The following is a 106,072-nucleotide window of genomic DNA, read 5'->3' on the forward strand; positions in this document are numbered from 1 at the left end:
CCCCCACACCCCCCCCCCCCCCCCCCCCCCCCCCCCCCGCTCCCACATTTGCTTTGTGTGAATTCAAAACCCTCCTGCAAGCCATCGCGCTCCCGCCACTGCCCTTAATCTGCCAGACTCCTACGGCTATCAAGCCACGCTAACGGAGGATCTGATGACGATTCGTGCAGTAGTTTTTGATTTCGGCGGTGTCCTGTTCGACTGGAACCCGCACCACCTGTACCGCCAGCTGATTGCCGACGATCACGAGCGGCAACACTTTCTCGACACCATTTGCACCCAAGCCTGGAACACCGAGCAGGACGCCGGTCGCAGCCTGGCCGAAGGCACTCGCCACCTGATCGAGCAGTACCCGGAACACGAACCCTTGATCCAGGCCTATTACGACCGTTGGCACGAAATGCTGCGCGGCGCGTTGCCCGAAGGTGTGGCGATTCTCGAGGCGTTGCATCAAGCCGATATGCCGCTGTTCGGGCTGACCAACTGGTCGGCTGAAACCTTTCCCTATGCGCGGGCCAATTACCCGTTCCTGCAGTATTTGCGCGACATTGTGGTCTCCGGCGAGTTGAAGCAAATCAAGCCGGACGCGGCGATTTATCACGCGAGCCTCGGCCAGGTGCGCGCCCATTTGCCGGATATTCAACCGGGCGAAGTGGTGTTTATCGACGACGTGGCGGGCAATGTCGAGGCCGCCGTGGCCCTCGGTTGGCAAGGCATCCATCACGTGTCGGCCGAGCGTACCGCGGCGCGCCTGCGGGCGTTGGGCGTGGGCTTCTAGCGCGCCCACTTTTCCATGGCGAAATCCACAAAGGCGCGCAGCTTGGGCAGGCGGTAGCGATCTTGGCGGTAGAGTAGGTGCATGGGGCGGCAGGGCAGCCTGTAAGCGGTTAACAAGGCTACTAACTTGCCGCTCTCCAGGTCCGGTTGCACCAGGGCGTCGGCCAGCATGATGATGCCCATGCCGTTTACGGCCGCCTGGCGCAGGCCCTGCGAGCTGTTGATGGTCAATGACCCGGACACCGGCACCTCCACCTCGCCTTCCTCGCCGGTCAGGCGCCACAGTTTGTCGGAGTCGCGCCAGTTATCGGTCGCCGGGTAGGCGAACGCCAGGCAGTCATGGTGCTGCAGGTCACTGGGTGTCTGCGGCGTGCCGCGGCGTGCCAGGTAATCCGGCGAAGCGCAGAGGGTGAGGGTGTAGGCCTGCATGGGCCGGGCGATCAGGCTGGAGGTTTCCAGCTCGCCAAGACGGATTGCTACGTCAAAGCCGCTGTCGACCAGGTCCATCCGCTCGTTGCTGAGCACCACGTAGAGGTTGATCAGCGGATAGCGTTGGGAAAATTCGCTCAGGGCGGGCGTCAGGCGTTCGGTGCCGAATACCGGTGGCGCGGTGATGCGCAGGTTGCCTTTGGGCGTTTCGCTGTGGGCCTGCTCTGCCAACACTTCAGAGTCGGCCACCAGCCCCAGCACCTCCAGGCAGCGCTGGTAATACTGCCCGCCAAATTCGGTGAGGCTTTGCTTGCGCGTGGTGCGCTTGAGCAAGCTGACACCCAGGCGCTGCTCCAGGGCGCGCAAGTGATTGCCGACCATGGTGGTCGACATCCCGCACTCCTGTGCGGCAGCCGTCATGCTGCCAGTCTCGACCACTTTGACGTACACCGACATTGCCTGGAACAGATCCATTATCAAGCCTTGGTTTAAAGTCATTACAGGAATGCGCAGTTTATCCAGCTCGGGTGGCTAACGATACTGGTGCCATCACCATGATGCACTGGAGCTTGCCACCATGACCGCCGCCTGCCTGATGACCACCTATCAACCCTTGGCCCTGAGCTTCACCCGTGGCCTGGGCACGCGCCTGTGGGACCAGCAGGGCCGTGAATACCTCGACGCGGTGGCTGGTGTGGCGGTGACCAATGTTGGGCATTCCCACCCTCGGCTGGTGACGGCGATCAGTGAACAGGCGGGCCTGTTGCTGCACACCTCCAACCTCTACAGCATTGATTGGCAGCAACGGCTGGCCCAGCGCCTGGCACAGTTGTCTGGCCTTGACCGTGCGTTTTTCAACAACTCCGGCGCCGAAGCCAACGAAACAGCGCTGAAACTCGCACGGCTGCATGGCTGGAAAAAGGGCATCGAAGAGCCGCTGGTGGTCGTGATGGAGAATGCGTTTCACGGGCGCACCCTCGGCACCATGGCGGCCAGCGACGGGCCATCGGTGCGCCTGGGGTTTCAGCGCTTGCCGGGGGATTTTCTCAAGGTCGGGTTTGGCGACCTGGCAGCGCTGGAAGCCATCACTCAACACTTCGGCGCGCGCATTGCCGCGGTGCTGCTGGAACCGATCCAGGGCGAAAGTGGCGTGCTGCCAGCGCCGCCTGGCTACCTGAAAGCCCTGCGCGAGCATTGCACGCGCCACGGTTGGCTGATGATGCTCGATGAAATCCAGACCGGCATCGGCCGCACCGGCGCCTGGTTTGCGTTCCAGCATGAAGGCATCGTGCCGGACGTGATGACGCTGGCCAAAGGCCTTGGCAATGGCGTGCCCATCGGCGCCTGCCTGGCCCGGGCCGCGGTGGCCCAGCTGTTCACACCCGGCAGCCACGGCAGCACATTCGGCGGCAACCCGCTGGCCTGCCGCGTGGGCTGCACCGTGCTGGACATTATTGAAGAGCAAGGCTTGCTGCAGAACGCCGCGCAACAGGGCGAGCGGCTGTTGGCGCGGCTGCGTGTGGAGTTAAGCGAGCACCCGCAGGTGCTGGCGATTCGCGGGCAAGGCCTGATGGTCGGGATCGAACTGGCACAGCCTTATCGCGATCTGGCCTATCGCGCAGCGCACGAACATGGCCTGCTGATTAACGTGACGCGCGGCAAGATCATCCGCCTGTTGCCGCCGCTGACGCTGGAGGTCAAGGAGGTGGAGATGATCGTAAGGGCCATCGCCCGCCTGCTGGATTGAACCCCGATCAAAATGTGGGAGCTGGCTTGCCTGCGATAGCATCACCTCGGTCTGACATTAAGACCGAGGCGCTTGCATCGCAGGCCAGCCAGCTCCCACACAAGTCCATATCGACTCGGTGTGACTTTCACAGATCTGGGCCATTGAGCCACTCCTGATTCATGGTTTCGGTATCGCCTAGGTACTCCAGCAACCAACTCATCGCCGGCGACAATTTGCTCTGCGCCCAGGCCACGCACGACGGGCTGGCCGGGAACGGCCGGCGCAATTGCAGCGCGACCAGCTCGCCGCGTTCGATCCACGGCAACACCTGATGCGCCGGCGCCATGCCGACGCACAGGCCATCGCGCAGGCAATCAAGCGCCGAGGACCAGTTGGGCACCACCAGCCGGCGTTGGTTATCCAGGGTCCAGGTATCGCGCTTGGGCAGGTTGCGCGAGGTGTCGGTCATGCACAGCGACGCGAACGGCCGCAGTTGATCGTCACTGAGCAAGCCGTCCAGCGCCGCCAGCGGATGCCTGGCGCTGACCACACACAGCCAGTTCAGCAGGCCCATGTCGCGAAAGGTGAAGTGGCTGGCCACCGGCACCGCACTGGTGGCGCCGATCACAATGTCGGTGCGTTCATCGGCCAGCGCATCCCATACGCCGTTGTACACCTCGTACTCCAACAGCAATTCCACCTCGGGAAACTGCCGATAGAAGTCCAGCACCAGCTGCCGACAGCGCTGGGGTTTGACGATGGAGTCCACCGCAACCTTCAATTGGCCGCTCCAGCCATTCGCCACCTGCTGGCACAAACGCCGTGTACCGAGCATTTTTTTCATCACGCCGCGGGCTTCGTCTATAAATAGACGGCCGGCCGGGGTCAGTTCCACGTCTCGATGGCGACGCACAAACAGCGGCACCGCCAGCCATTCCTCAAGCTGACGCACCGTGTAGCTGATGGCCGAAGGCACGCGGTGCAGTTCCTGGGCGGCCGCACTGAAGCTGCCGTGGCGCGCAACGGCATCCACCACATCCAGCGAGTATTCGGACCACATGATGGTTGCCTTCAAAATATTTGATAGATGTGTCCAATTATTATCGCTTCACACCGACACTGTCAGCTTCATAATGGGCGCCAGTCAGCAAATAGTTTGATGGCAAGATCAGCAAGGCTTCAATGAAAAATTCTTTTGGTTTCACGTGGTACCTGGCGGGGCTGAGCATGCTCGGTTATCTCGCCATGGATATGTACTTGCCGGCGTTCGGCGCCATGGGCGAGCAGTTGCAGATCAGTGCGGGCGCCGTGGGCGCGAGCTTAAGTATTTTCCTCGCCGGTTTTGCGGTGGGGCAGTTGTTGTGGGGGCCGTTGTCCGACCGCCTCGGGCGCAAGCCGGTACTGCTGGCGGGCCTGAGCCTGTTTGTAGTGGGTTGCCTGGGCATGTTCTGGGTCCAGACCGCACCGCAACTGCTGGCGTTGCGTTTTATGCAGGCGATTGGCGTGTGTTCTGCGGCGGTGAGCTGGCAGGCACTGGTGATCGACCGATACCCGGCCGACAAGGCCCATCGCGTGTTCGCCAGCATCATGCCGCTGATGTCGCTGTCACCGGCCCTGGCGCCGTTGCTGGGCGCCATGGTGTTGAATCACTTCGGCTGGCAGGCGATCTTCGGTGTACTGCTGGGCGTGTCGCTGCTGTTGCTGCTGCCGACGCTGTTCCTGCGCAAAATGCCGAAACGTCGGGCAGAGGAGGGCGAGCCTTCGCGCCTCGGTTATGGGCAGTTGCTGACCTCTCGCGTGTTCACCGGCAACGTGATGATCTTCGCTGCCTGCTCGGCCAGTTTCTTTGCCTGGCTGACAGCCTCGCCCTTCATCCTGGGCGACATGGGTTACAGCCCGAATGACATCGGCCTGAGCTACGTGCTGCCGACGTTGGCGTTTCTAATTGGTGGTTACAGCTGCCGCAGCGCCTTGCAGCGCTATCAGGGCAAAGCCCTGCTGCCCTGGTTGCTGGTGGCTTATTGCATCAGCATGGTGGCGTTGTACCTGGTTGCCACGTTGACCGTGCCCACCCTGACCACCTTGCTGATTCCGTTCTGCCTGATGGCGCTGGTCAACGGCGCCAGCTACCCGATTGTGGTGGCGAATGCGCTGATGCCGTTTGCGGAAAATTCCGGCAAGGCAGCGGCACTGCAAAACACCTTGCAACTGGGGCTGTGCTTTCTCAGCAGCCTGCTGGTGTCGTCGATGATTGACCAGCCGCTGTTGATTACGGTGATTGTGATGCTGGCGACTGCGCCGTTGGCGGTGTTGGGTTATTGGCTGGCGCGGCCGAAGACGGACGATTCGGAGCTGGCAAACGCCTAAAGCTGAAATGCAATCAAAAATGTGGGAGCTGGCTTGCCTGCGATAGCATCGGCTCGGTGATTCTGAAGTACCGAGGTGTCTGCATCGCAGGCAAGCCAGCTCCCACAGTTGATTGGGTTTCTTCAGTGGCTAGAAGGTGATTTCCATATTCAGCGTTGGCGTAGAGGTCCGAGTCCCCCGGCCGCCGTCCACGCCGAACTTGTTGTGCCAGTACTCGTAACCCACGCCGAGATACAGGTTCGGCTTCACGCTTTTACCCGGCCGCACCGCCACCATCAGCGCGGTGCGCATCAGCGTTTCTGGCGCGGTGTCGCGGCCATGGTAGTCCTCGCCTTTCTCCCCGACGTAATTGATAAAACCCTGGAATTTCGCCGCATGGTTGGCGATGTCGAACGGGCGCATCCACGTCAGGTTGAGCATGTAGGTGTCGTCAAACGTATGGTTTGACTCCTGCGCGCCGGGGATGCCGGTGTGGTTCTTTTCCTTGTAGTACATCAGGCTCAGGTCCAACACACCGACCGTGTTGAACTTCAACGTCGGGCCAATCACCAGTGCGCGCTTTTTGGCTGAGGCGACGTTGTTGTTGCGGTTGGCATCAAAGCCCAGCGTCAGCGCGTAATCCTTGATCAGCCCGGTGCCGAGCGGCACATCAAACACCCGCGAGGCATACAGTTGATGCCGGTAAACGGCATAGACCTCACTGCCGCCATGGTCGGTGCCCTTGCGCGGGTCGTGGCTGTCGGACAGGAACACATCCAGGTTCAGGTAGTTGCTGCCGTATTGGTAGCCACTGGCGTGGGTAAAGCTGTAGATGCGTTTGCTGAAGTCATCGGGGTTATTCGGATTGGTGAAGTGTTGGCCGTAGCGAAATCCCACGCTGTTGTTCATCCATTCCACCGCGACGGCCTCCCCACCGCCGAGGAGGGTCAATGCAACGGTTGCGCCCTGTAATGCCTTTTTCATTGTTTGAGGTCCTCTAGCGTTTTGGCTCATGACGGCCGGTTTGTTTTTGTAACGCCGATGGAGGGTATCTTGTTCGATTGATTGTATACAACTCTATGGACATGCAGTCCAAACATTGCATACAGTGTTCGCACAACAAAAACAGAGAACCCCTCACCATGACTATCCCGAAGGCGTCACCGCAGCGGCCAGAAGATGAGAATCTTGGCGCCGCCGCCAACATGGCTTACGGCCTGCAGCATGTGCTCACCATGTACGGCGGCATCGTTGCCGTGCCGTTGATCGTCGGCCAGGCGGCCGGTTTATCGCCGGCGGATATCGGCCTGTTGATCGCCGCGTCGCTGTTTGCCGGTGGCCTGGCCACGCTGTTGCAGACCCTCGGCCTGCCGTTTTTTGGCTGCCAGCTGCCGCTGGTGCAGGGCGTGTCCTTTGCCGGTGTGGCAACCATGGTGGCGATAGTCGGCAGTGATGGCGCCGGCGGGATACCGGCGATTCTCGGCGCGGTGATGGCCGCGTCGTTTATCGGGTTGCTGATCACGCCGGTGTTCTCACGGATCACCAAGTTTTTTCCGCCGTTGGTCACCGGCATTGTGATCACCACCATTGGCCTCACGCTGATGCCGGTGGCGGCACGCTGGGCCATGGGCGGCAACAGCCGCGCGGCGGACTTCGGCAGCATGGCCAATATCGGCCTCGCGGCGTTGACCCTGGTGCTGGTGTTGCTGCTGAGCAAGATCGGCAGCGCGACAATCTCTCGGCTGTCGATTCTGTTGGCGATGGTGATCGGCACGGTGATCGCGGTGTTTCTGGGCATGGCGGATTTTTCCGGTGTGGCCCAGGGGCCAATGTTCGGTTTCCCCACACCGTTCCATTTCGGCATGCCGACCTTTCAGGTGGCGGCAATTATTTCCATGTGCATCGTGGTGATGGTCACTCTGGTGGAAACCTCGGCAGACATCCTCGCGGTGGGCGAGATCATCGACACCAAGGTCGATTCCAAGCGCCTGGGTAATGGCTTGCGCGCCGACATGCTGTCGAGCATGTTCGCGCCGATCTTCGGTTCATTCACCCAAAGCGCATTCGCCCAGAACGTCGGCCTGGTGGCGGTGACCGGGGTGAAGAGCCGCTTTGTGGTGGCCACGGGCGGGGTGTTTCTGGTGGTGCTGGGGCTGTTGCCGTTTATGGGCCGGGTGATCGCGGCCGTGCCGACGTCGGTGCTCGGCGGCGCCGGGATCGTGCTGTTCGGCACCGTGGCGGCGAGTGGTATTCGCACGCTGTCCAAGGTGGATTACCGCAACAACATGAACCTGATCATCGTGGCCACGTCTATCGGCTTCGGCATGATCCCCATCGCCGCGCCGAACTTTTACGACCACTTCCCAACCTGGTTCGCGACCATTTTCCACTCAGGCATCAGTTCGTCGGCGATCATGGCGATCCTGTTGAACCTGGCGTTCAACCACTTCACTGCGGGTAACTCGGACCAGCAGTCGGTGTTCGTGGCGGGGACTGAGCGCAGTTTGTGCTTCCACGATGTGGCGGCATTGCGCGACGGGGATTACTTCAGCGGCGGCAAGTTGTTTGATGCCGACGGGAGAGAGATTCCGCTGGTGCCGGATGCGCCCAGGAAGGCAGTAAAACCTGAAACCACCGCAGTCTGAAAATGTGCGAGCGGGCTTGCCCGCGAATGCGCTGGGTCAGTCGATATCTTCATTGACTGACACCCCGCATTCGCGAGCAAGCCCGCTCCCACAGCGGAAGTTAGCCCGCCTTGAGGACGTTGTGCGGCACTGAGCACACCTCATCCAGAAACTTGACCACGGTCCCCATGCACGCCTGGCGCTCTTCCACGTGGGGCATGTGGCTGGAATCTTCAAACAGCGCCCAGCGCACGTTCGCGATCTCATCCAGGAACGGCTTGACCACCAGCGGCGTCGCCTCGTCGTGTCGGCCGGAAATCACCAGGGTCGGCACATTGATCGCCGACAGGCGGCCAATCACATTCCAGTCCTTGAGGCTGCCAATCACATGAAACTCGGTCGGGCCGCTCATGGCGTGGTACACCGTCGGGTCGGCGTCCACCGCCGCGAAGGTGCGGGCCACTTCTTCCGGCCACGGGATGACGCGGCACACGTGGTGGTCGTAAAAAATCCGTGAGGCGGCGAGGTATTCCGGGTCCTGGTAGGTGCCGGCCTGTTCGTGTTTGAGCAGGGTTTCATGCACGCCTTCAGGCAGCAGTTTGCGCAGGCGGTTGGCCTCGCTGACCCACGTGCGCATGCAGGTGGGCGAGTTGGCCGGGATAAACGCGCGCAAGCCCTTGGGCTGTAGAATCGCGTGCTCGCTGCCGAGCATGCCGCCCCAGGATTGCCCGAGGATCGCGTAGTTGTCGCTGATCTGCAGGTGGTCCAGCAGGTTGTTCAGCTCTTCAAGGAACAGGCCAATGGTCCAGAACGACGGGTCTTTGTCCGGCAAGTGGGTGGAGCGGCCATTGCCCAGTTGGTCGTAGTGAATCACCGCATGGCCGCTGGCAGCCACGTCTTTAAAGGCGTCGACATAGTCATGGGTGCAGCCGGGGCCGCCGTGGATGATCACCAACGGTGTACGGCCGGTGGTCAGGTCGCCAGTGACGCGGTACCAGGTCTGGTAGGCGCCGAATGCCGCATAACCTTCGCGCACTTTCTCGATGAATTCCATTTCGTACCCTGCTCTGAAAAAAAGGATCAGGGCTACGATAGTCCGCACGTGAAGTTTAAGTAACTAGCAAAACAGCTAGGTTTTGCCCACGGGTCAGTCTTCCAGCAAGCGGTAATGCGTGGCGCGAACCACCGCCTGCACGCGGTTCTTGGCCCCCAACTTGTGCATCGCCGAGGCCAGGTGCAGGGTGACCACCGCCAGCGAGCGGCTCAACTGGGTGGCGATTTCGGCAGCGGTCAGGCCGTCGGCAGCCCATTTCAGGCATTCACGCTCGCGTTTGGTCAGGTGAATATGCGGGTAAGTGCGCAGTTCTTTGCTGAACAGCGGGTAGGCCGCTTCCTGCAGGGCATGGGTGATCAGGCTGAAGTCCGCCAGGGTTTGCTGCGCATCCTTCAACACCGTGCTGGCCTTGCCGGTGCGCAAGCCGGTGAGTGACGCGAAGCCGCCGCGAGGCAGGTGAATCGGCACGCTGACGCCGCAGGTCAGTTGGCGTTCATGCAGGTAAGAGGACACGGGAGCGTGGCAGGGGTCGATGATTTTTTGCAGCGCGGTCTGGGCTTTTGCCTCGTAGGACCATACGAACGGGGACACCGTGCTCAGGGCCAGGTGTTGCACCGGGTCGATCTGGTAAAACCCTTCGCTGCACCATAACGCATGCCAGTCGGGCGGCGTGTTGCGCAGTTCCAGCACCGAGGGCGTGATCAGCGAGCCGTCCTGGTCGATGGGCACCGGCGTGTAGTCGTACACCAGCGCGTCGAAGCCCAGTTGCTGGGCCAGGATAAAGGTATTGTCCATCTGCTCATCCAGGCTCCTGCCCGGCATCAGACGATTATTGAAGGCAGTCAGCCTGGTCAGCATCCGTTCTGCTCCCGAATTCATTTGAATCTCGACTTGCGGCAAGTAGAATGCCACGCCCCGGCGAAGGACTGCCAGGCCAAACCTATAAGAAATACTAGGTTATGGACGCACGGCATCCTCGGTAGTGTTGGCCAGATTAACGGCCGCTACCTGCCAGGCCGATACAACACAAGGAATGTATGCATGTGGCGTGAAATTGCCCCCGACCAGCAGTACAACGTGCAAGTCGATGGCCATAACCTCGTGGTCTACAGCTTTGGCGCTGGCGATGAGGTGCTCTTGTGTCTCAATGGCGGCCCGGGCCTGCCATGTGACTACTTGCGCGACGCCCATGGCTGGCTCAAAGAGCATAACCTGCGAGTGGTTGCATTCGACCAGCTTGGCACTGGCGCATCAGCCAGACCGACTGATGTTTCCTTGTGGGAAATCAGCCGTTATGTCGAAGAAGTCGAAACCGTGCGCCAGGCCCTCGACCTGGGCCGCGTGCACCTGCTCGGGCATTCCTGGGGCGGCTGGCTGGGCATCGAGTACGCCATCCATTACCCCGATGCGCTGAAAAGCCTGATCCTCGAAAACACCGTCGGCGACATTCCGCACCTGTCCCAGGAACTCGAACGCCTGCGCGGCGCCCTCGGCAGCGAAACCGTGGCCATGATGCAGCGTCATGAAGCCATGGGCACTCTGGACCACCCGCAGTACCAGGCCGCCATCACCTTGCTTAATTACCGCCACGTCTGCCGCCTGGACGAATGGCCGGAGCCGGTCAAACGCTCGCTCGGCGACTGGAACATGGGCCCGTACGAAACCATGCAAGGCCCCAACGAATTCCTCTATATCGGCAACCTCAAGGACTGGAACCGCATCCCCGAGATGGCCGAGTTCAACATGCCGATCCTGATCACCACCGGCCAGCACGATGAGCTCACGCCCGCCTGCGCCCATCGCATGAAGCTGGCCGCCAGGCATGCCGAGTTGCACGTGTTCCCCAACAGCAGCCACATGCCTTTTTATGAGGAGCCCCACGCGTACTTCCCGGTGCTGCTGGACTTCCTCGCGCGTCACCGGGGCTGACGGATGAACCTGGCGCGCTACCGTTTTGTGCTGTCCCGGCCGCTGCAATTGCTGCCGGTGCTGTTTGGCATCAGCCTGATCACCTTTGTGCTGGTGCGCTCGATCCCGGGCGACCCGGCCCGGGCCTTGCTCGGCTCGCGCAGTACGCCGGATGCCTTGCTGAAAATCCGCGCCCAATACGGCCTGGATCAGCCGTTGTGGCTGCAATATTTCTACTTCCTGAAGAACCTGCTCAAGGGCGACCTCGGCCAATCGCTGCTGTACAAAGTCGATGCCTTGAAGCTGATCGTCACCCGCATCGAGCCGACCCTGGTGCTGGTGCTTGGCAGCGTGCTGCTGGCGCTGTTGATTGCGCTGCCGCTGGCGACATGGGCGGCGCGCAATAAAGGCGGCTGGGCGGACAACCTGATCCGTGTGTTCACCACTGTCGGCCTGGGCATGCCGGCGTTCTGGCTGGGCTTGATGTTGATTCTGTTGCTGAGTGTGAAGTGGGGCCTGTTCCCGGTGTCTGGCTACGGCCGCACCTGGCTGGACAAGGCCCACCATATGCTGCTGCCGTGCCTGACCATCGCCCTGGCGCTGTCGGCGGTGCTGGTGCGCAACCTGCGCGCGAGCATGCTGATGGAATTGCAGGCCGATCACGTCACCGCCGCGCGGGCGCGTGGGCTGTCCGAGGCCGCCGTGTTCCGTCGGCATGTGTTGCCCAATTCGCTGGTGCCGGCGGTCAACCTGCTGGCGGTGAACATCGGCTGGCTGATCAGCGGCACGGTGGTGATCGAGAGCCTGTTCGCCATTCCCGGTATCGGCCAATTGCTGGTGCGCGGCATTTTCACCCGTGACTACATGGTGGTGCAGGGCGTGGCCATGGTGCTGGCCTGTGCGACGGTGGTGGTCAACTTCGTCGCCGACGTGGTGACGGTGGCCCTCGACCCACGGGTGAACATGCAATGAGCAGCCGCCCACTGATTGCCCCGTGGCGTTTGCGCCTGCGTTTCGGTTTTCGCAATGGCCGGCTGACGGCGGCGTGGGGCCTGCTGATCCTGCTGGTGTGGTTGGCCCTGGCGCTGTTTGCACCCTGGGTCGCACCCTTTGACCCGATTGCGCAGAACACTGACATCAGTTTGCTCGGGCCTAGCCTGGCGCACCCGTTCGGCACGGATAACTACGGGCGAGACATCCTTTCGCGGGTGATCTGGGGCGCGCGCATCGACCTGCAACTGGCCATTGTCGGGGTGATTTTTCCGTTCATGATCGGCACCTTCGTCGGCGCGGTTTCCGGCTACATCGGCGGGCGCTTCGACAGCTTCTGCATGCGCGTGATCGACGTGATCCTGGCATTCCCGTTTCTTGTGCTGATGCTGGCGATCATGGCGATTCTCGGCCCAGGCTTGAAAAGCTTTTATATCGCCATGGCGCTGGTGGGCTGGGTGTCGTATGCGCGGCTGATCCGCTCGCAGATTCTGGTGCTCAAGGAAAGCGAGTTTGCGCTGGCCGCCAAAAGCCTGGGCTTTGGCCATGGGCGCATTCTGTTCCGGCATTTGCTGCCCAATGCCATGTTCGGTTCGATTGTGTTTTCCATGTCTGACGCCGTGCTGGTGCTGCTCAATGGCGCCGCCGTGAGTTACCTGGGCCTGGGCGTGCAACCGCCGACCGCCGAGTGGGGCACGATGGTGGCCGAAGGGCAGGCGTTTATCACCACGGCCTGGTGGATTTGCACCTTTCCGGGCCTGGCCATCGTCACGCTGGCCATGGGCTTCAGCCTGCTCGCCGATGGCGTGGCGCAAGTGTTGGGGGACCGCGCATGAGCCTGCTGCAAGTGCGTGACCTCAGCGTGATCGCCAACAATGCCGGGCGCGATGTCACCTTGGTCGACCGCGTGTCCTTTGACTTGGCCGAGGGTGAAATCCTCGGCCTGGTGGGCGAGAGTGGCTCGGGCAAGACCCTGACCTGTCGCGGGTTGATGCGCCTGCTGCCATCGCCCAACTTGCGCGTGCAAGGCGCTGCTGTGCGCCTGGTCGGGCAGGATCTTTTGACGCTGGACGATGCCGGCATGCGCGCCGTGCGCGGCGGGCAACTGGGCATGATCTTCCAGAACCCCAGCAGCCACCTGGACCCGTTGATGCGCATCGGCGAGCAGATCGCCGAGGGCATTCGCCTGCACCAGGGCGCGTCGAAAAAAGACGCGCGACTGCAAGCCATCGACGTGCTGCGCCAGGTCGGCATTCCCGATCCCAAGGCGCGGGTCGACAACTACCCCCACGAGTTTTCCGGTGGCATGCGCCAGCGCGCGATGATCGCTGTGGCGCTGGGCTGCAACCCGAAAGTGCTGATTGCCGACGAGCCGACCACCGCCCTTGATGTCACCGTGCAGGCGCAAATCCTGCGCCTGTTACTGGAGCTGCGCGACCAGCGCGGCCTGTCGATCATCATGATCACCCACGACCTCGGTGTGGTGGCGCAAACCTGTGATTCCATCGCGGTGATGTACGCCGGGCGCCTGTGTGAGCACGGCAGCAAATACGAGTTGCTGGCCAACCCGCAACACCCGTACACCGCCGGCCTGATTGATTGCCAGCCCGCCCACAGCAGTGGGCACGCGTTGCTGCGCACGATTCCCGGCCAGCCGCCGTTGCTGGACGCACTGCCGCAAGGGTGTCGCTTTAACCCGCGCTGTGCGCAGGCGGGCGCCTTGTGCACGCAGTTGTTGCCGGAAGGCGCGCGGGTGGCGTGTCACTATCCTTTGGGAGACCGATCATGAGCCTGTTGCAGATCAAGGACCTTGAGGTGCGTTTCGCAGCGTCCGGTACCGGTGTGTTCGGCCTTAATAAACAGTGGGTGAGGGCGGTCAATGGTGTCTCGCTGAACCTGGCCGCCGGTGAAACCCTGGGGCTGGTGGGCGAGTCCGGCAGCGGCAAGAGCACGCTCGGCCGGGCGATTCTGCACCTCAACCCGATCAGCGCTGGCCAAGTGCTGTTCGATGGCGTCGACATGGCCCACGGCAGCGCTATTGATATCGCCCGCCTGCGCCATGAAACCGCGATGATCTTCCAGGACCCGTACGCCGCGCTGAACCCGCGCCATACCATCGGCGAAACCCTTGCCGAAGTGTTGCGCGTGCAGCGCAAGGTCGCGCCGCAGCAGATACCGGCCCGCGTGAATGAACTGCTCGATCTGGTCGGCCTGCGCCCCGAATTGGCCAGCCGCAAACCCGGCTCTTTGAGCGGCGGTCAGTGCCAGCGTGTGGGTATCGCGCGGGCGCTGGCGGTGGAACCGCGCTTGATCATCGCCGATGAATGCGTGGCGGCGCTGGATGTGTCGATCCAGGGCCAGATCATCAACCTGTTGCTGGAACTGCAGCAGCGCATGAACCTGGCGATCCTGTTTATCGCCCATGACCTGGCCATCGTGCGGCGCCTGTGCGACCGCGTGGCGGTGATGTACTTGGGCAAAATCGTCGAGGAAGGCCCGGTGGAAGCGGTGTTTACCGCACCGCGCCATCCGTACACGGCGGCGTTGATCGAGGCGATCCCCGAGATCGATCCGCATCGGCCGTTGCCTGCAGAACCTTTGCCCGGTGAGCCGCCGAGCCCGCTGAATTTGCCCACAGGCTGTGCCTTTCACCCGCGTTGCCGGTACGCCCGAACGATGTGTTCCGTGGTGTTGCCGCCGACGCATTTCCTGCACGAGCATCGATACAGTTGCGTGCTTGAAGCGCCATTAACCCTTTCTGCCGTCCTAAACAAGGAGTTATGACATGCAATCCCGCCATTTGAAGTTGCTCGCCGCCGCTACGTTGACCGCGTGGTCCCTTACTGCCGGCCTGGCCCAGGCCGCCGGTGTGCTGACCATCGGCTGCCGTGAAGACAGCACCACGTTCGACCCGATCAAAAGCGCGCAAAACCGCGACACCTGGGTGTTTGCCAACGTCTACGACACGCTGGTGCGCGTGGATAACCTGGGCACCAAGATGGAGCCGGGCCTGGCAGAAAGCTGGGACATTTCCAAGGACGGCCTGACCTACACCTTCAAGCTGCGCGAGGCGAAGTTTTCCGACGGCTCGCCGATCACCGCCGACGACGCAGCGTTCAGCCTGTTGCGTATCCGCGACAACAAGGCCTCGCTGTGGAGCGACCCGTTCAGCCTGATCAACACCGCCAAGGCGTCGGACCCGCACACCCTGGTGGTCACCCTGAAAACTCCGGCTGTGGCCTTTCTCTCGCAATTGGCGTCGCCGACGGTGTCGATCCTGTCGGAAAAAGCCATGACCAAGATGGGCGAAGACGCTTACTCGGAAAACCCGGTGACGTCCGGCGCGTTTACCGTGGACGAGTGGCGCAAGGGCGACCGGGTGATTTTGAAGAAGAACCCGAATTTCTGGCAGGCCAACAACGTGAGCCTGGATGGTGTTGAGTGGGTGTCGGTTACCGACGACAACACGCGCATGCGCATGGTGCAGAACAACGAGCTCGACACGGCGATCTTCGTACCTTTCTCCCGCGTGGAAGAGCTGAAAAAAGACAAGAACGTGGTGATCCACTCCGACCCGTCGACCCGCGAAGACCACTTGCTGATCAACCACTCCCACGGCTTGCTGGCCAAACCGCAAGTGCGCGAGGCGCTGGACATGGCCATCGACAAACAATCGCTGGTCAAGACCGCCACTTACGGTCAGGGCACCGTGGCCTATTCCTACATCCCGAAAGGCTCGCTGTACCACTACGCCAATAACCTGCAACGCCCGTATGACCCGACCGCCGCCAAGAAGCTGCTGGAAGAGGCCGGTGCCAAGGACTTGAAGCTCAACTACGTGGTCAACGCCGGCAACGAAGCCGACGAGCAGATTGCGGTGATCATCAAGGACCAGTTGGCCAAGGTCGGCGTGACCGCCAACCTGCAGAAAGTCGACCCGACCCAAAGCTGGCAGATGCTGGTGGACGGTGAGTACGATGTTTCGGTGATGTACTGGACCAACGACATCCTCGACCCGGACCAGAAAACCACCTTCGTGCTCGGCCACGACACCAACCAGAACTACATGACCCGCTACAAGAACGACAAGGTCAAGGCACTGGTGGCGGCCGCGCGGATCGAGGCTGATCCGGTCAAGCGTGAGCAGATGTACGTCGAGTTGCAGAAGCTGGCGAAACAGGATGTGAACTGGATCGACCTGTACTACAGCCCGTACATCAACATCTCACGCAAGAATGTGAGCAACTTCCTGCAGAACCCGCTGGGGCGTTTCACCTTGGAAGAAGTGGTGAAAAACTAAACTTCTAAACCCAACGCGGGGCGAAACCTGTGGCGAGCGGGCTTGCCCCGCGTTGGGCTGCGAAGCAGCCCCCGTAGAGCCGGCGCGGTCTAATACAGCGATCGTGGTGGCAGGTTTTGGGGCCGCTTCGCAGCCCAGCGCGGGGCAAGCCCGCTCGCCACAACAGCCACTTCCACAGGTTGGTTCGTGGCAGGTCAGCGGTTATTGCGCATCAAACGCCTGCCCATTAATGCCCGCACTGTCCGGCCCCATCAGGTACAGGTACACCGGCATGATATCTTCCGGCGCCGGCCTTTCCATCGGGTTTTCCCCTGGGTATGCCTGAGCGCGCATGCTGGTACGCGTGCCGCCTGGGTTGATGCTGTTGGAACGCACCGACGCGACATCCTCCAGCTCATCGGCCAGGGTTTGCATCAAGCCTTCAGTCGCGAACTTCGACACGCCGTACGCGCCCCAGTAGGCACGGCCCTTGCGCCCGACGCTGCTGGAGGTGAACACCACCGACGCATCCTGGGACAGCTTGAGCAGCGGCAGCAACGTGCTGGTCAGCATGAACATCGCGTTGACGTTGACGTGCATCACCCGCATGAAATTCTCACCGGACAGCTGCTCGATCGGCGTGCGCGGGCCGATGATCGAGGCGTTGTGCAGCAGGCCGTCGAGGCGGCCGAACGCCTTTTCGATCATCGCGGCCAGCTCATCGTATTGATGGGGCAGGGCGGTCTCGAGGTTGAACGGGATCACCACCGGTTGCGGTTGGCCTGCCGCTTCGATTTCGTCATACACCTGAGCCAGGTTGGCTTCGGTTTTGCCCAGCAACAGCACGGTAGCGCCATGGGCGGCGTAGGTTTTTGCCGCCGCCGCGCCAATCCCGCGACCGGCGCCGGTCACCAGGATCACCCGGCCTTTGAGCAGTTCTGGACGTGCGCAGTAATCAAACATAAATAGCCTCGACAGAATTCAAGATGTTGCAGCTCTTGAAGTGGAATCCATTTCAGGTGGGAGCTGGCTTGCCTGCGATAGCAGAGTGCCTGTCTCCAGATGTGCTGGCTGGCAGACCGCTATCGCAGGCAAGCCAGCTCCCACATTGATCTCAGTGTTGGCGAGATCGTCCAACAATCAGCAACTGCACAGTGCGTTATCCAGCACCTTGCGCAGTTCCAGCGGGTGGTCCACCACGACATCGGCGCCCCAGTTGCGGGGGTTGTCGTCCGGGTGGATGTAGCCGAACGTGACCGCTGCGGTACGGGTGCCGGCGTCGCGGCCGGATTCGATATCGCGCAGGTCATCGCCCACGAACAGCACGCTGGCCGGGTCCAGGTCGAGCATCTTGCACGCCAGGATCAGCGGCTCTGGGTCTGGCTTGCTGTTTTTCACGTGGTCCGGGCAGATCAGCAGCGCCGACCGCTCGGCCAGGCCCAGCTGCTGCATGATCGGTTCGGCAAAGCGCAGCGGCTTGTTGGTGACCACGCCCCAGACCAGGTTGGATTTTTCGATGTCCTGCAGCAGTTCTTCCATGCCGTCGAAGAGCTTGCTGTGGATCGCGCAGCCCTTGAGGTAGCGCTCCAGAAACTCCAGGCGCAACGCTTCAAAGCCTGGGGATTCCGGGTCCATCGAGAAGGTCACGGCAACCATCGCCCGTGCGCCGCCGGAGATTTCATCGCGAATGTGCTGGTCGTTGATCGGCGCCAGGCCGCGGTCGGCACGCATCGCCTGGCAGATCGCGATGAAGTCCGGCGCGGTGTCCAGCAATGTACCGTCCATATCGAAGAGAACCGCTCGCAACTTCACAGGCTTACTCCTCGCGCAGGGTCTGGATCATGTAGTTGACGTCAACGTCGTTGGCCAGCTTGTAGTGCTTGGTCAGCGGGTTGTAGGTCAGGCCGATGATGTCTTTGACGGTCAGCCCGGCGTGGCGGCTCCAGGCGCCCAGCTCGGAAGGACGGATGAATTTCTTGAAGTCGTGGGTGCCGCGCGGCAGCAACTTCATGATGTATTCGGCGCCGATGATCGCGAACAGGTAAGCCTTGGGGTTGCGGTTGATGGTGGAGAAGAACACCTGGCCGCCTGGCTTGACCATGCGGAAACAGGCGCGAATCACCGAGGAGGGGTCTGGCACGTGCTCGAGCATCTCAAGGCAGGTGACCACGTCGAACTGCTCGGGCATTTCTTCGGCCAGGGCTTCGGCGGTGATCTGGCGGTATTCCACGCTGACGCCGGATTCCAGCTGGTGCAGTTGCGCGACGGCCAGCGGGGCTTCGCCCATGTCGATGCCCATCACGGTGGCGCCACGCTGGGCCATCGCTTCGCTGAGGATGCCGCCGCCGCAGCCGACGTCGAGTACCTTTTTGCCGGCCAGGTTGACGCGTTCGTCAATCCAGTTGACCCGCAGCGGGTTGATGTCGTGCAGGGGTTTGAACTCGCTTTCGCGGTCCCACCAGCGGTGAGCCAGGGCTTCGAATTTGGCGATTTCGGCGTGGTCGACGTTGCTCATGGTGAATCCTCTAAATCTGATAAATCGGTTTGCAGGTGTTCAAGCGTAGGTGCAAACCCTGCGTTATTCGCTGTGCCCGCTGATGCGTTGGCCCCAGGCAATGGCCGTGGCGGTCAACTGTTGTTCATCCATGCGGGTCAATTGCCGGTCGTCGAGCAACTGCTTGCCGGCGACCCAAAGGTGTTTCACGCAATCGCGTCCGGTGGCATAGATAAGCTGTGAGACCGGATCGTAGATCGGTTGTTGCGCCAGCCCCGAAAGATCAAAGGCCACGATGTCGGCAGCCTTGCCGACCTCAAGTGAGCCAATCTCGCTTTCCAGGCCCATGGCGCGCGCGCCGTTGAGCGTGGCCATGCGCAGGGCGCGGTGGGCGTCCAGGGCGGTGGCCGAACCGGCGACGGCTTTGGCCAGCATGGCGGCGGTACGGGTTTCGCCGAGCAGGTCGAGGTCATTGTTGCTGGCGGCGCCGTCGGTGCCGATCGCCACGTTGACGCCAGCCTGCCACAGACGCTCCACCGGGCAAAAGCCGCTGGCCAGTTTCAGGTTCGATTCCGGGCAATGGATGACGCTGGTGTTGCTTTCTACCAGCAAAGCCAGGTCGTCCTCGCTGATTTGGGTCATATGAACGGCCTGGAAGCGCGGGCCAAGCAGGCCGAGGCGGCCCAGGCGCGCGAGTGGGCGTTCGCCGGTCTGCTCGACGGCCTGCTGCACTTCGAAGGCGGTTTCGTGCACGTGCATATGGATCGAGGCGTCCAGCTCTTCGGCAATTATCCGGATCTTTTCCAGGTTTTCATCGCACACGGTGTACGGCGCGTGGGGCCCGAAGGTGATCCGGATGCGCGGATGGTGCTTGAGGTCGCCGAACAGCTCGATGCCCTGGCGAATCGCCTCGTCGGCCGTGCTGGCGCCGGGAATCGGGAAGTCGAGGATCGGAATCGCGATCTGCGCGCGCATGCCGCTGTTGTGCACGCAGTCGCTGGCGACCTTGGGGTAGAAGTACATGTCGCAGAAGCAGGTGATGCCGCCCTTGAGCTGCTCGGCGATGGCCAGGTCGGTGCCGTCGCGCACGAAGGCTTCATCGACCCACTTGGCTTCGGCGGGCCAGATGTGTTTTTCCAGCCAGGTCATCAGCGGTAAATCGTCGGCCAGCCCGCGAAACAGGCTCATCGCCGCATGGCCGTGGGCGTTGATCAAGCCCGGGCTGAGCAGCATGCCCGGCAGCTCGCGCACCTCGGTGGCGGCCAGCTTGAATGCCGCGGCCCGTGGCCCGATAAAGGCGATGCGACCATCGCGGATGCCCAGGCCATGTTCCTTGAGCACCACGCCGGCAGGTTCGACAGGTACCAGCCAGGTCGGCAGCAGCAATAAGTCGAGCGGGGCGGCAGTGGAGGTCATCGCAGGCTTCTTCCCGGGCAGCTATAAAAGAAGGGCGAAGTATACCCGAGCGTCCTGGCTGGCGGATCGCTATAATCGGCGGCTTTTGTTCATGAGTGCGGGGTAAGGGATGCGCGAGCGACTGTTAGCAGCGGAGAAAGTGAAAGCCATCGAATGGCGTGATGGCGCGCTGCACCTGCTCGATCAGCGTGCCTTGCCGTCTCGGGAAACCTGGGTTGCCTGCACCTCTGTGGCTGAAGTGGCCGATGCCATACGCACGATGGTGGTGCGCGGCGCGCCGGCCATTGGTATCAGCGCCGCCTATGGCCTGGTGCTCGCCGCGCGTGAACGCATCGCTGAAGGCGGCGACTGGCAGGCCGCGTGGGAAGAAGACTACGCGCTGTTGGCTGATAGCCGGCCGACAGCCGCGAACCTGTTCTGGGCCTTGAAGCGCATGCGCGATCGCCTGGACCGCATCAAGAAGCACGCCGACCCGGTGGCGGCGCTGGAGGCGGAAGCGATTGCGATCCATGAAAGTGATCGGGAGGCCAATGTGGTCATGGCCCAGTTGGGCCTCGAGCGGATTCGCAAGCACCAGGGCAACGCCCAGGCGATCCTGACCCACGGCAATGCCGGCGCACTGGCCACAGGCGGCGTCGGCACGGCCCTCGGGGTGGTTCGCGCCGCGTTTCTGGAGGGGTTGGTCGAGCATGTCTATGTCAACGAGACGCGCCCTTGGCTGCAAGGTTCGCGGCTGACGGCGTGGGAGCTGGCAGGCGAGGGTATTGCGGCGACGGTGAATGCTGACTCGGCTGGCGCGCATATCCTCAAGACCAAGGGCGTGACCTGGGTGATCGTCGGCGCCGACTGCATTGCCGCCAACGGTGATGTGATCGGCACGATCGGCACGTACCAGTTGGCCGTGTGCGCGATGCACCATGGCGTGCGCTTTATGGTGGTGGCGCCAAGCTCGACACTCGATTTGATGATGGCCACGGGTGAAGACGTCGCTTTGGAGGAGCGTGATCCCGGTGAGTTGCTGGAGGTCATGGGGCAACGGTTGGACGTGGCCGCTTTGAATCCCGTGTTCGACGTAACCCCGGCTGATCTGATTGATGTGATCGTGACCGAAAAAGGCATCGTCGAACGCCCGGACACCGCCAAGCTGGCCAAGTTGATGTGCCGTAAGCGCCTGCATTGAGGGGTTGGCGACTGTCAGACGGCTATCGGGGGCAAGCCCCCTCCCACATTTTGACTGTGTTCACACTTCGAGTGTGGGAGGGGGCTTGCCCCCGATTGGCCTTATAAGTCAATAAAACCCTTGGATCTGCCCTCAAAAAACAGCACCACCCTACCTCTGAGCCCCTCTCGTCGCCCTCAGGCCCGTCATCCGTCAACTAACTATGCTCCATGCGCATCTGGGGGATAGGTGCGTGGCGGCGATTGTGATAACATCCGGCGGTTTCCAGGGCTGCCTCAAGGGGCTGCCCATAACGTGCAGATCCGTGTCATAACTCGTTGATTTGTCGTAAGTCGTTGTCAGGCACTCTGCCGGCAGCGGCGAGCTTCGTTCGTCCCATAGGATGTGACGAGGTTTCACCCGAAAAAGGAATCAGGCTTCTCATGGGCGAACTGGCCAAAGAAATCCTCCCGGTCAATATCGAAGACGAGCTGAAACAGTCCTACCTCGACTACGCGATGAGCGTAATTGTCGGTCGAGCACTGCCTGATGCGCGCGATGGCTTGAAGCCCGTGCACCGGCGTGTGCTGTTCGCGATGAGCGAGCTGGGTAACGACTGGAACAAGCCGTACAAGAAATCTGCCCGTGTTGTCGGTGACGTGATCGGTAAGTATCACCCTCACGGCGACACTGCGGTGTACGACACCATCGTTCGGATGGCGCAGCCGTTTTCCCTGCGCTACCTGCTGGTAGACGGCCAGGGCAACTTCGGTTCGGTCGACGGCGACAACGCTGCGGCCATGCGATACACCGAAGTGCGCATGACCAAGCTGGCGCACGAGCTGCTGGCCGACCTGCACAAAGAAACCGTGGACTGGGTGCCGAACTACGACGGCACCGAAATGATCCCGGCCGTCATGCCGACCAAGATCCCCAACCTGCTGGTCAACGGCTCCAGCGGTATCGCCGTCGGCATGGCGACCAACATCCCGCCACACAACCTCGGTGAAGTCATCGACGGTTGCCTGGCCCTCATCGACAACCCTGAGCTGACCGTCGATGAGCTGATGCAATACATCCCCGGTCCGGACTTCCCGACCGCCGCGATCATCAACGGTCGCGCCGGCATCATCGAAGCCTACCGCACCGGTCGCGGCCGCATTTACATGCGCGCCCGCTCGATCATCGAAGACATCGACAAGGTCGGTGGCCGTCAGCAGATCGTCATCACCGAACTGCCTTACCAGTTGAACAAGGCGCGTCTGATCGAGAAGATCGCCGAGCTGGTTAAAGAGAAGAAGCTGGAAGGCATCACCGAGCTGCGCGACGAGTCCGACAAAGACGGTATGCGCGTAGTGATCGAACTGCGTCGTGGCGAAGTGCCTGAGGTGATCCTCAACAACCTCTATGCCCAGACCCAGCTGCAAAGCGTGTTTGGCATCAACGTGGTTGCACTGATCGACGGCCGTCCGCGCATCCTGAACCTCAAGGATCTGCTGGAAGCCTTCGTGCGTCACCGCCGCGAAGTGGTTACCCGCCGTACCGTGTTCGAACTGCGTAAAGCGCGCGAACGTGGTCACATCCTGGAAGGCCAGGCCGTTGCCCTGTCGAACATCGACCCGGTCATCGCCCTGATCAAGGCTTCGCCGACGCCGTCGGAAGCTAAAGAAGCGCTGATCAAGATGCCGTGGGAATCCAGCGCCGTTGTGGCGATGGTTGAGCGCGCCGGCGCCGATTCGTGCCGCCCCGAGACCCTCGACCCGCAATACGGTCTGCGTGACGGCAAGTACTTCCTGTCGCCGGAACAGGCCCAGGCCATTCTGGAACTGCGCCTGCACCGCCTGACCGGTCTGGAGCACGAGAAGCTGCTGGCCGAGTACCAGGAAATCCTCAACCAGATCGGCGAGTTGATCCGCATCCTCAGCAGCGCCGTGCGCCTGATGGAAGTGATCCGCGAAGAACTGGAAGTGATCCGCGCCGAATACGGCGATGTGCGTCGCACCGAAATCCTTGATGCGCGCCTCGACCTGACCCTGGGTGACATGATCCCGGAAGAAGAGCGCGTGGTGACCATCTCCCACGGTGGCTATGCCAAAACCCAGCCGTTGGCTGCGTACCAGGCCCAGCGTCGTGGTGGTAAAGGCAAATCGGCTACCGGCGTGAAGGATGAGGACTACATTGCTCACCTGCTGGTCGCCAACAGCCACACCACGCTGCTGCTGTTCTCCAGCAAAGGCAAAGTGTACTGGCTGAAAACCTACGAAATCCCGGAAGCCTCGCGTGCCGCCCGTGGTCGCCCGTTGGTCAACCTGCTGCCGCTGGACAGTGATGAATACATCACCACCATGCTGCCGGTCGAGGAATACACCGAAGGTCACTTCATCTTCATGGCCACCGCCAAAGGCACCGTGAAGAAGACCCCGCTGGAATCCTTCAGCCGTCAGCGCAGCGTGGGCCTGATCGCCCTGGAGCTGGACGAAGGCGACGTGCTGATCTCCGCTGCCATCACCGACGGCGAGCGTGAAGTCATGCTGTTCTCCGACGGCGGCAAAGTAACGCGCTTCAAGGAATCCGACGTGCGTGCCATGGGCCGTACCGCCCGCGGTGTGCGCGGCATGCGTCTGCCAGAAGGGCAGAAGCTGATTTCGATGCTGATTCCGGAAGAAGGCAGCCAGATCCTCACCGCTTCGGCGCGTGGTTATGGCAAGCGCACGGCGATCACCGAGTTCCCGGAGTACAAGCGTGGCGGCCAGGGCGTTATCGCCATGGTCAGCAACGATCGCAACGGCCGTCTGGTCGGCGCGGTCCAGGTGCTCGATGGCGAGGAAATCATGCTGATTTCCGACCAGGGCACCCTGGTGCGTACCCGTGTGGCCGAAGTGTCGAGCCTGGGCCGTAACACCCAGGGTGTGACCCTGATCAAGCTGGCCAAGGATGAAAAACTGGTCGGCCTGGAGCGTGTGCAGGAACCGTCGGAAGTTGAAGGCGAAGAGCTGGAAGAAGGTGAAGAGTTCGACGGCGAGGTGATCGCAGCTGGCGATGACAACGTCGACGAGCCAACCCTCGATGCTGCCGCAGACGAAGAAGAACCGCAGGAATAAGCGGACACACAGGGGGCGGATGAAGATTCGCCCCCTTGTTGTTTGTCCCCTTTGAAATACAAGTCCTTTGTCCGGACTCGGTCCATGTGGGAGCTGGCTTGCCTGCGATACAGGCACCTCGGTAGTTCAAGTGATACCGCGGTGATGCCATCGCAGGCAAGCCAGCTCCCACAGAGGTTCGCTCCAGAAAAGGGACGTTGCCAAACATGATTGCAGCCCCAACCAGATCAGAGTGAGATTGGATGTGAGCAAGAGAGCCTATAACTTCTGTGCCGGTCCCGCGGCGCTTCCTGAAGCAGTCCTGCAGCGCGCGCAGGGTGAACTCCTCGACTGGCATGGAAAAGGCCTCTCCGTGATGGAAATGAGCCATCGCAGCGATGAGTTCGTGTCCATTGCCACCAAGGCCGAGCAGGATCTGCGCGACTTGCTGGACATCCCCTCCCACTACAAAGTGCTGTTCCTGCAAGGCGGCGCCAGCCAGCAGTTTGCTCAACTGCCGCTTAACCTGCTGCCCGAAGACGGCACGGCCGACTATATCGACACCGGTATCTGGGGCCAGAAGGCCATTGAAGAGGCCTCGCGTTACGGTCACGTCAACGTGGCGGGCACAGCCAAGCCTTACGACTACTTCGCCATCCCTGGTCAGAACGAGTGGAAGCTCTCGAAAGACGCGGCCTATGTTCACTACGTAGCGAACGAAACCATCGGCGGCCTGGAGTTCGACTGGGTGCCGGAAGTGGGCGATGTGCCGTTGGTGTGCGACATGTCCTCGGACATCCTCTCGCGCCCGATCGATGTGTCCAAGTACGGCATGATCTACGCCGGGGCGCAGAAGAACATCGGCCCGAGCGGCATCCTGGTCAACATCATCCGTGAAGACCTGCTGGGTCGCGCTCGTTCGGTGTGCCCGACCATGCTCAACTACAAGGTCGCGGCCGATAACGGCTCGATGTATAACACGCCGCCGGCGTTCGCCTGGTACCTGTCTGGCCTGGTGTTCGAGTGGCTCAAAGAGCAGGGCGGTGTCGCCGCCATGGGCAAGCTCAACGAAGAGAAGAAGCGCACCCTGTACGACTTCATCGACGCCAGCGGCCTGTACAGCAACCCGATCAACCTGACCGACCGCTCGTGGATGAACGTGCCGTTCCGTCTGGCTGATGATCGCCTGGACAAGCCTTTCCTGGCCGGCGCCGACGAGCGCGGCCTGCTGAACCTCAAGGGCCACCGTTCGGTCGGTGGCATGCGCGCCTCCATCTACAACGCTGTCGACATCAACGCGATCCACGCGCTGGTTGCCTACATGGCAGAGTTCGAAAAGGAACACGGCTAATGTCTGAGCAAGAACTCAAGGCCCTGCGTGTACGCATTGACAGCCTGGACGAGAAAGTCCTGGAGCTGATCAGTGAGCGCGCGCGGTGCGCCCAGGAAGTGGCACGGGTAAAAATGGCGTCCCTGGCTGAAGGCGAAGTACCGGTTTTCTACCGGCCTGAGCGTGAAGCGCAGGTGCTCAAGCGCGTGATGGAGCGCAACAAGGGGCCATTGGGCAACGAAGAAATGGCGCGGTTGTTCCGTGAAATCATGTCCTCGTGCCTGGCGCTGGAGCAGCCGCTCAAAGTGGCTTACCTCGGCCCTGAAGGCACCTTCACGCAAGCGGCGGCCATGAAACATTTCGGCCACGCAGTGATCAGCAAGCCAATGGCGGCGATTGACGAAGTGTTCCGTGAAGTGGCGGCCGGTGCGGTGAACTTTGGCGTGGTGCCGGTGGAAAACTCCACCGAAGGCGCGGTCAACCACACGCTGGACAGCTTCCTTGAGCACGACATGGTGATTTGCGGCGAAGTCGAGCTGCGTATCCACCACCACCTGCTGGTGGGCGAGAGCACCAAGACCGACAGCATTAGCCGCATCTACTCCCACGCCCAATCCCTGGCCCAGTGCCGCAAGTGGCTGGACGCGCATTACCCGAATGTCGAGCGCGTGGCGGTGTCCAGCAACGCCGAAGCGGCCAAGCGGGTCAAGGGGGAGTGGAATTCGGCGGCAATCGCCGGCGATATGGCAGCGGGCCTGTATGGCCTGACGCGCCTGGCCGAGAAAATCGAGGACCGCCCGGACAACTCCACGCGCTTCTTGATGATTGGCAGCCAGGAAGTGCCGCCGACCGGCGACGACAAGACTTCGATCATTGTCTCCATGAGCAACAAGCCCGGCGCGCTGCATGAGCTGCTGGTGCCGTTCCACGACAACGGGATTGACCTGACGCGAATCGAGACACGTCCTTCGCGCAGCGGTAAATGGACTTATGTGTTCTTTATCGACTTCATCGGCCATCACCGCGACCCACTGGTCAAGGGCGTGCTGGAGAAAATCAGTCAGGAAGCCGTGGCACTCAAGGTGCTGGGCTCTTACCCGAAAGCGGTTTTGTGAGGCTTTAACATGAGTGGCAACTTCCTCGCCCTGGCTCAGCCGGGCGTGCAACAACTGTCGCCTTACGTTCCAGGCAAGCCTGTGGACGAGCTGGCGCGTGAGTTGAACCTGGACCCGTCGAAGATCGTCAAGCTGGCCAGTAACGAAAACCCGCTGGGCCCGAGTCCCAGGGTATTGGCGGCGATTCGTGACGAGTTGGCTGAGCTGACCCGCTACCCGGACGGGAATGGTTTTGCCCTCAAGTCTCTGCTGGCGCAAAACTGCCGGGTCGAGTTGAACCAGGTGACCCTGGGCAACGGCTCCAACGATATTCTTGAATTGGTCGGCCGTGCTTACCTGGCGCCTGGACTGAATGCGGTATTCAGCGAGCACGCGTTTGCCGTCTACCCGATCGTCACCCAGGCTGTCGGCGCCGACGCGCGCGTTATTCCGGCGAAGAACTGGGGGCACGACCTGCCGGCCATGCTGGCGGCCATCGACGGCCAGACCCGCGTGGTGTTTATCGCCAACCCGAATAACCCGACCGGCACCTGGTTCGATGCGCAAGCGTTGAACGACTTCCTGCAAGACGTGCCGGAGCATGTGCTGGTGGTGCTGGACGAGGCCTACATCGAGTACGCAGAAGGCAGCGACCTGCCGGATGGTCTGGATTTTCTCGCGGCTTACCCGAACCTGCTGGTGTCGCGCACCTTCTCCAAGGCCTACGGCCTGGCGTCGTTGCGGGTTGGCTACGGCTTGTCGACGGCGGTGGTGGCTGATGTGCTGAACCGCGTGCGCCAGCCGTTCAACGTCAACAGCCTTGCCTTGGCGGCTGCCTGTGCGGCGGTGAAGGACGCGGAGTACCTGGAAGAGGGTCGTCGCATCAACGAAAGCGGCATGCTGCAACTGCAGGAAGGTTTTCGTGAGTTGGGCTTGGGCTGGATTCCGTCCAAGGGCAACTTCATTTGCGTCGATCTTGCTCAAGTCGCCGCCCCGGTGTTCCAGGGGTTGCTGCGCGAAGGCGTGATCGTGCGCCCGGTGGCCAACTACGGCATGCCGAACCACCTGCGTATCACCATCGGATTGCCGGCGGAAAACAGCCGCTTCCTGGAGGCGTTGGCCAAGGTTCTGGCTCGTGGTTGATGTCACTGCATTGCAACCTGCTGTGCCTATGATCGGTCGCCTGGTGGTGGTGGGACTGGGATTGATCGGCGGCTCGTTTGCCAAAGGCCTGCGTGAAAGCGGGCTGTGCGGCGAAGTGGTAGGTGTGGACCTGGACCCGCAATCGCGCAAGTTGGCGGTTGAGTTGGGCGTGGTGGATCGCTGTGAAGCAGACCTGGCGCTGGCTTGCCAGGGTGCGGACGTGATCCAGCTCGCGGTGCCGATTCTGGCGATGGAGAAGCTGCTGGCCTTGCTGGCCGGCATGGACCTGGGGCAGGCAATTCTCACGGATGTCGGCAGTGCCAAGGGCAATGTGGTGCGCGCGGCGCAACGGGCGTTTGGCGGCATGCCTGCGCGTTTTGTGCCGGGCCACCCGATTGCCGGTTCCGAGCAGAGTGGTGTCGAGGCGTCCAATGCGCAGTTGTTCCGTCGTCATAAAGTGATCCTGACGCCGCTTGAGCAAACCGACCCGGCAGCTTTGGCTGTGGTCGATCGCCTGTGGCGTGAACTGGGTGCGGATGTCGAGCACATGCAGGTCGAGCGTCACGACGAAGTGCTGGCGGCGACCAGCCATTTGCCGCATTTGCTGGCTTTTGGCTTGGTGGATTCGCTGGCTAAACGTAACGAGAATCTCGATATTTTCCGCTACGCCGCCGGTGGTTTCCGCGATTTCACGCGTATTGCCGGCAGTGATCCGGTGATGTGGCATGACATCTTCCTTGCCAATCGCGAGGCGGTGTTGCGCACGCTGGACACCTTCCGCAGCGACCTCGACGCCTTGCGCGACGCGGTGGATGCCGGGGACGGCCATCAATTACTGGGCGTGTTCACCCGTGCGCGGGTGGCGCGTGAGCACTTCAGCAAAATTCTGGCGCGCCGGGCCTATATGGAAACTGCTGTGAACGCCGATGAGCAGACCTTTCTCGCCAACCCGGGTGGCCGCCTGAGCGGACAGATTCGGATGCCGGGCGACAAGTCGATCTCCCATCGCTCAATCATGCTCGGCTCACTGGCTGATGGCGTGACCGAGGTTGAAGGTTTCCTTGAGGGCGAAGATGCCCTGGCGACCTTGCAGGCGTTTCGCGACATGGGCGTGGTGATTGAAGGGCCGCACCATGGGCGCGTGACCATCCATGGCGTTGGCCTGCATGGCTTGAAGCCGGCGCCGGGGCCGATCTACCTGGGCAACTCCGGAACGTCGATGCGGCTGTTGTCCGGCTTGCTGGCGGCGCAGCGCTTCGACAGTGTGTTGACCGGCGATGCTTCGCTGTCCAAGCGCCCGATGAGCCGCGTGGCCAAGCCACTGCGCGAAATGGGCGCGGTGATTGAAACCGGGCCGGAAGGGCGTCCGCCGTTGACCATTCGCGGAGGTCAGGCATTAAAAGGCTTGACCTATACGCTGCCAATGGCCAGCGCGCAGGTCAAATCCTGCCTGTTGCTGGCGGGTTTGTATGCCGAGGGTAAAACCTCGGTGACCGAGCCTGCACCGACCCGTGACCACACCGAACGAATGCTGCGCGGCTTCGGTTATCCGGTGCAGGTGCGGGGCGCTACGGCGTCGGTTGAGTCGGGCCATGCGTTGACCTCCACGCATATTGAAGTGCCGGGGGACATTTCTTCTTCTGCATTCTTCCTGGTCGCGGCGTCGATTGCCGAGGGTTCCGAGCTGTTGCTGGAGCATGTGGGGATCAATCCGACACGGACCGGTGTGATCGATATCCTGCGGCTGATGGGCGCGGACATCACGCTGGAAAACCTGCGTGAGGTCGGCGGTGAGCCGGTCGCCGATCTGCGCGTGCGTGCTGCTGCGCTGAACGGCATCGAGATTCCCGAGGCGTTGGTGCCGCTGGCGATTGATGAGTTTCCGGTGTTGTTCATCGCGGCGGCCTGTGCTCAGGGCCGTACCGTGTTGCGCGGCGCTGCAGAGCTGCGCGTGAAGGAATCCGACCGTATCCAGGTAATGGCCGACGGTCTGCTGGCGTTGGGGGTGAAGTGTGAACCGACACCCGATGGGATTATCATTGACGGTGGCCTGATAGGCGGCGGCGAGGTGCATTCCCATGGCGATCACCGGATTGCCATGGCCTTCAGTGTGGCGTCCCTGCGGGCGACAGCGCCGATTCGTATCCGTGACTGTGCCAATGTGGCTACATCTTTTCCGAACTTTCTTACACTGTGTGCCCATGTCGGCATTCGTGTTGCCCAAGAGGCTCAATTGTGAATATCAAAGCACCGGTGATTACCATCGACGGGCCAAGCGGCTCGGGCAAAGGCACGATTGCCGGCATTTTGGCCAAGCGCCTGGGCTGGTGCCTGCTGGATTCCGGCGCGCTGTACCGTTTGCTGGCCTTTGCCGCGCGTAACCACGGCGTCGACCTGACCAACGAAGAATCCTTGAAGCTGCTGGCGGCGCATCTTGATGTGCAGTTTGTCGGCGCGACGGAAGGTCATCCGCAACGCATCATCCTCGAAGGCGACGATGTGACCGATGATCTGCGTAACGAACAAGTTGGCTCCTGGGCCTCGCAGGTTGCCGCGCTGCCGGCCGTGCGCGACGCGCTGCTGCAGCGCCAGCGGGCGTTTCAGGAACCGCCGGGCCTGGTCGCGGATGGTCGCGACATGGGCACCGTGGTGTTTCCAGACGCGCCGTTGAAGATTTTCCTCACCGCCAGCGCCGAAGAGCGGGCGCGCCGCCGTTACTTGCAGTTGAAGGGCAAAGTCGATGGTGTTAGTCTGTCGAGTCTGCTAGATGAGATCCGTGCACGCGATGAGCGTGATACCCAGCGTGCGGTAGCCCCGCTCAAGCCGGCGGCTGACGCCATACAGCTGGATTCCACGGAGTTATCCATCGAGCAGGTGCTGGAACGCATCTTGAGTGAAATCGCCATTCGCGATATCACCGGGTGACCAAGAAGGCTGCAGGGGACCAGTCATAGTCCTGCGGTGCTTCTTTTAATTGAAACTGACCCACACCGTCTGGGGTGTGGAGATGGGCGTATTCTTCGCCCTTATCAACAGGAATTAAAATGAGCGAAAGCTTTGCGGAACTCTTTGAAGAAAGCCTAAAAACCCTGAACCTTCAGGCAGGCTCCATCATCACCGGTGTTATCGTTGATATCGATTACCAAGCTCGCTGGGTAACCGTTCACGCTGGTCTGAAGTCTGAAGCTCTGATCCCGCTGGAACAGTTCTACAACGATGCTGGTGACCTGACTATCAATGTCGGTGACGAAGTTCACGTTGCTCTGGACTCGGTTGAAGACGGTTTCGGTGAAACCAAGCTGTCCCGTGAAAAAGCCAAGCGCGCTGAATGCTGGATTGTTCTCGAAGCAGCCTTCGCAGCTGAAGAAGTGGTCAAGGGCGTTATCAACGGTAAGGTTAAAGGCGGCTTCACTGTCGACGTTAACGGCATCCGTGCGTTCCTGCCAGGTTCTTTGGTCGACGTTCGTCCAGTGCGCGACACCACGCACCTGGAAGGCAAAGAACTCGAATTCAAGGTCATCAAACTCGACCAGAAGCGCAACAACGTTGTCGTTTCCCGTCGCAGCGTCCTGGAAGCAGAGAACTCCGCCGAGCGTGAGGCTCTGCTGGAATCCCTGCAGGAAGGCCAACAAGTCAAAGGTATCGTCAAGAACCTCACCGATTACGGCGCATTCGTCGATCTGGGTGGCGTCGATGGCCTGCTGCACATTACCGACATGGCTTGGAAGCGTATCAAGCATCCTTCTGAAATCGTCAACGTTGGCGACGAGATCGATGTCAAGGTTCTGAAGTACGATCGTGAGCGTAACCGCGTTTCCCTGGGCTTGAAGCAGCTGGGCGAAGATCCATGGGTTGCTATCAAAGCTCGTTACCCAGAAAGCACTCGCGTAACCGCGCGTGTTACCAACCTGACCGACTACGGCTGCTTCGCAGAGCTGGAAGAAGGCGTGGAAGGCCTGGTACACGTTTCCGAAATGGACTGGACCAACAAAAACATCCACCCTTCGAAAGTCGTACAAGTCGGCGACGAAGTGGAAGTTATGGTTCTGGACATCGACGAAGAGCGTCGTCGTATCTCCCTGGGCATCAAGCAGTGCAAATCTAACCCATGGGAAGATTTCTCTGGCCAGTTCAACAAGGGCGATAAAATCTCCGGCACCATCAAGTCGATCACCGATTTCGGTATCTTCATTGGTCTGGACGGCGGCATCGACGGCCTGGTTCACCTGTCCGACATCTCCTGGAACGAAGTTGGCGAAGAAGCTGTTCGTCGTTTCAAGAAGGGCGACGAGCTGGACACCGTTATCCTGTCGGTTGACCCAGAGCGCGAGCGCATCTCCCTGGGTATCAAGCAACTGGAAAGCGATCCGTTCTCCGAGTACGTTCAAGAGAACGACAAAGGCGCAATCGTTAAAGGCACTGTGAAAGAAGTTGACGCTAAAGGCGCCATCATCACTCTGGCCGACGATATCGAAGCGACTCTGAAAGCCTCCGAAATCAGCCGTGACCGCGTTGAAGACGCACGTAACGTTCTGAAAGAAGGCCAGGAAGTAGAAGCCAAGATCATCAGCGTTGACCGCAAGAGCCGTGTAATCCAGCTCTCCATCAAGTCGAAAGACGAGATCGAAGAGAAAGAAGCCATTCAGAGCCTGCGCGACAAGCCAGCCTCTTCTGAGCCTTCTGCTGGTCCTACCACTCTGGGCGACCTGCTGCGTGCACAGATGGAAAAACAGAACTAAGTTCTGTCAGACCATAGAAAAAGGGCGACTTCGGTCGCCCTTTTTTGTGCCTGAAATTCGTTGAATCAATACCGAGAACCAAGGTGCGCAGCACAGTGTCAGAACTGGCTATAGTTTTATTAAAAGCACGGTTGTCAGTGATGTTGTTTCAATAAGGATTTCGATGAACAAGTTTATTTTAATCTTCGCCGCAGTCATGCTTGCCGGCTGCTCTACCACCAGCGCCAAAACTCACGTCAAGCGCGGTGTCAGTGGTATCGAGGTCGACTGCTCGGGCCTCGGTGGCAATTGGAGCAAGTGCGAGAAGCGCGCTGCCCGCGAATGCAAGATGCAAGGCTATAAGGTCATCACCCGATCCAGCGATGCCAAGGATGAGGAGGGCGACTATCTGTTCGGCTGGAATCCCGCCGGCGCTGTAACTCGCACTATGCTGGTGATCTGTAATTGAGGCTCAAAGGCGCATGTTGCGGGTGTCCGCCTGTGCAGCAGATAAGTTGTCTAGTGGGCTGTTCAAATTCATCAAGTCATGCTAAAACCTTTGAAGCGCTTTTCCTAGCTGCTTGAAAAAGAAGGGAAAAATATGACGAAGTCGGAGTTGATCGAACGAATTGTCACCCATCAAGGGCTGCTTTCATCCAAGGATGTAGAGCTGGCTATCAAGACTATGCTTGAGCAAATGTCCCAATGTTTGGCTACTGGGGATCGGATTGAGATCCGTGGTTTTGGCAGTTTCTCCTTGCATTACCGCGCACCGCGCGTCGGCCGTAACCCAAAAACCGGGCAGTCGGTCAGCCTTGATGGCAAGTTTGTACCTCACTTCAAGCCTGGAAAGGAATTGCGGGACCGGGTGAACGAAGACGAGGAAGAAGGCGTCTGAGTCTTTTTGGGGTAGGAGAAGTTTATGCGTGGGGTAAAGCGCGTTGTTCTGGTGCTCGCGGCATTGATTGTTGCGCTAGTAATTTTAGGTTTTGTGCTGGAAAACCAGCAGGGCGTGGCCCTTTCATTCCTGGGCTGGACGACTGTACAGATGCCAGTGTCGGTGTTTGTAGTGGTCGCGTTGATCATCGGGATGTTGATCGGTCCACTGTTAGGGGTTGGGCTAGCGCGTAGCCGGCGCCATAGGTCGACCTCGGCAGTGCGCGGTTAACCTCCTATCCTGATGCCAAAGGTGTGCGGTGAGGTCGTTGTCTAACCGCTAGAGCTCTATCACGTGGGCTTACGGGTCTGTAGTGCTGTAGTTAGATATCTTGAGGTATTAGCCATTCTAATGCTTCTTCTTTGAGTATTCAGTGCGCCGCATTCTGATTACTCGGCTATGTACTACACATATGTCTGACCTGTTAGGCGTTAGATTCAGGGTGAGCGGGAAATGCTGCTGAAAGATGGCGCATAGCGCACCCTCATTTGGTAGAAGCACCAGGTCATAGATAGTGTAACAACGCCTGGAAGTGAAAAATCTCTACACTCTTCTTGCAAAACTGCCCTCTGCGCAGCTTCAACTCGTTTTACCTCAAAGAAAATCTCGGTCGTTAGTGTCTCGGATGGCAGCATCTGCGGTCGCCAGTATTCCTTGTGATCGCCCTTGAATACAAAGCAAGTAGCGACTATTGCTCTGGAACGATTAACGAATCCACCGCCTTCGATCGAGCAACGGGCAAAGGAGCAGGCGTCTGGAGCGAAGACTCGGTGAGCGCGCCGTTTGGCGTGCGTATTTTCTGTAGGCTCATTATTGAAAGCTGTTGAAAGTCTTATACACCTAATAAGTTAGCGAGCTATTTAATTGGTTGCGCACTAATGGGGTGTGGCAGATCAGTACCATTGTGGGCAACTCTTTCAGCATTAGTCGCTTTTTCATCATTCAGTTTTGTTGAATTGGAGAATAGGCGCTGTATCATCAACGCCCCAGCGTTTTGTTAACACATACGCGCCCAGTTAAAGACGGAAAGTTTTGCGGATCCGATCGATCAAGCGTGACGCTTTGGAGAGATCAGGTATCGCAGCCCGGATTTCCGATCCTAGTCGGATCAAAGAGGGCATGAATTTGTGGTGGTGCAGAGACCTTCTGTGCCTTCACGCACCTAATAACGAAGCACCTACGTCAGGTATTTTTGATGATTCAATTTCTCGATCTAAAGTCATTGAACAAGGCTCTCCGTGAAGAGCTCGTTGAGGCGGCCACACGTGTCATCGACTCGGGCTGGTACATTCAGGGTGAGTTCCTCAAGCGCTTCGAGGAAGAGTTTTCCATTTATACCGGCGCCAGCCACACCGTCGGCGTTGCCAACGGCCTTGATGCTCTGACACTGACTATTCGTGCCTGGAAAGAGCTGGGAAAGCTCAAGGATGGCGATGAAGTCATTGTTCCGGCCAACACCTACATCGCAACGCTACTGGCTGTAACGGAAAACAACCTGAAGCCGGTTTTGGTCGAGCCTGACGAAAGTACCTACAATCTTTGTCCTGAGAATCTCGAGCGTGCGCTGACGACCAAAACTCGGTTGATCCTGCCGGTCCATCTCTATGGGCAACTGGCCGATATGCGCGCAATCAATACGATTGCCAAGCGTGAGAATCTACTGGTACTTGAGGACTGTGCCCAGGCTCATGGTGCGCAGATCGACGGCAGAAGTGCCGGCAACTGGGGTGATGCGTCCGGTTTCAGTTTCTACCCAGGTAAAAACCTCGGAGCGTTGGGTGACGCAGGCGCGATCACGTCCAACGATGCTGAGTTGGTGAACATGATTCAGGCTCTGCGAAACTACGGCTCACACGAAAAGTATAAGAATTTGGTGCAAGGCGTAAATAGCCGTCTGGATGAGATTCAAGCCGCAATGTTGAGCGTCAAGCTCAAGTACCTGCAGGCACAGACAGAGGCTCGTCGTCGTGTGGCAAGCCTTTATATGAATGGAATAAAAAATCCCTTGATTAAACTGCCCTTGGGCAGCGACGTCGATGTAATGAAAAATTTTTCCCACGTCTGGCACCTGTTTGTGGTGCGCTCCGAGGTTCGGGAAAAACTGGTACGTCATCTCAACGCGTCGGGTATTCAAACATTAATTCACTATCCGATTCCACCTCATCAGCAACAGGCCTATGCGAGCGCCGATTTTTATAACCAGTCGCTTCCTGTTACGGAGCGCATCCACAGCGAGGTATTGAGCCTGCCGATGAGCCCGATCATGACCGATTCAGAAGTTCACAGTGTCATTGAGGCCTGCAACGCTTTCTCTATAGACGCCTGAATATGACGCTGCTCAGAACAAGCTTCCTCAACGGTATCGCGGTCGTTATCAAGATGCTCACCTTGCTGGGCATCAATAAAATGTTGGCCATCTATGTAGGTCCATCGGGCTACGCTGCCTTAGGGCAGTTTCAGAACGCCGTGCAGATGGTAACGACGTTCTCGACAGGGGCCATCAGTACTGGCGTTACGAAGTACACTGCTGAATATCAAAATGATGAAGATGCGCAGCGCCGGGTATGGCGTACGGCGGGTACGATTGCCTGTATAGGATCTGTATTGACATCGGTGCTTATCGTTATATTCAGCAAGCCGTTGGCTGTGTGGTGTTTTAATGATGAGGCCTTATATAGCGTATTTATCTGGTGCGCAGCCACCGTCATATTCTTTTCATTTAATACATTGCTGCTTGCGATCCTCAATGGCAAAAAAGAAATTAATCGATACATACTGGCTAATATTGGTGGAAGTCTCCTTTCTCTACTAGTCATTATCATTATGGTGAGGCAGTTTGGTCTATATGGTGCGCTGATTTCATTGGTGCTGTATCAGTCTATCGCTTTCTTCGTGACATGCCTGCTGTGTTACAAAACCGAATGGTTCCGATTTTCCAGTCTGCTCGGCAAGTTAGACAGGCAAATTGCGATCAACCTGACAAAGTTCACGGCGATGGCGCTCACGACTGCTGCATGCGTGCCCGTTAGCCATATCCTGGTGCGTAATTATCTAGGTGCGGAGTTCGGCTGGGAAACCGCCGGGTATTGGGAGGCCATGTGGCGTCTGAGTACCGCTTATCTTCTGTTAGTGACTACAACGCTGGGCTTGTATTTTTTACCCAAGTTGTCAGAGCTGGTCAATCCGCTGGATATCAAGAGAGAGATTCTTCAAGGTTATAAATTGATTCTTCCTGTCGCGATGGTCTGTGGGGTGGTGATCTATAGCTTGAGGGATTTTATTATCGGCTTGCTTTTCACCCAAGCGTTCAGTCCGATGCGGGATTTTTTCGCATGGCAGATGCTGGGAGACACGCTTAAAATTGCCAGCTGGATACTTGCTTACCTGATGCTGGGTAAGGCAATGGTTAAAATGTATATTCTCACAGAGATATTTTTTGCACTCAGTTTTTACGTGCTTACGGTGTTGCTGACGAAAGTGGGCGGTCCGGTGGGTGTTACGTGGGCTCACGCAGCTAATTACGGTATGTATTTGATAGTCATGTACTTTCTTATTTATAGAAAACTAAATAAAAATAACGCAGGATGAGGATGTTTTGCCCATGAGTCGCTTGCTATCTTCAATCCGCGATTTAATTCTAATGCAAAAAGACGTTAACAAGAGCGTCGATTTAGCGGAGGTGTATGGGGCAATATTGTGGGCGGTTGATAAAGGTATTTACGACGATCCCGAACTGGAGGAAATATTAACTGCTCGATGCATGAGTGTATTGTCAGTTGGCGAAATTCACTCGCCGTTGAAGGATTGTATCCATCTGATCTCTGAGCCGTATCTCATTGGTGGGCACACGCGGCTTATGGAACAGCTTTCGACAATGCATACGGAAAAGCCTGCTCTGCTGATAACGCGTAAAAGTGCCGAGCGTGCGATTGAGCGAACCCGAGGTTTTTTTTCCGAAAGCACCCTGATCAGTGCTTACACACCCATCGAGAAAATTGCTGAAATTATTCAATGCCTAAAACCTTATAAAAGAGTGGTGTTGCATATTCACCCAGATGATATGGTTTCTGTCATCGCATGCAAGATTCTAAAGACTGTCAGCACGACGAAGATCTATTTCGTAAACCATGCTGATCATGTGTTTACTTACGGCAGTTCGGTAGCAGATATATACTTTGAACTGAGCACGTTTGGCCGTCGTCGAGACCTGAAGAAAACGATCTCTGGAAGCAAGTCTTTTCTAGGGATTCCGTTGACTAGTAAGTTGTTATCAAAGCATCACAGCCTGCCCAATAAAAATAGCACATTAAACTTTTTCAGTGCGGCGTCGCCCTTCAAGTTTAAACCGGTCAAAGGCTATGATCTCAGGCCAGCCATACGCAAAGTGCTAGCTGAGTTTAAACACTCAACCTTCTGGGTCGTCGGCGCCAACCCGCTTACCAATACGTGGTGGTGGCCAATAAAATTGCGGTATTGGAATAGGTTTAAAGTAGTTTCCTCGTTGCCTTACGAAAGCTACCTGGCACTCTTGGAGCGCGCAGATTTTTACGTCGACAGTTACCCCACGCCGGGCGGAACTGCCTTTGCGGAGCAACTCTTCAATGGCCGCCGTTGTGTCGGGTTACGCGCGCCTATACAAGGTTATTCACCGGCCGATAATTTGAAGCGTGACAGTGTAGAGGCGTTTATTAACAGCATTTTTCAGGGGAGCAATGATAGAGCTGTTATTGCGTCAGTGCTGGCTGTTAACGGGTATGAGGCAGTTAAGTCCCGCTATCTGGCTTGTCTCTACGAAGATATCATGTGTGCCAACGAGATGGAGAAGCACGTGGCGTGGACGGGAGATATTAGCGTCTACGAGCAGCCGGGAAAAATAACGTCGGCAATTCCGCCGGAGGTCGTTTCCAGATTAATTGAATTTGATAAAAAATTTATGCGTGCTCTATTTCTCGAACTCAGCGCCACGCAAAAAATCAAAGTAGCCCTTAAGCTGGCGCGTTTGAAAATCAACGAACTTCGCTTTAAAGAAAACCGGACGGGTAAAGCATGAGGGCGTTAGGTCTACGCTTACTTCTGATAATGCTCATACTCTCGGACTACGTCATTTTAACGCTTCACGCCCCTAGTGTCGTTGGAGCCTGGCGCGAAGGTATTGTGCTAGCGTATGTTCTTCTCACTGTGCTAATCACTTTTTTCCAAGTGGGAACCCGGTATACGATTCCTCGACGGTATAAAGAACAGCTTCTGACCATCCTGTTTTTTGTAATATTTTATTGCATCTGCGGCGAGTTTTCCGAAGCATCGTTCCGAATATTCCGATCATTCGCCATGCCGATTCTCTTTGCGCTGATGATCAATGCAGTGTGCCTGGGTCTGGCGCTTGAAACAAAGTTGCGTATTATATTTTCCACGCTCGTCGTAATGACTTTTGTCTCAGGCGCATATGCTATTTATCAATACCTGACAATCAGCGATGCGGGACAATTCTGGTATTGGCCTCTACTGTCCGAGAAAGGTTTCGAACTGGAGATCTATAATTCGATGAGAGATGGAAATCCGAGGATGTCAGGTTTCTTTACGGGCACCCTTGAGTTTTCGGCCTTTATTTTGAACACCACGCTCTTTGCGTGTTGCCTGCTTGTGCAAGTCTTCAGGAAGAGGACCTATGATCGAAGCTTTTTCCTGTATCTGCTGGTGGCCCTGTTTTCCACTGTGCTGATTATTTATGGTTCGGTGAGGACGGCAGCTATCGGTATGGTTTCAGCTGTTTTTTTCCTGGCAGTGTTACAGTTATTACGTCGAAGCATTTTTATCGGGCTTCTAGGATACAGTTATTTTATTTGCGTGACGGGCTCTATTTTTCTATACCTGGCACTCGGATATACAGAGGATCTCTCCGCTCTTGACAGGGTTCGGCAGTGGTCGGTGGTACTTGAATCGCTCAATACAATGCCGTTGGGTCTTGGTTTCGGGGCTATTGGGCCAGGTCAGACATATTGGTTTGACTCGCTGTGGTTGAATCTGCTGGCGTCCTCTGGTTATCTGGGCGTTGCTTTAATGCTCGGGTTGATCTGTTTCTATAGCAAGATTGTCATCGCTACTCAACAGCTGCGTATCGGGGGGAATGTATTTATCAGGGGAGTGGCTGATTATATGGTAATCAGCTACCCTTTTTTCCTTAGTAGCTTTTTCTTTCAGTCATATACAAATAGTGTAGTGCTGTACCTGTTCGCGTCAATTACAGTGGTGGTGATGTATGAGTCGAAATATCGTGCAAACTAAGATTTCGATATTGATCGTTCTTTATAAAAGGCATTATAAAGAATCTGCTGCCATCACAACATTATTGAGTAATGTCGACATCTTCGATGCGCAAGGTATCAGCGTTGAATTTTTCGTGTGGAATAATACGCCTCAATGCTCGCCGGCGTTGTCGAGCGAAAATTTGACGTGGTTTGAGGGTGATAATAACGGTTTGGCTTATATTTATAATCGCGTTGCGGACATAGCTTTTGCAGGGGGCGCAACGCATTTCATGATCTCGGATGATGATACGGATTATTCAAGCCAGAATTATGTTGAGGCGATTTCCCGAGCGCTTGAATATGAAGCCGCGTCGGCAGTTGATTTGTTTGGCGTCATGTTGCCAAAAATTTATTCAAGAGAGAAATTGGTAAGTCCGGGACTACGCTTCTGGTTCTTCGGCCGATTGTCCGACCACGTTGACAGTGGCATTAATTCATCACGTAATAAGTTGGCTATCAATAGTGGTGTGATTTTCAATAAGTCTTGTTACGAAAAAATGTCGCCGCTGTTTGATGAGCGTCTTAAGTTTTACGCGACGGATACCGCATTCTTTGTAAGGTACGAATCCTTTTATCCTCATTTTTATGTGTTGGACACTTGCCTGCAGCACGACCTTTCCGAACATACATCGGACAGCGCTGAACGAGCCATTTTTCGCTTTCAAGAAATGATCCGGGGGCTGCGCGTCATCTTTGAGCATAAGGGTTACCTCTTTCGTTGTGTCATGGAGGCCTATTTGCTTGTCTCATCGTTAAGAAAGAGCTTCTCGTATAAGAACGCAGGATTTTTCCATTCCTACTATTCGTCGTTTAAAGGAAAAAATAATGCTGATAGAATTAGTTGAATTTCTTTCTTTTAGAGTGAGAAAGCGTGGCATCAAAATTGACAAGCGTATTTCTGATGCCTATCTTTTGAATTTCGTTGTTTCAAAAGCGCTAATGGCGTTTAACGGGTTTTTAAAATTCAGGAGGTTGTCAGTTATTCTTGTAGGAAAAGGCGTCACTTTAAAGGCCCGATCAATGATCACTGCAGGTAAAGGCTTGGTCATTGACGATGGATGCTTTATCGACGCATTGGCGGTCAAGGGCATTGTCTTTGGGCGGGGGGTTTCCTTAAAGAAAAATGTTACCATCGAGTGCACGGGTAGTTTGACGCAATTAGGCGAAGGGCTCTCGGTAGGCAATGATGTAGGCATCGGCAGCGGTAGTTTTTTGGGTTGCGCTGGGGGCGTTACTATAGGAAGTGACACAATCATCGGGAATTATGTTTCATTTCATTCGGAGAATCATAATTTTTCTGATCCCACACTACCTATTCGCCTTCAGGGCGTTAACAATGAAGGGATCCACATCGGCAATAATTGTTGGATAGGGGCTAAAGTGACTGTTCTGGATGGTGTTGTACTTGAGGACGGGTGCGTTGTAGCCGCAGGAGCAGTTTTGAAGGCTGGACGATACGCTGCCAACTCCATATACGCGGGCGTTCCGGCAAAGCGTATAAAAGAACGCAGCTAAAGGACTTGCAGTGAAAAAAATTATATTTTTCCACTTGTTGAATGACTATAGCGGGAGCCCGAAGGTTCTTTTGCAGGTTATTGAGGCAGTGGCAAAGAAAGGCTTCGAGGCCGAATTGTATGTGGGAGGAGGCGCGGAAGGTGGTTTTCTCTCCTTAGCGCCATGCGTACAAAAGCGCTATTTTTATAAAAGATTTGAAAATAAGTATTTGACGCTGTTGAGTTATAGTCTTTCGCAGTTGATTCTGTTTATAAAATTATTACGCTATCGTCACGCCTCTGCGATTTTCTATGTCAATACGCTACTTCCCTTCGGCGCGGCGTTAGCAGGGAGAGTGCTCGGCATACAGGTTATTTATCATATTCATGAAACCTCCATCCGCCCTAAACCACTGAAGCTGTTTTTGCGGTGGATGGTTGAAAGGTGCTCCAGCAAAAATATTTTCGTCTCGCGCTTTCTAGCCAAGGCTGAATGTTTTTCAAACATAGAAAGCCGTGTGATTTATAATTCGATTCCACAGGATATGGCGAGTAGTGGTGCGAGTCACGTATATCCCTACGCGTCGGATAATAAATTCTGTGTGCTGATGATCTGTTCCTTAAAGTCTTACAAAGGTGTGAATGAGTTCGTACGTATAGCTGATCTGTTAAACGATCAAAAAGATATTGAATTCAGTCTGGTGCTCGGTGCCAGCGATTCTGAAGTGGACGATTTTTTTTCGACGGTCACATTGCCTGATAACTTGACTATTATTTCCCGGTGCAAGGATGTGATTCCTTATTATCAGAGGGCGAGTGTTTTACTGAGCCTTTCGAAGCCGCAGGAGTGGGTGGAAACGTTTGGCTTGACGATTCTCGAGGCGCTTTCCTTTGGCGTACCCTGTATTGTTCCTCCGGTAGGTGGACCTGTCGAACTGGTGTCGGAGGATAAGGAAGGTTATCTCATTGATTCAAATCGTGTGGAGGACATAGCCGCCAAACTGGCGTTTCTTCATAAAAATCCTGAGGTGTGCTTTCGCTTGTCTGAGGCTGCGAGAGTGAAGTCACTTAGTTTCTCAGTTGATAACTTTGAAAGTGACGTGATTGAGGTGTTTAATGGAGTTTAAGATAGCAGTGATCGGCACGGTCGGTCTCCCAGCCCAGTATGGTGGGTGGGAAACGTTATCGGAGCAATTGGTCACTTACCTGGATCGTGAATACGGGATCTCGGTCTATTGCAGCGCAACGTCATATCCAACGCGGCCTGCAAAGTATCGCAATGCCGATTTGATTTACCTTCCGCTAAAAGCTAACGGCGTGCAAAGTATTCCTTACGATATTGTCAGTATGTTACATGCCTACCGAAAGAATGATATTTTGGTGTTGCTGGGCGTTTCAGGTTGTATTGCGCTTCCTTTTTTAAAGCTGCTTACCAAGAAGAAGATTGTAGTCAATATTGACGGGTACGAGTGGAAGCGCGCCAAGTGGTCGACCCTGGCGAAAAAATTCCTGAAATTTTCAGAAGCCATGGCAGTTAAATACGCCGATGCGATTGTTACCGATAATAAAGTGCTTCAGGACTATGTCCGCGATGAGTATTCACGTGAAAGTACTCTCATTGCCTACGGCGGCGATCAGGCGGCTACCAGTGCACTGGGAGAGGCGGACTTTGAGCATTATCCATTCCTTCGTAAGCCTTACGCATTCTCAGTCTGTAGGATCGAGCCGGAGAATAATATTCATATTATTCTCGAGGCCTTCAGTATGGGTTGTTTGCCGTTGGTGATTGTGGGGAACTGGAAACAAAGCGAATACGGTGTAGCGCTGCAGGATAAATACGCGAGCGTTGGACATCTTCACTTATTGGATCCTATCTACAAAAGTGAGGAACTGAGCCCGCTGCGCAGTAACGCGACCGTCTACATTCACGGTCATAGTGCGGGTGGCACCAACCCGTCTTTGGTTGAGGCCATGTGGCTGAGCTTGCCTGTGATTGCATTCGACGTGTCGTTCAATCGTGCGTCTACCGAGGACGGTGCAAAGTTTTTTTCGTCCAGCGAGGCACTGGTCGATTGCGCGTCACGTCTTTTTGCAAATGAAACCGAGCGCGCTGCGCTGGGCGTAAAAATGCATGAGATTGCGGTGCGTCGTTATCGTTGGGAAGGCGTCTCCTCTCAATACGACAAGTTATTTAAAACGCTTCTTTCATCTGAGAGGACTTAACAGTGTTGGATGAAATTAGCGTTGGTTCCGCTGCAGGCGCGCCCACAGTGCTTCTCACGGGCGGAACGGGTTTTGTAGGGCGCTCAGTGCTGGATGCGCTGGTTAAGGCTCAGTTTCAAGTGGTGAATGTAACCCGCAAGACGGACACTTCGCCGCGCCCTGGCGTGCAGGATTTTGTTATTGAGTCGTTGACCGGGGACATTGACTGGACAGCGCCCCTGTCGGATGTTGACGTAGTCATTCACTCTGCCGGTCGAGCGCACATCATGAACGAAACCCATAGCAATCCGTTGCAGGCGTTTCGGGAAGTTAATGTGAACGCTACGCTCAATCTGGCTCGGCAAGCAGCTGACGCCGGCGTGCAGAGATTCATTTATATAAGCTCGGTTAAAGTCAATGGTGAAGAAACCAGCGCTGGCCGTGCGTTTACGTCAAAGGATGCCCCTGCGCCGCTCGACGATTATGGAGTGTCCAAGCTGGAGGCAGAGCAAGCGCTTTTAGAGCTGGCGCGTCACACCTCAATGGATGTCGTCATCATTCGGCCTGTCCTGGTCTATGGGCCAGGCGTGAAAGCCAATTTTGAACGAATGCTTTCTGTCGTTAACAAAAAGCTGCCACTTCCTTTTCGCACGATTGATAACCGAAGAAGCCTCGTCTTCATTGATAATCTGGTCGATCTGATTTGCGTGTGCATCAAACATCCTGCCGCGGCGAACCGTGTGTTCCTGGTAAGCGATGGTCACGATCTGTCTATTGGACAGATTCTGAAAAAGCTCGCCGTGGCGATGAACAAGCCGTCCTATGTTTTTGCTTTTCCTTATGCATTGTTGAATGTTGCAGCAGCGTTAGTGGGCAAGAAAGAGTTTTTGCAACGGTTGTGTGGTTCGCTTCAGGTCGATATCACGGACACGCGGGAATGTTTAGACTGGACACCTCCAGTCAGTATTGACGAGGCTTTTGCAATCACGGCTCGGCATTATCAAGAAAAACAGAGCGGACCGTCGCATGGGTAATTTGGCTGAGCTGCTTAAGTCCAGAGATAATAATTTCAATTTTATCCGGATGGTTGCGGCATTTTTCGTGTTGGTGTCACATTCGTTTCCGCTATCCCGAGGCGCTACCGAAGTTGAGCCGTTGATGGCTCAGCTCGGAATAACACTCGGCGGCTTGGGCGTATTCACTTTTTTTTGCATATCCGGATTTTTCATATCGCTGAGTTATGAGCGGTCCAAGACAAAGATTGATTTTGTCGTGGCCAGGTTTTTAAGGTTGTACCCTGCGCTGTTGGTGGTCCTGGTATTAAGTGCTTGGGTAATCGGTCCGTTGTTCACCGATTTTAGTGTGCATGATTATTTTTCTTCTAAAGAAGTACATAAATACATCACAGGAAATCTGAAGCTGAAGGATATTCACTTTCAGTTGCCAGGCTTGTTTCAGGACAATCCCTACCCCGGAATCAATGGTTCGTTGTGGACGTTGTATTATGAGGTGCTGCTGTACGCGATGGTGTTCGCGCTCGGTGTTATCGGTTGTTTGACACATACTCGCCGGGTTTCGATATTTTTCGTGCTGTATTTTGTGTTTTATGCAGTATTTAACCTGTTGCAAAAAAATGAATACTTGATTGCAGGTTTTCAGTTTCGCACGTGGGTGCAGTGGAGCTTTGCGTTTGTTATTGGCATGGTATTTTATGCCTACCGAACCAAGGTTCAGCTGAGCGTCTGGATGTTAGCCCTCGGCTGGTTGGCCGCGCTGTGTTTCTACAAGTCCCCCTTGTTTGTAGAGGTGTTCGTGATCGCATGGAGTTATTCTGTCTTTTTCGTTGCCTTCAACACCCAATGGTTCGCACGCCAATACAATAAGCTCGGGGATTACTCTTACGGTCTGTACATATATGCTTTTCCTACCCAGGAGATCCTTGCGCACACGTGGAAAGGAATATCGCCCGTTGAAATGATTTTCGTGGCGCTTCCCGTTGCACTGGTTCCGGCTGTCCTGTCGTGGCATTTGATAGAACACCCTTGTATTCTGCGCAAAAAAGCGCTGGCGTCCTGGTTGTCCGTTTCAATCGCCAAATATTCAGGAAAGTTCGCTAAATATTCGTCTAAACGGTTGTGAATTGAAAGGTTGGTGGAAACATGAAGCGCTTTTTTGATCTAGTACTGAGCCTCTTTGCCTTGCTCATACTCTTGATCCCGATCTTGCTTGTTACGGTGGCGGTTAAATTGACGTCAAAAGGACCCGCACTGTATTGGTCTGACCGCGTAGGGGTGAACAACGTATTGTTCAGGATGCCAAAGTTTCGCTCGATGCGTATTGGTACGCCTGCTGTGGCCACGCATTTGCTGCTCGACCCGTCTAAATACTTGACGCCTATTGGCAACTTTCTAAGAAAGTCCAGCCTGGATGAATTGCCTCAGCTGTGGAGTATCATCGCAGGTGATATGAGTTTTGTAGGACCCAGACCCGCGCTTTTTAATCAGGCCGATCTGGTTGAGCTGCGCACCGAGCAAGGCGTACACCTTATCCGTCCAGGTCTTACGGGATGGGCGCAGGTCAACGGCCGTGACGAGTTGCCCATACCGGTTAAGGTTGGCTATGATGCTTTTTACGCGAAAAACATGAGTGTTCTTTTCGACCTAAAAATCTTGTTTTTAACAGCCTTGAAGGTCATCAAACGTGATGGTGTTTCACATTAATACCGTAGCAAGTGTTTGATTGGCCGATTCAGGTTGATTATACAAAGTATGTTTTTTGTTCTGCGTTGTAATGCGATCAAGAAGTTTTTTTGATCTGACGCATAGGCGATAGGTGAATCATGATAAACCGGTTGCGTACGTGGCTATTGAAATTGCCTCGTCATCAAAAACGACTGATTCAAGTATTGGCGGACGTCATACTCGTATTTTTGGCACTGTGGATGGCGTTTTTAGTCCGTCTCGGAATCGACGAGATGATCAACCCGGTCAAAATGCACTTGTGGTTGTTCCTGGCGGCGCCGGTGGTTGCGATACCCCTGTTCATTCGCTTCGGTATGTACCGCGCTGTCATGCGTTATTTTGGCAACGATGCGTTGGTCGCAATTATCAAGGCGGTCAGCCTTTCTTCTTTAATCCTGGGTGTGGTCGTTTATTGGTATAGCAACCATCAGAACGTGGTGCCCCGGTCGATCATTTTCAACTATTGGTGGTTGAGTTTGATCATGGTCGGTGGCTTGCGTTTGACCATGCGTCAGTACTTTTTAGGCGATTGGTTTGCCGCTGCCCAACACGTCCCGTTTACCAGCCGTGACGATGGTCTTTCACGTGTTGCCATCTATGGCGCCGGTGCGGCGGGGAATCAGCTGGTGGCAGCGCTTCGTATGGGCCGAGTGATGCGCCCGGTTGCGTTCATTGACGATGACGCGTCTATTTCGGACCGTGTCATCTCGGGCCTCCAGGTCTATAAGCCCAAGCATATCCAGAGGATGATCGACGCTACGGGAGCACAGGAAATTCTCTTGGCAATCCCGTCCTCCAATCGCGGGCGGCGCCGGGAGATTCTCGGTTTTCTCGAAGGTTTTCCGCTACACGTTCGTAGCGTCCCGGGTTTTATGGACCTGGCCAGTGGACGGGTCAAGGTTGACGATATTCAAGAGGTCGATATTGCGGACTTGCTGGGACGTGATTCGGTGCCTGCGCAAGGCGATCTGCTTGAGCATTGCATCAAGGGGCAGAGTGTCCTGGTCACGGGGGCGGGTGGCTCGATCGGTTCAGAACTCTGTCGGCAAATTCTGGAGCTTAAACCTAAAACCTTGCTCTTGTTTGAGCACAGCGAGTTCAATCTCTACAGTATTCTTTCAGAATTGGAACAGCGTATTACTCGTAAATCGTTACCGGTAAAACTGCTGCCTATCCTGGGTTCAGTGCGGGACCCGTCAAAGCTGCTGGATGTCATGAAGGCCTGGCGGGTCGATACCGTTTACCACGCTGCCGCCTATAAGCATGTACCCATTGTCGAGCACAACATCGCAGAGGGTGTGCTGAACAATGTTATCGGCACGCTGAACGCGGCGCAGGCGGCGGTTCAAGCGGGCGCATCGAATTTTGTGTTGATTTCCACCGACAAGGCCGTGCGTCCAACAAACGTGATGGGCAGCACCAAGCGTCTTGCCGAGTTGACCCTGCAGGCATTGAGCCGTGAACCTGCCCCCGTGCTGTTTGGGGACAAAACCAACGTGTCGCGGGTGAATAAAACCCGTTTTACGATGGTTCGATTTGGCAATGTATTAGGCTCCTCCGGTTCGGTGATCCCGCTGTTTCACAAGCAGATAAAGTCTGGCGGACCGCTGACGGTCACGCACCCGAAGATCACCCGTTACTTCATGACCATTCCTGAAGCGGCTCAGCTGGTCATTCAAGCGGGTTCGATGGGGCTTGGCGGAGATGTGTTCGTGCTGGACATGGGTGAGCCGGTCAAGATTGTCGAACTGGCTGAAAAAATGATCCATCTCTCAGGACTGAGTGTGCGGTCCGACAAAAATCCTCACGGCGATATTGCCATTGAGTTTTCCGGTTTGCGCCCGGGCGAGAAGTTATATGAAGAGTTGCTTATCGGGGACAATGTTGTTGCAACACAACATCCGATGATCATGAGCGCTAACGAGGACTACTTGCCGTGGGAAGTGTTGAAAGTCAAGCTTTCTGAGCTACTTGCCGCAATTGATCAGGACGATTTCAGCCGGGTTCGCCAGTTGTTGCGCGACACCGTCAGTGGTTACACGCCGGATGGGGAAATTGTTGACTGGATATATCAGCAGCGTCGACTTGAACCATGAGTTTAAATGTTACAAATCTACGGGTAAGTCGTTCTGCCGGAATAGAAAAACACACGCTGTAACTGACTCACTTTTGACTCCCTCCAAACATCACCTAAGTTAGAAAGGCAGCTTCGGAAAAGCTGCTTTTCTTCTACCGATGTCATGGAGCGTCACCTATGCAAAACACCTATATCTCTTCCCTGATCTTTGCCTTCCTCGCGAGTGTCTCCGTCGCCACCACCGCAGCCCCATCCGCCAAACCCGAAGCCCCTACGCCCATCGTCGCCCAGATGGCGAAAGTTGAAGAAACGACCAAGGTCAATCTCAACACCGCCGATGCCGAAGTCCTGCGCCGCGATCTGTTCGGCATTGGCGCTGCCAAGGCCAAGGCGATTGTCGCCTATCGCGACAGCAATGGGCCCTTCACTGCAGTAGACGAGTTGCTGGAAGTCAAAGGCATCGGTAAGGCATTGCTGGAGAAAAACCGCGACAGGCTGGCTATTAATTGAGTCTGTAAACGTTGCCCAAGAGGCCGGTCATTGACCGGCCTTTTCTTTGTCTGAGATCTGATCTTTCAAGTTCTCGCGCACGACTTTCATGATCCGCGTTGCCAATGACTGGCTCTCTACGCTCCTGGCCAGCACCAATGCCCCTACCAACGTCGACATCAGTACCAGGCTTCGTTCGTCGGCATTCGCGTGATCCAACGTTGATTCAACCTGCCTCAATCGCGCTTCAAGCACAGCATCCGTGGTCGGACTCTGCTTTCCCCTCTGGCCCAATTCCGAAGACATGGTCGGCAGCGGGCAGCCTTCAGCGGGAGAGGTCTGGTGCCAGTCAGACAGATAGTTGTCTATGAATGCATCCAGCGGCCGCTCCTGGCTGAACAGAGTTTCGCAATGTGCATCCAGTTCTGCGGCGGCAGCCTGCAGGGCCTTTTCCACCAGATCATCCTTGGATTTGAAATGCGCGTAAAAGCCACCGTGCGTCAGATTGAGTGCTTTCATCAGGGGTTGCAGGCCGGTCGCGCTGATGCCGTCGCGGCGAAAGCGCACTGAGGCTTCCTTGATGATGCGTTGATGGGTCTGGGCTTTATGGTCTGCTGAATAACGCATGGGCGGCCTCGTGGACGAGCGGGCATGTTAACGGAGTTAAGCTTTTTTACCCATCCACACATCGTTCAGCGGTACTGGCATGAAAAGTGATTACATCTGGTTCATGGATTGTTCAACAATCGTGAGGTGATGATGACGCTCAGCTTGTCTCTGGCGGATCAGATTGCACTTGAACTGCGTGCCGACATCATTGGCGGGCGGCTGTTACCCGGCATGGCGCTGGTCGAGGTGGACCTGGTCAAAATTTATAACGCATCGCGCAATACCATTCGCGAGGCCTTGCACCGTTTGGGGCAGGAAGGGCTTACCCGTTATGTGCGCAACAAAGGCGTGATGGTGCGGCGGCTGGAACGAGATGAAGTGCGTGACCTGTTCGTTGTACGCCGAACCCTCGAATTGCAGGCTATCGCCCAGAGCGGTGGGCTGACGGATGCTCAGTCCGAGCACATGCAAAACGCAATCGAAGCCACCTCCCTGGCCAGGGAGCGCGAGGACTGGCGCGCAGTGGCGACTCACAGCCTGACGTTCCACCAACGGATTGTCGGGCTGATGCGCAGCCCACTGTTTGATGAGTTTTTCGCCCAGGTCATAGCTCAGCTACGGCTGGTGTTTTGCGCGGCACCCGATGAGCAGCGTTTCCAGTCGCCCTGGTTGGAGCGCGACCAGGAGATCTATGCGTTGCTGACGTGCGGCAACAAAGCGGCTGCGCAGGAGGCGATGAGCCAGTACCTGGACGATTCCGAACGCCTTTCCCTGGCCTTGTTTGATCACCCCTGATGGAGGATTGCCCCATGTATAAAGACTATCCGGCCGCGTACCAGGTCAGTAAAGGTTCTGCGCTGCAGGTTGATACCGCGTTCTATGAGCGCATTCGTGATCGTGCGGACCAACGCACATTGATCGAGCAGTTCGACGTGCCGATTCGCACGGGCAGGGCGTGGAAGGTGCCGGCCGGGCATGTGTTCCGGGTTACCACGCCGGTTGGGCCACAAGTGGGTGACTTCAACGTGTGGAATGCCAACGATCCTCGCGAACGTCTTTGGGCCGCACGTACCCGCCAGTTACAAGGCGCACATGTCAGCACTCATGATCGACTGTGGTCGAACCTGCCGTTTCTGCGGCCGCTGGTGACCATCACCGATGACAGCCTGGCGAGTTATGGCATCGATGAGCATGGCGGGCGCCTGCACGACTTGCTTGGCACGCGCTGCGATCCGTATGTGAATCGCATGCTCACCGGCGAAGACTTTCATCACCATTGCCACTCAAACCTGACACGCGCGGTGCTACCCCACGGTCTGACGGAATTCGACGTGCATGACGTGTTGAACATTTTCCAGTGCACCGGCCTCAATCACGATGACATGTACTTCATGAAAGCCTGCCCGGCGCAGAAGGGCGACTACCTGGAGTTTTTTGCCGAGATTGATTTGCTCTGCGCGCTGTCGACGTGCCCGGGCGGGGATTTGTCGCTGCCGATGTGGGGGCCTGACGCGCAGGATCCGTTGACGGTGTGTCGCCCTTTGGGTGTGGAGATTTATCGTCTGGAGGAGGAGTTGCTCAATGGCTGGAGCCAGCCCGAACGTGCGGCCTATAAAGGCCAGCACGGGTTGCATATCGCCAAGGCGGCGTGGGAGTAGCGCCAGGTTCAGCGGTCCTGGGCGTCCTTTGAGTCTGCCTGGGCGTTGCGCTCGGCCACGCGTTTGCGTTGTTCGTCGGTGAGTTCCACCTTGTTGGCGCTGTCACGCAGCATCAATAAACCACCGACGATCGAACCGATCGCGACCACTAAAATCAACCAGGCATACCACGGCATAGGGCTCTCCTTGAGGCAGCAAACCGTGGGGAAATTTCCCACGGTAATAGCTGCTTTGAGTCACGGGCTTTCTTAGTAGTTCATTGTAGGCCCGTTCTGCCCCAGTAGCCTCACAGCCCCGTCAACATCGCATCGGCCGGTGCGTCGGCGCGGTCCTGCGCGGTCAGTTGGAAGTACACAAAACCCACCACCATGAAGCCCAGGAAAATCAGCCCGATCAGCGCGTTGAACCAGGCCATGGCCACCAGGCAGACCACCGCCAGCACCAGCGCTATGCCGGGCACGATCGGATAGCCCGGTGCACAAAAGGTGCGCTCCAGCAGCGGCTCGGTCTTACGCAGTTTGAACAGGCTGAGCATGCTCATGATGTACATCACGATGGCACCGAACACCGCCATGGTGATCATCGCGGCGGTCAGCGTCATGCCGCCCAGGTTGATCAGGCCGTCGCTGTAGATGGCGGCGATGCCGACCACACCGCCGGCAATGATTGCCCGGTGCGGCGTCTGAAAACGCGACAGTTTGGCGAGAAAAGAGGGCAGGTAGCCGGCGCGCGCGAGGGCGAAGAACTGGCGCGAGTAGCCGAGGATGATGCCGTGAAAACTCGCCACCAGGCCGAACAGACCGATCCACACCAACATGTGCAGCCAGCCGGAGCTGTCGCCCACCACGGTTTTCATCGCTTGCGGCAACGGGTCATTGATATTCGACAGCGTGCGCCAGTCGCCCACGCCGCCGGCAAAGAACATCACGCCCATGGCCAGCACCACCAGCGTCAGGATCCCGCTGATGTAGGCTTTTGGGATGGTGCGCTTGGGATCCTTCGCTTCCTCGGCAGCCATCGCTGCACCTTCGATGGCAAGGAAGAACCAGATGGCGAAAGGAATGGCCGCAAACATCCCGGCTATCGCCGGCGCGCCGAAGGTGTCGGACCCGGCCCAGCCATTGAGGGCGAAGTTGCTGAAGCTGAACGCCGGCGCTACCACGCCCATGAACACCAACAGTTCGGCGACGGCGAGCACGCACACCACCAGCTCGAAGGTGGCCGCGAGTTTCACCCCGAGAATATTCAGGCCCATGAAGACGATATAGGCACCGACGGCCGCGTGTTTGGGGTCGAGTGCCGGAAACTGCACATTCAGATAAGCGCCGATGGCCAAGGCTATCGCAGGCGGGGCAAAGACAAATTCGATCAACGTTGCCAGGCCGGCGATCAAGCCGCCTTTCTCACCAAAGGCGCGACGGCTGTAGGCAAATGGGCCACCCGCGTGAGGAATCGCCGTCGTCAGTTCGGTGAAGCTGAATATAAAGCAGGTGTACATGGCGGCGACCATCAGCGAGGTCACCAGAAAGCCCAGCGTGCCTGCGACGCCCCAGCCGTAGCTCCAGCCGAAGTACTCGCCGGAAATCACCAAGCCGACGGCAATGCCCCACAGATGCAGGGTGCCCAAGGTGGGTTTGAGTTGTGTGTTCATCGTGTTGCGCTCCCTGAACCGTTTGGAATGATTCAAGGTGTTGCAGCGGCCATGCCAGTGCGCCATTCATTGTCGTAAAGACGCCGAACTGTCGTCGAGGAGACGGTTTGGCGTTTGAAATCTTCTGTCATTGCACCAGTTGAGTGCAGGGGCGTTTGAGCTGCCGTCATCGCGGGCAAGCCCGGCTCTCACAGGGGATTGCGGTTACCTGTGGGAGCCGGGCTTGCCCGCGATGAGGCCCCAACAGCCACCACCGACCTCTGTAAACCCCGCATAAATCCACTCTTTACGCCGTCTTTACGCCCGGCCCCCAGCGTCGCTCTCGTTCCTTTACGCCACTCCTGCGGACAATTGCCTCACACGCGGCAATCGCCGCAAAACGGAGAGACTTCCATGAGCGTTCTGGACGGGGTGTCACTGCTATTGGCCGTGGCGCTGTTCATTTATCTGCTGGTTGCGCTGTTACGCGCGGATCGGAACTAGGAGCAGGCTATGCACAGTTATGACTATTGGCTGATCATCGCCTTCTTTGCCGTGGTGCTGGTGCCGGCACCGTTCCTGGGAAGGTTCTATTACAAGGTGATGGAAGGCCAGCGCACCTGGCTCACGCCGGTGCTCGGCCCGGTTGAGCGCGCGTGTTATCGCCTGTCTGGCGTGGACGAACACCAGGAACAGAGCTGGCAGAAGTACACGCTGGCGCTACTGGCGTTCAATCTGGCCGGTTTCGTGTTGCTGTTCGCTGTGCTGTTGTTCCAGGAGTATCTGCCACTCAACCCGCAGAAATTGCCAGGTCAGGAATGGACGCTGGCCTTCAACACCGCGGTCAGTTTCATGACCAACACCAACTGGCAGAACTACAGCGGTGAAGCCTCCCTGAGCTACCTCAGCCAGATGATCGGCCTCACCGTGCAGAACTTCGTCAGCGCCGCCACCGGCCTGGCTGTGCTGGTCGCGCTGTGCCGTGGTATCGGGCGTAAGTCCACCAAGACCCTGGGCAACTTCTGGGTCGATATGACCCGCGCTACCCTCTACGGCTTGCTGCCATTGTGCCTGGTGTTCGCGCTGTTCCTGGTGTGGCAGGGCGTGCCGCAAACCTTCGCGCACTACGTGAATGCCGTGACGATGCAGGGCGTGGACCAGGTGATCCCACTCGGCCCGGCAGCCAGCCAGATTGCGATCAAGCAACTGGGCACCAATGGTGGCGGCTTCTTTGGCGTCAACTCGGCGCACCCGTTTGAGGACCCGACGGCCTGGGCCAACCTGTTCGAGCTGTCGGCAATCATCCTGATCCCGGTGGCGTTGGTGTTCACCTTCGGTCACTACGTGAAGGACCTGCGTCAGAGCCGCGCGATTCTCGGCTGCATGCTGGCGCTGTTCCTGATCGGCGGCGCGACGTCGCTGTGGGCCGAGTACCAACCCAACCCGACCCTGAACAACCCGGCCGTTGAGCAAACCGCACCGCTGGAAGGCAAAGAAGCGCGCTTCGGCACCACCGGCACGGTGTTGTGGTCGGTCACCACCACGGCGGCGTCCAACGGTTCGGTCAACGGCATGCACGACAGCCTCAACCCGCTGAGCGGCATGGTGGCGCTGGTCAACATGATGGTCGGTGAAGTGATCTTCGGCGGCGTCGGTGCCGGTATGTACGGCATGTTGCTCAACGTGTTGATCGCGGTGTTCCTCGCCGGCTTGATGATCGGCCGCACCCCGGAATACCTGGGCAAGAAGCTTCAGGCCAAGGAAGTGCAATTGCTGGTGGTGACCTTGCTGGTGATGCCGGTGGGCACGCTGGTACTGGGCGCCATTGCCGCCAGCCTGCCAGGCCCGGCAGGTGCTATCAGCAACCCTGGGCCGCACGGTTTCAGCCAGTTGTTGTACGCCTACACCTCGGCCAGTGCCAACAACGGTTCGGCGTTCGGCGGCTTCAGTGGCAACACCGCGTTCCACAACCTGATGTTGGGCCTGGGCATGTTGATCGGCCGCTTCGGCTACATCCTCCCGGTACTGGCTCTGGCTGGCAGCCTGGCAATGAAAAAGACCGCTCCGATTGGCCAGAACAGCTTCCCCACGCATGGCCCGCTGTTCGTGACCCTGTTGACCGTGACCATTTTGCTGGTGGGCGGCCTGACTTTCCTGCCGACACTGGCACTGGGCCCAATCGCTGAACACCTGAGCATGGGCTTCTAAGAGGGGATATGAAAATGAATATGCCTGCAAAAAACGCCGCCCCTGTGACAACTCAGGAGTCGCCAAAAACCGCCATCTCTGCGCTATGGCGCCCGGCGCTGGGCCAGGCGTTCGTCAAGCTGGACCCGCGCCAGCTGCAACGTTCGCCGGTGATGCTGGTGGTCGAACTGACCGCCATCCTCACCACCGTGTTGTGCTTCGTGCCCGACACCGCCGTGCCGACGTTCGTCGCCGTGCAGATCGCCGTGTGGCTGTGGTTCACCGTGCTGTTCGCCAACTTCGCCGAGGCCTTGGCCGAAGGTCGCGGCAAGGCCCGCGCCGACAGCCTCAAGGCTGGCAGTGAAGGCCTCAGCGCACGCCGCAAGGAGGCCGACGGCAGCTTCAAAGTCGTGCCGGCCACCAGCCTGCGCAAAGGCGACGTCGTGCGCGTCGCCGCCGGAGAAATGATCCCCGGTGACGGCGAGGTCATCGAAGGCATCGCGGCAGTCAACGAAGCGGCGATCACCGGCGAATCCGCACCGGTGATCCGCGAGTCCGGCGGCGACCGTTCGGCCGTCACCGGCAACACGCGGCTGGTGTCGGACTGGTTGCTGATCCGCATCACCGTCAACCCGGGCGAGTCCACGCTGGACCGCATGATCGCCCTGGTGGAAGGTGCCAAACGCCAGAAAACCCCCAACGAAGTCGCGCTGGATATCCTGCTGATCGGCCTGACCCTGATCTTCCTGCTGGTGGTGGTCACCCTGCAGCCGTTCGCGCACTTCGCCAATGGCAGCTTGCCGCTCGTGTTCCTGGTCGCACTGTTGGTGACGCTGATTCCTACGACCATCGGCGGCTTGTTGTCGGCCATCGGTATCGCCGGCATGGACCGTCTGGTGCGCCTCAATGTGATCGCCAAATCCGGGCGCGCGGTGGAAGCGGCGGGTGACGTGCATGTGTTGCTGCTGGATAAAACCGGCACCATCACCTTTGGTAACCGTCGCTGCGCGGCGGTGATCGCCGCGCCTGGCGTCAGTGGCCGGGATTTGGCCGAGGGTGCGCTGCTGGCATCGCTGGCGGACGACACCGCAGAGGGCAAATCCATCGTCGAATACCTGCGCGCCTTGCACCCGCAGGCTGAGCCGACCCTGGACCAACTGACCTCGGTGCCCTTCAGCGCGGAAACGCGTTTGTCCGGTGTCGATTACGAAGGCCGTGTGTTCCGCAAGGGCGCGGTGGATTCGCTGCTGGCGTTTATCGGCCAGCAACGCCGCGACCTGCAACCGGCACTGTCGCGGGAAATCGACAAGATCGCCCAAAGCGGCGGCACACCCTTGCTGGTGTGCGCCGACGGCAAATTGCTCGGTGCGATCCACCTCAAGGACGTGGTCAAGCCTGGCATCCGCGAACGTTTTGCCGAGCTGCGCAAACTGGGGATTCGCACCGTGATGGTGACGGGCGATAACCCGCTGACCGCTGCGGCGATTGCTGCCGAAGCCGGCGTGGACGATGTGCTGGCCGAAGCCACGCCGGAGAAAAAACTCGCGCGCATTCGCCACGAACAGAATGACGGTCGTCTGGTTGCCATGTGTGGCGACGGTGCCAACGACGCCCCGGCACTGGCCCAGGCCGACGTCGGCATGGCGATGAATGACGGTACCCAGGCGGCTCGCGAAGCGGCCAACATGGTCGACCTCGACAGCGACCCGACCAAGCTGCTGGACGTGGTGCAGATCGGCAAGGAGTTGCTGGTGACCCGCGGCGCGCTGACCACGTTTTCCATCGCCAACGACGTGGCCAAGTACTTCGCAATCCTGCCGGCACTGTTCGCCTCGATCTACCCGCAATTGGGCGTGCTCAACGTGATGCACTTGCAGAGCCCGCAGAGCGCGATTCTCTCGGCCATTGTGTTTAACGCGTTGATCATTGTGGTGCTGATCCCGCTGGCGCTGCGCGGTGTGCGCGTGCAGGCGGCGAGCGCGGCGGCGTTGCTGCGTCGCAACTTGCTGATCTATGGGCTGGGCGGGATTGTGGTGCCGTTCGTGGGCATCAAGGCGATCGACATGCTGCTGACCGCGCTGCACCTGGTTTGACCCGATTCCTGGGGGCGCCACGTCGGCGCCCACAGGCTGCAATGACTCTCGTGAGGAATCTGAAATGTCCACCATGATCCGCCCGGCCTTGAGCCTGCTGGTACTCATGACCCTGATCACCGGCGTCGCCTACCCATTGGTGGTGACCGGTGTCGCGCAAGTCGCTTTTCCTGACCAGGCCAACGGCAGCCTGGTGCGCGATGCCGACGGCAAAGTGCGCGGTTCCAGCCTGATCGCCCAGGATTTTACCGGCGATCAGTGGTTCCATCCGCGCCCGTCGGCTGGCGCATTTGCGACGGTTTCCAGCAGCGCGAGTAACCTGGGCCCAAGCAACCCGGCGTTGGCCACGCGGGTTTTCGATGATGCCAATAAACAACTGGTGCCAGGCCAGGGGCCGGTGCCGTTGGCCTCGCTGACTACCTCTGGCAGCGGTCTTGATCCACACTTGCCTCCACCGGCGATTGCCTATCAACTGGCGCGGGTGGCAGCCGCACGAAATGTGCCGGTGGCAACCCTGCAGCGCTTGCTGGATGAGCACATCGAAAGCCCGCTGGTGGGGCCGCCGGTGGTGAACGTGTTGGCGCTGAACATGGCGCTGGAAAAGTTGTAAGTCGTGGTGCCGCCATCGCGCGCAAGCCCGGCTCCCACAGGGGAATGCACTCCAACTGTGGTAGTGGGCTTGCCCGCGATGGCGGCCTGAAGGACTCCAAATAAACACCTGAAGGAACCGCAACGCATGAGCGACTCCGGCCGCGCCGACGCCCTGTTAGCCGATCTGCCCCGGGACGGCCGTGGCCGGCTCAAAGTCTTTCTCGGCGCCGCGCCGGGCGTGGGCAAGACCTACGCCATGCTCCAGGCCGCCCACACCCAGCTGCGCCAGGGCGTGCGGCTGATCGCCGGGGTGGTCGAAACCCACGGCCGCGCCGAGACCGAGGCCTTGCTCAGCGGCTTGCCGCAGCAACCGCTGGTGCGTACCGAATACCGCGGCGTGATGCTCGAAGAAATGGACCTGGACGGCCTGCTCGCCGCCAAGCCCAAGCTGGTGCTGGTCGACGAACTGGCCCACAGCAACGCCCCCGGCAGCCGGCATGAAAAACGCTGGCAGGACATTCAGGAACTGCTCGCCGCCGGCATCAATGTGTTCACCACGGTCAACGTCCAGCACCTGGAAAGCCTTAACGATCAAGTGCGCGGGATCACCGGCGTGCAAGTGCGCGAAACCCTGCCGGACTGGGTGCTGCAAGAGGCGGACGAGTTGCTGCTGATCGACCTGCCATCGCGCGAGCTGCTGGAGCGTCTGCGCGACGGCAAGGTGTACGTGCCGGAGCAGGCCCGTGCGGCCATCGACGCTTTTTTCACCCAGACCAACCTGATGGCCCTGCGCGAACTGGCGATGCAGACCGCCGCCGCTCACGTCGATGACGACCTGGCCCAAGGCTATCGGCAACTGGGCCAGGCCGCGCCGGCGGTGCGCGGCCGCTTGCTGGTGGGCGTGGATGGCGATGCGCAGGCCGAACGCCTGGTGCGTCATGCCAGCCGCGTCGCTCAACGCCGACATTTGCCCTGGAGCCTGGTGCATATCGACAACGGCCGTGCGCGCGATGAGCAAGCGCGCCTGCGCCTGCAAAACGCCCAGCAACTGGCCGAGCGCCTTGGCGGCGAAGTGGTGTTGTTGCGCGCGGGCGAGGTGGCGAAGACGCTGATCCAGCATGCTGCCGAACGCCGCGCGAGCCTGCTGCTGGTCGGGCAGTCGCGCATGCGTTGGCGGCGTCGGTTGTTCGGCGGTGGGCTGGCGGCGCGCTTGCTGCGTAATGCGCGCGGTCTGGAAATCAACGTCCTCGACAGCGACGACATGCCCGCACCGCCGCGACTGCCGGATGTGCGCGGGTTGGTGTGGTTCGATTATGGCCTGGCAGTCGTCGCGACGATCGTGGCGGCGGCGCTGGCCTGGGCGGTGGCCAGCGTGTTGCCGCTGCCGAATATCTCGCTGGTGTTTCTCGCGGCGGTATTGCTGGTGGGCGTGCGCAGCAGCCTGGGGCCGTCGCTGGTGTGTGCGGCGCTGTCGTTTCTGACCTACGATTTTCTGTTTATTCCGCCGAATTTCTCCTTCGCCATCCAGCGTGAAGAGGACGTGTTGACGCTGCTGTTCTTTCTGCTGATGGCGGCGTTGACCGGCAACCTGGCCGCGCGTCAGCGTCGGCAACTGCAGGCCTTGCGCGATACTCAGGAAGAGACCAGCGAACTGCTCGATCTGTCGCGCAAACTCACCGCCGCCACCGATCGCCAGGCGGTGATCAGTGCGGCGGCCCATCATCTGGAAGGCTGGAGCGATCTGGAGCTTTGCCTGGTCAATCGGGACGCGCATGGCGATTGGCAGGTCGAGACCGGTTCCCCGCTGAACCTCACAGAAGCCGAACGCGCCGCCGCCGATTGGGCCTGGCAGCACGATCAGCCGGCCGGCATGGGCACCGGCACGTTGCCGTTCGGGCGCTGGTGGTGGTGGCCGCTGTCGGGCGAGGAGGGGCCGCTGGGGTTGCTTGGCGTGAGCCCCAAACCGGGCCTGGAGCTGAGCGGGCAGCGTCGTCGCCTGCTCACCGCATTGAGCCAGCCGCTGGCCCAAGCGTTGGCGCGGGCGCAATTGGCGCAGGAACTTGAATCCGCGCGCTTGCATGGCGAAACCGAGCAACTGCGCAGCGCCTTGCTGGCCTCTGTGTCCCACGACTTGCGTACGCCGTTGACGTCGATGCGCGGCAGCATCGACAGCCTGTTGGCGCTCGGCGAGGCGATTCCTCTGGAGGATCGCCGCGAATTGCTCGAGGGCACCCGCGATGAAGCCGAGCGCCTGGACCGCTATATCCAGAACTTGCTGGACATGACGCGCCTGGGCCACGGTGCGCTGAAACTGGCGCGTGATTGGGTTTCGCCCGGCGATATCGTCGGCAGCGCCCTAGGCCGTTTGCGCGCGGTGCTGGCGCCGCTGCAGGTCAAGACCGACGTGCCGGCCGAGTTGCCGTTGCTGTATGTGCACGCCGCCTTGATCGAACAGGCGCTGGTCAACGTGCTGGAAAACGCCGCGCGTTTCTCACCCGCCCAAGGCCGTTTGGAGGTGAGCGCGGGCGTGGCGGATGACCAATTGTTTTTTGCGGTGGCCGATGAAGGGCCGGGGATTCCCGAAGACGAGCGCGCGAAGATTTTCGATATGTTCTACACCGCCGCCCGCGGTGATCGCGGCGGGCAGGGCACGGGCCTGGGCCTGGCGATTTGCCAGGGCATGGTTGGCGCACACGGTGGGCGTATCAGCGTCGCCGAGGGCATTGAAGGGCGGGGCACGTGCATCACCTTGTTCCTGCCGTTGCCGACTCAGCCTGGCCTGGAACGCGAGGCTTGAGCTACCCTCTTTTTTCCACGGATTTTGATTGGACACCATGAGCCAGACCGCGACGATTTTAGTCATTGATGACGAACCGCAGATTCGCAAATTCCTGCGCATCAGCCTGGCCTCCCAGGGCTACAAGGTGATCGAGGCCGGCACCGGTAACGAGGGCCTGGCCCAAGCGGCATTGAGCAAACCGGATTTGCTGGTGCTCGACCTCGGCCTGCCCGACATGGACGGCCAACACGTGCTGCGCGAGTTCCGCGAGTGGTCGACGGTGCCGGTGCTGGTGCTGTCGGTGCGCGCCAGTGAAGTGCAGAAGGTCGAGGCCCTGGATGGCGGCGCGAATGATTACGTGACCAAGCCTTTTGGCATCCAGGAATTTCTCGCCCGCGTGCGCGCATTACTGCGCCAGGCCCCGGCGGGGGAGGCTCAGGAAGCGGCCTTGAGTTTTGGCCCGCTGACGGTGGACCTGGCCTATCGCCGCGTGCTGCTGGACGGTGCCGAGGTGGCGCTGACCCGCAAGGAGTACGCGGTACTGGCGCAACTGGCGCGGCATCCGGGGCGGGTAATCACCCAGCAACAACTGCTCAAGGATATCTGGGGGCCGACCCACACTGAAGACAGTCACTACCTGCGCATTGTGGTGGGGCATTTGCGGCAGAAGTTGGCGGATGACCCGACTCAGCCACGGTTTATCGTGACCGAGGCGGGGGTTGGGTATCGGTTGTTGAATGCCTGAGTTTGGCGGCGCCCGCGCAGGCCTCATCGCAGGCAAGCCAGCTCCCACCATTGAATGTGTTCACAGATCAGAATGTGGGAGCGGGCTTGCCCGCGATAGGGCCATCAGCCACAGCACACATTTCAACCCTGCTCACTCTCATATTTGTCCAACGTATCCCTGGCAATTTCCCGTCCCAAAGCGATCAACTCCGGCGCTTTGTAAAACTCGAAAAACCGGCACACGCGCTTTGGCACGTTGATCAGCACATCCGGCGGGTAACCGGCGATCTTGTACTGCGCCAGCGATGTCTGCATCACCTCGAAACTCTGGTTGATCAGGTCCAGCAGGGACGCCGGGCCGACGTTGTCGATGATGAACGAACCGGTCGCCGACTTTGGCGCCCCGGCTTTCTCCGGCGCCGCCGCGGGTTGCTGGGATTCTGGTTCGGCCGATTCCAGCCATGGGTTGATCTCAGCTGTCTGAGCGTGCAAAGCCTCCTGCTCAAGCTTCATTAACTGTTCAGCTTGTTTGCGGCGAAACGGCAGGTGTGAACCCAACGACTTGGCCAAGCTGTTGAAGCGACTCTTGAACGCCGGCGGACGCTGGATCACGGGCAGTTGGTAATGTTTTTGGTTAGTGGCGTTGAGGTTGACCGCGATGATCAAGTCGCAGTGGCTCGACACCACCGGCACGATCGGCAGCGGGTTGAGCAGGCCGCCGTCCACCAGCATACGGTTGCCCTGCATCACGGGTGTGAACAGGCTTGGAATCGCCGCGGAGGCGCGCATGGCCTGGTGCAGGCAACCTTCCTGAAACCAGATTTCCTGCTGGTTGGTCAGGTCGGTCGCTACGGCGGTGTAGGGGATGCGCAGTTCTTCGATGTTGATCTCGCCGACGATCTTGCGGATCTGGCCGAAGACTTTTTCGCCACGAATCGCACCCAGGCGAAAGCTTACGTCGACCAGGCGCAGTACATCGAGGTAGTCGAGGCTTTCGATCCAGTTGCGGTACTCGTCAAGCTTGCCGGCTGCATAGATCCCACCCACCACGGCGCCCATGGAGCAACCGGCGATACAGGCAATGTCGTAGCCGCGCCGTTCGATCTCCTCGATCACGCCGATATGGGCATAACCGCGGGCTCCACCGGAGCCCAGTACCAAGGCAACACGTTTCTTCATGGTCCATGTCCTTCACAAAGCAGGTGCCCACAATGCACCCATTGAGGGGCAAGCTTCAATCTTCGCCGGGGGCTGTAATATTTTTCCAGGATCAGCGCAGTGCTCGGGTATGCTCTGACGATAGGCGCTCTGATTTCAGGCTGCGAACAAGGCACTTTTCCTTGTAGGCAACGTCTACACCCTACGACTGTTTTTCTTTATTTGAGGTGTCATCGATGAAAGCCTGGATGTGTGTGCCTGTGATTGTGTTGGCCCTGGCCGGCTGTGCCGGGAAAACCGCATACCGCGACAGCTGTGGCACGCAACTGGATGCCGCGTGGCACGAGCTGGACCTGGCCAAGGCTGAAGGTTTTGCCGGCACCGTGAGCTACTCCAAGGCATTGTCCTTGTTGACTGGCGCCAAGACCCAGCAGCAATTCGAAGCGTTTGAAGGCTGCTCCAACAAGGCCGAAAAGGCGCGGTTCTATATTCGTGAGTCGCGCGCCGGACGTTAATTTCTAGCGCCAAACGGGATTTTCATCGTCAAGGGAGGAAGGCATGTCAGCTTTGGTCGATCAGTTAGTCGCTCAGGTCATTGGCCTGGAAGTAGGGTTACTGAGCTGCCAGGCTCGCCTCGCCGCCGTCACCGACGATGAAGCCCTGCATGACCTGCGCACCACCGTGCGGCGCCTGCGCAGTTCGTTGCGCCCGTTGCGCGGGTTGCCGGGAGTCGAACAACTCGAATTGGCCGCCAGCACAGTCGGCCAGATGACTACGCCGCTACGCGACCGCGAGGTCCTGGCGGCGTATCTGCATCAGCACGGCTATCACCAGGCCGCTGAACGGCGCCTGCGCCTGCAACCCGACGCCTATCGCCAGGTGGCGCAGAGCCCGGAAGTGGCGCACCTGTTGCAAATTCTCGATGCGTTCCCACGCTTTATCCGGGCTTCGCAGCATCAGAAACTGCTCAAGGGCCTGCGCCCGCGCATCGAGAAGCGCTTGGGCAAGCAATGGCACAAACTCGGTGATGCCCTCAAAGACCCAACCCATGATCGCCATCGCCTGCGGTTGCTGATCAAGCGTGTGCGCTACGCCGCCGAGGCCTACCCCGAACTGGACAAACTGCCTGCCAAAGCCGTGTCGCGCCTCAAACAAGCCCAAGGCGCTCTGGGCGATTGGCACGACTGCTGGCAATGGCTGGCGCAGGCCGGGCACCAAGCGGATTTGCAACCGTGCGTGCCGGTCTGGCATCGCACCATGAGCAAGGCAGAAGGCCAGGCGGATCGGGTGCTGGACAAACTCAGCGCGGATTGTTTCTAGGCCGGTCCGGTTTTTGGCCGGAATGGGCGCTGTACCTCACCGGCTCGATGGTTAAGATCCCTCATCGGTTTTCTTGATGTGAGGTCGCCATGCGCTTTAGTGATTTGCTCGACGCAGCCCGTAACAACCCGTTGGACGTGACCATCCCCGCCGAATGGGCTCAGGGCCGCGCGACCTTTGGTGGCCTGGTTGCCGCGTTGCAGTACGAAGCCCTGCGCGCCCAAGTGCCCGCAGATCGACCCCTGCGATCTTTGGCCATCACCTTTGTCGGCCCCGTTGCGCCGGATGTGCCGGCCAGTTATCAAGTCGAAGTGTTGCGCGAAGGCAAGGCCGTCAGCCAGTTGCTTGGCCGCGTGGTGCAAAACGGTGAAGTGGCGACGCTGGTGCAGGCCAGCTTTGGCGCGTCGCGTGAGTCAGTGATTGAAGTCGCAAGCGAGGCGCCGCCTAGGTTCAAGCACTGGGATGAATGTCAGGAACTGCCCTACATCAAGGGCGTGACACCGGAGTTCATGCGCCACTTGGCGATGCGCTGGAGCGTCGGTGGGTTGCCATTCACCGGCAATAAATCGCGCGACATGGGCGGTTGGGTGCGCCTGCGCGGTGACGTCAAGGAAGAGCCGCTGACCGAGGCGCATATCCTCGCATTGGTCGATGCCTGGCCCCCGGCCTTGCTTCCGCACCTGACCCAACCGGCGCCGGGCAGCACGCTGACCTGGACCATTGAATTTATCCAGCCGCTGCAAGACCTGACCACCCTCGACTGGTGCCAGTACTCCGTCAACATCGAACACGCCCGCGACGGCTACGGCCATGCTGCGGCCGCGCTCTGGAGCCCGGCCGGCGAGTTGATCGCCATTAGCCGCCAGACCGTGGTGGTTTTCGCCTGAACCTCAGAACCGCTGGCTGCCTTGCGCTTCCAGTTTGCGACCGTGGCGCTGAAGCGCCACGCCTGCCAACACGCCGATGACGCCGACGGCAAAACTGGCCAGGCTCAGGCTGAACACGCCGGACGCCATCAACAGAAAACCGATGATCAGCAGCGGTACGGCAATTAACTGCAGCCCCAAGTTGGTCGGGTGCTGGTGGGTTTCTGGGTGAATGCGCCATTGCCAGGCGGGGAAGTTGGGGTGACGTTTGCCCATGATGATGAATCCTCTGTCCGTTGAAACAACTTGAACAAAGTTTAGATCGCGGGCGGGCGGGGCGGCGAATCAAGGCTGGCTATGGGGGCTATAGCCAACCTTGTTTGGTTTACAACTTCAACTGCCCAATCGCCTTGCTCAATTCCCCGGCCAACGTCGCCAGCTCATTGCTGGTGGTCGCTGAATCCACGGTCTGCTGCACCGTGTTTTCGGTCACATCACGAATGCTCACCACGGCGCGGTTCATCTCTTCGGCGACATGGCTTTGCTGTTCGGCCGCCACGGCGATCTGGGTGTTGCTTTCGCGCATCTGCGCCACGGCGCCGGTGATTTCGGCGAGGGCCGCGCCGGCTTCCTGGGCTTGCTGTACGCAGTCGTCGGCCTTGAACGAGCTTTCCTGCATGAAGTCCACCGCGTCGCGGGTGCCGGCCTGCAGCGCCGAGACCATGTGGGTGATTTCGTCGGTGGAGCTTTGCACGCGTTTGGCCAGGTTGCGTACTTCGTCGGCGACCACGGCGAAACCACGGCCCATTTCGCCGGCGCGGGCGGCCTCGATGGCGGCGTTGAGGGCGAGCAGGTTGGTCTGTTCGGCGATGCTGTGGATCACGCCGACCACGCCGTTGATTTTCTGGCTGTCCTCGGCGAGCTTTTGAATCATCTCGGCAGTCTGTTGCACGCCGGTGGAAAGCCCGGCAATCGAACGCTGTACCCGGCTGACCACTTCCTGGCCGCTGCCGGCGAGGGTGTCGGCGGTTTGGGACAGGTCGCGAGTGGCGCCGGCGTGCTGGGCGATGTGGTAGACGGTGGCGGTCATCTCATTGATCGCGGTAGCGGCCTGATCGGTTTCGCTTTGCTGGCCGAGCATGCCGTGTTGCACCTCGTTCATGCTGCTGGCCAGGCGCGCGGCGCCATCGTCCAATTGCTGCGCGGTGTGTGCCACGGTGCTGACCACCCGCTGGTAGCCGGCTTGCATGGCGTTGAAGGCGCTGGCCATCTGGCCGACTTCGTCCTTGCAGGCCAGGGGTACGCGGGCCGACAGGTCGCCGGTTTTTTCGACGTGCAGCATCACGTCCTTGAGGGTGTTGAGTTGGCTGAGCAAAAAGCGGATCAGCAGTTGCGAGGCACCGAGCATCGCCAGCATCAGGATCAACACCGCCACCGCGTAGTTGGCGAAGCGTTCGCCGAACACTTGGCTCAGGCTGCGTCCGTAGGCCAGCACGGCGACCTGCTGGCCGTCGGCACGCGCGATCACGTCGGCACCGATCAGCGGGTTTTCACCGAATAACGGCATGTGATTGAGCTCGACCCAACCGCTGGCGTTGCCCAGGGCTGACAGATCCTGATCGGCCAGCTGTGGGACTTGTCCACGGGTAAACGTCAGCCAATGCTCGCCCTTGGGCAATGGCTTGTCGGCGGGCCAGGCACTCAGCAACCGCGCCTGCGCCTGTGCCGAAGCCTGGGAGGCATCGCTGCGCGCCTGTTGCTCGAGTTGCACGGCGTAGAGCACGAGCAACAAGGTGGTGATGAAGGCGACCGCGTTGACGGCCCAGAATTTGTATTTCAGCGAGATATTGCTAAGCCAGGCACCCATGGAAGGTTTTCTCTGATAGCGGAAACAGCATTGGCAAGGTGCCATTATTGTGCCGCTACTCAGGAAGCCGGTTTTGACATGGGTCAATGCGCCGCATTAATCCACTTGAGGCAAACCAAAAAACGCCCGCGAACAGGCGGTGCTGTGTGCAGCCAAGTCTTCCAGGGTTTCGTTGCGGTGCAGGGCGACTTCGCGCAGTACTTCCGGCAAGTAGGCCGGTTCATTGCGGCCGTTTTTCGGCTTGGGCCGCAGCGTGCGCGGCAGCAGGTAGGGCGCGTCGCTTTCCAGCATCAGACGGCCACGTGGGATTTCCCTGACCAGCGGGTGCAGGTGCGTCCCACGGCGTTCGTCGCAGATCCAGCCGGTGATGCCGATATGCAAGTCGAGGTCGAGGTAGCTGAACAGCGCCGATTGTTCGCCGGTGAAGCAATGCACCACGGCGGCGCTCAGGTGGTCGCGGTAATCCTTGAGGATCTCCAGCAAGCGCTGGTTGGCGTCGCGCTCGTGAAGAAACACTGGCAGTTTCAGCTCGACGGCCAGTGCCAGGTGTTCTTCGAGGACTTTTTCCTGTTGTGGGCGCGGGGAAAAATCGCGGTTGAAATCCAACCCGCATTCGCCCACTGCACGCACGCGGCTTTCGCTGAGCAAACCCCGCAATTGCCGCGCGCTGTCGCCGTTCCAATCGCTGGCGGAGTGGGGATGAATGCCGGCGGTGCTGAACAGGCGCTGGCCGCTGTCATCGAGTTTTATGCAAAGCTCCAAAGCCTGCTCGCTGCCTTCGACACTGGTGCCGGTGAGCACCAATTGCTGCACGCCGGCGGCATAGGCACGGTCGAGAACGGCCTGGTGCCTCTCGTCGAAACTGGGGTTGGTCAGGTTGACGCCGATATCAATGAGTTGCATGGTGCTATCTCCGCCTGCGGCCGGAAAGCATATCAGAGCTGTAGATTTATAAGAAAAACGAAGAACTACAACAAGTTATAGCTGTCTTTGAACGTCGCAAGTGACATTGTGGTCGGTCGTACGCCTTCCTCCATGCCACCGTTGCGCGCCTTGCCAGCGCATAAAGCGCTCTGTTTCTGACCTCCAGCCCTTCGCCTTTCGCGAGGGTGCTGGCCAGTATTCTTTCCGGAGAGCGGATGATCCGACCCTCGGCGTTGCTTGTGTTGTGCCTGACGTTACTGCTGCCCATGGCGGCGGTCGCACGTCTGGATGGGCCGCTGGAAGTGACCAAGCCCGGCAAGGTACGCGACCTGGCGCAGATTCGCTCCAGTCGCACGCTGCGTGTGCTGGTCAACCAGAGCCGTAACAGTTCCGGTGAGGTTCAGGGCCAGGCCATCGGTGTTGAGTACCATCGCCTGCGCGCCTTCGAGCAATACCTGAACGGCCACGCCCGTGACGGGGAAGAAATCACTCTCAAAATTATCCCGAAAGCCAAGGACCAACTGCTCGGCGCGTTGGCCCGTGGTGAAGGCGACCTGGTGGCTCCCGGTGAATTGCTTGATGTGAAGGCTGCGCACAAGATCAGCACCAGCGACCCGATTGCCAGTGATGTACCGTTGTGGCTGGTTGGCGTGAAGGGCGAGCGACGCTTTACCAAGCTGGAGCAGTTGTCCGGGCGCACGCTGGCCCTGACTACCGGCAGTGCAGCGGCGGATGCGATCAATCAGGTCAACCAGCAACTGGCCCTGCACAAGCGACCGCCGGTGAAGGTGGAATGGGTCGATCCGACCTTGGCGGTGGAAGATGTATTGGAGATGGTCCAGGCCGGGATCTTCCACCTCACCATTGTCGAGAAACCCATTGCCGAACGCTGGTCGAAAATCCTGCCCAAGCTGCGCTTTGATCGGCAAGTGGCAATCAGCGAGCCGGGCGATGAGTACTGGTTTGTGCGCCAGGATGCCTCAATGCTGCGGGCCAGTATTGACCGTTTCCTCAAGACCTACCGAACCCCGGCCGACCAGGACGTGGCATTCCAGCGTATCTACCGACGCCTTTATCAAGTGCGCAATCCACTGGCTCGCGCCGACCGTCAGCGCCTGGAGAAACTGCGCCCGGTGCTGCAAAAGCATGCGCGAGAGCAGGGCATGGACTGGCTGAACCTGGCGGCGCTGGCGTTCAAGGAGTCGGCCCTGGACCCCGGCGCGCGCAACAGTGGCGGCCCGACCGGGCTGATGCAGATCACGCCTTCGGCGGCGCAGCGAGTGGGCGTCAACAATATCGAGAGTCTGGACAGTAATGTGCAAGCGGGCGCCCGGTATCTGGCGATGATCCGTCGCAAGTTCTTCGCCAGCCCCAAGCTTAACGAGCGCGAGCGTATGGCCTTCGTGCTGGCGGCTTACAACATGGGGCCGGAGCGGGTGCAAGGCATGCGGGCCGAGGCTCGGCGCCGCGGTCTGAACCCCAACCAATGGTTCTTCCAGGTCGAGCGTATTGCCATGGAGCAAGTGGGCATGGCTGGCGTCAGCTATGTTAATAGCGTGAACAAGTACTACTTGGCGTTTGATCGGGAGCGGGAGTCTCTGGAACCGTGAACGCCAAAACTTGCTTCGCGTAAATAATCGGATTTATAGATGATTATTAAGCGATTTTTGCGCTTTTATCATTGCTTTATCCGATTAATATAGCGGCCAACCCATCCCCTACCTGGAAAAGGATTAGCACCATGAGCCCACTGATCAACCGTGTCCTGTCTACCCGCGCTGGTTATGGCCTGACCATCCTGCGAATTTTTGTCGGCATCATCTTCGCTGCCCATGGTTCGCAAAAACTCTTTGGCTGGTTTGGTGGCTACGGCCTGGCGGGCACTGCGCAGTATATGGAAAGCCTTGGGCTGACTCCGGGCACCTTGATGGCGGTGTTGTCGGGCGGCACGGAATTCTTCGCCGGCCTGGCGTTGATCATCGGTTTGCTGGCGCGCCCGGCGGCCTTGGGCCTGACCTTCCTGTCGCTGGTGGCAATCTTCTCGGTGCATATTCATAACGGGCTGTTTATGGCCAACAACGGTTATGAATTTGCCCTCGCCTTGCTCGGCGGCTCTTTGGCGGTGCTGCTGGAAGGGGCGGGCAAATTGTCTGCTGACCGCGCCATCGCCCGCTGATACTCAGATAAAACCCGGAAAAAGCCCGCCCTGTGCGGGCTTTTTCGTTGCTCGGGATTCTTGACACTGCCCCACCGGCTTCTCTAGGATGCTGCTCATGCGCCGATTTAAACAGCTAATTGCGGGGCGCCACTGGGCTCGATACAGCCCGACAGAAGCATGCACTCATCAAGGGTCAGGCTTCGAAATACCGCTAAAGCGCTGGTTCGGTGTTGCCTCTCACCTGCCCGCAGACTTTTGAGGCAGAGACACGACACGATGAATGCACTTCGCCCCCTCATACGCCTGGCCCCGATCACCGCGGACCTGACTCAACGCAATCCGAAAATCCTCCTGGGTGGTAAGCACCAGCCTACGCTGCTGCGTTACCTCGATGGCTGGCCGCGTCGCACCGGGCGACCTTCGGCGTTCCTGATCCAGTTTGTGGAAGATGGCGACTCCCTGGCCCGCTTTGCCGCCAACAGTTTCGACCTTGCAGTGATTCAGGCGCCCAGCGCCGCTGATGCCGATGAAGTCATCCGTCAGCTGACGCGTATTGCCCGCCAGGGACTGATCGCTCGTCGTTGAGTGCTTAAAGCAGGTTGGCGGTCACGGCTGATCGACGTCGCCGGTTGTAAAGCGACACTGTCCACGCGATAAAGCACACCAGCAGCGGTACGGCGCCGATCAGCAGCAGTTTCAGGGTTAGCTCCAGTTGATGCACCGATGCGTAAGCCTCGACCTTGAGCGCCTGTAACTCCATGGGCAGTCGCAGGCGTTCCTTGTTCAGTGCTTGCAACTGGGTATTGGTATTCACCGCTTGGGTGCCGAAGCCGGTGTCCGGCGGTTTCAAGCGTTGCCATTCGTGCTCGGTTCGCTCAAGCCGTCGTTCAAGTTCCCCTGCCTTTTGGGCGTAGGCCTGTGCAGCGGCTTCGCGCCTGTCTGAAAGCGGGTTGGGTGATTGGCTGGCCATTGCACGGGGCCGAATGCTCGCGAGAACATCAGGAGCCGCCAGGTTATCCAGGGTATTCAAGACAAACGTAACGTTGCCGTTGGCGGCTGAGCTGATGACAGAGTCCATGAGTAAATCAGTGTCGGCGACCACCACCACCTGAATGTCTGCAGCCTTTTGCAAACCAGCGGGCTGCCCGTCGACACCGTCTGGAAATGCCGAATAAGCGGGGCCGCTGAGGCGAGCCGCTATCACCTGGCGTTGGCCGACAGCAGATGGTTGATCGATTTGTGAGTCGAGTGCGCTGGCTGATGCAATGCGCGCGGCGTCCAATAGCGCAGACTGCGTGGAGCTTTGCAGCAACGGGGTGAGCAGCGTGCGGCTTTTCCTGAGGCGAGAAAGTGCGCCACTGCTCGAGACAATCACCGTATTCAGTTTCCACGCGCTGACGTCGTCCGCCGTCAGCGCCTGGCGTGGCAGGCTCAATCTGGCCGGATGGAAGACGGTCGGCTCGCCAGCGCCGGAAGACGCGGACGAGGCATAGAGATTATCCACCAGCAGCTTGTCCGTCGGCATCTGCAGGCCCCACGCGGCAAGCAGGCCGTCCAGCGTGGAGTTTGCCGGCGCGGCGTCTGCCGCGCTCTCGCTCAGAGGGTCGAGAAAGATCATCAACTTTCCGCCCCTCAGTACAAACTGTTCGATCGCGTACAGGGTTCGATCCGGCAGTGCACGCGGGTGGACGACCATCAGCGTCCCGATCGATTCAGGCACCTGTGGAATGTTCGATGCCAGGCTTTCGAGGGTGAAGTGCTGACGCATTTTCGTCAGTAACTGCCCGGCGGACTCGTTCAACGCCAGCCCTGTCAGCACGCCAACAGTGGGTGGCGCTGGGTGCCCCAGTGTGTAGATCAAGTGGCTTATTTCGTATTCGAGCACCGGCTCGTCATCCAGGCTGAATGCGTCAATACGTTGTGCGGCCTGGCCTGCACGCACGCCTATCAGACCGAGAAACCCGTGGGTGTCGTCCAGCCCGAACAGGCCCGCTTTATAGGCCTCTTCTGAATAAGGCGCCGGATCAATAACGTGCAAGTTAATCCTGCCCTTGGCGGCTTTTTCGAACTCTTCAAGCAGGTCTCCCACACGCTCGCCATAGCGTTTCAACGCCTGGCTTTTTCGCGGGTCATGGCGTGAGTTGAAGTAATACAAATCCACGGGGGCCTCAAGTGAGGCGAGCAGTTGCCGTGCCTGCGGCGACAACGTATGGATTTTGTGTTGTGAAAAGTCCCAACGGATATCGGGAAGGTTGTTTACCCAGACCAGATTAAAGGCCAGAAAGAGTAATGATATGACCGTAAGTGTCATACCCGTGCGAATAGCGGATCGCATGCGGTGCTTTCCTTCTCAACGGGCTTTGTAATTGAGTGTGACTGCTGTTGCCGCAAGAAAGGCAAGGATCACGCTGACGAAGTACAGGCTGTCATGGAGTGTCAGTTTGCCGTTGTCGAGAGCGCCAAAGCGTAAGATCGGGTCAAGCGCGATCAAACTGTCTACCACCCAAATAGGCGCCTGGTGCTCAAGGGCATCCAGTGCTGAAGAAAGCATGCTGACGGTAAGCAGCAAACCGAGCGTCAGTAGGAAAATGACGATGCGCCGGTGGGTCAGCGCGCAGATAAAGCATCCCACCGATAGATAACTTCCCGCGAGCAACCCGCTTGCCAGAAATTGTGACGTGATAACGGCGTTGTCCGCGGCGCCCAGGTAGTTGGCGACAACCACCAGAGGAAAGGTCAGGGCCAAGGCAATGCCACACACGACCCATGCGGCCAGAAATTTTCCCAGCACGCGCTCGATGGTCGTGATGGGCAGCGTTTTCATAATGTCGCGCATGCCAGGGTGATGTTCGTCCGACCACAGCTGCGTTGACAAGGTTGGAATCAGCAGCAGGTAGAGCCAAGGGTGTAACTGGAAAAACACTTGTAAGTCAGCGCCGCCTTCTTCGAGCCACGGGCTCGTATTCAGCCCCAGTGCCGCGCACAGCAGCACAAACGCAGCAACACTCAAGTACGTGCCTGGCGTACGGGCATAGCTGACGAGTTGACGCTTGAAAATCACCGGCAGCAGTTTCACAGAGAGACCTCATGACTCAAATGGCGAACGACTTCGTTCAGGCGCCCTGTTTCCAGTTTCAATGACGTTATGTTCCAGCCGCGGTTGGCGATCAGTGCGTTGATAGGGGGATAGATGCTGTGCCCGGGCAGGGCCAGAACGGTCACGGTGCCGGGTGTATGCCGGTCTTCTTCTATGCCTGCGACGCCGGGCAAGACGGCCAGTGCGAGTAAATCCAGAGGAGTTTCTGCGGCCAGGGTGACTGCCCGGTAGTGGCGGGATTTGCGCTGAAACTCGGACAGCGGCGTGTCAGCCACCAACTGGCCGCGCGCGATGACCACCGCCCGCGTGCAAAGGCTGGCCAGTTCGTCGCAATGACGCGAGGCGATAATCACCGCCATTTCTTCGGTCAGGGACTGGACCAGTGTTCTGAATTTGAGCCGTTGATTCGGCGCCAGTCCTTCGCTCGGTTCATCCAGCAGAAGCAGGCTGGGTGAATGCAGGATGGCTTGGGCGATGGCTACCTTGCGCTTCAAACCTACGCAAAGCGCACCGATAGGAACGTTGAGCACACGCGACAACTCCAGGCGCATGGCTGCTCGATCCACCCTGCTGCGTTTTTCAGCCCCGCTGAACCCTCGCACGTCGGCAATGAAATTGAGAAAGCCTTTAACGGACATCGTCTGATGGCTGAGCCCGGCCTGGAGCTGATAACCGAGGACTTTGCGTGCTTGAAGTGGATGGGTCTGGGTGTTGAACCCATGGACGGTGATGGACCCGGAGGAGGGGTTAGCGATACCGGAGATCAAGTTCAGCAAGGTTGTTTTGCCGGCGCCGTCTTCCCCGAACAGACCGATACACTCCTGGCGCTGAGCAAATAATGAGAAATTGTTGATTACATTACTTTTGCCCAAGTGCTTAGTCAGGCTGCTTATCTCGAGCATGTTTTTACCGATTAAGTTTGGCTGAGCGATGGAGAACGCGCGTGTTGTGGATGGATGAACTTTAAAAAGGTTACGGTTAATCAATACGCTTGGGAACGCGCGGGCGAAGTTATAAGAAAACTCCTACGTCAAGCCGGATAACTTACTGAAACAATTGCGCTGTTTCGAGAATGGTTAACGGTCGGATTTTTTATCTGGCGTTTATGTAAGGTTTGCTCTTTTGTAACGAGACCTGATTATCATGATGCTTCTACGTACTCTTGTTCTTGAACGCAGTGGCCAGGACGCCCCGGTTAACGGTGCGCTGCTCTGCGGGTTTGCTGTTGCCCAGATCGACTGCAACTTTCTCGTCTATAGCCTTGATGAAGAGACTGAGCCGGGCAACTCCAGGGTTTATATCGCCGCGTTGCGTAAAAAACTCGACCGGCATTTTCTGGGCAGTATCGAGTCCAAAGAAGACCTGCAAGTGGCCATGCAAGTCTTCAAGCAAATCCTGATGGCCGCGGCAGCCTCCGGCACTAAAGCCAGCGCAGTGAACGACAGTTCGATTGCATTCCATTTTATTGATTTGAAAGGCTGCAAATTACCGCCCGCCAGGCCCGAGGATCATCATTCGATGATCATCAAGAAGGCATTGGTAATGAAGGTGATTACCCTGGGCATGTCTGCGCCTGTCTTGCCTGCGATCGAAAGTGCTTCCTTGATCGTGCCGTCCATTCGCTTCTCATCACAAATGATCCCGCCCGCCAGAACTTCAAACCCACCCACGCCCGTCGAGCCGCCGGTACTTGAGCCTGTGGTTGCTGAGGCGTTGGATATTCCCGTCGCAACTGCGCAGAAGGTAGCGCTGGCAGAGCCCGTTGCGCAGCCGGCTCAATTGACACCCAGTGAACCTGCGCCATTGCAGCGCCCCGTTGAAATGGAACATGCATTGATGCCTGAGCTGGACAGTACGCTGACCAATCTTGCCAAGGTCGCCCAGGACCTGACGCAACAAAAAAACGCGGTCATTGAGCGAGAAAAAGTGCTTGAGCAGTGGCAGGCCCGACTGCAACAAAAACAGGGCGAACTGGATGAAAAGGATCGTCAGTTGGAGCAGCACGCGACGCAACTCCAGGAGCAGCAAGCATACGTCAGCCAAAAAGCCCAGAAGCTGGCGCTGGCGATGTCGCAGGTGTCGGGTATGCGACAACGTTTGCAGGGTGTGCTGCTTGAGTTGGATCAAACCCTGGAAGGCTAGAGGTGACGCAATGTGCTTGCCGATCTGGCTACTTTTCATAGTTCATTTATCATCACCCCTGCCAGTCGACGCCAAGGCATGATGCTGTGGCGTTTCGGCACCATTGGACATTGTCTGGGGATGCAAGCGTTTGAGTACCAAGCTGATTACCAAAGAAGGTCATGAGGCGCTAAAAAAAGAGCTGGATTATCTGTGGCGTGAAAAACGTCCGGACACCACGCGTAAAGTGACCTGGGCAGCGTCTCTGGGGGATCGCAGCGAAAACGCGGACTACCAGTACAACAAGAAGCTGCTGCGCGAAATTGACCGGCGGGTGCGTTACTTGCGCAAGCGGCTGGAAGATATGCGCGTGGTGGAATACATGCCTGAGCAGGAAGGCAAGGTGTTCTTCGGCGCCTGGGTTGATATCGAAAACGAGCAGGGCGAGACCAAGCGTTTTCGTATCGTTGGCTATGACGAGATTTATGAGCGCATGGACTACATCTCCATCGACTCACCGATGGCCCGGGCGTTGCTCCGTAAGGAGGTCGACGATGAGGCCATCGTGCAAACCCCGACCGGCGAGGTGTGCTGGTGGATTACCGGTATCGAGTATGTGAAATAAACGCTGCTGGCCCGTACTCCGAATAGCGTACGGGCCATCAATGTTTCAACCTTCGCGCAATACCGTCAGTGGGCTGGCATTCAACGCACGGCGCGTGCCGAATACGCCGGCACCGCCGATCAGCACGGCACCGATCACCGGCAGCAGCAACAGCCACGGGTGAGGGTGCCAGGCCAGATCGAACGCGTAGCGGTACAACACCCATGTCACCAATTCCGTACCCAGCGCTGCCAGCAGGCCGCTGACTGCGCCGAGCAAGCCGAACTCGATGCGGCGTGCCTTGACCAGCAACTTGCGCTCTGCACCCAGTGCACGCAGCAGCGCCCCCTGGCGAATGCGCTCATCCAGGGTGGCCTGCAAGCCGGAAAACAGCACCGCCATGCCGGCCGCCAGTACAAACAACAGTACGTATTCCACCGCCAGGGTCACTTGGGCGAGGATGCTGCGCAACTGCTCCAGCAAGGCCTCGACCTGCAGGATGGTGACGGCCGGGAATGCCCGGGACAGGTCAACGATCTGCTGATCATGGCCTGGCGCCAGGTAGAAGCTGGTCAAGTAAGTCGCGGGCAGGTCTTTCAAGGTGCCCGGTTGGAAGATCATGAAGAAGTTGGGCTGGAAGTTATCCCAGTTGATGGTCCGCAGGCTGGTGACGCGCGCTTCACGATTTTCTCCGCCGACGGTAAAGATCAGATGATCGTTGAGTTTGAGCTTCAGACTTGCAGCGACCTTGGCTTCCACCGAAACCCCGGGGACTTCATCGCCTGGTTGCTGAGACCACCAGGAGCCGGCTGTCAGCACATTGCCCGGTGGCAGGTCGGCGGCCCAGGTCAGGCTCAAGTCACGCTGCACCGCTCGGTCGCCGCTTGAGTCTTTGCTGACAATTTCCTGCACCGCTTCGCCATTGATGCTGATCAGCCGGCCCGGCACCACGGGGTACAACGGCGCCGATTGCGCCTGTACGTCCAGGAGTCGGGCGCTGAAGGCGTCCTTGTCGGCCGGCAGGATGTTCAGGGCGAAATAGTTGGGCGCATCCTTGGGCAACTGGTTTTGCCAGGTGTCCAGTAACTCGCCACGCAGCAGGGCGATCAAGCCCATGGACAGCAGGATAAGGCCAAACGCCAGCGACTGCCCGGCCGCCGCCAACGGATGACGCAGCAACTGCCCAAGGCCCAGACGCCAGGGCAGCGTGGCGCGAGCCAACAAGCGCCGCAAGCTTTGCAGCAACAGCAGCAGCAAGCCGCCGAGGATCAGCGCAGCCACTACACCGCCGCCCAGCAAGGCGAAGGTCAGCACCAGGTCGAGGCTAAGGCGCCACATAATCAAGCCGAGCGCGAACAGCGCCGCGCCATACACCATCCAGGTACTGGACGGGATCGGCAGCAGGTCACGGCGCAATACCCGCAGCGGTGGTACACGCCCCAGCGCCGCCAGCGGCGGCAAGGCGAAACCGGCGAGGGCGACCAGCCCGGTGCCGATGCCTGCGACCGCCGGCAGCAGCCCGCCGGGCGGCACGTCCGCCGGCAGCAGGTCGTGCAGGAAATAGAACAGACCAAACTGCGCCAGCCAGCCAAGCAGGGCGCCGGCCAGGCTTGCCGCCACGCCCAGCACGCTCAGTTGCAGGGTGAACAGCAACATTGCTTCGCGGCGCGACAGCCCAAGGCAGCGCAACAGTGCGCTGGCATCGAAACGTCGGCTGGCGAAGCGATTGGCCGACAATGCCACCGCCACGCCGGCCAGCAAGACCGCCACCAGGCTGGCCATGTTCAGGTAGCGCTCGGCCTTGCCCAGCGCGCCGCCGATCTGCTGGTTGCCGTCTCGCGAATCCTGCAGGCGCTGGTTGGCGGCGAGGCCCGGCTTGACCAGGTCGCGATAGGTTTGCAGCGCCGTGCTGCCTTGAGGCGCGCGCCACAGTTCACGGTAACTCACGCGGCTGCCGGGCTGCACCACGCCGGTGGCATCGAGGTCGGCAAGGTTGATCATGACGCGGGGTGTAAGGCTGTAGAAGTTACCGGCGCGGTCTGGCTCGTAGGTCAGTATGCGCGTCAGTCGCAGGGTCTTCATGCCGACATCGATGCTGTCGCCGACTTTCAGGTCCAGCGCCGTCAGCAGCCTTGCTTCCACCCAGGCCTCACCGGGCTTGGGGCCACCGCCAGGAGTTTCAGTGCCGAACGGTTCTGCCGCACTTTTGAGCTCGCCACGCAGCGGGTACTGCTCGTTGACCGCCTTGATGCTGGAAAGCTGAATGCCATTATCCGTGGCGATGACGCTGGAAAACTCAACGATGCGGGCATGATCCAGGCCCAGTTCAGTCCCGGACTTGATTTGTTCGGGACGGGCTGGCGAGCTGCCTTCAAGCACCAGGTCGGCGCCGAGGAACTCGGTGGCACGCAACAGCATGGCGCCATTGAGACGCGCACCGAAGTAACCGATGGCAGTGCTGGCCGCCACGGCCACCACCAGCGCGAAGAACAATACGCGCAACTCGCCAGCGCGGGCATCGCGCAGCAATTGACGCATGGCAAGGCTGAACAGGCGCAACAGCGGCAAACGGGCCATCAAGGCTCCAGGGGCGCGACCATCAGGCCGGCTTCAAGGCGGATCAGGCGTCGGCAACGGTGGGCCAGGCGCTCGTCGTGGGTGACGAGTACCAGGGTCGTGCCGCTTTCTTTATTAAGTTCGAACAGCAGGTCGCTGATGCGTTCGCCGGTGTGGCTGTCGAGGTTGCCGGTGGGTTCGTCAGCAAACAGCACATCCGGTTCGGCGGCGAAGGCTCGGGCGATGGCAACCCGTTGTTGCTCACCACCGGAAAGCTGGCGTGGCGAGTGGGTCAGCCGCTGGCCCAGGCCGACGCGCTCGAGCAGGTGTTTGGCGCGCTCGCGGGCGTCCTTGCGGCCGTCCAGCTCCAGCGGCAGCATGACGTTTTCCAGGGCATTGAGACTGTCGAGCAGCTGGAATGACTGGAACACAAAGCCGACGTGCTCGGCGCGGATGCGTGCGCGTTGGTCTTCATCCAGGGTGCTCAAGGCTTGGCCTGCCAGTGTGACTTCGCCACTGCTGGGCAGATCGAGGCCGGCCAACAGGCCCAGGAGGGTGGATTTGCCGGAGCCGGAGCTGCCGACGATAGCCAGGCTATCGCCCTTGTTCAGTTCCAGGCTAAGTTCGTGCAGGATAGTCAGTTCACCTTCCGCGCTGGGAACCACTTTGCTAAGGTTTCGCGCGGTGAGAATGCTTGCGCCCATGGAGAATCCGATGCGAATGTGGTTTTTGAGTGCTGGCCTGGCCTTGATGTGCATGGCCCAGAACGCAGCGGCGGGTACAGTCCTGATCGTTGGCGATAGTATCAGTGCCGGTTTCGGCCTGGATACCAGCAAAGGGTGGGTGGCCTTGCTGCAGCAGCGGCTCAAGCAGGAAGGTTTTGACGACAAGGTGGTCAATGCGTCCATCAGCGGCGACACCAGCGCAGGTGGCCTCGCGCGGCTGCCGGCGGCGCTTGCAGAGCATAAGCCGGACCTGGTGATTCTCGAGTTGGGCGGTAACGACGGCCTGCGCGGTCAGCCGCCAGCGCAATTGAAACAAAATCTTGCGTCGATGATTGACCAGTCCAAGGCCGGCGGCGCCAAGGTGCTGCTGCTGGGCATGCAACTGCCGCCCAACTACGGTCCCAAATACACCACGGCGTTTGCCGAAGTGTATGGCGCCTTGGCCAAGGAAAAAAGTATCCCGCTGGTGCCGTTTTTCCTTGAAGGTGTGGGCGGCCATCCGGAGTTGATGCAGGCCGATCAGCTGCACCCGGCGGTCGGTGCCCAGGGCAAGTTGCTGGAAAATGTCTGGCCAACGCTAAAACCGCTGCTATGACGCTTTTATACCGGCAGGCTTTCGGCTAAGGTGGCGCCCCCCCGATCTGGAGCCCCCGATGTCGCGCCCTGCCTGGTCCCTGTTCAATTACCAACTGATCGAGCCTGACGAGCAGCTGGACCTGTTCGCCTGCCAGGAAGTTCGGGTGCATCTGGTCGCGCGTCAATTGGAGTTGGGCGGCTCGATCGATCGCACGCTTTGCGGGACTTTATTGCCCGCACAACCGCGTTGGTCATCTGTCGACCGCTCGATCTTTCAAGACCAGCGACTGTGCCCCCTGTGCCGAGCCATCCTCGAATCGCAGAAGCGTGGCACACCGCCGATCTGGCCGGAGCTGCGTTTCGAGCTGTAAAGGCTTGCGCACGGTCGCAGGCCCTCTGCCTTCCCCTCTGACACCCGTGTACAATCAGTTTTTTCCTACCCGTCGTTCTGCGAAGGATTTTCCGGATGTTGTCGCGCCTTTCCGTCGTTTCCTGCTGCCTGTCCCTCGCTGCGCTCTGTGCAGCCGGTTCGGCATCAGCGCTGCAGTTGCCCTTGCCGCCGCCAGGTGAAGACATTGTCGGTCAGGTTCAGGTGATCAAGGCCAAGTACGAAGACACCTTCGCCGACCTTGGCACCACCTACGACCTGGGTTATTCGGAAATGGTCGCGGCCAACCCTGGCGTCGACGCCTGGTTGCCGGGGGCCGGTACCGAGATCGTGCTGCCGACGCGCTTCATCCTGCCGCCGGGTCCTCGCGAAGGCATTGTGATCAACCTGGCGGAATACCGGCTTTACTATTACCCCAAGGGCCAGAATGTGGTTTACACGTTCCCCTTGGGCATCGGCCGTGAAGGCTGGGGTTCGCCGGTCGCGCACACCACCATCACTGGCAAGATCCCCAACCCGACCTGGACGCCGCCCGCGTCGATCAAGGCCGAGCACGCTGCCAATGGTGACCCGCTGCCTAACGTGGTGCCTGCCGGTCCGGACAACCCACTGGGCCCGTTCAAGTTCACCCTGGGCACGCCGGGTTATTTGATTCACGGCTCCAACATGAAGTTTGGTATCGGCACGCGTACAAGCCACGGCTGCTTCCGCATGTTCAACAACAATGTGCTGGAGATGGCCGACATGGTGCCGGTCGGCACATCGGTGCGCATCATCAATGATGCCTACAAGTTCGGCAGCAGTGGCGGCAAGGTCTACCTTGAGGCGCATACACCGCTGAACGATGACGGCACGCCGTCCGTGGTCGACAAGCACACGGCGGTCATCAATGCCCTGCTCAAGCGCGAAGACCTGGCCAATAACCTGCGGGTGAACTGGGATCAGGTGCGCGATGTGGTGGCGGCCGAAGACGGTCTGCCAACGGAGATTGGTGTACCGGGCGCCACTGCGCCTGTGGCGTCCAGCACGCCGGTCGATCTGCAGCAGTAAGCCTGCTCGATCCCTGGCCCGCCTCAGCCTTGCGCTGCGGCGGGCTTTTTATTGCGCGGGCTTCAGGGCCGAATCCCGGGAAATAAAAAGCCGATCCAAGAATGGATCGGCTTGATAACAACCCCGAAGGATTATTACTTGCGGCTTGCTTTTTCAAGCATGCGCAGAGCGCGCTCGTTAGCTTCGTCAGCAGTCTGTTGTGCTTTTTGAGCAGCAGCCAGAGCTTCATCAGCTTTACGGTAGGCTTCGTCTGCACGAGCCTGGGAGCGAGCTGCTGCGTCTTCAGTTGCAGTCAGACGAGCTTCGGTTTCTTTGGAGACGCTGCTGCAACCGGTAGCCAGAACTGCGGCCAGAGCCAGAGCAGAGAATTTCAGAACGTTGTTCATCGTGTTCCCCTTCAAGGACTTTCTATTAAATGGCTACTTTCTCAGAGTGAGCGGATAGCCGGCGTACATACTACTCATTACTTGTAGTAAGTAAACTGACGTAGCGCAAGAAGCAAAAAAAATTCTTGCGCCGAATCTGTTTTGGCTAATCTTTAGGAGGTTTGTATAAAAACCCTCCAGATTTTTTCATTTCCCTGGGAACTCGATCCAGGCTGAGAGGTCCGGCCCGCATGTGCCGGGTCCGGTAAACAGGTAAAGATTTATATATCGAGGTTGACACTTTTTTTCAGTGGGCCGTTACCGCCTCGCGCATCTTTTGCGTATGTAGAGGTGACTTTAAGAGCGGCAGTTCGTCTCAAGATTCAACTGCCGGCAATGTTCAGGCTATCGATCACTGATTGATCGAGGCCCTTTCTGTAACCGCCAGCGGCAAGGGATGACGAGTGCGCCTTGAGCTATTGCAGCATTGGTGACTACTATTCCCTACGTGCTGGTTGTGAGCGCTATAGGTTTTCTCGTTGTCGAAACCGGCACGGGGTGGCGTAGATGTTCCTTCGCCGGAAAAACATCGGTAAGGTAGGGGTCAAAATCCAAGACCCGCGAGGAGTAGTGATGAGCGAGGCGTTGTCCATCCACCATGACCAGGCAGGTCATCAGTTCGAGACCAATGTGGACGGTCATCGTGCCTATCTGACCTATATGGACCTCGGTAAACAGACCCTGGATATCTATCGCACCTTCGTGCCCAACGCGTTGCGGGGCCGTGGCATTGCTGCGGCGTTAACCGAAGAAGCGTTGAAGTTCGCCGAAGAGGCCGGCTACACGGTGATCCCGTCGTGCTCTTATGTAGAGCGCTACATGGAGCGCCACCAGCGCCATGCCGCGAAGCTGTAACTGAGCGACCGCACCACGAAAAACGCCGGGCTAAGCCCGGCGTTTTTGTGTGCGCGATTCAGCGGTTCAAGTGCGTTTGCGTTTCGGCAATACGTCCTTGAGCTTGGCGTGCATGCTGCGCAGGGTGGTTTCGGTGGCGGACCAGTCGATGCAGGCATCGGTGATCGACACGCCGTACTGCAAGTCGGCCAGGTCTTTTGGAATCGCCTGGCAACCCCAGTTCAGATGGCTCTCGACCATCAGGCCGATAATCGACTGGTTGCCTTCGAGGATCTGGTTGGCGACGTTTTCCATTACCAGTGGCTGCAGGGCCGGGTCCTTGTTGGAGTTGGCGTGGCTGCAGTCGACCATGATGTTCGGCTTGATGTTGGCCTTGTTCAGCGCCTGCTCGCACAGCGCAACGCTGACCGAATCATAGTTGGGTTTGCCGTTGCCGCCGCGCAAGACCACGTGACCATAGGCGTTGCCCTTGGTGGTGACGATGGACACGCCACCTTCCTGGTTGATCCCCAGGAAGCGGTGCGGGCTGGACACCGATTGCAGCGCGTTGATCGCGACGGTCAGGCCGCCATCGGTGCCGTTTTTGAAACCCACGGCCGAAGACAGGCCGGACGCCATTTCGCGGTGAGTCTGGGATTCGGTGGTGCGCGCGCCGATGGCCGACCAGCTGATCAGGTCCTGCAGGTACTGCGGGGAGATCGGGTCGAGGGCTTCGGTGGCGGTGGGCAGGCCCATTTCGGCCAAGTCCAGCAGCAATTGACGACCGATGTGCAAGCCGTCCTGAATCTTGAACGAGTCGTCCAGGTACGGGTCGTTGATCAAACCTTTCCAGCCGACGGTAGTGCGCGGTTTCTCGAAGTAGACGCGCATCACCAGGTACAAGGTGTCGGACACTTCAGCCGCCAGCACTTTGAGGCGCTCGGCGTATTCGTGGGCAGCCTTGAGGTCGTGGATCGAGCAAGGGCCGATCACCACAAAGAGGCGGTGGTCGGTGCCGTCGAGAATGTCACGGATGACTTCGCGGCCCTTGGTGACGGTCTGCAGGGCAGCGTCGCTCAAAGGGATTTCGCGCTTGAGCTGATCGGGCGTGATCAGGGTCTCGTTGGATTCGACGTTAAGGTCATTGATCGGTAAATCAGCCATCGTGTTACTCGTCAGGGTCACGGGTGCCGGCCGCCAGCCATCCCCGTGCGGCGGAGCACAGCATGATTTGAATGCAGGGGGGAGGAACCTTAGCGCGTAACACGGGCCCGCGACAATGGGCAAAACCGGCTTTAATCCAGCGCCGGCGCCACAAAAGTCTCGCGGGAGAACTCACCGGCATGGCGCGAGACCCACTCGCGAGCCATGGCTTCGAGTTGCGCAGGCGTCGGCTCGGCGTCTTCATGCAAGCGGCAGTAGCGTTCGATCTGGCACACTTGCTCGCCCATTCGCGCACCGAACAAGGCGTGCTCATCGGTAAAAGAGATGCCGATGCGATAGCCTTTTTCAAGCTTGCGACACCAGGCTACATAGCCTGGATAACGGGCGCTGGCGCCCAGGGAGGGGATGCGCAGATCAACCGCCGTACCCTGGCGCCAGGCACGCGGGCAATTGCAGGCGACGCCGCCCAGGCCGATAGTGTGCAGGCGTTGGCGGGGAATGGCAGGAGCGGGGCGTTGGATTAACTCGACAGCGACATCATCAGGGTGAGGTAAAAAACGACCCATGTACACGGACTCCGAGCACCGTCCAGTTGACGGCGGTGGCAGCAGTATAGTGAAGGAACTGGAATTGACCGACCTGGATATTGACCAGCAGCTGCTGGGATTGCCAGGTATTTCGCTGGTGGTATTTACCAGTGTCGGTTGTTCCAGTTGCCGCTGGGCACGCCGGCAGCTGCCCGGCTGGCGTTTGCCGGTCGACCGCGTGTGCTGGGTGGATGCCGGGCACAACGGCGGTGCGGTCGAGCGCTACCAGATCTTTCATTTGCCCGCGTTATTCCTCGTGTGCGAGGGTCAATTTCTTGGGCAGTTGCACACCCGTCTTGCACTTGCCGACCTCACCGAGGCAGTGAATCAAGCACTTACCCGCACACCAGAGGATTTGCCATGACCGCAGTTGCATCCCCGTCGCCACGCATTGGCATTATCGGCACCGGTGCTATCGGTGGGTTCTACGGCGTGATGCTGGCGCGTGCCGGGTTCGACGTGCACTTCCTGTTGCGCAGCGAATACGCGGCGGTCAGCGAGCACGGCCTGCACCTCAACAGTACGCTGCATGGCAAGTTGCACCTGCACCCGGTGCAGGCCTACGCCCGCGCTGCGGACATGCCGGCGTGCGACTGGCTGCTGGTGGGCACCAAATCCACCGGTAACGTGGACCTCGCGCCGACCATCGCCCAGGTCGCCGCGCCCGACGCCAAGGTGGTGCTGTTGCAAAACGGCCTCGACGTCGAGGACAGCCTGCGCGAACACCTGCCGCCGTCGCTGCACTTGCTGGGTGGCCTGTGCTACATCGGCGTGCACCGCTCTGCGCCGGGCGTCGTCGAGCATCAGGCCTTGGGCCGGGTCAATCTTGGTTACCACAGCGGCACAGCGGCCAACGATGAATCGCGCCAGCAGGCGATTGTCGAAGAGGGCGCCGCGCTGTTTCACCAGGCCGGTATCGAGTCCCAGGCCATGGCCAATGTGCACCAGGCTCGCTGGCACAAGCTGGTGTGGAATGTGCCGTATAACGGCCTCTCCGTGTTGCTGGGCACTGGCACCACCGCGTTGATGGCTGATGAATCGAGCCGCGAGTTGATCCAGGCATTGATGGCTGAAGTGGTCCAAGGCGCGCACGCCTGCGGCCATGAAATCCCTGCCAGTTACGCCGAGCAGATGTTCGCCATGACCGAAACCATGGACGACTACCTGCCCAGCATGTATCACGACCATGTGCACAAACGTCCGCTGGAATTGGCGGCGATCTATGCCCGGCCATTGGCCGCCGCAAAAGCGGCGGGTTGCGAATTGCCACGCATGCAGGCGCTTTACCAGGCCTTGAGTTTTATTGATCGGCACAACCGCTGATTCGGGGGAAACACCATGGCGAAGGGATTGGGCGACAAACTGGTGCTGGCGATTTCATCGCGTGCACTGTTCGACCTGAGTGACAGTCACAAGGTCTACCTGGCCGAAGGGGTAGAGGCTTACCGCAAGTACCAGATCGAGCACGAGGAAGAAACCCTCGAGCCCGGCGATGCCTTCCCTTTGGTCAAGAAGCTCTTGAGCCTTAACGCCAGCCTGGGCCGGGCCCGCGTCGAAGTGGTGCTGGTGTCGCGCAACAGTGCCGACACCGGCTTGCGCGTGTTCAATTCGATCCAGTATTACGGCCTGGATATTTCCCGCGCCGCGTTCGTCGGCGGGCGCAGTCCCTATCCTTACCTGGCCGCATTTGGCTGCCATCTGTTTCTGTCGACCCATGCCGAAGATGTGCGCAGTGCACTGGATGCCGGGTTTGCCGCGGCGACGATTCTGTCGGGCGGCCCGCATCGGGCGTCGAGTGAGGAATTGCGGATTGCGTTCGACGGCGATGCGGTGTTGTTTTCCGATGAGTCCGAGCGTGTCTATCAATCAGGCGGGCTGGAGGCGTTTCTGGCCAACGAGCGCGAGTCGGCGCGCCAGCCGTTGCACGGTGGTCCGTTCAAGGGGTTTCTGGCGGCGCTTAACGTATTGCAGAGCGAGTTCGCAGACGAGGCATGCCCGATTCGCACAGCGTTGGTCACCGCGCGTTCGGCGCCGTCCCACGAGCGGGTGATTCGCACCCTGCGCGAATGGGATATCCGTCTGGACGAGTCGTTGTTCCTCGGGGGTCTGGAGAAATCCGCGTTTCTGGAGGCGTTCGCCGCCGATGTGTTTTTCGATGACCAGGCCGGTCATTGCGAGAAGGCCAGGGAGGTGGTGGCCACCGGGCATGTGCCCCACGGCATCAGCAATGAGTTGAAAATCCACACCGAGAGCTGAGCCCCAGTCCCGCAGGCGCTGCTAAGCTCATTCAATCCCCGCCATCCTGGCCGTCCAGGAGGTTCTATGATTCGTTCGATGCTGTACGCCACGGACCTCGGTCTGTATGCGCCCTATGTCATGCAGCATGCGCTGGCACTGGCCCGAACGTTCAAGGCGGATTTGTATGTGATTCATGTGGTCGAGCCGCTCGGGCTGTTCGCCGAATCGGTGTTGCAAAGCTACCTTGATGAGAAAGCCCTGAACGAATGGCAGAGCCAGGGGCTGACCACGGTGATGGCAACCATCGAGCAGCGGGTGCTGGACAGTTTTCGCGAGGAGCTGGGGGAAGGGGAGCAGGACCTGAAATTGATTCGCTCGGTGCGCGTGATCCAGGGCGACCCGTGCGAGGTGATTCTCGACCAGCTGCGAAAACTTTCCGTCGACTTGTTGATCGTAGGAAGTCACAGCCACGCAACGGCCGCTGCCACGCCGCTGGGGCGCACGGCCGCGAGGGTGCTGCAGTTGGCGACAGTGCCGGTTTATATGGTGCCCTCGCTGCAGCGCCGGCGCAGTGACGATGCCTGATCGGTAAAAACGATAAAAAGTTCTAGATTTATCCGTCTAACCTTTAATATAGTTATATACCGTCGCTGATACCCGTGGCGTCTATCTGCTTTGAGGGACACATATGAAGCTTCAACAACTGCGCTACATCTGGGAAGTGGCGCACCACGACCTCAACGTTTCCGCTACCGCTCAAAGCCTTTACACCTCGCAACCCGGTATCAGCAAGCAGATCCGCCTGCTCGAAGACGAGCTGGGCGTCGAAGTGTTCGCGCGCAGCGGCAAGCACTTGACCCGCGTCACCCCGGCCGGCGAGCGCATCATCACCACCGCCGGCGAGATCCTGCGCAAAGTCGAAAGCATCAAGCAGATTGCCCAGGAATTCTCCAACGAGAAAAAAGGCACCCTGTCGATCGCCACCACGCATACCCAGGCGCGTTATGCCTTGCCGCCGGTGATCCGCGATTTCATCAAGCAATACCCGGACGTCGCCCTGCACATGCACCAGGGATCGCCGATGCAGATCGCCGAGATGGCCGCTGACGGCACCGTCGATTTCGCCATCGCCACCGAAGCCCTCGAGCTGTTCGGCGACCTGGTGATGATGCCGTGCTACCGCTGGAACCGTTGCGTGGTCGTGCCCCAGGGTCACCCGTTGGCCAAGCTGCCGAAGTTGACCCTCGAAGCCCTGGCCGAATACCCGATCGTGACTTACGTGTTCGGTTTCACTGGCCGCTCCAAGCTCGACGAAGCCTTCAGCCATCGCGGCCTTACGCCGAAAGTGGTGTTTACCGCCGCCGACGCCGACGTGATCAAGACTTACGTCCGACTGGGCCTGGGCGTGGGTATCGTGGCCAAGATGGCGGTCGATACCAACCTCGACAAAGACCTGGTGGTGCTCGACGCCAGCGAGCTGTTCGAGTCCAGCGTGACCAAGATCGGTTTCCGTCGTGGCACGTTCCTGCGTGGCTTCATGTGCGACTTCATCGAGAAATTCGCGCCGCACCTGACCCGTGAAGTCATGGCCAAGGCGATCCAGTGCCACAACAAGCAAGAACTGGAAGAGCTGTTTGACGGCGTAGAATTGCCCGTCCACTGAGTGGCTTATCGGGCCTCGGTAACCGTGAAGTGTTGCCGGGCGCCCGCCACCAGAATCTCCACCTCATCACCCTCGAACTTGCCCAGCAGGCTTTTGCCCAGCGGCGAGCGCGGGGTGATGACAGTCACCGGTTGCCCCACTACGTCGACTTTCAAGCCCGCCGCATCCGGCGCCAGGAACAGCCACTGCTGGCGACCGTTCTCGTCTTCCAAACCCAGTAGCGCGCCGACTTCTATGCCGCGCTGATCGTCGTAAGCACGCAACTGCAGGTTCTGGCACAGCGCCAGCGACTGCTTGATTTCTTCGACGCGCTTGGCTTGCCCGGCCGCGAGGTAAGACGCTTCCAGCCCCAGCGTGTCGTATTTGTTCTCGGCGATATTCTCTTCGTGGGTCGCGGTCTCGTAGGCGGTCTGCGCGGCGCGCTGGGCAATGTCGAGGTCGACGGAGAGTTTTTCCAGGATCAACTGGAGGACGGCGTGCTTATTCATGGGCATCAATCGCAGAATTGCAGGACATTCGCCTTGCTCTTTTCATTGGGCGCGTTCTGGTCCTGTTGCAGCCAGAACTGGCATTTGGGGTTGGACAGGTTGCGCGCGTTGTTGCGCGCCTGGTCCAGGGTTTGCTGTTGTTCCTGCTTGCGAAGGTTTTCCTGGTACTGCTCGAACATACGGTTCGGCGGCTCTGGCGCAACAACGCTGGCGGGCTTGCCCAGTTGCTGGACGGCCTGCGCCACCGGCGCCAGGCTTTGCGGGAACACGTAGCGCGACGCCAGCCAGGTGGTCAGCACAATGGCGATAAACCCCAGCCACAGGCCGAACGCCACTGCGATACTGAGCTTGAACAGCGACAACGAACGATCAGACATAGTGGCCTCCTGGCGGGCATTTGCGGCGTGGCGGCGATTGTCGCACAGCCACTGTGCAGAATAATCGCGATCAAGCCTTCTGCATCGGCGCATTTATGCGGACAATCGAGCCTTTGAGCGTTGGAGCCCGGAATGAAAGCCCGCTGGGATATTTTTTGCAGCGTCGTCGACAACTACGGCGACATCGGCGTGACCTGGCGCCTGGCCCGGCAATTGGTGGTGGAGCACGCCTGCGACGTGCGCCTGTGGGTCGATGACTTGCGTGCTTTTGAACGCATGTGCCCAGAGATTGATGTGCAACTGAACCAGCAATGGCAGGAGGGCGTAGAGGTGTGCCATTGGCCGGCACAATGGCGCGACACGCCTTGCGCCGATGTAGTGATCGCAGCCTTTGCCTGCCAGTTGCCACCTGAGTACATGGAAGCCATGGCCGCGCGCGACCGCACGCCGTTGTGGATGAACCTGGACTACCTCAGCGCTGAAGACTGGGTGGTGGGTTGCCATCGCCTGCCGTCGGTGAAGTTCAAGGGCGTACAGAAGTATTTCTTCTTTCCTGGCTTTCGGCCGGGCACTGGCGGGCTTTTACGCGAAGGCGGCTTGCTGGAGCAGCGTCAGGCTTTTCAAGCTGATCGCGCCGCACAGCGACAATTCCTGCAAGCGCTGGGCGTATTTCCGGCAGATGGCGCGCGTTTGATGTCGCTGTTTGCCTACGAAAACGCCGGGCTCGCCCGTTGGCTGGACGTGCTGGCGACGGACGGGCGTGCCACTCATCTGTTGGTGCCGGAAGGCCGCATCCTTGGCGATGTGCAGCGCTGGCTCGGCGTGGAAGGGCTTGCGGTGGGGGCGGTGCATCAGCGCGATGCCCTGACGGTGCAGGTATTGCCGTTCGTACGCCAAGAGCAATATGACCGCCTGCTGTGGTGCTGCGACTTCAACGCCGTGCGCGGCGAGGACTCGTTCGTACGGGCCCAATGGGCCGGTCGGCCGATGCTGTGGCACATCTATCGCCAGGACGAAGACATCCATCTGGACAAGCTCGATGCCTTCCTGCAGTTGTACACCGGCGCCTTATCGCCCGCCGCCAAGGCAGCGGTGGTTGCCCTTTGGCAAGCCTGGAACGCTGATGGCGATATGGCACAACCGTGGAAAATGCTGCTGGAGCACTGGCCAGAGGTGTGTCAGAACGCCCAGGCGTGGTGTCTGGAACAAGGCTTGCAGGCTGATCTTGCGACGGCGCTGGTACAGTTTTATGAAAGTTGGATATGATACGCGACCTTGATTTTTGTAAATCCCATCCAAATTTCGGATATACGCAATGAAAACTGGTAAAGAACTGAAACCCGGTACAGTGATCCGTCTCGAAAACGACCCTTGGCTGGTTCAGAAAGCTGAGTTCACCAAGTCTGGTCGTAACAGCGCAATCATGAAGACCAAGCTGAAGAACCTGCTGACCGGTTACAAGACCGAGATCGTTTACAGCGCCGACGACAAACTGGACGACGTGATCCTCGACCGCAAAGAAGCGACCCTGTCCTTCATCAGCGGCGACACCTACACGTTCATGGACACCACCGACTACACCATGTACGAGCTGAACGCTGAAGATATCGAAGCTGTTCTGCCGTTCGTTGAAGAAGGCATGGAAGACGTCTGCGAAGCGATCTTCTTCGAAGACCGCCTGGTTTCCGTAGAGCTGCCGACCACTATCGTGCGTAAAGTTGCCTACACCGAAGGTTCCGCTCGCGGCGACACTTCGGGCAAGGTCATGAAGCCTGCCAAACTGGCTAACGGTACCGAGCTGCAAGTGGCTGATTTCATCGAAATCGACGACCTGATCGAGATCGACACCCGTGAAGGTGGTTCGTACAAAGGTCGCGCCAAGAAGTAATTCTGGCCCCGCCGATACGAAAAAAAGCCCGACCTTGAGTCGGGCTTTTTCATGGGCGCCTGTTTAGTTCAGGTGTTGCTTGAGCGCTTGCGAGGCCTGCTGCAAGGCTGAACGGACTTCCGGCACCTTGGGTCGCGCCTTAGGTCTGGTTGATCGCCACCGGGTAATGCGCTTGCGGCGCACGCGGTGTTGATCGACAGCGCGAGCAGGGTGCCGAAGGCTTTACCCATTGTGTTCATGGTCTTCTCCAGTGGCGGCAAAGGGCATCAGACAGTCACGTGCAGGCGCACATCGACGTTGCCACGGGTGGCGTTGGAGTACGGGCAGACTTGGTGAGCCGCGTCGACCAGGCTTTGCGCATCATCCTGCGCCAGGCCCGGCAGGCTCACGTGCAAGTCGATGTCCAGGCCGAAACCGCCGGGGATTTGACCGATGCCGACGTGGGCAGTGATCGAAGCGTCATCCGGGATTTTGCGCTTGGTCTGGCTGGCGACGAACTTCAGTGCGCCGATGAAGCAGGCCGAGTAGCCGGCCGCGAACAGTTGCTCAGGGTTGGTGGCTTGGCCGCCGGCGCCGCCCAGTTCTTTGGGGGTGGAGAGTTTGACGTCGAGGATGTTGTCGCTGGAAACAGCACGACCATCACGGCCGCCGGTGGCGGTGGCTACTGCGGTATAGAGCGTTTGCATGGTGTCGTCCTCTTGGGTTTTTAGCGCTAAATGTTTGCGCGCTAAGTAGTTGGTGAGGGCGAATGTATAGCGCTAATGTTTAGCGCGCAAGATAAATTTACAGAAATCTTTTCCGGACGTTATTTTCTGGCACATACCCAAACAAATGTGGGAGCTGGCTTGCCTGCGATTACGCAGTGTCAGCCAATGCATTCATGACTGATGTACCGCGATCGCAGGCAAGCCAGCTCCCACCTTTTTACTGCGTGAATGCCTTTAAATGGCGTCTTGCAGATTTCCCCGCAAGGCAATCAAATCACTTTGCAACTTGCGCAACTGCTCCAGCTGTAACCCGCTGGCGCCGAGGATGCACTGCGGGATGCCCATGGCTTTTTCCTGCAACGCACGGCCGGCCTGGGTCAATTCCACCACCACCACACGTTCATCTTCGCGGCTGCGGGTCCGGCTGAGCAGGCCTTCGGCCTCTAACCGCTTAAGCAGCGGCGTCAGCGAACCCGGATCGGTCAGCAGGCGAGTGCTGATTTCGCCAACGGTCAGACCATCCTCTTCCCACAGCACCATCATCGCCAGGTACTGCGGATAGGTCAGGCCGAGGGCTTGCAGCAGCGGCTTGTAGACCTTGGTCATCAGCAACGAAGTGGAGTGCAGGGCGAAACACAACTGGTTATCCAGCATGAGGGATTCGCAAGGGTCGGGATTTTTGCGCATGACAGTGCCTCGAAAAAGCGTATATGGGCTGGAATCTAGCGATCAAACCTTTAATGCGCCAGATAATTCTGGCTATTGGGTCAGACCAGGCCGCTTTGTAATGCCAGATCCCAGGGCGGTACTGGGCTGAAGCGGGACTTGAGGTATTCCAGCAGCAGGCGGCTGCGTGCATTGGCCTGCTGCTCCAGACGCAGCGCGTAAATGCCGGTGGTTTCCGGGCTGGGCAGGCCGTTTTCGCAAAACAGCGGTAATAACTCACCACGCACCAGGTATTCACTGGCCAGCCACGTCGGCAAATGCGCGATGCCCAGCCCGGCGAGCGCGCCGCACAGCAGTGCTTCGGCATTATTGGCACTCAGGCGAATGCGTTGCGGGCGATAGGTGGCGCGGCGCCCGTCCAGCTCGAAGCGCCAGGCGAACATCGGCGCCAGGCCGTCCCAGTCGAGGCCATCATGCTCGCTCAGCTCCCGAGGATGGGTCGGCGTGCCGCGGCTTTTGAGGTAAGCGGGGCTGGCGCAGGCGATGCGCACGATGCTGGCCAATGGCGTGGCAATCAAGCGGGTGTCGACGATGTGCCCGGCGCGCAGCACCAGGTCGACCTTGCCCAAGTGTGCGCCCTGCATGTCGACAAAGCTGTCGATCAAATGCAGGTGCACATCCAGCCCCGGATACACGTTCAGAAAGTCGGCGATCACCGGCGCCAAGTGCCGTCGGCCGAAGGCTGCCGGCGCGTCCACGCGGATCAGGCCCTCCGGCGCGTGGCTCAACGACACCGCCTCGGCCCGGGCCAGTTGCAACTCGCTGACAATCCGTCGCGCCCGTTCGGCAAACGCCAGGCCTGCCGGTGTTGGCACCACGGCATGGGTGCTGCGCTGGAACAAGCGGCTGCCGACCGAGCTTTCCAGGCTGTCAATGCGCCGAGCCACAGCTGAAGGGGTCAGCGGATGGCGGCGGGCAGCGGCGGAAAAACTGCCGGTTTCCAGCACATCAAGAAACAGGCTCAGTTGGTCGGTCAAGGTATTGGGGTTCATGAGGAGGCGCTTATGCGAGTTCGGCACAGCCATTGTGCGTTGCTGTGCGTTTCCACGCCACAGGCGACTGCGTAGCATGCTTCGCCTGGGCTTTTGGAGTGATGCGCGGTGTTGGATTTAGCGATGTACCTGGTATTGGGCGCAGCCCTGGGCACGGTCGGCGGCCTGTTCGGCATTGGCGGCGGGCTGATTGCCATCCCGGTGCTGGGCGTGTTGTTCGGGCTGGATCAACAACTCGCCCAAGGCACCGCGCTGGTGATGGTGGTGCCCAATGTGATGCTGGCGCTTTGGCGTTATCACCAGCGTAACCGTATCGAATTGCGCCACGCGTTGCCGTTGGGCGTCATGGGTTTCTGCTTTGCCTGGCTGGGCTCGATCTGGGCGGTGGGCCTGGACGCCGGCGCGATGCGCATCGGTTTTATTGCATTCCTGCTGACGCTCTCCGCTTACAACCTGCTGCGCATGTTCACTCGCAATGCGCCGCCGACTGCGCAGATGCGTTATTCCTGGCCTTGGCTCGGCGTGCTCGGCGCCGCCTCGGGTTCCATGGGCGGCTTGTTTGGCGTGGGTGGCGCAGTGGTGGCGACGCCGGTGCTGACCAGTCTTTTCGGTACCACCCAAGTGGTCGCTCAAGGCCTGTCGCTGGCGTTGGCGCTGCCCAGTACCAGCGTGACCCTGGTCACCTACGCCTGGCACCAGGAGGTGGATTGGATGATCGGCGTGCCATTGGCGGTCGGTGGCCTGCTCAGTATCAGTTGGGGGGTAAAAGTCGCCCACGCGCTGCCCGAACGGGTATTGCGCGGCCTGTTCTGCGGCTTTCTGGCGGTGTGCGCGGTGATGCTGACGTTTAAAGTCTGAAGCCTTCGAGGATGTATTCGGCCAGGCATTCGGTGATGGGCGAGGCCATCGCCGGGTTGCGCAGCAGGCGCAGGCTCATCGACGGCAGAGGCGGAAAGCCTTCATCGCTGCCCAGGATTCGTAAGTCGTCGGTCACCAGGCCTTCCATGCTGACCATCACCGCCAGCCCCGAGCCGACCACGGCTTGAATCGCCGCGACGTTGGAACTGTGGTACGCCAGGCGATAATCGATGCCGGCAGCATCCAGCGCGGTGCGGGTCCATTGGGTGCAAAAGCTGTCGACGCCGGAAATAGCCAGGGGCAAGGTCTCGTGCTCATCCACGCAGAAGCACGGCGCCGCCACCCAGACCATGCGCTCACTGCGCAGCAATTCGCCGATTTCATTGCCGGGCTCGCGGCTGATCACGGTCAGCGCCAGGTCGCGCCGCTGCATCAACACCGCCGACGACTCGCAGTGCATTTCGATCTGGATCAGCGGGTAGGCCTTGGAAAACCGTTTGAGAATCCCCGGCAGGAAACGCATCACGTAATCATCCGGCGTGCCGATGCGCACCAGCCCGACCATATGAGGTTCGCGCAGGGTGTTGAACACCTCACTGTGCAGTTTCAGGATGCGCCGCGCATAACCCAGCAATACCTGGCCTTCGGCCGTCAGCCGTACCTGACGACCGTCGCGCTCGAACAGCTTGCGCTGCAGCACGTCTTCTTCGAGGCGCTTCATTTGCATGCTCACCGCCGACTGTGTGCGGTTGACCAGTTCACCGGCGCGGGTAAAGCCGCCCTGATCGGCGATGGCGACGAAGGTGCGCAGCACTTCAGTGTCAATGCTTGGGTAGCCGGACAATTGATCAATCTCCGAGATGTATTACATAAGAAACATTCGTTGGATTGATCATAGTGCCAGGCACACACTCTCGTCATCCCCATTGGAGGGCGAGAAGATGAAAGGTCAGAAAGGTTTTGTGTTGATGACGAAACGTCCGTTTTCCGGATTTTTCCAGCGGGTTGCCCGGTGGCAGGCGCTGCACCATGAGCGCCAGGCGCTGGCGAGTTTGAGCGACGATGCGCTCAAGGACATCGGGCTTAATCGGGGCGATGTGGAGCAGGACAGTCACCTGCATTTCTGGCAAGACCCGCTGCGAAAGTAACCTGGAATGCAGTAGGGTTGTCGGCGAGCCCACACGGAGAGACTCATGCCCGCCGACCTGTCTTTTTCACTCAAGCACGCTCGACGCATGGCGCTGGCGGCCCAGGGTTTTTCCGGGCGCCAGGCGCCGGCACTGATCAAGGCTACGCATCTCAATCGTTTGATCGAGCGCTTGGGTGTGCTGCAGATCGATTCGGTCAACGCCGTGGTGCGCTCGCATTACCTGCCGCTGTTTTCCCGCCTTGGCCAGTACTCCCCGCTGATCCTCGAACAAGCTGCCTGGAGCCAGGGGCGGCGGCGCTCGCTCTTTGAGTATTGGGGCCATGAGGCCTCGTTGCTGCCCATGGCGCTGTACCCGTTGATGCGCTGGCGCATGGAGCGGGCCAAGCAGGGGCAGGGGATTTATGCGCAAATGGCGCGGTTCGGGCGCGAGCAGCAGGCCACCATCCAGCGCGTGCTGCAGACCGTCGAGCAACAGGGCGCGGTGGGTGCTGGCAGCTTGTCCACCCGTGAGGAGCGCGCCGGCCCGTGGTGGGATTGGAGTGATGAAAAGCACGCACTGGAATGGCTGTTTGCTGCGGGATTGGTCACGGTGGCGGGGCGTCGCGGGTTTGAGCGGCTCTATGATTTGCCCGAGCGCGTCATCCCCGCCGACCTCCTTCTGGCCACCGTGAGCGAGGCCGAGGCCCAGCGCGGTTTGTTGCTGCACAGCGCGACTGCCTTGGGCGTTGGTACCGAAAAGGATCTGCGCGATTATTTCCGCCTGGACCCTGCCGACAGCCGTGGCCGCTTGGCCGAGCTGGTCGAGGATGGGCAACTGCGGGTGTGTCAGGTGCAGGGCTGGAAGCAACCGGCGTACTGCCTGCCAGACCCGAAGGTACCGCGCAAAGTGCCGGCCAGTGCCTTGTTATCGCCGTTCGACTCACTGATCTGGGAGCGCAGCCGCACCGAGCGATTGTTTGATTTTCGCTACCGGCTGGAGATCTACACCCCCCAAGACAAGCGGGTGTACGGCTATTACGTGCTGCCGTTTTTGCACAATGAGCGGATCGCCGCGCGTGTCGACCTGCGCGCCGAACGCGCCCATGGGCGGCTGGCCGTGCATGCGGTGCACGAAGAAGCGCCGGGGCTAAACGAGGAGGGGATGCAGGCGTTGGCCTTGAACCTGCGGCAGATGGCTGATTGGTTGGGGCTGGAACAGGTCCAGCTCAATTGCCAGCGGCCAAGTGCTGCTCGGTTAAGAGTCGCAATGCTGCAAACCTGAGCTGCAGCTGGTTTTTGTGGCGAGCGGGCTTGCCCCGCGTTGGGTGGCGAAGCCCCCCAAAACCATCCACCTCATTCTTCCAGACACACCGCAGTGGTTGTAGTGGGGCGGCTGCGCCACCCAACGCGGGGCAAGCCCGCTCGCCACAGGAAGCCCGCTCACCCAAATCTCAGCGTTTGACTTGCTTCAAGGTCTCGGCAATCAAAAACGCCAATTCCAGCGACTGATCGGCATTCATCCGTGGGTCGCAGTGGGTGTGGTAGCGGTCCGACAGGCCATCTTCGGTGATCGGTCGCGCGCCGCCGATGCATTCGGTGACGTTCTGTCCGGTCATTTCGATGTGAATCCCGCCGGCATACGAGCCTTCGGCTTGATGCACCTGGAAGAACTCTTTCACCTCGCCAAGAATCTGCGCAAAGTCGCGGGTCTTGTAGCCGCTGCTGGCCTTGATGGTGTTGCCATGCATCGGGTCGGAGCTCCACAGCACCTGCTTGCCCTCGCGCTGCACGGCGCGGATCAGGTTGGGCAGGTGGTCGCCCACCTTGCCGGCGCCCATGCGCGCGATCAGGTTGAGGCGGCCGGGGTCGTTGTCCGGGTTGAGAATGTCGATCAGGCGGATCAAGTCGTCGGGGTTCATGCTCGGGCCGACCTTGACGCCGATCGGGTTGTTCACCCCGCGCAGGAATTCGACGTGGGCGCCGTCCAGCTGACGGGTGCGGTCGCCGATCCAGAGCATGTGCGCCGAGCAGTCGTAGTAGTCGTTGGTCAGGCTGTCGCGGCGCACAAAGGCTTGCTCGTAGTTGAGCAGCAGCGCTTCGTGAGCGGTGAAGAAGCTGGTTTCGCGCAGTTGCGGCGAGCTGTCCATGCCACAGGCGCGCATGAAGGCCAGGGTTTCGTCGATGCGGTCGGCCAACTGGCTGTATTTTTCGGCCAGTGCGGAGTTGGCAATGAAGTCCAGGTTCCACTTGTGCACTTGATGCAGGTCGGCAAAACCGCCCTGAGCAAACGCGCGCAGCAAATTCAGCGTGGCGGTGGACTGGTGGTAAGACTGCAGCAGGCGATCCGGGTCCGGAACGCGGCTTTTCTCGTCGAAACCGATGCCGTTGACGATGTCGCCACGGTAGGCGGGCAGGGTGACGCCGTCGATGGTTTCATCGTTGGCCGAGCGCGGCTTGGCGAACTGGCCGGCCATGCGCCCGACTTTGACCACCGGGCAGCCGGCGGCGAAGGTCATCACGATTGCCATCTGCAGCAGCACCTTGAAGGTGTCGCGGATTTTTGCCGCGGAGAACTCGGCAAAGCTTTCGGCGCAGTCACCGCCCTGCAGCAGGAACGCGCGGCCCTGGGTCACTTCGGCAAACTGACGGCGCAACTCGCGGGCTTCCCCGGCAAACACCAGTGGCGGGTAGCTGGCCAGGTTCTGCTCCACTTGCAGCAAGTGTGCAGCGTCCGGGTACTGGGGTTGTTGCTGGATCGGCAGGGCGCGCCAGCTGTCGGGGCTCCAGGGTTGGCTCATCGTGAACTCGATTGGTTGATTGACGGTGGGGCGCCAATGTTATCAGCAATTAGTGCGTGACCTGTTGCCGCCGGTTGGCCGACAATCGCGCCTTTGCCGTGCGGTAAACCCTTTAGGAGTAGTGATGACCGAGGAGCGTGTCGAGCGCCTGCTGGCCGAAGTCCATGATGATTTCGGCATGATCCGCGTGCTTGAAGTGGCCGATTATCGCTTTCTCGAGTTTGGCGACGCCATCGAGCAAAGCTGCGTATTCACCGCCGATCCGAGTTGGCTGGAGTACGACTACACCCGCGCGATGCTGATTGGCGCGTTGTGCCACGAGCAACCGGAGAGTGCGCTGTTCCTCGGGCTGGGCGCCGGCACGCTGACCCAGGCGTGCCTCAAGTTTCTGCCGCTGGAAGACGTCGAAGCCATTGAGCTGCGCCCGGACGTGCCGCGCCTGGCCATTGAGTACCTGGGGCTGGATGACGATCCGCGCCTGTACATCCGTATTGGCGACGCGCTGCAGTTGCTCGACACCGCCGAATCGGCTGACCTGATTTTCGTCGACCTGTATACCGACGTCGGCCCGGGCGTGGGGCACCTGGCCTGGACCTTCCTGGAAAACTGCCAGAAGAAACTCAATCCCGGCGGCTGGCTGGTGATCAACCAGTGGGCCACCGATGATGGCAAGCCGCTGGGTGCGGCGTTGCTGCGCGGGTTGTATCACCGGCATTACTGGGAGCTGCCGGTGAAGGAGGGCAATGTGATTTTGCTGGTGCCTTCGGAGCTGGATCAGGCACTGGACCTGGGTGCGCTGACGGCGCGTGCCGACGCTTTGGCGCCGCGGTTGGGGTACTCGTTGCAGGCGTTGATCAAGGCGATTCGGCCGGCGACTTAGTTGCCGGTACTGGCGCCATCGCGGGCAAGCCCGGCTCCCACAGGGGATAGGCGATCAAATGTGGAAGCGGGCTTGCTCGCGATGAGGCCGACACTGTTCACTCAAATCCCCTTGAACACCCCCGGCCGCTTCTCAACCATCGCCCGCACACCCTCTTTGGCATCTTCACTGTTGAGCAGCTTCTCCACCACCACCTGCAACCCGGCGGCGGCAACGGTTTCGCCTTCCATCCGTGCTTGGCGCGCCGACATCAGCGTCGCTTGCACACCCAGCGGCGCCTGGCGGGCAATACGGCTGGCTAGCTCAATGGCGCGCGGCAGCAAATCTTCGCTGGCCATCACTTCCTGCACCAAGCCCAGCCTGAGCGCCTCGTGTGCATCAAATTCATCGCCGGTGAGCAACCAGCGCATGGCGTTGCCCCAGCCGGCCACCTGATGAAAACGTAAGGTCGCGCCGCCAAACGGAAAGATCCCACGCTTTACTTCCATTTGCGCAAAGCGCGTGTTGCTCGCGCAAATATTGATATCGGCTGCCAGCATCAACTCGATGCCAATGGTCAGGCAGTAGCCCTGGGCCGCGACGATCACCGGTTTATTGACCCTCGGCCCGGCGAACACACCCCATGGATCGCAGCCGCCCAGTGGCGGTTGCCAGCCTCCGGACATCACGCCGCTGACATTGGCCAGGTCCAGCCCGGCGGTGAAGTGGTCGCCGTGGGCAAACACCACGGCCACCCGGGCCTCGTCGTTTCGATCAAATTCGCCATAGGCCAGGCTCAGCTCATTGAGCAGATCCAGGTCAAAGGCATTGCGCTTGGCCACTCGGTCCAGACCCAACAGCAGGACATGGCCCTGTAACTCACGGCTGACGCGACTGCTGCTGGCTTGATTCATCGGGTGTGCCCTCAGGGCTTGGGTGGGTTTCAGACCAAAGGTCTTGATGGGCAGATGAAACGTTTAAGCGTTATGACCAACAGGGCCGGGCCTTTGAAAAAATAGACCCTGGCGCGGCTATCCGCAAAGGCTTTGATGCAGCGCGGTTTATCGGCGCTTTGCGATAAAAAAAGCTCCCTTTTTCAGCTATTTCCGGTATAGTGCGCGCCGGCCTTTAACCGGGCCGCGTTTAGGTAGCGCAATTCCCCGAAGTCAGCTTCGGCTGCACGTCCGCACAGCGGACTCTTCCTTGACGAATCTTTTTCATTCATTCGTTTTCGCAAATCCCCGCCGACAAAGCAGCCAGGGCGACTCTTGAGTCTCAACACGGCATGCGCAGCTTTGGAGCATGGGTCTTTGCGGATGCACTTAGAGGCAGACCCATGACCCAGGAAACCGGCGGCTTCGCCGCTTTTAATCTTAACCCGAACATTCTTGCAGCCGTCATCGCGACCGGCTACGAAGAACCTTCGGCTATTCAGCAGCAATCGATCCCGATCATCATGGCCGGCCAAGACATGATTGGCCAAGCGCAAACCGGTACCGGTAAAACCGCCGCGTTCGCCCTGCCAATCCTGCACTGCATCGATCCTGCCAAGCGCGAGCCGCAAGCCCTGATCCTGGCGCCAACCCGTGAGTTGGCGCTGCAAGTAGCAACCGCTTTTGAAACCTACGCCAAGCAAATGCCAGGCGTAACCGTTGTGGCCGTTTACGGCGGCGCGCCTATGGGCCCACAACTTAAAGCAATCCGTAACGGCGCACAGATTGTTGTCGCCACTCCGGGCCGTCTGTGCGACCACCTGCGTCGTGACGAAAAAGTCCTGTCGACCGTGAACCACCTGGTTCTGGACGAAGCTGACGAAATGTTGAAGCTGGGCTTCATGGATGACCTGGAAGTTATCTTCAAGGCGCTGCCACCGACCCGTCAGACCGTATTGTTCTCGGCCACCCTGCCACAGTCGATCCGAGCCATTGCCGAACGCCACCTGCGCGATCCGCAACACGTGAAGATCCAGACCAAGACTCAGACCGTTACCGCGATCGAACAGGCTCACCTGTTGGTTCACGCTGACCAGAAGACCTCGGCTGTATTGAGCCTGCTGGAAGTCGAAGACTTCGACGCCTTGATCATGTTCGTGCGCACCAAGCAAGCGACCCTGGACCTGGCCAGTGCCCTGGAAGCCAAAGGCTACAAAGCTGCTGCGCTGAACGGTGACATCGCCCAGAACCAACGTGAGCGCGTGATCGACTCCCTCAAGGATGGCCGTCTGGACATCGTTGTGGCGACCGACGTTGCTGCCCGTGGTCTCGACGTTCCACGTATCACCCACGTGTTCAACGTTGACATGCCGTACGACCCAGAGTCTTACGTTCACCGTATCGGCCGTACCGGCCGTGCCGGTCGCGAAGGTCGTGCACTGCTGCTGGTGACTCCACGTGAGCGCCGCATGCTGCAAGTGATCGAGCGTGTGACCGGTCAGAAAGTTGCCGAAGTCCGCCTGCCGGATGCTCAGGCCGTTCTCGATGCTCGCATCAAGAAACTGACCAACAGCCTGTCGCCGCTGGTGGCTGACGCTGAATCGACCCACGGCGAACTGCTGGACCGCCTGACTGCCGATATCGGTTGCACCCCGCGTGCCCTGGCTGCAGCCCTGCTGCGCAAGGCTACCAACGGTCAAGCGCTGACCTTGGCTGCGATCGAGAAAGAACGTCCACTGGTGCCGAACAACGCTCCGCGCGGTGATCGTCCAGAGCGTACTGGCGACCGTCCAGACCGTGGTGATCGTGAGCGTCGTGCTCCGGTTCCATTGGCTGAAGGCCGTGCTCGTTGCCGTACCGCGCTGGGCGCGCGTGATGGTATCGCGGCCAAGAACCTGCTGGGCGCTATCCTCAACGAGGGTGGCCTGGCACGTGAAGCGATCGGTCGTATCCAGGTTCGTGACAGCTTCTCCCTGGTGGAGCTGCCGGAAGACGGTCTGGAAAAACTGCTGGCCAAGCTCAAAGACACTCGCGTTGCCGGTAAGCAGCTGAAGCTGCGTCGCTACCGCGAAGATTGATCCGCCCTTGGGCTGATTGATCGCACATAAAAAATCCCCGACTGGTTCGGGGATTTTTTTTTGCCTGGATTTCAGGTTTGGATTAGCACTCGATCCCACATTTAGATCTGTGTTAGCCGAAGCGGTAGATGTCCATCCCGAGCGCACCCATGGTGAAACCTTGATGCGCCGTGCTGAACTCGCCGCCGGCGCCCCGGGCGAAATACAGCGGCAGCAAATGCTCGTCGCTGGGATGGCTGCGCACGGCATGTGGTGCCTGGCGGCGATAGTCGTGCAGGGCGGCTTCGTCGTTGGCCGCCAGTTTGCTGACCATCCAATCACGAAATTCCCGTGCCCAAGGCTCAATGCTCTCAGGTCCGGCATGCCAGTCCAGTTCGCCCAGGTTGTGGGTGATGCTGCCCGAACCGATCAACAGCACGCCGTGCTCACGCAAACTGGCCAGGGCATGCCCGACGCGGGTTTGCAGGGCAGGGCCCATACGGCTTGGCAGCGACACCTGCACCACCGGAATATCGGCGGCCGGGTACATCAGTGAAAGGGGCACCCAGGTGCCATGGTCGAACGGGCGCTGGTCATCGACGCGAGCCTCAAGGCCATCAGCCTTGAGCAGTTCGACTATCTGGGTTGCCAACTGCGGGTCACCGGGTGCGGGGTACTGCACGGCGAACAAATCCCGTGGGAAGCCGCCGAAATCGTGCCAGGTCTCGGGTGCGGCGCTGCCGGTAACCAGCAGGCCCTGGCTTTCCCAGTGCGCTGAGACCACCACAATGGCCTTGGGCCGTGGCAACTCGGCCGCCAGGCGCTTGAGTGCCGGGCCGCTGGCACCGGGTTGCAGGGCGAGCATGGGCGAACCGTGGGAGATAAACAGGCTGGGGAACATAAGAGGGGTCCTGAGCGTTAACATGGGCCCATCTTCAATCAGATCATTGATCTAAATCTAATATAAGTTTTAGCGCCTTTTGATCGAATTTTCAGGGTGATTCCATGGAGCCTAAGTTTTGGCAAGAGCGTTGGGCACGCAATCAGATCGGTTTTCATCTGCCCGAGGTCAACCCCTACCTGCAACGCCACTGGCCAAAACTGGCCTTGGCTGAAGGGGCAAAGGTGTTGGTGCCGCTGTGCGGCAAAAGCCTGGATCTGATATGGCTGGCAAGCTTGGGTTATCGCGTGCTGGGTGTGGAGCTGTCCGAGCAGGCGGTGCAGGCGTTCTTCAGTGAGCAAGGGCTGGTGCCCAGGATCAGCCAGCGTGGCGTGTTCAAGGTGTACCAGGCGGATCTGATCGAGGTGTGGTGCGGCGATTTCTTTGCCTTGGACGCCGAAGCGCTGGCCGATTGCTCCGCGCTTTACGATCGCGCGGCATTGATCGCGTTGCCGCCGTTGATGCGGGCGCAGTACGCCGAGCATCTGAATGCCTTGTTGCGCCCGGGCTGTCAGGGTTTGCTGATCACCCTCGACTACGATCAGACACAAAAGGCTGGGCCGCCGTTTGCGGTAACCGATGATGAGGTGAAGGTGTTGCTGGGCTCGCACTGGACTGTGCAGGTGGTGGAGGAGCAAGACATCCTGGGTGAGAGTTGGAAGTTTGTGCAAGACGGTGTCACGCGGCTGGAAGAGCGCGTGTACCAACTGACAAAGTACTGACCCTGCTATCGCCATCGCGGGCAAGCCCGGCTCCCACATTGACCGCGTCGCTCACCGTGTATGTGAACCTGAGCAGATCCTTGTGGGAGTCGGGCTTGCCCGCGATGGCGATTCAAGCACTCAAAAAAAAGGGGCGATCAGATCGCCCCTTTTTTGTGTTACCGCGCAGCTATCAGCCCCGGCGACGCAATGCGTCGATCCGCTCTTCCAGCGGCGGGTGGCTCATGAACATGCGTGCAAAACCTTGCTTGATGCCACCGTTGATACCAAACGCGGTCAGGCTGTCCGGCATGTGCACGGGCAGGCCTTGTTCGGAGCGCAAGTGTTGCAGTGCCGCAATCATCGCCCCGGTACCGGCCAGGCGGGCACCGGCTTCGTCCGCGCGGAACTCGCGTTTACGCGAGAACCACATGGTGATCGCGCTGGCTAGGAAGCCCAGCACCACCTCGGCAAAGAGGGTCGCCACGAAGTAGGCAATGCCGCGGCCTTCTTCGTTCTTGAAGATCACCTTGTCGACGAAGTTGCCGATGATCCGTGCAAAGAACATCACGAAGGTGTTCACCACGCCTTGTACCAGCGCCAGGGTGACCATGTCGCCGTTGGCCACGTGGCCGATCTCGTGGGCCAGTACCGCTTTCACTTCGTCGTAGGAGAAGCGTTCGAGCATGCCCTGGCTCACCGCAACAAGGGCGTCGTTCTTGTTCCAGCCGGTGGCAAAGGCGTTGGCCTCATACGCCGGGAAAATCCCGACCTCAGGCATCTTGATGCCAGCCTCGCGGGACAACTGCTCAACGGTCTGCAGCAACCATTGCTCATGGCGGGTGCGTGGCTGGGTGATGACCTGGGTGCTGGTGCTCATCTTCGCCATCCACTTGGAGATGAACAGCGAGAAGATCGAGCCGGCAAAACCAAAGATTGCACAGAAGACCAGCAGCTGATTGAGGTTCAGATCAACCCCGTTGGCCGCCATGAACCCGTTGAAGCCGAACAGGCTCAGGGTGATGCTGGCAATCAGCACGACCGCCAGGTTAGTGGCCAAGAACAGCAGGATGCGCATCATGGTTGTAGAATTCTCCTCATGCTTAATATGTCGCGTACTGCGGGGTATATAAGGTGCGGCCTGGGGCGATTCAACCGAGCGACTATTTCAAACTGTGTCCTACAGCCTGAATGTAGAGCCTTGAAAGGATTTTCCGAGCTGAAAAGCCAGCCGCAATCACCCCATTCAAGCCTTCGCGCCCTGCAATTATAGGAGGCTGACCGCTCCGTGGCGTGCAGCGGCAGGGAGGAGGGGGCGGCGGGTAGAGAAGTGTTGCCAGATACTCGCCGTACGACCGAATGTCGATCGTACGGCGGCATGTGCGTTATTGGCGATAGGACTTGAGGAAGTTGCCGATGCGACCAATGGCCATGTCCAGGTCATCCACGCGCGGCAATGTCACCACGCGGAAGTGATCCGGCCACGGCCAGTTGAACGCCGTTCCCTGCACCACCAACAGCTTTTCCGACAGCAGCAGGTCGAGCACGAATTTCTCGTCGTTGAGGATCGGGCAGACTTTCGGGTCGATCCGTGGGAACGCATACAGCGCGCCCATGGGTTTCACGCAGCTCACGCCGGGGATCGCGTTGAGCAACTCCCAGGTACGGTTGCGCTGCTCCAGCAGGCGGCCCTGAGGCAGTACCAGGTCGTTGATGCTCTGGTAGCCGCCGAGGGCGGTCTGGATTGCATGCTGGCTCGGCACGTTGGCACACAAGCGCATATTGGCCAGCATGTCGATGCCTTCGATGTAGCTCTGGGCGTTGTGCTTGGGCCCGGAGATGGCGATCCAGCCGGAGCGGAAACCCGCCACGCGGTAGGATTTGGACAGGCCGTTGAAGGTCAGGCACAGCAGGTCCGGCGCCAGGGAGCCGGTGCAGATGTGCACGGCGTCGTCGTAAAGGATCTTGTCGTAGATCTCGTCGGAGAACACCACCAGGTTGTGCTGGCGTGCCAGCTCGAGCATGCCCAGCAACACTTCCCTGGAGTACACGGCGCCGGTCGGGTTGTTCGGGTTGATGATCACCAGGGCCTTGGTGTTCGGCGTGATCTTAGCCTTGATGTCGGCCAGGTCCGGGAACCAGTCGGCGCCTTCATCGCACAGGTAGTGCACCGGGTGGCCGCCAGCCAGGGTCACGGCAGCGGTCCACAGCGGGTAGTCGGGCGCCGGCACCAGCACTTCGTCGCCGTTGTTGAGCAAGGCCTGCATGGACATCACGATCAGCTCGGACACGCCGTTGCCCAGGTAGATGTCTTCGATGCCGACACCTTCCACCTGCTTCTGCTGGTAGTACTGCATCACGGCTTTACGCGCGCTGAACAGGCCCTTGGAGTCGCTGTAGCCCTGAGCGGTCGGCAGGTTGCGGATCACGTCCTGGAGGATTTCGTCCGGCGCTTCGAAACCAAATGGCGCCGGGTTGCCAATGTTCAGCTTGAGGATGCGATGGCCTTCCTCTTCCAGGCGTTTGGCGTGCTTGAGCACTGGGCCGCGAATGTCGTAGCAGACGTTGGCGAGCTTGTTCGATTTGCTGACCTGCATGGCGATGTGATCCTGAAAATGAACGATCCAGACGGCGTGGACACTACCGTACTGCGAATCCTGCGAGGCCTGCACCCATAAATACGTTTGAATGCCGGTAGCGCGGGTGCCAGACTGGCGTTTTTAAGAGGCGCAATCATACGTGCCGCCTGTTCCGTGGAAAAGATACAGATCAGGCTTTTTCAGTTGCCGAGGTGGATTGATGGATAAGTTGCAGAAAACCCTGGATGAGTGGCGGGACATGCTCGACCCCGCGCAGTATCAGGTGTGTCGCCTCAAGGGCACCGAGCGCCCGTTCAGCGGCAAATACAACGAAACCAAAACCGACGGTGTGTATCACTGCATCTGTTGCAATGAGCCGCTGTTCGATTCCAAAACCAAGTTCGACTCCGGCTGCGGCTGGCCGAGCTTCTACGCGCCGATCGCCGACAGCGCGATGATCGAGATCCGCGACGTCAGCCACGGCATGATCCGCACCGAAGTCACCTGCGCCAAGTGCGATGCGCACCTGGGGCATGTGTTCCCGGATGGTCCGCCGCCGACTGGTTTGCGCTACTGCATCAACTCGGTGTGCCTGGACCTCGTCCCGCGCTAGGGCCGGCAGCACCTTCCAAG

102 protein-coding genes and 1 pseudogene are annotated in these 106,072 nt (G+C 59.0%); 68 read left to right on the forward strand and 35 right to left on the reverse strand.

Annotation, left to right across the window (positions count from 1 at the left end):
- Window positions 1-154 precede the first annotated feature (154 nt).
- Window positions 155-778 carry an HAD family hydrolase gene (locus NTD89_RS10875; protein WP_262207557.1) on the forward strand — a complete coding sequence of 208 codons (624 nt, stop codon included), beginning with the start codon at window positions 155-157 and terminating at the stop codon, window positions 776-778.
- Here the strand turns inward: NTD89_RS10875 and NTD89_RS10880 are convergent.
- Window positions 775-1,680 (reverse strand): LysR family transcriptional regulator, encoded by a 906-nt coding sequence (locus NTD89_RS10880; protein WP_262207558.1) that lies wholly within the window; start codon window positions 1,678-1,680, stop codon window positions 775-777. The genes NTD89_RS10875 and NTD89_RS10880 overlap by 4 nt on opposite strands.
- Window positions 1,681-1,783: 103 nt before the next feature.
- Here NTD89_RS10880 and NTD89_RS10885 point away from each other — a divergent pair, with 103 nt between their 5' ends.
- Window positions 1,784-2,953: an aspartate aminotransferase family protein gene (locus NTD89_RS10885; RefSeq protein WP_262207559.1), complete on the forward strand. Its 1,170-nt coding sequence runs from the start codon at window positions 1,784-1,786 to the stop codon at window positions 2,951-2,953.
- Between the two features lie 127 nt (window positions 2,954-3,080).
- Here NTD89_RS10885 and punR read toward each other — a convergent pair whose 3' ends face one another.
- On the reverse strand, window positions 3,081-3,995 hold the full coding sequence (gene punR, locus NTD89_RS10890; protein WP_214246470.1) for a DNA-binding transcriptional activator PunR: 915 nt from the start codon (window positions 3,993-3,995) through the stop codon (window positions 3,081-3,083).
- Window positions 3,996-4,117: 122 nt separating this feature from the next.
- On the opposite strand from punR, the gene punC reads away from it, so the two are divergent.
- On the forward strand, window positions 4,118-5,302 hold the full coding sequence (gene punC / locus NTD89_RS10895) for a purine nucleoside transporter PunC (RefSeq protein WP_262207564.1): 1,185 nt from the start codon (window positions 4,118-4,120) through the stop codon (window positions 5,300-5,302).
- 129 nt (window positions 5,303-5,431) lie between these two features.
- Here punC and NTD89_RS10900 read toward each other — a convergent pair whose 3' ends face one another.
- Window positions 5,432-6,265, reverse strand: a complete 834-nt coding sequence (locus NTD89_RS10900) for a nucleoside-binding protein (RefSeq protein WP_262207565.1) — start codon at window positions 6,263-6,265, stop codon at window positions 5,432-5,434.
- A gap of 158 nt (window positions 6,266-6,423) precedes the next feature.
- Between NTD89_RS10900 and NTD89_RS10905 the strand changes: the two genes are divergently transcribed.
- Entirely contained in the window at window positions 6,424-7,926 is a 1,503-nt protein-coding gene (locus NTD89_RS10905) for a nucleobase:cation symporter-2 family protein (protein WP_262207566.1), read from the forward strand.
- 100 nt (window positions 7,927-8,026) lie between these two features.
- Here the strand turns inward: NTD89_RS10905 and NTD89_RS10910 are convergent, their stop codons facing one another.
- Together NTD89_RS10910 and NTD89_RS10915 are read right to left on the reverse strand one after the other, a co-directional pair.
- Complete coding sequence (locus NTD89_RS10910; protein ID WP_242193883.1) at window positions 8,027-8,959, reverse strand: proline iminopeptidase-family hydrolase; 933 nt, start codon at window positions 8,957-8,959, stop codon at window positions 8,027-8,029.
- A gap of 93 nt (window positions 8,960-9,052) precedes the next feature.
- Complete coding sequence (locus NTD89_RS10915; protein ID WP_119739256.1) at window positions 9,053-9,817, reverse strand: LuxR family transcriptional regulator; 765 nt, start codon at window positions 9,815-9,817, stop codon at window positions 9,053-9,055.
- A gap of 183 nt (window positions 9,818-10,000) precedes the next feature.
- Between NTD89_RS10915 and NTD89_RS10920 the strand changes: the two genes are divergently transcribed.
- The 6 genes from NTD89_RS10920 to NTD89_RS10945 are packed head-to-tail and all read left to right on the forward strand — an operon-like array spanning window position 10,001 to window position 16,157.
- Window positions 10,001-10,888, forward strand: coding sequence for a proline iminopeptidase-family hydrolase (locus NTD89_RS10920; protein ID WP_262207568.1), 888 nt, complete (start codon window positions 10,001-10,003; stop codon window positions 10,886-10,888).
- 3 nt (window positions 10,889-10,891) lie between these two features.
- On the forward strand, window positions 10,892-11,839 hold the full coding sequence (locus tag NTD89_RS10925) for an ABC transporter permease (protein ID WP_145163125.1): 948 nt from the start codon (window positions 10,892-10,894) through the stop codon (window positions 11,837-11,839).
- Window positions 11,836-12,693, forward strand: coding sequence for an ABC transporter permease (locus NTD89_RS10930; protein ID WP_106576881.1), 858 nt, complete (start codon window positions 11,836-11,838; stop codon window positions 12,691-12,693). Before NTD89_RS10925 ends, NTD89_RS10930 begins: the two co-directional genes overlap by 4 nt.
- Window positions 12,690-13,646, forward strand: a complete 957-nt coding sequence (locus NTD89_RS10935; RefSeq protein ID WP_262207570.1) for an ABC transporter ATP-binding protein — start codon at window positions 12,690-12,692, stop codon at window positions 13,644-13,646. Before NTD89_RS10930 ends, NTD89_RS10935 begins: the two co-directional genes overlap by 4 nt.
- Complete coding sequence (locus NTD89_RS10940) at window positions 13,643-14,641, forward strand: ABC transporter ATP-binding protein (RefSeq protein ID WP_262207572.1); 999 nt, start codon at window positions 13,643-13,645, stop codon at window positions 14,639-14,641. The genes NTD89_RS10935 and NTD89_RS10940 overlap by 4 nt, the downstream gene beginning before the upstream one ends.
- A 1-nt stretch (window position 14,642) precedes the next feature.
- Window positions 14,643-16,157 (forward strand): ABC transporter substrate-binding protein, encoded by a 1,515-nt coding sequence (locus NTD89_RS10945; protein WP_262207575.1) that lies wholly within the window; start codon window positions 14,643-14,645, stop codon window positions 16,155-16,157.
- A 201-nt stretch (window positions 16,158-16,358) separates the two neighbouring features.
- Here NTD89_RS10945 and NTD89_RS10950 read toward each other — a convergent pair whose 3' ends face one another.
- From NTD89_RS10950 to NTD89_RS10965, 4 genes are all read right to left on the reverse strand, one after another.
- Window positions 16,359-17,099, reverse strand: a complete 741-nt coding sequence (locus tag NTD89_RS10950; protein ID WP_262207577.1) for a YciK family oxidoreductase — start codon at window positions 17,097-17,099, stop codon at window positions 16,359-16,361.
- A gap of 177 nt (window positions 17,100-17,276) precedes the next feature.
- Window positions 17,277-17,948 (reverse strand): N-acetylmuramic acid 6-phosphate phosphatase MupP, encoded by a 672-nt coding sequence (gene mupP / locus NTD89_RS10955; RefSeq protein ID WP_106576876.1) that lies wholly within the window; start codon window positions 17,946-17,948, stop codon window positions 17,277-17,279.
- 4 nt (window positions 17,949-17,952) lie between these two features.
- Window positions 17,953-18,651, reverse strand: coding sequence for a bifunctional 2-polyprenyl-6-hydroxyphenol methylase/3-demethylubiquinol 3-O-methyltransferase UbiG (gene ubiG, locus NTD89_RS10960; RefSeq protein WP_262207578.1), 699 nt, complete (start codon window positions 18,649-18,651; stop codon window positions 17,953-17,955).
- Window positions 18,652-18,714: 63 nt separating this feature from the next.
- A complete protein-coding gene (locus tag NTD89_RS10965) occupies window positions 18,715-20,046 on the reverse strand; it encodes a TRZ/ATZ family hydrolase (protein WP_262207580.1) in 1,332 nt (443 codons plus the stop codon).
- Between the two features lie 109 nt (window positions 20,047-20,155).
- Here NTD89_RS10965 and mtnA point away from each other — a divergent pair, with 109 nt between their 5' ends.
- From mtnA to NTD89_RS11085, 24 genes are all read left to right on the forward strand, one after another.
- Complete coding sequence (gene mtnA / locus NTD89_RS10970) at window positions 20,156-21,226, forward strand: S-methyl-5-thioribose-1-phosphate isomerase (RefSeq protein WP_262207582.1); 1,071 nt, start codon at window positions 20,156-20,158, stop codon at window positions 21,224-21,226.
- Between the two features lie 422 nt (window positions 21,227-21,648).
- Window positions 21,649-24,306, forward strand: a complete 2,658-nt coding sequence (gyrA, locus tag NTD89_RS10975; RefSeq protein ID WP_145163138.1) for a DNA gyrase subunit A — start codon at window positions 21,649-21,651, stop codon at window positions 24,304-24,306.
- Window positions 24,307-24,550: 244 nt separating this feature from the next.
- Window positions 24,551-25,636: a 3-phosphoserine/phosphohydroxythreonine transaminase gene (serC, locus tag NTD89_RS10980; protein ID WP_145163139.1), complete on the forward strand. Its 1,086-nt coding sequence runs from the start codon at window positions 24,551-24,553 to the stop codon at window positions 25,634-25,636.
- Window positions 25,636-26,730 carry a prephenate dehydratase gene (gene pheA, locus NTD89_RS10985; protein WP_053132458.1) on the forward strand — a complete coding sequence of 365 codons (1,095 nt, stop codon included), beginning with the start codon at window positions 25,636-25,638 and terminating at the stop codon, window positions 26,728-26,730. Before serC ends, pheA begins: the two co-directional genes overlap by 1 nt.
- Before the next feature lie 9 nt (window positions 26,731-26,739).
- Window positions 26,740-27,852 (forward strand): histidinol-phosphate transaminase, encoded by a 1,113-nt coding sequence (gene hisC, locus NTD89_RS10990; protein WP_262207586.1) that lies wholly within the window; start codon window positions 26,740-26,742, stop codon window positions 27,850-27,852.
- A gap of 28 nt (window positions 27,853-27,880) precedes the next feature.
- A complete protein-coding gene (locus NTD89_RS10995; protein WP_262207672.1) occupies window positions 27,881-30,091 on the forward strand; it encodes a bifunctional prephenate dehydrogenase/3-phosphoshikimate 1-carboxyvinyltransferase in 2,211 nt (736 codons plus the stop codon).
- Window positions 30,088-30,777, forward strand: a complete 690-nt coding sequence (cmk, locus tag NTD89_RS11000; protein ID WP_145163144.1) for a (d)CMP kinase — start codon at window positions 30,088-30,090, stop codon at window positions 30,775-30,777. Before NTD89_RS10995 ends, cmk begins: the two co-directional genes overlap by 4 nt.
- A gap of 119 nt (window positions 30,778-30,896) precedes the next feature.
- Complete coding sequence (gene rpsA, locus NTD89_RS11005) at window positions 30,897-32,591, forward strand: 30S ribosomal protein S1 (RefSeq protein WP_064451489.1); 1,695 nt, start codon at window positions 30,897-30,899, stop codon at window positions 32,589-32,591.
- A gap of 163 nt (window positions 32,592-32,754) precedes the next feature.
- Window positions 32,755-33,039, forward strand: coding sequence for a hypothetical protein (locus NTD89_RS11010; protein ID WP_262207589.1), 285 nt, complete (start codon window positions 32,755-32,757; stop codon window positions 33,037-33,039).
- 132 nt (window positions 33,040-33,171) lie between these two features.
- On the forward strand, window positions 33,172-33,468 hold the full coding sequence (gene ihfB / locus NTD89_RS11015) for an integration host factor subunit beta (RefSeq protein WP_003218804.1): 297 nt from the start codon (window positions 33,172-33,174) through the stop codon (window positions 33,466-33,468).
- A gap of 24 nt (window positions 33,469-33,492) precedes the next feature.
- On the forward strand, window positions 33,493-33,738 hold the full coding sequence (locus NTD89_RS11020) for an alkaline shock response membrane anchor protein AmaP (RefSeq protein WP_262207590.1): 246 nt from the start codon (window positions 33,493-33,495) through the stop codon (window positions 33,736-33,738).
- A 964-nt stretch (window positions 33,739-34,702) separates the two neighbouring features.
- Window positions 34,703-35,833 (forward strand): DegT/DnrJ/EryC1/StrS family aminotransferase, encoded by a 1,131-nt coding sequence (locus NTD89_RS11025; protein WP_262207592.1) that lies wholly within the window; start codon window positions 34,703-34,705, stop codon window positions 35,831-35,833.
- Between the two features lie 2 nt (window positions 35,834-35,835).
- Window positions 35,836-37,095 (forward strand): O-antigen translocase, encoded by a 1,260-nt coding sequence (locus NTD89_RS11030; protein ID WP_262207593.1) that lies wholly within the window; start codon window positions 35,836-35,838, stop codon window positions 37,093-37,095.
- A 13-nt stretch (window positions 37,096-37,108) separates the two neighbouring features.
- Complete coding sequence (locus NTD89_RS11035) at window positions 37,109-38,557, forward strand: hypothetical protein (protein ID WP_262207595.1); 1,449 nt, start codon at window positions 37,109-37,111, stop codon at window positions 38,555-38,557.
- A gap of 278 nt (window positions 38,558-38,835) precedes the next feature.
- Window positions 38,836-39,789 (forward strand): hypothetical protein, encoded by a 954-nt coding sequence (locus NTD89_RS11040; protein WP_262207596.1) that lies wholly within the window; start codon window positions 38,836-38,838, stop codon window positions 39,787-39,789.
- On the forward strand, window positions 39,764-40,657 hold the full coding sequence (locus NTD89_RS11045) for a hypothetical protein (RefSeq protein WP_242193855.1): 894 nt from the start codon (window positions 39,764-39,766) through the stop codon (window positions 40,655-40,657). Before NTD89_RS11040 ends, NTD89_RS11045 begins: the two co-directional genes overlap by 26 nt.
- Window positions 40,638-41,327 carry an acyltransferase gene (locus NTD89_RS11050; RefSeq protein ID WP_242193853.1) on the forward strand — a complete coding sequence of 230 codons (690 nt, stop codon included), beginning with the start codon at window positions 40,638-40,640 and terminating at the stop codon, window positions 41,325-41,327. The genes NTD89_RS11045 and NTD89_RS11050 overlap by 20 nt, the downstream gene beginning before the upstream one ends.
- 10 nt (window positions 41,328-41,337) lie before the next feature.
- Window positions 41,338-42,432, forward strand: a complete 1,095-nt coding sequence (locus NTD89_RS11055) for a glycosyltransferase family 4 protein (protein WP_262207597.1) — start codon at window positions 41,338-41,340, stop codon at window positions 42,430-42,432.
- Window positions 42,422-43,528: a DUF1972 domain-containing protein gene (locus NTD89_RS11060; RefSeq protein ID WP_262207598.1), complete on the forward strand. Its 1,107-nt coding sequence runs from the start codon at window positions 42,422-42,424 to the stop codon at window positions 43,526-43,528. Before NTD89_RS11055 ends, NTD89_RS11060 begins: the two co-directional genes overlap by 11 nt.
- 2 nt (window positions 43,529-43,530) lie before the next feature.
- Window positions 43,531-44,541 carry a UDP-glucose 4-epimerase family protein gene (locus tag NTD89_RS11065; protein ID WP_262207599.1) on the forward strand — a complete coding sequence of 337 codons (1,011 nt, stop codon included), beginning with the start codon at window positions 43,531-43,533 and terminating at the stop codon, window positions 44,539-44,541.
- Complete coding sequence (locus NTD89_RS11070; RefSeq protein ID WP_262207602.1) at window positions 44,534-45,646, forward strand: acyltransferase family protein; 1,113 nt, start codon at window positions 44,534-44,536, stop codon at window positions 45,644-45,646. Before NTD89_RS11065 ends, NTD89_RS11070 begins: the two co-directional genes overlap by 8 nt.
- Before the next feature lie 20 nt (window positions 45,647-45,666).
- The gene (locus NTD89_RS11075) at window positions 45,667-46,227 is read left to right on the forward strand and encodes a sugar transferase (protein ID WP_262207603.1); all 561 of its coding nucleotides are present in this window, start codon (window positions 45,667-45,669) and stop codon (window positions 46,225-46,227) included.
- Window positions 46,228-46,346: 119 nt separating this feature from the next.
- Complete coding sequence (locus NTD89_RS11080; protein ID WP_242193844.1) at window positions 46,347-48,344, forward strand: polysaccharide biosynthesis protein; 1,998 nt, start codon at window positions 46,347-46,349, stop codon at window positions 48,342-48,344.
- A gap of 158 nt (window positions 48,345-48,502) precedes the next feature.
- Window positions 48,503-48,835, forward strand: coding sequence for a ComEA family DNA-binding protein (locus NTD89_RS11085; RefSeq protein WP_106576856.1), 333 nt, complete (start codon window positions 48,503-48,505; stop codon window positions 48,833-48,835).
- 27 nt (window positions 48,836-48,862) lie between these two features.
- Here the strand turns inward: NTD89_RS11085 and NTD89_RS11090 are convergent, their stop codons facing one another.
- Complete coding sequence (locus NTD89_RS11090; RefSeq protein WP_262207606.1) at window positions 48,863-49,441, reverse strand: TetR/AcrR family transcriptional regulator; 579 nt, start codon at window positions 49,439-49,441, stop codon at window positions 48,863-48,865.
- A 132-nt stretch (window positions 49,442-49,573) separates the two neighbouring features.
- Between NTD89_RS11090 and NTD89_RS11095 the strand changes: the two genes are divergently transcribed.
- Window positions 49,574-50,218: a GntR family transcriptional regulator gene (locus NTD89_RS11095; RefSeq protein ID WP_262207673.1), complete on the forward strand. Its 645-nt coding sequence runs from the start codon at window positions 49,574-49,576 to the stop codon at window positions 50,216-50,218.
- Window positions 50,219-50,232: 14 nt separating this feature from the next.
- On the forward strand, window positions 50,233-51,081 hold the full coding sequence (locus tag NTD89_RS11100) for an urea carboxylase-associated family protein (protein WP_145163181.1): 849 nt from the start codon (window positions 50,233-50,235) through the stop codon (window positions 51,079-51,081).
- Window positions 51,082-51,089: 8 nt separating this feature from the next.
- Here the strand turns inward: NTD89_RS11100 and NTD89_RS11105 are convergent, their stop codons facing one another.
- Both NTD89_RS11105 and eat read right to left on the reverse strand, forming a co-directional pair.
- Window positions 51,090-51,257, reverse strand: a complete 168-nt coding sequence (locus NTD89_RS11105) for a DUF2897 family protein (protein ID WP_083359476.1) — start codon at window positions 51,255-51,257, stop codon at window positions 51,090-51,092.
- 110 nt (window positions 51,258-51,367) lie between these two features.
- A complete protein-coding gene (gene eat / locus NTD89_RS11110; RefSeq protein ID WP_262207608.1) occupies window positions 51,368-52,732 on the reverse strand; it encodes an ethanolamine permease in 1,365 nt (454 codons plus the stop codon).
- 393 nt (window positions 52,733-53,125) lie between these two features.
- Between eat and kdpF the strand changes: the two genes are divergently transcribed.
- From kdpF to NTD89_RS11140, 6 genes are all read left to right on the forward strand, one after another.
- Window positions 53,126-53,215, forward strand: a complete 90-nt coding sequence (kdpF, locus tag NTD89_RS11115; protein ID WP_003218754.1) for a K(+)-transporting ATPase subunit F — start codon at window positions 53,126-53,128, stop codon at window positions 53,213-53,215.
- Between the two features lie 9 nt (window positions 53,216-53,224).
- Window positions 53,225-54,919: a potassium-transporting ATPase subunit KdpA gene (kdpA, locus tag NTD89_RS11120; RefSeq protein WP_145163185.1), complete on the forward strand. Its 1,695-nt coding sequence runs from the start codon at window positions 53,225-53,227 to the stop codon at window positions 54,917-54,919.
- A 14-nt stretch (window positions 54,920-54,933) separates the two neighbouring features.
- Window positions 54,934-56,991, forward strand: coding sequence for a potassium-transporting ATPase subunit KdpB (gene kdpB / locus NTD89_RS11125; protein ID WP_410017208.1), 2,058 nt, complete (start codon window positions 54,934-54,936; stop codon window positions 56,989-56,991).
- Between the two features lie 64 nt (window positions 56,992-57,055).
- Window positions 57,056-57,601: a potassium-transporting ATPase subunit KdpC gene (gene kdpC / locus NTD89_RS11130; protein ID WP_106576850.1), complete on the forward strand. Its 546-nt coding sequence runs from the start codon at window positions 57,056-57,058 to the stop codon at window positions 57,599-57,601.
- A gap of 126 nt (window positions 57,602-57,727) precedes the next feature.
- Window positions 57,728-60,379: a sensor histidine kinase gene (locus tag NTD89_RS11135; RefSeq protein WP_262207613.1), complete on the forward strand. Its 2,652-nt coding sequence runs from the start codon at window positions 57,728-57,730 to the stop codon at window positions 60,377-60,379.
- A gap of 37 nt (window positions 60,380-60,416) precedes the next feature.
- Entirely contained in the window at window positions 60,417-61,106 is a 690-nt protein-coding gene (locus NTD89_RS11140) for a response regulator (protein WP_242193825.1), read from the forward strand.
- 122 nt (window positions 61,107-61,228) lie between these two features.
- On the opposite strand, the gene NTD89_RS11145 is transcribed toward NTD89_RS11140, so the two are convergent.
- The gene (locus tag NTD89_RS11145; RefSeq protein WP_262207617.1) at window positions 61,229-62,266 is read right to left on the reverse strand and encodes a patatin-like phospholipase family protein; all 1,038 of its coding nucleotides are present in this window, start codon (window positions 62,264-62,266) and stop codon (window positions 61,229-61,231) included.
- A 215-nt stretch (window positions 62,267-62,481) separates the two neighbouring features.
- On the opposite strand from NTD89_RS11145, the gene NTD89_RS11150 reads away from it, so the two are divergent.
- From NTD89_RS11150 to NTD89_RS11160, 3 genes are all read left to right on the forward strand, one after another.
- Window positions 62,482-62,760 carry a hypothetical protein gene (locus tag NTD89_RS11150; RefSeq protein ID WP_010176194.1) on the forward strand — a complete coding sequence of 93 codons (279 nt, stop codon included), beginning with the start codon at window positions 62,482-62,484 and terminating at the stop codon, window positions 62,758-62,760.
- Between the two features lie 43 nt (window positions 62,761-62,803).
- Entirely contained in the window at window positions 62,804-63,565 is a 762-nt protein-coding gene (locus tag NTD89_RS11155) for a CHAD domain-containing protein (RefSeq protein WP_262207619.1), read from the forward strand.
- Window positions 63,566-63,654: 89 nt separating this feature from the next.
- On the forward strand, window positions 63,655-64,452 hold the full coding sequence (locus NTD89_RS11160; protein ID WP_262207622.1) for an acyl-CoA thioesterase: 798 nt from the start codon (window positions 63,655-63,657) through the stop codon (window positions 64,450-64,452).
- A 6-nt stretch (window positions 64,453-64,458) separates the two neighbouring features.
- Here the strand turns inward: NTD89_RS11160 and NTD89_RS11165 are convergent.
- From NTD89_RS11165 to NTD89_RS11175, 3 genes and pseudogenes are all read right to left on the reverse strand, one after another.
- A pseudogene (locus tag NTD89_RS11165) lies at window positions 64,459-64,707 on the reverse strand (terminase); the annotation flags it as partial.
- Between the two features lie 109 nt (window positions 64,708-64,816).
- Window positions 64,817-66,298, reverse strand: coding sequence for a methyl-accepting chemotaxis protein (locus tag NTD89_RS11170; protein ID WP_262207623.1), 1,482 nt, complete (start codon window positions 66,296-66,298; stop codon window positions 64,817-64,819).
- Between the two features lie 96 nt (window positions 66,299-66,394).
- Window positions 66,395-67,201 carry a TatD family hydrolase gene (locus NTD89_RS11175; protein ID WP_262207624.1) on the reverse strand — a complete coding sequence of 269 codons (807 nt, stop codon included), beginning with the start codon at window positions 67,199-67,201 and terminating at the stop codon, window positions 66,395-66,397.
- A gap of 236 nt (window positions 67,202-67,437) precedes the next feature.
- Here NTD89_RS11175 and NTD89_RS11180 point away from each other — a divergent pair, with 236 nt between their 5' ends.
- The 3 genes from NTD89_RS11180 to NTD89_RS11190 all read left to right on the forward strand — a co-directional run bounded on the left by NTD89_RS11180 (window position 67,438) and on the right by NTD89_RS11190 (window position 69,965).
- Window positions 67,438-68,832 carry a transglycosylase SLT domain-containing protein gene (locus NTD89_RS11180; protein WP_262207626.1) on the forward strand — a complete coding sequence of 465 codons (1,395 nt, stop codon included), beginning with the start codon at window positions 67,438-67,440 and terminating at the stop codon, window positions 68,830-68,832.
- Between the two features lie 131 nt (window positions 68,833-68,963).
- Entirely contained in the window at window positions 68,964-69,398 is a 435-nt protein-coding gene (locus tag NTD89_RS11185; protein WP_262207628.1) for a DoxX family protein, read from the forward strand.
- Between the two features lie 258 nt (window positions 69,399-69,656).
- Window positions 69,657-69,965, forward strand: coding sequence for a class I SAM-dependent methyltransferase (locus NTD89_RS11190; protein WP_262207631.1), 309 nt, complete (start codon window positions 69,657-69,659; stop codon window positions 69,963-69,965).
- 4 nt (window positions 69,966-69,969) lie between these two features.
- Here the strand turns inward: NTD89_RS11190 and NTD89_RS11195 are convergent, their stop codons facing one another.
- Genes NTD89_RS11195 through NTD89_RS11205 form a run of 3 tightly spaced genes read right to left on the reverse strand, consistent with a single transcriptional unit; the run spans window position 69,970 to window position 73,379 of the window.
- The gene (locus tag NTD89_RS11195; protein WP_262207634.1) at window positions 69,970-71,715 is read right to left on the reverse strand and encodes a Gldg family protein; all 1,746 of its coding nucleotides are present in this window, start codon (window positions 71,713-71,715) and stop codon (window positions 69,970-69,972) included.
- A gap of 15 nt (window positions 71,716-71,730) precedes the next feature.
- Window positions 71,731-72,456, reverse strand: coding sequence for an ABC transporter permease (locus NTD89_RS11200; RefSeq protein WP_262207637.1), 726 nt, complete (start codon window positions 72,454-72,456; stop codon window positions 71,731-71,733).
- Window positions 72,453-73,379 carry an ABC transporter ATP-binding protein gene (locus tag NTD89_RS11205; RefSeq protein ID WP_262207638.1) on the reverse strand — a complete coding sequence of 309 codons (927 nt, stop codon included), beginning with the start codon at window positions 73,377-73,379 and terminating at the stop codon, window positions 72,453-72,455. The genes NTD89_RS11200 and NTD89_RS11205 overlap by 4 nt, the downstream gene beginning before the upstream one ends.
- Window positions 73,380-73,620: 241 nt before the next feature.
- Here NTD89_RS11205 and NTD89_RS11210 point away from each other — a divergent pair, with 241 nt between their 5' ends.
- Window positions 73,621-74,619 carry a hypothetical protein gene (locus NTD89_RS11210; RefSeq protein WP_262207640.1) on the forward strand — a complete coding sequence of 333 codons (999 nt, stop codon included), beginning with the start codon at window positions 73,621-73,623 and terminating at the stop codon, window positions 74,617-74,619.
- Window positions 74,620-74,749: 130 nt separating this feature from the next.
- Window positions 74,750-75,223 (forward strand): transcription elongation factor GreB, encoded by a 474-nt coding sequence (gene greB / locus NTD89_RS11215; RefSeq protein WP_083360479.1) that lies wholly within the window; start codon window positions 74,750-74,752, stop codon window positions 75,221-75,223.
- Window positions 75,224-75,268: 45 nt separating this feature from the next.
- On the opposite strand, the gene NTD89_RS11220 is transcribed toward greB, so the two are convergent.
- The gene (locus NTD89_RS11220; RefSeq protein ID WP_262207642.1) at window positions 75,269-77,779 is read right to left on the reverse strand and encodes an ABC transporter permease; all 2,511 of its coding nucleotides are present in this window, start codon (window positions 77,777-77,779) and stop codon (window positions 75,269-75,271) included.
- Window positions 77,779-78,462, reverse strand: a complete 684-nt coding sequence (locus tag NTD89_RS11225; protein ID WP_016972350.1) for an ABC transporter ATP-binding protein — start codon at window positions 78,460-78,462, stop codon at window positions 77,779-77,781. Before NTD89_RS11225 ends, NTD89_RS11220 begins: the two co-directional genes overlap by 1 nt.
- 10 nt (window positions 78,463-78,472) lie before the next feature.
- Here NTD89_RS11225 and NTD89_RS11230 point away from each other — a divergent pair, with 10 nt between their 5' ends.
- From NTD89_RS11230 to NTD89_RS11240, 3 genes are all read left to right on the forward strand, one after another.
- Window positions 78,473-79,078 (forward strand): arylesterase, encoded by a 606-nt coding sequence (locus NTD89_RS11230; protein WP_178119709.1) that lies wholly within the window; start codon window positions 78,473-78,475, stop codon window positions 79,076-79,078.
- Between the two features lie 58 nt (window positions 79,079-79,136).
- Window positions 79,137-79,430 carry a hypothetical protein gene (locus tag NTD89_RS11235; protein WP_016972348.1) on the forward strand — a complete coding sequence of 98 codons (294 nt, stop codon included), beginning with the start codon at window positions 79,137-79,139 and terminating at the stop codon, window positions 79,428-79,430.
- 95 nt (window positions 79,431-79,525) lie between these two features.
- Window positions 79,526-80,497, forward strand: a complete 972-nt coding sequence (locus tag NTD89_RS11240; protein ID WP_145163219.1) for a L,D-transpeptidase family protein — start codon at window positions 79,526-79,528, stop codon at window positions 80,495-80,497.
- Between the two features lie 134 nt (window positions 80,498-80,631).
- Here the strand turns inward: NTD89_RS11240 and oprI are convergent, their stop codons facing one another.
- On the reverse strand, window positions 80,632-80,883 hold the full coding sequence (oprI, locus tag NTD89_RS11245; RefSeq protein WP_003172710.1) for an outer membrane lipoprotei OprI: 252 nt from the start codon (window positions 80,881-80,883) through the stop codon (window positions 80,632-80,634).
- A 612-nt stretch (window positions 80,884-81,495) separates the two neighbouring features.
- Here oprI and NTD89_RS11250 point away from each other — a divergent pair.
- Window positions 81,496-81,777 carry a GNAT family N-acetyltransferase gene (locus NTD89_RS11250; RefSeq protein WP_003189869.1) on the forward strand — a complete coding sequence of 94 codons (282 nt, stop codon included), beginning with the start codon at window positions 81,496-81,498 and terminating at the stop codon, window positions 81,775-81,777.
- Between the two features lie 66 nt (window positions 81,778-81,843).
- On the opposite strand, the gene NTD89_RS11255 is transcribed toward NTD89_RS11250, so the two are convergent.
- Window positions 81,844-82,920, reverse strand: coding sequence for a 3-deoxy-7-phosphoheptulonate synthase (locus NTD89_RS11255; protein ID WP_145163221.1), 1,077 nt, complete (start codon window positions 82,918-82,920; stop codon window positions 81,844-81,846).
- Window positions 82,921-83,051: 131 nt separating this feature from the next.
- Window positions 83,052-83,486 (reverse strand): PilZ domain-containing protein, encoded by a 435-nt coding sequence (locus NTD89_RS11260; RefSeq protein WP_106576830.1) that lies wholly within the window; start codon window positions 83,484-83,486, stop codon window positions 83,052-83,054.
- Here NTD89_RS11260 and NTD89_RS11265 point away from each other — a divergent pair.
- The 5 genes from NTD89_RS11265 to cysB all read left to right on the forward strand — a co-directional run bounded on the left by NTD89_RS11265 (window position 83,485) and on the right by cysB (window position 87,408).
- Window positions 83,485-83,871, forward strand: a complete 387-nt coding sequence (locus tag NTD89_RS11265; protein WP_262207650.1) for a thioredoxin — start codon at window positions 83,485-83,487, stop codon at window positions 83,869-83,871. The two genes, NTD89_RS11260 and NTD89_RS11265, sit on opposite strands and share 2 nt — an antisense overlap.
- Window positions 83,868-84,830 (forward strand): putative 2-dehydropantoate 2-reductase, encoded by a 963-nt coding sequence (locus NTD89_RS11270; RefSeq protein ID WP_262207651.1) that lies wholly within the window; start codon window positions 83,868-83,870, stop codon window positions 84,828-84,830. Before NTD89_RS11265 ends, NTD89_RS11270 begins: the two co-directional genes overlap by 4 nt.
- 15 nt (window positions 84,831-84,845) lie before the next feature.
- A complete protein-coding gene (locus tag NTD89_RS11275) occupies window positions 84,846-85,763 on the forward strand; it encodes a 5'-nucleotidase (RefSeq protein ID WP_262207653.1) in 918 nt (305 codons plus the stop codon).
- A gap of 66 nt (window positions 85,764-85,829) precedes the next feature.
- Window positions 85,830-86,330 (forward strand): universal stress protein, encoded by a 501-nt coding sequence (locus tag NTD89_RS11280; RefSeq protein ID WP_242193799.1) that lies wholly within the window; start codon window positions 85,830-85,832, stop codon window positions 86,328-86,330.
- Window positions 86,331-86,433: 103 nt separating this feature from the next.
- Complete coding sequence (gene cysB / locus NTD89_RS11285; protein ID WP_003189876.1) at window positions 86,434-87,408, forward strand: HTH-type transcriptional regulator CysB; 975 nt, start codon at window positions 86,434-86,436, stop codon at window positions 87,406-87,408.
- Between the two features lie 5 nt (window positions 87,409-87,413).
- Here the strand turns inward: cysB and NTD89_RS11290 are convergent, their stop codons facing one another.
- Together NTD89_RS11290 and NTD89_RS11295 are read right to left on the reverse strand one after the other, a co-directional pair.
- Window positions 87,414-87,896 carry a GreA/GreB family elongation factor gene (locus tag NTD89_RS11290; RefSeq protein WP_262207655.1) on the reverse strand — a complete coding sequence of 161 codons (483 nt, stop codon included), beginning with the start codon at window positions 87,894-87,896 and terminating at the stop codon, window positions 87,414-87,416.
- 5 nt (window positions 87,897-87,901) lie between these two features.
- Complete coding sequence (locus NTD89_RS11295) at window positions 87,902-88,273, reverse strand: hypothetical protein (protein ID WP_145163230.1); 372 nt, start codon at window positions 88,271-88,273, stop codon at window positions 87,902-87,904.
- Window positions 88,274-88,405: 132 nt separating this feature from the next.
- Between NTD89_RS11295 and earP the strand changes: the two genes are divergently transcribed.
- Window positions 88,406-89,539 (forward strand): elongation factor P maturation arginine rhamnosyltransferase EarP, encoded by a 1,134-nt coding sequence (gene earP / locus NTD89_RS11300; RefSeq protein ID WP_262207657.1) that lies wholly within the window; start codon window positions 88,406-88,408, stop codon window positions 89,537-89,539.
- 49 nt (window positions 89,540-89,588) lie between these two features.
- Window positions 89,589-90,161, forward strand: a complete 573-nt coding sequence (locus tag NTD89_RS11305) for an elongation factor P (RefSeq protein WP_003218698.1) — start codon at window positions 89,589-89,591, stop codon at window positions 90,159-90,161.
- 266 nt (window positions 90,162-90,427) lie between these two features.
- Here the strand turns inward: NTD89_RS11305 and NTD89_RS11310 are convergent, their stop codons facing one another.
- The 3 genes from NTD89_RS11310 to NTD89_RS11320 all read right to left on the reverse strand — a co-directional run bounded on the left by NTD89_RS11310 (window position 90,428) and on the right by NTD89_RS11320 (window position 92,586).
- Window positions 90,428-90,847 carry an organic hydroperoxide resistance protein gene (locus NTD89_RS11310; RefSeq protein WP_034126737.1) on the reverse strand — a complete coding sequence of 140 codons (420 nt, stop codon included), beginning with the start codon at window positions 90,845-90,847 and terminating at the stop codon, window positions 90,428-90,430.
- 255 nt (window positions 90,848-91,102) lie between these two features.
- Window positions 91,103-91,555, reverse strand: coding sequence for a MarR family winged helix-turn-helix transcriptional regulator (locus tag NTD89_RS11315; protein ID WP_179606946.1), 453 nt, complete (start codon window positions 91,553-91,555; stop codon window positions 91,103-91,105).
- An 80-nt stretch (window positions 91,556-91,635) separates the two neighbouring features.
- Complete coding sequence (locus NTD89_RS11320; protein ID WP_106576821.1) at window positions 91,636-92,586, reverse strand: LysR family transcriptional regulator; 951 nt, start codon at window positions 92,584-92,586, stop codon at window positions 91,636-91,638.
- 108 nt (window positions 92,587-92,694) lie between these two features.
- Here NTD89_RS11320 and NTD89_RS11325 point away from each other — a divergent pair, with 108 nt between their 5' ends.
- Window positions 92,695-93,444: a sulfite exporter TauE/SafE family protein gene (locus tag NTD89_RS11325; RefSeq protein ID WP_106576820.1), complete on the forward strand. Its 750-nt coding sequence runs from the start codon at window positions 92,695-92,697 to the stop codon at window positions 93,442-93,444.
- On the opposite strand, the gene NTD89_RS11330 is transcribed toward NTD89_RS11325, so the two are convergent.
- Window positions 93,434-94,288 carry a LysR family transcriptional regulator gene (locus NTD89_RS11330; RefSeq protein ID WP_145165127.1) on the reverse strand — a complete coding sequence of 285 codons (855 nt, stop codon included), beginning with the start codon at window positions 94,286-94,288 and terminating at the stop codon, window positions 93,434-93,436. The two genes, NTD89_RS11325 and NTD89_RS11330, sit on opposite strands and share 11 nt — an antisense overlap.
- A 97-nt stretch (window positions 94,289-94,385) precedes the next feature.
- Between NTD89_RS11330 and NTD89_RS11335 the strand changes: the two genes are divergently transcribed.
- A complete protein-coding gene (locus NTD89_RS11335) occupies window positions 94,386-94,592 on the forward strand; it encodes a DUF1127 domain-containing protein (protein WP_234452476.1) in 207 nt (68 codons plus the stop codon).
- Between the two features lie 45 nt (window positions 94,593-94,637).
- Entirely contained in the window at window positions 94,638-95,855 is a 1,218-nt protein-coding gene (locus NTD89_RS11340) for a winged helix-turn-helix domain-containing protein (RefSeq protein ID WP_262207662.1), read from the forward strand.
- A gap of 169 nt (window positions 95,856-96,024) precedes the next feature.
- On the opposite strand, the gene NTD89_RS11345 is transcribed toward NTD89_RS11340, so the two are convergent.
- Window positions 96,025-97,371 (reverse strand): class II 3-deoxy-7-phosphoheptulonate synthase, encoded by a 1,347-nt coding sequence (locus tag NTD89_RS11345; RefSeq protein WP_078047560.1) that lies wholly within the window; start codon window positions 97,369-97,371, stop codon window positions 96,025-96,027.
- A 124-nt stretch (window positions 97,372-97,495) separates the two neighbouring features.
- Here NTD89_RS11345 and NTD89_RS11350 point away from each other — a divergent pair, with 124 nt between their 5' ends.
- Window positions 97,496-98,251, forward strand: a complete 756-nt coding sequence (locus NTD89_RS11350) for a spermidine synthase (RefSeq protein ID WP_242193787.1) — start codon at window positions 97,496-97,498, stop codon at window positions 98,249-98,251.
- 101 nt (window positions 98,252-98,352) lie between these two features.
- Here the strand turns inward: NTD89_RS11350 and NTD89_RS11355 are convergent, their stop codons facing one another.
- Window positions 98,353-99,144, reverse strand: coding sequence for a crotonase/enoyl-CoA hydratase family protein (locus NTD89_RS11355; protein WP_145165117.1), 792 nt, complete (start codon window positions 99,142-99,144; stop codon window positions 98,353-98,355).
- Between the two features lie 422 nt (window positions 99,145-99,566).
- On the opposite strand from NTD89_RS11355, the gene NTD89_RS11360 reads away from it, so the two are divergent.
- Window positions 99,567-101,240: a DEAD/DEAH box helicase gene (locus NTD89_RS11360; protein ID WP_053255160.1), complete on the forward strand. Its 1,674-nt coding sequence runs from the start codon at window positions 99,567-99,569 to the stop codon at window positions 101,238-101,240.
- Window positions 101,241-101,352: 112 nt separating this feature from the next.
- Here the strand turns inward: NTD89_RS11360 and NTD89_RS11365 are convergent, their stop codons facing one another.
- Window positions 101,353-102,120 carry a DODA-type extradiol aromatic ring-opening family dioxygenase gene (locus NTD89_RS11365; protein WP_262207665.1) on the reverse strand — a complete coding sequence of 256 codons (768 nt, stop codon included), beginning with the start codon at window positions 102,118-102,120 and terminating at the stop codon, window positions 101,353-101,355.
- 104 nt (window positions 102,121-102,224) lie between these two features.
- On the opposite strand from NTD89_RS11365, the gene NTD89_RS11370 reads away from it, so the two are divergent.
- Entirely contained in the window at window positions 102,225-102,881 is a 657-nt protein-coding gene (locus tag NTD89_RS11370) for a thiopurine S-methyltransferase (RefSeq protein ID WP_262207667.1), read from the forward strand.
- Window positions 102,882-103,053: 172 nt separating this feature from the next.
- Here the strand turns inward: NTD89_RS11370 and htpX are convergent, their stop codons facing one another.
- Window positions 103,054-103,941 (reverse strand): protease HtpX, encoded by an 888-nt coding sequence (gene htpX, locus NTD89_RS11375; protein ID WP_262207669.1) that lies wholly within the window; start codon window positions 103,939-103,941, stop codon window positions 103,054-103,056.
- A 304-nt stretch (window positions 103,942-104,245) separates the two neighbouring features.
- Window positions 104,246-105,457, reverse strand: coding sequence for a pyridoxal phosphate-dependent aminotransferase (locus NTD89_RS11380; RefSeq protein ID WP_027607001.1), 1,212 nt, complete (start codon window positions 105,455-105,457; stop codon window positions 104,246-104,248).
- 202 nt (window positions 105,458-105,659) lie between these two features.
- Here NTD89_RS11380 and msrB point away from each other — a divergent pair, with 202 nt between their 5' ends.
- Window positions 105,660-106,052, forward strand: coding sequence for a peptide-methionine (R)-S-oxide reductase MsrB (msrB, locus tag NTD89_RS11385; protein ID WP_145165109.1), 393 nt, complete (start codon window positions 105,660-105,662; stop codon window positions 106,050-106,052).
- Window positions 106,053-106,072: the final 20 nt, after the last annotated feature.

The organism is Pseudomonas sp. 14P_5.3_Bac1 (assembly GCF_025466135.1).
Taxonomy (GTDB): domain Bacteria; phylum Pseudomonadota; class Gammaproteobacteria; order Pseudomonadales; family Pseudomonadaceae; genus Aquipseudomonas.

What these genes read in the sequence shown, in the direction of transcription:
- NTD89_RS10875 (WP_262207557.1), top strand. Translation starts at nt 155, where the DNA reads ATGACGATTCGTGCAGTAGTTTTTGATTTCGGCGGTGTCCTGTTCGAC.
- NTD89_RS10880 (WP_262207558.1), bottom strand. Translation starts at nt 1,680, where the DNA reads ATGGATCTGTTCCAGGCAATGTCGGTGTACGTCAAAGTGGTCGAGACT.
- NTD89_RS10885 (WP_262207559.1), top strand. Translation starts at nt 1,784, where the DNA reads ATGACCGCCGCCTGCCTGATGACCACCTATCAACCCTTGGCCCTGAGC.
- punR (WP_214246470.1), bottom strand. Translation starts at nt 3,995, where the DNA reads ATGTGGTCCGAATACTCGCTGGATGTGGTGGATGCCGTTGCGCGCCAC.
- punC (WP_262207564.1), top strand. Translation starts at nt 4,118, where the DNA reads ATGAAAAATTCTTTTGGTTTCACGTGGTACCTGGCGGGGCTGAGCATG.
- NTD89_RS10900 (WP_262207565.1), bottom strand. Translation starts at nt 6,265, where the DNA reads ATGAAAAAGGCATTACAGGGCGCAACCGTTGCATTGACCCTCCTCGGC.
- NTD89_RS10905 (WP_262207566.1), top strand. Translation starts at nt 6,424, where the DNA reads ATGACTATCCCGAAGGCGTCACCGCAGCGGCCAGAAGATGAGAATCTT.
- NTD89_RS10910 (WP_242193883.1), bottom strand. Translation starts at nt 8,959, where the DNA reads ATGGAATTCATCGAGAAAGTGCGCGAAGGTTATGCGGCATTCGGCGCC.
- NTD89_RS10915 (WP_119739256.1), bottom strand. Translation starts at nt 9,817, where the DNA reads ATGCTGACCAGGCTGACTGCCTTCAATAATCGTCTGATGCCGGGCAGG.
- NTD89_RS10920 (WP_262207568.1), top strand. Translation starts at nt 10,001, where the DNA reads ATGTGGCGTGAAATTGCCCCCGACCAGCAGTACAACGTGCAAGTCGAT.
- NTD89_RS10925 (WP_145163125.1), top strand. Translation starts at nt 10,892, where the DNA reads ATGAACCTGGCGCGCTACCGTTTTGTGCTGTCCCGGCCGCTGCAATTG.
- NTD89_RS10930 (WP_106576881.1), top strand. Translation starts at nt 11,836, where the DNA reads ATGAGCAGCCGCCCACTGATTGCCCCGTGGCGTTTGCGCCTGCGTTTC.
- NTD89_RS10935 (WP_262207570.1), top strand. Translation starts at nt 12,690, where the DNA reads ATGAGCCTGCTGCAAGTGCGTGACCTCAGCGTGATCGCCAACAATGCC.
- NTD89_RS10940 (WP_262207572.1), top strand. Translation starts at nt 13,643, where the DNA reads ATGAGCCTGTTGCAGATCAAGGACCTTGAGGTGCGTTTCGCAGCGTCC.
- NTD89_RS10945 (WP_262207575.1), top strand. Translation starts at nt 14,643, where the DNA reads ATGCAATCCCGCCATTTGAAGTTGCTCGCCGCCGCTACGTTGACCGCG.
- NTD89_RS10950 (WP_262207577.1), bottom strand. Translation starts at nt 17,099, where the DNA reads ATGTTTGATTACTGCGCACGTCCAGAACTGCTCAAAGGCCGGGTGATC.
- ubiG (WP_262207578.1), bottom strand. Translation starts at nt 18,651, where the DNA reads ATGAGCAACGTCGACCACGCCGAAATCGCCAAATTCGAAGCCCTGGCT.
- NTD89_RS10965 (WP_262207580.1), bottom strand. Translation starts at nt 20,046, where the DNA reads ATGACCTCCACTGCCGCCCCGCTCGACTTATTGCTGCTGCCGACCTGG.
- mtnA (WP_262207582.1), top strand. Translation starts at nt 20,156, where the DNA reads ATGCGCGAGCGACTGTTAGCAGCGGAGAAAGTGAAAGCCATCGAATGG.
- gyrA (WP_145163138.1), top strand. Translation starts at nt 21,649, where the DNA reads ATGGGCGAACTGGCCAAAGAAATCCTCCCGGTCAATATCGAAGACGAG.
- pheA (WP_053132458.1), top strand. Translation starts at nt 25,636, where the DNA reads ATGTCTGAGCAAGAACTCAAGGCCCTGCGTGTACGCATTGACAGCCTG.
- hisC (WP_262207586.1), top strand. Translation starts at nt 26,740, where the DNA reads ATGAGTGGCAACTTCCTCGCCCTGGCTCAGCCGGGCGTGCAACAACTG.
- NTD89_RS10995 (WP_262207672.1), top strand. Translation starts at nt 27,881, where the DNA reads ATGATCGGTCGCCTGGTGGTGGTGGGACTGGGATTGATCGGCGGCTCG.
- rpsA (WP_064451489.1), top strand. Translation starts at nt 30,897, where the DNA reads ATGAGCGAAAGCTTTGCGGAACTCTTTGAAGAAAGCCTAAAAACCCTG.
- NTD89_RS11010 (WP_262207589.1), top strand. Translation starts at nt 32,755, where the DNA reads ATGAACAAGTTTATTTTAATCTTCGCCGCAGTCATGCTTGCCGGCTGC.
- ihfB (WP_003218804.1), top strand. Translation starts at nt 33,172, where the DNA reads ATGACGAAGTCGGAGTTGATCGAACGAATTGTCACCCATCAAGGGCTG.
- NTD89_RS11020 (WP_262207590.1), top strand. Translation starts at nt 33,493, where the DNA reads ATGCGTGGGGTAAAGCGCGTTGTTCTGGTGCTCGCGGCATTGATTGTT.
- NTD89_RS11025 (WP_262207592.1), top strand. Translation starts at nt 34,703, where the DNA reads ATGATTCAATTTCTCGATCTAAAGTCATTGAACAAGGCTCTCCGTGAA.
- NTD89_RS11030 (WP_262207593.1), top strand. Translation starts at nt 35,836, where the DNA reads ATGACGCTGCTCAGAACAAGCTTCCTCAACGGTATCGCGGTCGTTATC.
- NTD89_RS11035 (WP_262207595.1), top strand. Translation starts at nt 37,109, where the DNA reads ATGAGTCGCTTGCTATCTTCAATCCGCGATTTAATTCTAATGCAAAAA.
- NTD89_RS11040 (WP_262207596.1), top strand. Translation starts at nt 38,836, where the DNA reads ATGCCGATTCTCTTTGCGCTGATGATCAATGCAGTGTGCCTGGGTCTG.
- NTD89_RS11045 (WP_242193855.1), top strand. Translation starts at nt 39,764, where the DNA reads ATGAGTCGAAATATCGTGCAAACTAAGATTTCGATATTGATCGTTCTT.
- NTD89_RS11050 (WP_242193853.1), top strand. Translation starts at nt 40,638, where the DNA reads ATGCTGATAGAATTAGTTGAATTTCTTTCTTTTAGAGTGAGAAAGCGT.
- NTD89_RS11060 (WP_262207598.1), top strand. Translation starts at nt 42,422, where the DNA reads ATGGAGTTTAAGATAGCAGTGATCGGCACGGTCGGTCTCCCAGCCCAG.
- NTD89_RS11070 (WP_262207602.1), top strand. Translation starts at nt 44,534, where the DNA reads ATGGGTAATTTGGCTGAGCTGCTTAAGTCCAGAGATAATAATTTCAAT.
- NTD89_RS11075 (WP_262207603.1), top strand. Translation starts at nt 45,667, where the DNA reads ATGAAGCGCTTTTTTGATCTAGTACTGAGCCTCTTTGCCTTGCTCATA.
- NTD89_RS11080 (WP_242193844.1), top strand. Translation starts at nt 46,347, where the DNA reads ATGATAAACCGGTTGCGTACGTGGCTATTGAAATTGCCTCGTCATCAA.
- NTD89_RS11085 (WP_106576856.1), top strand. Translation starts at nt 48,503, where the DNA reads ATGCAAAACACCTATATCTCTTCCCTGATCTTTGCCTTCCTCGCGAGT.
- NTD89_RS11090 (WP_262207606.1), bottom strand. Translation starts at nt 49,441, where the DNA reads ATGCGTTATTCAGCAGACCATAAAGCCCAGACCCATCAACGCATCATC.
- NTD89_RS11095 (WP_262207673.1), top strand. Translation starts at nt 49,574, where the DNA reads ATGACGCTCAGCTTGTCTCTGGCGGATCAGATTGCACTTGAACTGCGT.
- NTD89_RS11100 (WP_145163181.1), top strand. Translation starts at nt 50,233, where the DNA reads ATGTATAAAGACTATCCGGCCGCGTACCAGGTCAGTAAAGGTTCTGCG.
- NTD89_RS11105 (WP_083359476.1), bottom strand. Translation starts at nt 51,257, where the DNA reads ATGCCGTGGTATGCCTGGTTGATTTTAGTGGTCGCGATCGGTTCGATC.
- eat (WP_262207608.1), bottom strand. Translation starts at nt 52,732, where the DNA reads ATGAACACACAACTCAAACCCACCTTGGGCACCCTGCATCTGTGGGGC.
- kdpF (WP_003218754.1), top strand. Translation starts at nt 53,126, where the DNA reads ATGAGCGTTCTGGACGGGGTGTCACTGCTATTGGCCGTGGCGCTGTTC.
- kdpA (WP_145163185.1), top strand. Translation starts at nt 53,225, where the DNA reads ATGCACAGTTATGACTATTGGCTGATCATCGCCTTCTTTGCCGTGGTG.
- kdpB (WP_410017208.1), top strand. Translation starts at nt 54,934, where the DNA reads ATGAATATGCCTGCAAAAAACGCCGCCCCTGTGACAACTCAGGAGTCG.
- kdpC (WP_106576850.1), top strand. Translation starts at nt 57,056, where the DNA reads ATGTCCACCATGATCCGCCCGGCCTTGAGCCTGCTGGTACTCATGACC.
- NTD89_RS11135 (WP_262207613.1), top strand. Translation starts at nt 57,728, where the DNA reads ATGAGCGACTCCGGCCGCGCCGACGCCCTGTTAGCCGATCTGCCCCGG.
- NTD89_RS11140 (WP_242193825.1), top strand. Translation starts at nt 60,417, where the DNA reads ATGAGCCAGACCGCGACGATTTTAGTCATTGATGACGAACCGCAGATT.
- NTD89_RS11145 (WP_262207617.1), bottom strand. Translation starts at nt 62,266, where the DNA reads ATGAAGAAACGTGTTGCCTTGGTACTGGGCTCCGGTGGAGCCCGCGGT.
- NTD89_RS11150 (WP_010176194.1), top strand. Translation starts at nt 62,482, where the DNA reads ATGAAAGCCTGGATGTGTGTGCCTGTGATTGTGTTGGCCCTGGCCGGC.
- NTD89_RS11155 (WP_262207619.1), top strand. Translation starts at nt 62,804, where the DNA reads ATGTCAGCTTTGGTCGATCAGTTAGTCGCTCAGGTCATTGGCCTGGAA.
- NTD89_RS11160 (WP_262207622.1), top strand. Translation starts at nt 63,655, where the DNA reads ATGCGCTTTAGTGATTTGCTCGACGCAGCCCGTAACAACCCGTTGGAC.
- NTD89_RS11170 (WP_262207623.1), bottom strand. Translation starts at nt 66,298, where the DNA reads ATGGGTGCCTGGCTTAGCAATATCTCGCTGAAATACAAATTCTGGGCC.
- NTD89_RS11175 (WP_262207624.1), bottom strand. Translation starts at nt 67,201, where the DNA reads ATGCAACTCATTGATATCGGCGTCAACCTGACCAACCCCAGTTTCGAC.
- NTD89_RS11180 (WP_262207626.1), top strand. Translation starts at nt 67,438, where the DNA reads ATGATCCGACCCTCGGCGTTGCTTGTGTTGTGCCTGACGTTACTGCTG.
- NTD89_RS11185 (WP_262207628.1), top strand. Translation starts at nt 68,964, where the DNA reads ATGAGCCCACTGATCAACCGTGTCCTGTCTACCCGCGCTGGTTATGGC.
- NTD89_RS11190 (WP_262207631.1), top strand. Translation starts at nt 69,657, where the DNA reads ATGAATGCACTTCGCCCCCTCATACGCCTGGCCCCGATCACCGCGGAC.
- NTD89_RS11195 (WP_262207634.1), bottom strand. Translation starts at nt 71,715, where the DNA reads ATGCGATCCGCTATTCGCACGGGTATGACACTTACGGTCATATCATTA.
- NTD89_RS11205 (WP_262207638.1), bottom strand. Translation starts at nt 73,379, where the DNA reads ATGCTCGAGATAAGCAGCCTGACTAAGCACTTGGGCAAAAGTAATGTA.
- NTD89_RS11210 (WP_262207640.1), top strand. Translation starts at nt 73,621, where the DNA reads ATGATGCTTCTACGTACTCTTGTTCTTGAACGCAGTGGCCAGGACGCC.
- NTD89_RS11220 (WP_262207642.1), bottom strand. Translation starts at nt 77,779, where the DNA reads ATGGCCCGTTTGCCGCTGTTGCGCCTGTTCAGCCTTGCCATGCGTCAA.
- NTD89_RS11225 (WP_016972350.1), bottom strand. Translation starts at nt 78,462, where the DNA reads ATGGGCGCAAGCATTCTCACCGCGCGAAACCTTAGCAAAGTGGTTCCC.
- NTD89_RS11230 (WP_178119709.1), top strand. Translation starts at nt 78,473, where the DNA reads ATGCGAATGTGGTTTTTGAGTGCTGGCCTGGCCTTGATGTGCATGGCC.
- NTD89_RS11235 (WP_016972348.1), top strand. Translation starts at nt 79,137, where the DNA reads ATGTCGCGCCCTGCCTGGTCCCTGTTCAATTACCAACTGATCGAGCCT.
- NTD89_RS11240 (WP_145163219.1), top strand. Translation starts at nt 79,526, where the DNA reads ATGTTGTCGCGCCTTTCCGTCGTTTCCTGCTGCCTGTCCCTCGCTGCG.
- oprI (WP_003172710.1), bottom strand. Translation starts at nt 80,883, where the DNA reads ATGAACAACGTTCTGAAATTCTCTGCTCTGGCTCTGGCCGCAGTTCTG.
- NTD89_RS11250 (WP_003189869.1), top strand. Translation starts at nt 81,496, where the DNA reads ATGAGCGAGGCGTTGTCCATCCACCATGACCAGGCAGGTCATCAGTTC.
- NTD89_RS11255 (WP_145163221.1), bottom strand. Translation starts at nt 82,920, where the DNA reads ATGGCTGATTTACCGATCAATGACCTTAACGTCGAATCCAACGAGACC.
- NTD89_RS11265 (WP_262207650.1), top strand. Translation starts at nt 83,485, where the DNA reads ATGTACACGGACTCCGAGCACCGTCCAGTTGACGGCGGTGGCAGCAGT.
- NTD89_RS11260 (WP_106576830.1), bottom strand. Translation starts at nt 83,486, where the DNA reads ATGGGTCGTTTTTTACCTCACCCTGATGATGTCGCTGTCGAGTTAATC.
- NTD89_RS11270 (WP_262207651.1), top strand. Translation starts at nt 83,868, where the DNA reads ATGACCGCAGTTGCATCCCCGTCGCCACGCATTGGCATTATCGGCACC.
- NTD89_RS11275 (WP_262207653.1), top strand. Translation starts at nt 84,846, where the DNA reads ATGGCGAAGGGATTGGGCGACAAACTGGTGCTGGCGATTTCATCGCGT.
- NTD89_RS11280 (WP_242193799.1), top strand. Translation starts at nt 85,830, where the DNA reads ATGATTCGTTCGATGCTGTACGCCACGGACCTCGGTCTGTATGCGCCC.
- cysB (WP_003189876.1), top strand. Translation starts at nt 86,434, where the DNA reads ATGAAGCTTCAACAACTGCGCTACATCTGGGAAGTGGCGCACCACGAC.
- NTD89_RS11290 (WP_262207655.1), bottom strand. Translation starts at nt 87,896, where the DNA reads ATGAATAAGCACGCCGTCCTCCAGTTGATCCTGGAAAAACTCTCCGTC.
- NTD89_RS11295 (WP_145163230.1), bottom strand. Translation starts at nt 88,273, where the DNA reads ATGTCTGATCGTTCGTTGTCGCTGTTCAAGCTCAGTATCGCAGTGGCG.
- earP (WP_262207657.1), top strand. Translation starts at nt 88,406, where the DNA reads ATGAAAGCCCGCTGGGATATTTTTTGCAGCGTCGTCGACAACTACGGC.
- NTD89_RS11305 (WP_003218698.1), top strand. Translation starts at nt 89,589, where the DNA reads ATGAAAACTGGTAAAGAACTGAAACCCGGTACAGTGATCCGTCTCGAA.
- NTD89_RS11310 (WP_034126737.1), bottom strand. Translation starts at nt 90,847, where the DNA reads ATGCAAACGCTCTATACCGCAGTAGCCACCGCCACCGGCGGCCGTGAT.
- NTD89_RS11315 (WP_179606946.1), bottom strand. Translation starts at nt 91,555, where the DNA reads ATGCGCAAAAATCCCGACCCTTGCGAATCCCTCATGCTGGATAACCAG.
- NTD89_RS11320 (WP_106576821.1), bottom strand. Translation starts at nt 92,586, where the DNA reads ATGAACCCCAATACCTTGACCGACCAACTGAGCCTGTTTCTTGATGTG.
- NTD89_RS11335 (WP_234452476.1), top strand. Translation starts at nt 94,386, where the DNA reads ATGAAAGGTCAGAAAGGTTTTGTGTTGATGACGAAACGTCCGTTTTCC.
- NTD89_RS11340 (WP_262207662.1), top strand. Translation starts at nt 94,638, where the DNA reads ATGCCCGCCGACCTGTCTTTTTCACTCAAGCACGCTCGACGCATGGCG.
- NTD89_RS11345 (WP_078047560.1), bottom strand. Translation starts at nt 97,371, where the DNA reads ATGAGCCAACCCTGGAGCCCCGACAGCTGGCGCGCCCTGCCGATCCAG.
- NTD89_RS11350 (WP_242193787.1), top strand. Translation starts at nt 97,496, where the DNA reads ATGACCGAGGAGCGTGTCGAGCGCCTGCTGGCCGAAGTCCATGATGAT.
- NTD89_RS11355 (WP_145165117.1), bottom strand. Translation starts at nt 99,144, where the DNA reads ATGAATCAAGCCAGCAGCAGTCGCGTCAGCCGTGAGTTACAGGGCCAT.
- NTD89_RS11360 (WP_053255160.1), top strand. Translation starts at nt 99,567, where the DNA reads ATGACCCAGGAAACCGGCGGCTTCGCCGCTTTTAATCTTAACCCGAAC.
- NTD89_RS11365 (WP_262207665.1), bottom strand. Translation starts at nt 102,120, where the DNA reads ATGTTCCCCAGCCTGTTTATCTCCCACGGTTCGCCCATGCTCGCCCTG.
- NTD89_RS11370 (WP_262207667.1), top strand. Translation starts at nt 102,225, where the DNA reads ATGGAGCCTAAGTTTTGGCAAGAGCGTTGGGCACGCAATCAGATCGGT.
- htpX (WP_262207669.1), bottom strand. Translation starts at nt 103,941, where the DNA reads ATGATGCGCATCCTGCTGTTCTTGGCCACTAACCTGGCGGTCGTGCTG.
- NTD89_RS11380 (WP_027607001.1), bottom strand. Translation starts at nt 105,457, where the DNA reads ATGCAGGTCAGCAAATCGAACAAGCTCGCCAACGTCTGCTACGACATT.
- msrB (WP_145165109.1), top strand. Translation starts at nt 105,660, where the DNA reads ATGGATAAGTTGCAGAAAACCCTGGATGAGTGGCGGGACATGCTCGAC.